This is a genomic window from Sphingobium sp. GW456-12-10-14-TSB1 (assembly GCF_059424385.1).
In genome coordinates this window covers 1-110,474 of sequence record NZ_JBWKZI010000001.1, presented here as the reverse complement: position 1 = coordinate 110,474, position 110,474 = coordinate 1, and the positions used below count along the sequence as shown (strand labels likewise).

Here is a 110,474-nt window from a genome sequence, read left to right as displayed (position 1 = left end):
AATATCGGGACGGGGCACCACCACCTGACGGTCGAACCGGCCCGGACGCAGCAGCGCCGGGTCCAGCACGTCGGGACGGTTGGTGGCCGCGACGATGATGATGCCTTCATTGGCTTCAAAGCCATCCATCTCGACCAGCAACTGGTTCAGCGTCTGCTCACGCTCGTCATTGCCATTGCCAAGGCCCGCGCCGCGATGACGGCCCACTGCGTCGATTTCATCGATAAAGACGATGCAGGGCGCATTCTTCTTCGCCTGCTCGAACATGTCGCGCACGCGGCTTGCGCCCACACCGACGAACATTTCGACAAAGTCGGAGCCGGAAATGGTGAAGAAAGGCACGCCCGCCTCGCCCGCGATCGCGCGGGCCAGCAGCGTCTTGCCGGTGCCGGGCGAACCGACCAGCAACGCACCCTTGGGAATCTTGCCGCCCAGCCGGGCGAACTTGGTCGGGTTCTTCAGAAACTCGACGATCTCCTGCAATTCCTCGCGCGCTTCGTCGATGCCGGCAACGTCATCAAATGTGACCTTGCCATGCTTTTCAGTCAGCAGCTTGGCCTTCGACTTGCCAAAGCCCATCGCACCACCTGCACCGCCGCCCTTCTGCATCTGGCGCAGCACGAAGAAGGCGATGCCAAGGATCAGCAGGAAGGGGAGCGACTGGTAGATCAGGATCATCCAGAAGCTGGGCTGTTCTTCGGCCTGCCCCGAATATTTGACATTATAATCGTCAAGCAGGCCCGTCAGGCCCGGATCATTGACCGGAACGGTGCTGAACTTCTGGCCGCTGGCCAGCGTGCCCGAAATCTTGTTGGGCGCGATGGCGACATCCTTGACCTGCCCTTCCTGCACCTTCGATCGGAATTCGGAATAGGCGATGCCGGTCCCTGCCGTGGAGGCGGAACGGCTGTCAAACATCGACACGAACAGCAACAGGGCGACAATCACCCCTGCCCAAATCATCGCGCTCTTGATCCAGGGGTTGCCCTGCGGGTCTTTCTCGTCGTTCATCATCACTCTCTTTCACCGGCCAAGATAGGGCGCATCGGCCAAAGCGCAAGCTTGGCAACCGCCCTACAGGACAAGGATTAACCGGCAGTGAGTTGGACGATCGCGAGACAGGCCAGCGCCAGCGCCAGGCCCGCTGACAGGCCGCACAGCAGATAGCCCAGATACAGCAGCAACGGCGGGTGCGGCCGGGCCAGCTTATGATTACGTTGCGCTGCCGAAAGGATGACACTGGCCAACAGGCCATAGGTCAGCGCCGCAAATTCCATCATTACTGTAAATCTCCGCTCATTCGGATGCAGGATGAAGCATGGGCGGCGTTAAAGAAAGACTATTGCGGCGCACAAAAACGGCAGGGCGTTGGGTTCATGCGTCGGACTGCGGAACTTTTTGGAAATGTCCGCGCGGGGGCGCGGCGCGCAGCGTCCATACTCGCCCTCCGCGCAGCAGCCAGTCGCCCAGATTCGCTTGTCCTCCCACCTGCGCAGCACCGATCGCCCGGTCGAGTGCATCGCCCCGCGGCAGGGCCGCATTCGGCGCGGCGGCATTGAGCATGTGGAGGACCAGGCGGCGCAGATATTCGCGCGGCAGGTCAGTGCGATCAAGCCGCCACTGATCGCCATCGCGGCCGACATGGCGTGCGGCCAGTTCGGCGACGCTCCAGTCCAGCGCCGCTTCCGCCTCCGCCAGCGCGGCAGCGCTGCGGGCCGCCGCTTCCGGGTTCAACCAGTTTGCTCCGGTGAGGGCCACGCGCAATGCCGCACGGTCGAACCGTGGGTCAGCGTTGGAAGGGTCATGGACATGCGGCACCGCCTCTTCGTCGACAAGCCGCTGCAACGCTGCCTTGCGCACGCCCAGCAGCGGGCGGATGACCGTGCCGGACCGCCCCCGCACCCCGGCAAGGCCACCAACGCCCGATCCGCGATTGAGCCGCATCAACAGCGTTTCAAGCTGGTCGTCGGCATGGTGGGCGGTCATGATCCAGTCGACGCCCTGCGCGCTGCGCCATTGTTCGATCAGGCGGTAACGCTGCGCCCGCGCCCAGGCCTGAATATTGCCGGAGGGCGGCGCGTCCGGCTTTGCGACATGATGGGCGATCCCCTGCCCCGCGCACCAGCGCGCGACCATGGCCGCTTCGTCGGCGGAGGCGGGACGCAGGCGATGGTCAACGGTCACCGCCGCCACCCGTTCAGGAAAGGCGCGGGCCGCCAGATAGAGCAGCGCCATGCTGTCCGGTCCACCCGACACTGCGACACCAAAACGCGCCGCCGGGTCATCGCCCGCCAGCGCCCGGGTCGCCGCGATCAGCCGCGCTTGCAGGCCGGATCGGTCACTGCTCAGCTGCACTTCGCCTTGGTGCGGCCCTTGTCCATCATGCCGCGCAGACTTGCGGACAGGCTTGTTCCATAGACCTGCTCCAGCTCTGCATAGACTTTGCAGGCATCGGCAGGCTTTTTGAGCTGGATCAGCGCTTCGCCCAGATAGGCCAGGCTATCGGGCGCGCGGTCGCCGCGCGGACGCTTCTGATAATTTTCATAGAAAGCGACCGAGGCCAGAGCAGGCTTGCCATCGTCCAGATAGGCGCGACCAAGCAGGTTCTGCGCACGGCTGGCAACGGATGCGTCGCCATATTTGTCGACCGTGGCCTTCAACTGCGCCTGCGCTTCGGGATAAAATTTCGCGTCCCACAGGCGAAAGCCATAGCTGTAGGAGTCCATGGCTGCGTCGCCGGTATCCGGTCGCTCGATCGCGGCGATCGCTGCCTTGCGGGCTTCGCTGGCGGCCGGTGTCGCGGGCGCGGGCGCAGGCTTGGAAGGCGCTGGCTTGGCCGCGACCGGCGCCGGGTCGGCCGCAACAGGCGCAGCCGCGGTCGGCCTGACTTCAGGCGGGGTTTCGGGCTGGAGCAGACGGCCTTCGATTTCGGCCTTATATTTGGTGAAAGCTTCTTCCAGCTGCTTGAGCTTGAAGCTGTTTTCCTCGACCTGGCCAGTGATCGAGGCGAGCTGCGATTCCAGCGCCCCCACCCGCGCCGTCAGGTCCGATATGGGCGAGGAGGATGGCGATCCGGGGGCGACGGCCGGGGCGGCGGGGCGAACGATCTGCGCTTCGACGGGCGCGCCAGCCGGAAACACCTTGCGCTGAACGGCTTTCATTTCCTTTTCCAGCCGGTCGACCCGCACCTCGACCGGCGCATTTTGCGCAATGGCGGGCGGCGCGATCGCCAGCAGAAGCGGCGCGCTCCATGCCAGACAGGAGGTCGCGAAAAAGGCGTGACGCATGATATTCCCCGACTAATTCTCTCGCCTTAACCATAAGGCGTTATTTCGCGCGGTAAAGCGTCACGTTTCACGCTGCCCGCGTCCGGAACCAGGCTTAGCCACCCGTTCCGTCGCCCAATGCCGCTGGCGCGGGCGCTGGTGCCGCGGGTGCGGTTTCGCCAGCGGAGGACGGCCCGGCCTGACGCTGGGCTGCCGGGCGCTGCGCGGGCCGGAGGGATGGCGCTGCGGCAGACGAAGCGGCAGCGGGCGCTGCGGCGGCAGTCCCGCGCGCCAGCAGCGCTTCGGCGCTGACCGGCACGTCGGCGATCGTCCGGTCCGGCGCGCCCAAAGGCGCCACCACCTTGCCCCCGACAGTGACGCTGAGCGCCTGTGGCCGCCCGGTCAGGATCATCGGATTACGCGCGCTGGCAGGCAGAGTGAAAACCTCGCCCTTCTTCATCAGGCCATCCTTCAGCCGCTCGCCCGCCTCGTCATAGATACGCAGCCAGACATCGTCGGTTGCGGTAAAGACGACTGGCTGCGCAGCTGGCGCGACCTGTGCGGTGCTGGCGGCGACCGGAGCCTTGGCCTTCGCCTCTTCCTGCGCCATTTCCTCGCCCGTTGGCGGCGTCAGCGATTGCGATCGCCAGAGCGTGTAACCGGCAATCAGCAGGATGACGATGATGGCCGCCGTCCAGGCCAGCGTGCGCGAGGGCACGCGAGCGGGATCGACCGGCTCGAACACTTCGTAGCGATTGGTCGCCATGTCGCTGCTATGCACGGCCTCGCGCACTTCGGCGGCAATCGCCACTTCGTCCAGGTCGACCGCGCGGGCATAGGCGCGCGCGAACCCGACCGCATAGGGGATGCCAGGCAGGGCGGCATAATCGTCGCGCTCGACCGCTTCGAGTTGCCGCAGCGCGATCCGCGTGCGGGTGGCGACTTCCGCCAGCGACAGGCCCGCTGCCTCCCGCGCGGCACGCAGCTTCGCGCCGGGGGTGTCGGGCTGCATTTCCGGTGCGGGGCCCGCACCGGTGTCCAATTCTGTTTCGTCTGCCATGCTGCTCCGCGACCTTCGATGGTCGGTCTTGTCTCACTGTGGGACGGGGATTGTCAACGGCGCGCCGCGCCTTTGCCGTTCACCTCACCCCAGTTCGATGTTCCGTTCAACCGCCCACTGGGTCAGGCTCGCCCGAATGTCGCGCGCGCCCCCGTCCAGCAATTCGCGCATCAACGCCTGCAGTTCCGCCGCATCGACCGCGCGGATCATCGCCTTGACCGGACCGACCGAGGCAGGCGTGATCGAGAGGCGGCGAATGCCCAGGCCAACCAGCGCCATCGCTTCGAGCGTCCGCCCACCCATTTCGCCGCACACGCCGACGGGCACCTGATAGTCGGCGCAGGTCCGCACTACCCGGTCCAGGAAGCGCAGAATGGCGATACTCAACCAGTCATATCGTTCCGCCAGACGCGGATGGGCGCGGTCTGCGGCGAACAGGAACTGGGTCAGGTCATTGGTGCCGATCGACAGGAAATCGAGCCGCGGCAGCAATATGTCCAGCACTTCGGCCAGCGCAGGCACTTCCAGCATCGCGCCATATTTGACCGCGATCGGCAGCTTCTTCTTGCGCTCCTGCAACCACAGGCGCTGATGTTCGACGAGCGCGCGCGCCTGCTCATATTCCCAGGGTTCCGACACCATCGGGAACATGACATGCAACACCTTGCCCGCCGCCGCTTCCAGCAAGGCGCGGGCCTGCGCCTTCATCAGACCATCGCGGTCGAGCGCCAGCCGCAGCGCGCGCCAGCCCATCGCCGGATTATCCTCCAGCTCCTCGTCATCGTCGCGCTGCATATAGGGCAGCGCCTTGTCCCCGCCGATGTCGACGGTGCGGAAGATGACGGGGCGGTCACCCGCCGCATCCAGCACATCCTTGTAAAGCCGCTGCTGCTTTTCCCGCTGCGGCAATGTGGCGGACACCAGAAACTGGAATTCGGTGCGAAACAGGCCGATGCCGTCCGCCCCCACCATGTCGAGCGCCTGCGCATCCTCGCGCAGTCCCGCATTGACCATCAACTCCACCCGCTGGTCGTCGGCCGTGACAGACGGCAGGTCGCGCATCGCGGCAAATTCGGCGCGACGCTTCTGCGTGACATGCAGCTTGTTGTCGAACGCCTCGTCCATGTCGGGCGTAGGGCGGATCAACAGCGTATTGGTGTTGACGTCCATCAGGATGAGGTCGCCCTCATTGACCAGATGGCGAATGTCGCGGACGCGGCCTAGCACCGGCACGCCCATGGCGCGCGCGACGATGGTGACGTGGGCGGTCAGCGATCCTTCCTCCAGGATCACGCCCTTCAACCGGCGGCGATCATATTCCAGCAGTTCGGCCGGGCCCAGGTTGCGCGCGATCAGGATCGCGTCCTGCCGCAGACCCATCTGCGCCGCCGTGCCCAGTTGCCCCGACACGATCCGCAGCAGCCGGTTGGCCAGATCCTCCAGATCATGCATCCGGTCCGACAGTAGCGGATCGTCAATCTGGCGCATCCGCATGCGGGTGCGCTGCTGCACCCGCTCGATCGCCGCTTCGGCGGTCAGGCCGCTGTCGATCGCCTCGTTGATCCGGCGGGTCCAGCCTTCGTCATAGGCGAACATCTTGTAGGTTTCCAAAACCTCCTGATGCTCGCCCTCCATGCCGAACTCGGCCGCGCCGGTCATGCGGTCAATCTGTTCGCGCATCTTGGCGAAGGCGGAAATGACCCGCTGCCGCTCGGCCTCTATATCCTCCGCAACCGTATGTTCGATATGGACGCGCGGCTGGTGGAATACCGCATGGCCCCGCGCCATGCCCATCACCAGTTGCAGGCCGTGCAGCATGGTCGTGCCGGTATCGGCGACGCGCTGGTCGCTTGGTCCGTCATCGGCCAGTTCCGCATTGGCGATCAGTTCGGCCATCACCATGGCGACGGTCTGAAGCGCCTCTATCTCCACTTCTTCATATTTGCGCGGCTCGGCATGTTGCACGCACAGCACGCCGATCGACCTTTCCCGCCGCACGATCGGCACACCGGCAAAGCTGTGGAACAGCTCCTCCCCGGTTTCGGGGCGATAGCTATAGTCGGGGTGCGACGCGGCCTCGTCCAGGTTCAGCGTTTCGACATTGGTGGCGATCAGGCCGACCAGCCCCTCGCCCATCGCCATGCGGGTGACATGGACCGCTTCCTGCTTGAGGCCACGGGTCGCGAACAGTTCCAGCACGCCTTCGCGCACCAGATAGATGGAGCAGACCTCGCTCGACAGCGACTGGCCGATAATCTCCACCACCTTGTTCAGTTTCGCCTGCGCGCTGGTGCGCGACGCCATCACTTCCTGAAGGCGGGTGAGTATCTGGCGGGCGGCGGCGGCGGGCGTGCTGGGCATGATAGCAGCGCTATCAGATCGGCGGCCTGCTTTCCAAGCCATTCATGCAGCGCGATCGCCGACAGATGTCATTTGCATGGCGGAAACATTCTGTACGATCGTCTAAGAAGATAAAATCGGCTTTCTGGGAGAATGGGACCATGGCGACACGGGATGAAACGGCGTTTGAGCGCGACCTTCTGGACCGCGGCTATTCGCGGCGGCAACTGGCCAAGGCAACCGCCCTGCTGGGCGCTGGCGCAGCGGCGTTCCGCGCGACGGGCGCCCTGGCGCAGCAGGCGGCCAAGCCGGTCGCGGGCGCGGTCCGAATCGGCGCGAACGAATGCTGGACCGGCCCTTTCCCGATTGCAGCCGAAGCCGGTTTCAAGCTGGTGACCGAAGGCAATCGCTACGAACCGGACAATGAGCATCAGAAATTGTTCGACGCTGTATCCGCGGTAGAGGGCATCCCGGTGGATCGCATCGTCGCCTGGCCCGGATCGTCCGATCCGCTCAGCCGCGTCGCTGTCGCCTTTGCCTCGCCTACGCGGGGCATCGTGACGGCAAACCCCACCTATGAAGCGATCTGGCGGACCGGCGACTGGCTGGGCGCTAAAGTGACCAAGGTGCCGCTGACCAAGGATTATGCCCATGACGTCAAGGCGATGCTGGCGGCGGACCCCAATGCCGGGCTTTATTATATCTGTTCGCCCAACAATCCGACCGGCACCGTAACGCCGGTCGCCGACATTCAGTGGCTGGCCGACAACAAGCCCAAGGACGCGATCCTGGTCGTGGACGAAGCCTATATTCACTGGACCGAAATCGGCACCGCCGCCAAAATGGCCGCGACCCGTGACGATGTCATCGTGCTGCGTACCTTCTCCAAGCTGTTCGGCATGGCGGGGATGCGGCTGGGCCTGACCTTCGCCGCGCCTGCGCTGATGGAAAAGATGATGCGCTATGATGGCGGGCAGGTGACGGCGATGTTGCCGATGACCGCCGTGGCGTGCGGCACGGTGTCGGTCGCGCAGGCGGACCTCATCAAGGCACGGCGGGCCGAAATGATCGCCAATCGCGAAAAGGCGATCGCCTTTCTGACGAAGAAGAAGATCAAGGTCATCCCCGGCAGCCATGCCAATATGTTCATGATCGATTGGGGCAAGCCCGCAAAGCCCATGGCCGATGCGTTGCTGGCGGAAAATGTGCAGATCGGGCGCAGCTGGCCGATCTGGCCCAATGTCTCGCGCGTCTCGGTTGGCTCTGCGGCGGACATGGACGCCTTTTGCGCCGCCGTGGACAAGGTGTGGAAAGCCTGACGGCACCTCGCCTTCCCAACGTCAAAAAGTTACGATTTCTGGCGGCGGCGCATTGCGGAAATGCGCCGCCGCTTCGTTTTACCCCATGAACGCCCGGAACGAACGCCCGGATGGCAGGACAAAGGGGACAGACGACATGACGATGATGCTCGACAAGGATGCCAGAGACGATCTGATCGAACGCGGCTATTCGCGCCGCCAACTGGCCGAAGTGGCCGCTCTGCTGGGTGCAGGCGTCGCCGCCAGCACATTGCTGGACAACAGCGCGATGGCGCAGCAGCAGGCCGGGCGCGGCATCAAGGGCGCGGTGCGCATCGGTGCGAATGAATGCTGGACCGGCCCCTTCCCGTCTGGCGTCGCCGCCGCCGCCGAGGCTGCATCCTTTGGCAACTGGTATGATCCCGACAATTATCGTGGCGATCTGGTCAAGACCGTCGCCTCGGTCGAGGGACTTCCCGAAACCCATGTCATGCTCTGGCCCGGTTCCGGCGGCCCGCTGGTCAGCATCGTCGCGGCCTATTGCTCGCCGACCAAGGGTCTGGTCACCGCCGACCCGACCTTCGAATCCGCCTGGCGCACCGCCGACTATATGAAGGCCCCCATCGCCAAGGCTCCGCAGGCCATCGGCAAGGGCCATGACGTAAAGGCGATGCTGGCCGCCAATCCCAATGCGGGCCTCTATTATATCTGCACGCCCAACAACCCGACCGGCACGATCACGCCGCTGGCCGACATCCAGTGGCTGCTCGACAACAAGCCCGCCGATTCGATGCTGCTGGTGGACGAAGCCTATATCCACTTCTCGGAAAGCCCCAGCGCCGCCACGCTGATCGGCAACCGCAAGGACATCATCGTCATGCGGACCTTCTCCAAGCTGTTCGGCATGGCCGGCGTGCGCCTTGGCCTGACCTTCGCCGATCCCGAAGTGCAGAAGCGCATCATGCTGTTCGGCCCGGCAGCCGGCGGTCTGGCGATCACCGCGATGCATTGCGGCAATGCGGTCTATACCGAAGCCGCCCTTATCAAGGCGCGCCGCAATGAAATGATCGCCAATCGCGACGAAACCATCGCCTGGCTCACCAAGAAGGGCATCGAGGTCCAGCCGGGCAGCCAGGCCAATATGTTCATGGTGAACTGGAAGAAGCCCGCCAAGGACATGCAGGCCGCGCTGCTGGCGACCCCGGAAAAGGTACAGATCGGCCGCAGCTGGGCGATCTGGCCCACCGTATCCCGCGTCACCGTCGGCTCCGCCGACGACATGGCCAAATTCCGCGCAGCGGTGGACAAGGTCTATAAAGCGTAAGGCATCCCCTTTCCTTACGAAACGAAGAAGGGCGTCCGGGCAACCGGGCGCCCTTTTTGGCCAGGGGGGGAGGTGCGGAAGAAGCGCCCTATTCCGCCTTGGACCTGGAATCGCCCGTCACGGACTGGATGACATTTTCCCGCAGTCCGGCATCCTGAAGATGCTTGGCATTTTCCAGCCTGATCTGGGCCGCCGCTTCATCATATAGAAATGGCAGAACCGCATATCGCTCCCCACTGGTCACGGGCAGAACTTCGTGGAGCAGCGAGCAGGAGAATATGATCGCCCCGCCGGTCGGGGGCCGATAGGTGCGCGGGCCAAATTCGGGGAACCGCAGATCCCCGCCCTCATAGCGATCAGCGTCGAGACCGATGGAAACCGCAAATCTGCGATGCGCCGTTCCCAGCGTCGTATTGTCCTTGTGAGGGCGAAAATGTCCCCCGGACTTGGAATCATAGCGCGCAACGATGTATCGCTCCATCCGGGACACCGTGAACTGAAATGCCCTGGCGATCGGCGGAACAAGCCGCCGGCGAATGCGCGCTTTCAACGCATTGCGCAGCTGCTCGTCATCAATGCTGCAGTCGGACCGGCGCTTGTGGACATGATCGAGCACCTGGACCGTCTCGCCGGTCTTTGGGTCCGTTTTCATATAGCCGCTGTCGTTCAGCCCGACCGTTTCGGCATAGGTGATCAGCTTATGGCAGAAATCCGGTTCCAGCACGTTGGGCACCACCAATATGGGCGCCCATGCATCCATATCCGCCTTCGGCGCCGGTTGCCCGTCCAGCGCAGCACATATGTCGTCATAATGCGTCGCCAGGTCATTGATCGGCAAAATCCTGAGTACGCGCATGCCTGGGTCAAGTATCCAGGTCATGAGCGCCACGGCGGAGCCATTGTCCTTCTGGCGCCCGACAGCCCCGAATAATGTCGCCATCTCCAGGTCGAAGTCGAGGAATAGCCGAATTCCGGGCTGACGCTCCGTCAGCAACCCGCTCTGTTCGTCGCGCGGGTCGTTCGTGACGATGAACGCACATGCAAACCGGTCATCCAGGCACTTGGTTTCGGCGTGCATGGCCGCCAGAAACGCCTGCGCGCCGGGAGAAGCACCGCTGCCCAGGAACGTAACGACGATGTAGCGCCCGGCTGCGCTGTCGAATGAAAACCGGGGATTTGTGATTCCTCGAGCGAAGAATGAGGGGACAGGGTCACCGACCAACAGCATGTCAATTCCTTGAGGATCACGATCGTTCGCACAGGTCTGCCCAAGCCCGGCGTTCAACGCAACCTTCGCCGCCCCAGTCGATGTTGGAGAGAGACCGCCCGGTCGCCCGCCCCCTCAATCCAGGTTCGGCCTCAAATAGCGCTCCGCCGTATCAATATCGATCCCCCGCCGCACCGCATAATCCTCCAGCTGGTCGCGGCCGACACGGGCCACGCCGAAATATTCCGCCTGAGCATGGCCGAAATAGAAGCCGCTGACCGCAGCGGTGGGGAGCATCGCAAAACTCTCCGTCAGCGTGATGCCGGTGGCGTGATGGGCGTCCAGCATCTCGAACAATATGGGTTTCAGACTATGTTCGGGACAGGCGGGATAGCCCGGCGCGGGGCGGATGCCGCGATATTGTTCCTTGATCAGGGCTTCGTTGGTAAGCTGTTCGCCCTCCGCATAGCCCCACAGCGCCGTGCGGACATAATGGTGCAGGCGTTCGGCAAAGGCTTCGGCAAGGCGATCGGCCAGCGCTTTCAAAAGTATGTCCGAATAGTCATCGATCGCCGCCTTGAACCGGGCGAGATGCGGCTCGATGCCGTGCATCCCGACGGCAAAGCCACCCATCCAGTCGCCGTCATGGCTGATGAAGTCGGCAAGGCACATATTCGCCCGGCCTTCGCGCTTCTGGATCTGCTGACGCAGCATCGGCAGGGTGTAGTGCTTCTCATCCTCGACATGGACGATGATGTCGTCGCCTTCGCGACGGCACGGCCACAAGCCCGCAACCCCGCGCGCGACCAGCCATTTTTCGTTGACGATCCTGTCCAGCATCGCCTGCGCATCGGCAAACAGGCTGGACGCACTTTCGCCCACCACCGGATCGGTCAGGATCGCGGGATAATTGCCCGCCAGTTCCCAGGCACGGAAGAATGGGGTCCAGTCGATATATTGGACGAGATCCTTCAGATCCCAGTCGGGGAAGCGATGGACGCCCGGCAGGCGCGGGCGCGGCGCTTTCAGGCTCTCGTCAATCTCGAACGCATTGGCACGCGCGTCCTCCAGGCTGACGAGCGCGCTCTGCCCCTTGTTCGCGCGGGCGACGCGGACATGCTCATAATCATCCTTGGTCTTCTGGACGAAATCATTGCGCTGCGTTTCGGAGACGAGCGCCGTCGCCACCCCGACCGCGCGACTGGCGTCCAGCACATGGACCACCGGGCCAGTATAGGACGGGTCGATGCGCAGCGCGGTATGCACCTTGGACGTCGTCGCGCCGCCGATCAGCACCGGCATGGTCATGCCCGCGCGCTGCATTTCGGTAGCCACTGTCACCATCTCGTCCAGCGAGGGCGTGATAAGGCCGGACAGGCCGATCATGTCGGCGTCATTCTCGTTCGCCGCCTTGATGATGTCGGGCCAGGGGACCATCACGCCCATGTCGATGACCTCAAAGCCGTTGCACTGAAGGACCACGCCGACGATATTCTTGCCAATGTCATGGACGTCGCCCTTGACCGTGGCCATGATGATCTTGCCCTTGCCCTTGGCGCCCGGTTCCTTGGCGGCCTCGATAAAGGGCAGCAGGTGCGCGACCGCTTTCTTCATGACGCGGGCGGACTTGACCACCTGGGGCAGGAACATCTTGCCCGCGCCGAACAGGTCGCCAACCACGTTCATGCCGTCCATCAACGGCCCTTCGATCACCTCGATCGGCTTGTCGGCGGACAGGCGCGCTTCCTCCGTATCGTCGACGACATACATGTCGATGCCCTTGACCAGCGCATGTTCCAGCCGCTTGGCGACCGGCCAGCTGCGCCAGGCTTCGGCGGCCTTGTCGGCGACCGCGTCGGTGCCGCGATATTTTTCCGCCAGCGTGACCAGACGGTCGCCCGCTTCCGGGTCGCGGTTCAGGACGACATCCTCGCACGCAGTGCGCAGTTCGGGATCGATCGTGTCATAGACGTCGAGTTGTCCTGCATTGACGATCGCCATGTCGAGGCCAGCGGGGATGGCATGATAGAGGAATACGCTGTGCATCGCGCGGCGGACGGGCTCGTTGCCTCGGAACGAGAAGCTGAGGTTCGACAGGCCGCCGGAGATATGGACGTGCGGGCAGCGCGCCTTGATCTCGCGGCAGGCCTCGATGAAGTCGACGCCGTAGTTGTTGTGCTCCTCGATCCCCGTCGCGACCGCGAAGATATTGGGATCGAAGATGATATCTTCCGGCGGAAAGCCGATGGTCATCAGCAGCTTGTAGGCGCGCTCGCAAATCTCGACCTTGCGCGCCTTGGTATCGGCCTGCCCCGTTTCGTCAAAGGCCATGATGACCGCGGCGGCGCCATAGGCCATGCATTTGCGGGCATGGAACAGGAAGGCCTCCTCGCCCTCCTTCATGCTGATCGAATTGACGATCGGCTTGCCCGACACGCATTTGAGGCCCGCTTCGATCACCTCCCATTTGGAGCTGTCGATCATCACTGGCACGCGGCTGATGTCCGGCTCCGACGTCATCAGCTTGAGGAAGGTCGTCATGGCCTCGACCGCATCGAGCAGCCCCTCGTCCATGTTGACGTCGACGATCTGCGCGCCATTTTCCACCTGCTCGCGCGCAATGTCGATCGCAGCGGCATAATTGCCCGCCATGATCAGCTTCTTGAACTTGGCTGATCCGGTAACATTGGTGCGTTCGCCGACATTGACGAAGCTGGCGGTGGATTTGGTGGTCATTCGCTTCTTCCAAAAATCCTCCCCCTTAGGGGGAGGGGTATCACGCTATCGAGGGGGAGGATGGTATTAGGCAGCGATATGCATCGGCTCCAGCCCCGCCAACCGCGTAACGACGGGCAATTGCGGTACCGCGCGCGGCTTGTGTCCTTCCAGCGCCTTGGCCACCGCACCGATATGCGCGGGCGTCGTGCCACAACAGCCACCGACCATGTTGACCAGCCCTTCGTCCACCCATTCGCGGATCAGCCGCGCGGTGGTGGCGGGCATCTCGTCATATTGCCCCAGTTCATTGGGCAGGCCCGCATTGGGATAGGCCAGGATCAGCGTGTCGGCATTTTTGGACAGTTCAGCGAGGTAGGGCCGCAACAGATCCGCGCCGAACGCGCAGTTCACCCCGATGGTGAGCGGCTTCAGATGGCGCAGCGAATACCAGAAGGCGTTGATCGTGTGGCCTGAGAGATTCCGGCCCGACATGTCGGTGATGGTGAAGCTGAGCATCAGCGGCACGGAGCGGCCAGCCGCTTCCTCTGCCTCGCGCGCGGCCATGCCCGCCGCCTTGGCGTTGAGCGTGTCGAAGCAGGTTTCGACCAGCAGGAAATCGACCCCGCCCGCGATCAGCGCGTCACATTGCTCGCGATAATCGGCTTTCAGCGTGTCGAAGTCGACCTCGCGGAAAGCGGGATCGTTGACGTCGGGGGATATGGACAGCGTCTTGTTCGTCGGGCCGATCGAACCGCAGACGAAGCGGGGTCTGCCATCCTTGGCCGTTGCCTTTTCGCACGCGGTGCGCGCCAGCTTCGCAGCGGCGATGTTGATGTCCCACACCAGATGTTCGCAGCCATAATCGGCCATCGCGATCTTGGTCGAGCTGAACGTATTGGTTTCGATCATGTCCGCGCCCGCGTCCAGATAGGCGCTGTGGATACCTTCCACGATGTCGGGACGGGTCAGGCAGAGCAGGTCGTTATTGCCCTTCTGATCCTTGGGCAGGTCGAGCGTGCCGCGATAATCCGCCTCGGTCAGGCCATGTTTCTGGATCGACGTGCCATAGCCGCCGTCGAAGATCAGGATCTTGTCTGCGGCCAGCGCCCGCAATGTCTGTTCGGCTGTCATATCAAAAACTCCGTTCGGGCTGAGCGCAGTCGAAGCCCTTGTCTGAGCGGAGGCAAAGACACCTCCCTGCGGTCGGTGGAACCCTTCGACAAGCTCAGGGCGAACGGATGAGGATAGATCATGCCGTTCCCCCATTGCTCGCCGCCGCCCGCAGGCCCAGCAAATGGCAGATCGCAAAACTCAGTTCAGCGCGGTTGAGCGTGTAGAAATGAAAATCGCGCACGCCCCCGCCGTAAAGGCTGCGACACAGTTCCGCCGCGATCGTCGCCGACACCAGCTGGCGCGATGCGGGATGATCGTCCAGCCCTTCGAACAGGCGGCCCATCCAGCTGGGCACCTGCGTATTGCACATCGCCGCCATGCGCTGCGTCGCGGCGAAATTGCTGACCGGCATGATGCCGGGTACGATGTCCGCCTTGATCCCCGCCGCCAAAGTCTTGTCCAGGAAACGGAAATAGGCGTCGGGGGTGAAGAAGAATTGCGTGATCGCACGGGTCGCCCCGGCGTCCAGCTTGCGCTTGAGATTATCAAGGTCGCTCTGCGCGCTCGCCGCTTCGGGATGCACCTCTGGATAGGCGGACACGGAAATTTCGAACGGATGGCGCTGCATCAGCCCTTCGACCAGTTCGGCTGCGCCCTTGTAACCCTCCGGGTGCGGCTCGAACGTCCCGCCCACTTCGGGCGGATCGCCGCGCAGCGCCACGATATGGCGCACCCCCGCCTCCCAATAGGCGTCTGCAATCTCGCCGATTTCCGCCTTGCTCGCGCCCACGCAGGTCAGGTGCGCGGCGGCGGCCAGCGGCGTTTCCCGCGCGATCCGGGCGACCGTATTATGCGTGCGCTCACGGGTCGATCCGCCCGCGCCATAGGTTACGGACACGAATTTGGGCTGGAGCGGCGTCAGCGTTTCGATCGCCGACCACAACTGCGCTTCCATCTTTTCCGTCTTGGGCGGGAAAAATTCAAAGCTGACATGGCAGTCGCCCGCAAGGTCCGCATAGAGCGGCGCGGCGGGATCGTTCAAAGTCATGCGGAAATCCGTCCTTCTTGCTGCCGGACGGGCGCGCCCTTGCGTCGCCCCAGCCACAGTTGCACCGTCAGTTCATGGCCGGGCAAAGTCTCCACCCGTTCCAGTTGCAGGCCCGCAGCGGCGAACCAGCCTTCCATCTGTTCGTCGGAAAAGCCTAGCCGCGCATGCTGGTCGCGCACGCGCAACTCCTCCCGCTCATGCGGCGCGAAGTCGGCGATCAGCACCCGGCCATCGGCCGCAGTGACACGCGCAGCCTCCCCTATCACCTGCTCAGGCGCCTGCGCATAATGCAGCACCTGATGCAGCACGACCGTATCCACGCTGCCCGGCTCCAGCGGCAACGCGCCAAAATCACCCAGCAGCAGCGCATATTTGTCGCGCGCATCCTCAGGCAGCTTGGTCCGCGCCAGCCGCAGCATGTCGGGGCTGCGGTCGATCGCGGTCACTGCCTGCGCCGCGCCGCCGAACAGCTCGATCATCCGCCCGGTGCCAGTACCGATGTCGAGCAAGTGGCCGATCGGCTCACGCTCCAGCAGCGCTGTCATCGCCGCCTCTACATCCGCCTCGGCCACATGGAGCGAGCGGATCGCGTCCCATTCTTCGGCATGGTCGGCGAAATAATCCTCCGCAGCGCGTGCCCGATCCGCCCGCACCGCCGCCAGTCGCGCCAGATCGGCCGCCTGCCACAATGTTTCGCTTTCCGACGGCGTCAGCCGGTCGAACAGCGCGATGAAGGGCGCAACATCGTCCCCCTTGCCCAGCCGCAGGAATACCCAATTGCCTTCCTTGCGCCGTTCCACAAGGCCAGCTTCGGCCAGGATACGGACATGGCGCGACACGCGCGGCTGGCTTTGCCCCACGACCTGCGCAATCTCCCCCACGGCCAGCTCCATCGCGCGCAGCAGGTGGATGATGCGCAGCCGCGTCGGGTCGCCAAGTGCCCGGAAAATATCGAGTGCCGTGTGCATGGCGGCATCATATAAAGAAATCTTTATATACGTCAATGCCCGCAGAATTTCCGCAACTGCGAACAAAAGCGCCCGGCTTTGCGGCCCGGATTGCAGGAATGGGATTGCCTTGCATCATCCAAAGCATTACGAATCGATGCGCAGGCGCAATGGGGGGTGAGCTTTTCTCCGAGAGTGGTCTGCACCGTTTTTATTCTCAGAGAGGGGTTTCTGCCCATGACCAAGTCTATCGCTCTTTCGCTCGTTCTCGCTGCTTCGCTCGGCCTGGCCGCCTGCTCGGGTGGCGCGGAAAACGCTGCCAACAACGCCGCCAACTCGGCTGAGAACGCATCGAATGCTGCTGACAACGCCATGAACGCTGCGATGAACGCCGCCGACAATGCCGCCAACGCTGCGTCGAACGCGACCAACAACGTCGCGAACGCGATGTAAGTCCAGCTGGACTTTTCAGAATTTGATTGGGGGTCGCGCCGGAAACGGAGCGGCCCCTTTTCCATTGGGGACCGATTGATGATCCGCACCATCTTCATCGCCACGGCGCTGCTGTCGCTAACGGCTTGCGGTTCGGGGTCGCCCGATGGCGTCGGCGGGGTCAGCGCCAGCGAAGCCAGTGCGCTCAATGATGCAGCGGCGATGCTCGACGCACAAAAGGGGGCGGCGCAAAATGATAACGCAGGTCTCAATCCGGCGGCCAGCACGGCGGCCCGCGCCGATCGCGGCCGGGTAGCGCCAGCGCCAGCCTCCAACCCCTGACGCAGAAAGGCCGCCTCACAAGAGACGGCCTTTCCCTTATCCTGCGGAAACCGCAGGCCTCACATCACCCGCTCAGCAATCGCGATCGATCGCGCGACCCGCCAGGGCACCGACGCCTGCGCCAATGATCGCGCCGGTCGTGCCGTCACCGCGACGGCCATAGCGGCCCGAACCCTTGCCGACCTCGTTGCCCAGCAGGCCACCGGCGATCGCACCAATGATGGTGCCACCCGTGCCATTGTCCCGGCAGCGATAACCGCCGCGATAGCCACCACGATAGGCGTTGTTGCGATAATAGCGGTCATTGCCGCGATAATAGCGGTCGCCGCGATAGCCGCGATAACGGTCACCGCGATAATAGTCGCCACGGTCATAACCGCGATAATAGCCATCGCGGGCCATAGCCGGGGTTGCAGTCACGGCCAGGGAAGCAGCGCCCATTGCCAGAGCGGCTCCCATATTGATCAGAAACTTCATCTTCATGGCGTTGCTCCTTCCAAAACCATCAATGCCTTGGCGCGTCCCACGCACGGGTTTCGCCAGTCATGATCGTCTTATGACCGATTCGCCTTGAGCCGACCCTGAATGGGGCTGACAGCCATGGTTCAGAGTCGACCTCCGCTGAAAAGCACAATTCGAAGCGCACAACCGCCTGCTGCGCCCGGCAGGATATTATCCTATGGCGAAGGGAATGTCGCGAATCCTGATCGTCCTGGCGCTCGCCATCCTGCTGCTGCCCGCCCCGCACAACAGCAAGCCCGCAACCGTGCAGCCGGGCGCGCTGCTCGTGACCACGCGCGCGCTGCCGCTCAGCACCAACGATCCTGCGCTGCGGCGTGTGGGCGCGCTTGCCTATCTGGGCGGTTGGGAACTGCGCAGCGCCAATCCGGGCTTTGGCGGCATTTCCGCCATGCTGGTCTCGCCGCCGGGCGATGTGCTGGCCTTGAGCGATTCCGGCATATTGATGGGGCTGCATGTCGGGCCGGGCGAAACGCGCCGCCGCCCGTTCATCGCCCCCCTGCCCATTCGGCCACAGGACCGCGATCGCCCCTGGTGGGCCTGGGATTCAGAATCGCTGACCCATGATCGTGCGACCGACCGTTATTGGGTGGGGTTCGAATTGCAGCAGGCAATCTGCCGCTATGCGCCCGGCTTTGCGCGGGTGGAGGCGTGCCGCACCTGGCCGCAGATCATGGCATGGCCCCCGACCGGATCGATCGAATCACTCGCGCGCCTGCCCGATGGCCGCTTCATCGCAATCGGCGAGATGGGGATGACGGCCGATGGGCGTCATGACACGCTGCTATTTCCCGGCGACCCGGCAGAAAGCGACACCGCCGATCCGATCCATCTGCGCTACACCCCGCCGCAGGGCTATCGCCCGACCGACGCTGTGGCGCTGGATGCGCGGCACCTGCTGGTCCTCAATCGCCGCCTGACCTTGCAGGAACTGTTCACCGCGACGATCGCGATCGTCGACCTGCCCGAACGGCTGGAACCGGGCATGGAACTAAAGGCCCGCACCCTCGCCCGCCTCGCCCCGCCGCTGCTGGCCGACAATTTCGAAGGACTGGCGATCAGCCGGGAGAACGGACGGACGATCATCTGGGTCGTGTCCGACGACAATCACGAATTTTTCCAGCGGACCTTGCTGCTGAAATTCGGGCTGGATTGATAGCTGCGAATGGGGTGCAGGGTGGATCGCAAGTCGTGAATTTCGAGAACCGGCGCCCAGCGTACTTCAGTACGTGAGCACCGGAAGCGCAGAAAGGCGCGGCTTGCGGGCCACCCTGCACCCCATTCGCACGCAAAAAAGCGGCCCGTTGCGGGGCCGCTTCTTATGCCGAAACGAATCGAGAAATCAGGCGGCTGCGGCAGCCTGCTTCTTGACGATGTCGCGCTTCAGGCGACGCGCCTTGAGCGACAGCTTGTCGTCGCTGGTCTTGAGCAGCCAGTTGTCCAGGCCGCCATTATGTTCGACCGAACGCAGACCATGGGTCGACACGCGCAGCTTCACGCTGGTTTCCAGCGCTTCGGAGATCAGCGAAACATTCTGCAGGTTCGGCAGGAACACCCGCTTGGTCTTGTTATTGGCGTGGGAAACATTGTGACCCACCTGGCGACCCTTGCCGGTCAGCTCGCAAATGCGCGACATAGTCAATCAACCTTGTAATTCGGGTTCGTTCGGAAAGCCGCGCCGATAACGGGATTCCCTCTGGCCGTCAACCCGCCGCTCGGCGTGTCGCAACCCTTTTGCGCGGCGAAGCGTTGTCGCCCCGTAACATATGGGAGGTTGAAATGCGATTCATTGGCGGGCTGTTGATCATTCTGTTGCTCGTGCTGGCTGGCGGCATCGCCACCGGCTTCATCGACTTGCAGAAAACGCGGGACGGACGGCTTCCCGAAATCGCCGTCAAGGAAGGCGCGCTTCCCAAATATGAAGCCAGCGTCGCCAAGGTAGAGGTTGGCACCCGCAACGAAACCGTCGAAGTGCCGACTGTCGCCGTCAAGAAACCCTGAGTTCGCGTGACGGGCAAGATGCTGTAAGGGCGGGGATGTCATGTCCTCGCCCTTTCCCTTGCCTGATCCGATGCGCCGCGCGCTGGCGCTGGCCCGCGCGGCCGAAACGGCGGGCGAAGTGCCGATCGGCGCGGTGGTGACCAGAAACGGCATCATCATTGGCGAGGGCGAGAATCGCAACCGCCGCGATCATGATCCCACCGCCCATGCCGAAATCGTCGCGATGCGGGCGGCGGCCATCCATCTGGGCGATTTCCGCCTGACAGGCTGCGACCTGTGGGTCACACTGGAGCCTTGCCCGATGTGCGCGGGGGCCATTTCCCACGCCCGGATCGCGCGGCTATATTATGCCGTGGGCGATCCCAAGGGCGGCGCGATCGAGCAGGGGCCGCGCCTGTTCGCTCAGCCGCAATGCCTGCACCGGCCCGAAGTCTATGGCGGATTGGCCGAAGCCGAAGCCTCAGCGCTGCTCAGGGACTTTTTTGCCGCCCGACGCTGAATAATCGATGCGGTAGAGCTGATAGGGCAATGTCATGCCGCTGTTCAGCGTCACCGGCACCAGCCAGCGCGGAATTGCGCCCCGCATCAGGTCGGCATAGAAACCCTGCGGGCTGCGCGACTGATAGATCGTGCCTTCGGGGAAATTGGGGCACACCAGCAAATAGGTCGCGTGATGCCGCGCCGCGATGGGGCGGAAGGCATCGGCCGGGCCGTCATAGGCGTGGTGCATGTCCAGGATCGTCGCACCATTGCGATGATAGGGACCGGCCAGCGCACTATGATGCGTCGTCGCGATCAGGCGCGGCCCCAGATCGACCATGGTGAAGATGGTCGCGGGGGGCAATTGGTCCAGCACCTCCAGCGCGGGCAGCGTGCGACACCGGCTATTGGCTTTCTTGATCGCATCGTTGCGGGCGATGGCAGATGGCCGCCAGGGCCTGGGCTTGTTGCCGGTCAATTCCGCCCATCCGCGCATGATCTGCGGATAGAGCGGATAGGCGCAGGCGATCGCCGCCAGCAGCGCCACCCCTGCCCCCGCCGCGATTCGCACCCGGCGCGTGCCGGTAAAGATCGCGACGATCAGCCGGTGCGAGGCCCAGGCAGCAGGCGGGATCGCCAGCAGCTGCGCCGCTGGCCCCGCGCGCAACTGCCAGAACAGCAAGGCGGTGGAAAAAAGCATCATCAGGCCGACAGTCGCCCAGGCCCATAGCCGCTCCGCATCGCGCCGCGCATCCCACAAGGCCCAGATCAGCCCGACCAGCCCCGCCAGCGGAATCGCCAGCAGCGGCACGACCAGGCTTTGCGCCTGCGCGGTGATCGGCTTGGCCTCCCGGATATTGGCCAGCCACAGTCGTTCGAGTTCGGGCGAAATCTGATAGGGACTCAGGCATTGCGGCCAGTTCAGCCAGAAGAAGGCCGCCACCGCGCCGCCCACGACTGCGCCTGCCGCCAGCCGCATCGCCCAGCCGCGCAAAGGGGCAAGCGAGAGCAGCACCATGCCCGCCGACGCCGCGCCGAACACCGCCACCCAGATGGGCGAAATCGCATCGCACACCATCGCGCGATTGGCATAGCTGGCGAACAGCAGATAGCAGAGCGAAGTCGCCCCGCCCAGGCTGAGCGCATAAGGCAGCATCCGCCGTTCCGCCCCTTCGCGGAACACCCAGCGCAGCGCGATCAGCCCGCCGCCCGCCGCCAGATAGACGATCATCTCCATGCCGATCGCGATCGACAGCGCACTGCTGACGCCAGCCATCACCCCGCCGCGCAGCCGGTTGGTGTCGATGACGCCGGCCAGCATCGTCACCGCCAGCGCCAGTTGCCAGCCATGATGGTCGATCCGCATCGGCGCATACATGCCCAGCCCCATCTGCGCGGCCAGCGGGGCAAGCGCGGCCAGCAACCAGCCATGCGGCCCGGCCAGCCGCCGCCCGATAAAGCCCAGGCTGAGCATCAGCAGCAACAGCGGCAGCAGCGGCGCGATGCCGCAGGCCAGCCGATCGGCCAGCCCCTGGTCGACAAAGGCGCGGAAGAACAGGATCAGCCCGGCAATGGGAATATCGACCAGACGCGACCAGTGGATATTGGCGCCGCCCGGCGGATCGAGCCGATATTGGCGCAGGTCGTACCACCCCTGCCCGGCCAGCCAGTCCTTCACCTGCACATAGCGGATATTGTCGTCCGTATCGCCCAGCACCAGCCAGTGTATGGCGGGCCAGCGGCTGACGACCATGGCGACCGCAATCGCGATCCAGATAAGGAAGGTCAGCCACTTCCAGTGCCGCGCGCTCCACGCCAGCAGGACAGGCCAAATATGGGTCACCCGCGCGCGCAGGGTATCGGCGCTTTTCAAGCTCATTCATGCCCCCTAAACGAGCCGTGGCAAAGCGCAACGGGGACCATGGCCATCATCAACCGACTTTCACCGCAGCATCGCGCGCTCTTCTGGCAAATCGTCCGCTATGGCGTGACCGGCCTGTTCGTCACCGCCTGTCAGGCGGTCATCTACTGGAGCCTCGCCGCGCTCGCCGGTCTGCATCCGCAACTGGCCAATCTGATCGGCTATGGCGCGGCGGTCGTCATCGGCTATGTCAGCCACAGCGCCTTCACCTTCCGCGGCCACGGCACCCGCGACAAGGCCGCATCGCGCGGCATCCGCTTCGTCGCGGTGTCACTGGTCAGCTATGCGCTCAACGCCCTGTGGGTATGGCTGTGCGTGACCCATATGGGCTGGCCCGAATGGTCGCCGATCCCGGCAATGATCTTCGTAACGCCCGCAGTCATGTTCGGACTGAACCGCCAATGGGTGTTCAAATAGTCCATTGGGCAATTTTTAACACAGCCTGCTCCCGCGCAGGCGGGAGCCTGGGTCCGCCCTCTGGACTGGGTTCCCGCCTGCGCGGGAACACGGTAGAATTTCGGCATGACCAAGCCCGGTTACGTCTATCTGATGGCAAGCAGCCAGAATGGGACACTGTATCTCGGCGTGACCAGCGATCTCGTTCAACGGGCCTGGCAACATCGCAACGGCTTTGGCGGTGAATTCAGCGCCAAATATCGCTGCCACTTGCTGGTCTGGTACGAAGCCTATGACGACATTCAGGAAGCGCGCCAGCGCGAGTTGCGGATGAAGAAATGGGAGCGCAAATGGAAGCTGCGTGTGATCGAGGAAATGAACCCAACGTGGCGCGACCTGTTTGAGGATATCGCCACATAAGCCGTGTTCCCGCGCAGGCGGGAACCCAGTCCCGTTCTGCGAACTGGATTCCAGACTGCGCGGGAATACGATGTTCTATTTAATGCACGAACCGCGCCACCACGTCGCGGTAGGAGCGGCTGACCTTTACCTGGGCGCCTGATTCCAGCACCAGGAAACATTCGCCATTGGTGTGCGGCTTGACCTGCTTCACCTGACTGAGATTCACGATGGTGGAGCGATGGACGCGCTGGAAATTGCGCGGGTCGAGCCGCTTTTCCAGATCCTTCATGGTTTCGCGCAGGATCAGGCTATTGTCGGCGGTGTAGATGCACATATAGTCGCCCGCTGCATCGATCCGCTCGATCGAATCGACATCGACGCGGAAAATCTGGCCGCGATCCTTGATGTTGATGAGCTTTTCGAAGCGATTGGACGCCGGACCTTCCTCCTCCGCCACGATGAAGTCGCTCATCGCCTGGGGCGCGACTTCAGCCAGCACCTCGCGCAGCTTCTCCGCTTCCTGCACCTGCCGCTTGTCCGACAGGCGCAGGCGCACCCGGTCGAGTGCGTCGGCCAGACGGCCTTCCTCCACGGGTTTCAGCAGATAATCGACCGCCTGCGCCTCGAACGCGCGAATCGCATGGTCCATATAGGCGGTGACGAAGATGAAGAGCGGCGGTTCGACTTCCATGATCCCCTGAACGACGGAAAATCCGTCAAAACCGGGCATCTGGATGTCCAGGAACACAAGGTCGGGCTTATGCGTCTTGATAGCGCGGATCGCTTCGCGCCCATTGTTGCAGGTTTCGATAATTTCGACATCCTCATGCGCTTGCAGACGCAGCATAAGCCCTTGCGTAGCAAGGCTTTCGTCGTCGACGAGGATTGTTCTGATGGTCATGCGGCCACTTTCGATGAATCTTCCAAATTGAGCGGGATTTCGATGATCACCGAGAAACCGCCGGGACTTGAACGTGTTTCAAAGCTCTGTCGTTCCCCGAAAGCCTGAATGAGCCGGTCGCGGATGTTTGGCAGGCCCACGCCCGTCCCTTCGCTGACGGCAATGTGTGGCTTCATTCCGCTTTCATTCAATCCCGGCCCGGTATCGGATACGACGATCCGCACATTTTCACCGGCAGGCTGCGCGCTGACGGTTATGTCCGCCCCCTCCTCCTTGGGCGTCACGGCATATTTGATCGCATTTTCGACCAACGGCTGAAGCAGCAGGGATGGCAGGCGCGCCCGCGCGACCGCCGGGTCGATGGTGAATACCGGACGCAGCCGGTCCTCGAACCGCATCTTCTCAATCTCCAGATAGAGTTTGAGCGTCTCTATCTCCTGCTCGATCGTCACCTGCGCGGTCGGCTCGTTGATGAGGGTGTAGCGCAAAAAGGAGGACAGGCGCGAGAGCATCGCATTGGCACGATCGGTCTGTTTGAGCAGCACCAGCGTGGAGATGGAATTGAGCGTGTTGAACAGGAAATGCGGGTTGAGCTGGTAGCGGAGCATCGCCAGCTGCGCGCTCGACGCCTGATTTTCCAGATGGAGCAGCTGGTCGGCCTGCTCCTCCACCGTAAGATAGAAATTGATTGCATAATAGAGCGCCGACCATGCGCCCAATAGCGTCATCGACAGATAGAAAGCGCCCAGGAACAGTTGCAGCCCCGCCGTCTCGCTGCCCTTGTTCTGGGTCGAAAAGACCCAGGCGTCGATAAAGGCGACCAGCGCGGCGGCGGCCACGACCGTCAGGATCGATGCGCCCCAGGTGACGATCGGTTTGCGCTTGAGCAGGAAGCGAAACATCACCGCGATCAACAACGTCACCGAATAGCCGGTGACGGTGGAAATCAGCACCGGCACCAGGCTGGATAGCGGCTGGCCATTGGCGATGGTGGACGATCCGCGCAACAGGAACGCGCCGGCCCAGCCCAGCGATTGCAGGTTCCAGAAGGCGCGATTCTTGTCCGCGAAAAAGGGCTGGGGCTGAAAGGGATGAACAGACATTGCAGGCAGCCTAGGCGATTTGAAGCGGCTGGTGAAGCCGCCGCCGCCCAGGACGTCCTCACCCTGGCCGCGTTGCGCCCGCCCGTCAGGCGGCGGCAGCGGAATCCTCCGCCATCGGGGTGACTTGGTCGGGACACAGCCAGACCAGATCGTTCAGGTCCAGTTCGCGCCCGTCATGCGCCTGTATCGTGACCCTGCGGATCGGCAAGCCGTCGCGCCGGTCGGCCAGCACCTGGCACGACACGGTGCCGCAGCTCCATTTTTCGCCCCACTGGCGCAGGGCGATCATGACCGGGGCCAGTTCCCGCCCCTTTTCCGTCAGGCGATATTCCACCTTGCGCCGGTCGCACTGCATGGGTTGGCGCAGCATGATGCCGTTTTCGACCAGCCGGGCGAGGCGGTTGGCCAGGATGTTGCGGGCGATTCCCAGCGTCGACTGAAACTCCTCGAAATGGCGGATTCCCGACAGGGCGCCACGCAGGATAAGGAAAGACCAGCGCTCTCCCATCGCCTCCAGCGCACTGGGGAGCGCGCATTGTTCCAGATCCTGTGCCAGATTATGTTTCATGGTGATGACTAGATAGCCCAAAGCAGCGACAGTTGCAAAAGCGCTGTGTATTTAGGGCAGATGGGATTTTTTTGTTGCGCTGCAAGGCACTTCCCACACAATCGGGAAACGATGTTACGCCAGTATGAACTAGTCGAGCGCGTCAAACGCTATGATCCCAACGCGGATGAAGCGATGATCAACCGCGCCTATGTCTTTTCGGTCCAGAAGCATGGCAGCCAGAAGCGCGCCAGCGGCGACCCCTATTTCAGCCACCCGATCGAGGTGGCGGGCATCCTCACTGATTTCGGGCTGGACGACCAGACGATCGTGACCGCGCTGCTACACGACACGATCGAGGATACGCTGGTCACCTATGCGGAGATAGAGGCGGCGTTCGGCAAGGATGTCGCGCGCATGGTCGATGGCGTGACCAAGCTCTCCAAGATCGAGGCGATGAGCGAAAATGAGCGGGCGGCGGAAAATCTCCGCAAATTCCTGCTCGCCATGTCGGACGACATCCGGGTGCTGCTGGTCAAGCTGGCCGACCGGCTGCACAATATGCGCACGCTGCATTTCATCAAGAATCCCGACAAGCGCCGCCGCATCGCCAAGGAGACGATGGATATCTACGCGCCGCTCGCGGAACGGATCGGCATGTATGACTTCATGCGCGAAATGCAGTTGCTGGCCTTTCGCGAGATTGAGCCGGAAGCCTATGCCAGCATCACCCGGCGGCTGGAGCAGCTGAAGGAAGGCGGCCATGACAAGGTCGACCGGATCGGCGCGGAATTGCAGCTGTTGCTGGGCGGATCGGACATTCCGGTCACCGTGTCGGGGCGCGAAAAACATCCCTTCTCGATCTGGAAGAAGATGCAGGAGCGCCATATCAGCTTTGAACAGCTGACCGACGTGATGGCGTTCCGCGTGATTACCGAGACGACCGCGGACTGCTACCGCGCGCTGGGCGTCATCCACCAGACGTTCAAGATGGTGCCGGGCCGGTTCAAGGATTATATCTCCACGCCCAAGCGCAACGGCTATCGCTCGCTGCACACCACCGTCATCCATCAGGACAATGCCCGGATCGAGGTGCAGATCCGCAGCCGCGACATGCATCATGACGCCGAACTCGGACTGGCAGCGCATTGGGCCTACAAGCAGAAGGGCGACGCGAGCGACCGTAATGCGGCATGGCTGCGCGATCTGGTCGAAATATTGGAACAGAGCCAGGATGCGGACGAGCTGCTCGAACATACCCGCATGGCCATGTATCAGGACCGCATCTTCGCCTTCTCGCCCAAGGGGGAACTGCACCAGCTGCCCAAGGGATCGACCCCGGTGGACTTCGCCTATGCGGTGCATACCTCGCTCGGCAACCAGACAGTGGGCGCGAAGGTCAACGGACGGGTCGTGCCGCTGCGCACCAGCCTGGACAATGGCGATCAGGTCGAAATCCTCAAATCCGACGGGCAGGAACCGCAGCCGGGCTGGCTGACCTTCGCCATCACCGGCAAGGCGCGCGCGGCGATCCGCCGCTATATTCGTCAGAAGCAGCGTGGCGAGGAAGTCGCGCTGGGCGAAAAACTGTATGAGGAAATCGTCGGCCGCTTCTCTCCCGATCTGGCCAGCGAACTGGGCGACAAGGCGCTCAAGGCGGCGCTCAAGCGATTGAAGCTCGATGATCGCGCCGCGCTGATGGTGGCGATCGCGACGCATCGGCTGCTCGATTCGGAAGTGATGGAGGCGCTGGTTCCCGGCTCCACCACGGGCAAGGACATGGAACAATCCCATCCGCGCCAGCATGCGCCCATCTCCATCCGTGGGCTGACACCGGGCATCGCCTACAGCCTGTCCGATTGCTGCCACCCGGTGCCGGGCGACCGCATCGTCGGCATCCGCCGCACCGGCGGGCCGATCGAGGTGCACACGATCGACTGCCGCACGCTCGAAGCGGGGCAGGATGACGACTGGGTCGACCTGTCATGGGACAGCAAGTCGAAGGGCGGCACCGCGCGATTGCAGGTCATCGTCCAGAACCAGCCGGGCGCGCTGGCCGCGGTCACCAATGTGTTCGGCGCGACCAAGGCGAACATCCTCAACCTGCAACTGGTCAACCGCGAAGGCCCGTTCCACACCGACATCATCGACCTGGAAGTCGCCGACGCCCAGCATCTGATGCGGATATTGTCCGCGCTGCGCGCGCTCGACACAGTGGTACAGGCGGACAGGGTTTAAGGCATCAGCCGTTCGGGCTGAGTGAAGTCGAAGCCTTCCCCTGAGCGGAGGCGAAGGCACCTTGCTTCGCTCAGGGCGAACGGTGTCAGGAATTTCCGCGTGACATTGCGCCCCTTCCCCGCTAATGGCCCCGCAGCGAACCCCTTGCGGGTTCACCGTCCGAGACAGTTGGTGAGGGGAATCTGCCCCTCTTAATGTCCAGCCTAGACGGGGAAAAGTTCTTTACCGGGCGGGCCATCACGGTCTGTTTCGGGTCTGCCGCTTTCCTTCATATGGACGAACGGCCAGTCGATCTCTCCCCTTCGGACTAAACATCCCGTGTGCTTGCACGCGGGTTTTTGCCGTTCATCGGGTTTTCCGGTGGACATGAAGTGGAGAATGGCATGGATCGTAATCAGAAATCTGAGGTCGTCACCACGCTGAACGCTACTTTTGCCGACCTGGGTGTTGTCGTGGTCACACGTAACCTGGGCATGACCGTCGCACAGTCGACGATCCTGCGGCAGAAGATGCGCGAAGCTGGCGCGTCCTACAAGGTTACGAAGAACAAGCTCGCCAAGATCGCGCTGAAGGACACGCAATACGAAACGATCAGCTCCATGCTGACCGGCCCGGTTGCGCTGGCCACCTCGGCCGATCCGGTCGCCGCCGCCAAGGTGGTGATCGATTTCGCCAAGACCAACGACAAGCTTGAGATCGTTGGCGGCGCAATGGGCGGTGTGCTGCTCGATGCAAATGGCGTCAAGGCGCTCGCATCGATGCCCTCGCTGGACGAACTGCGTGCAAAGATTGTCGGCCTCATCCAGGCCCCGGCAACCAAGCTCGCCACCGTCATCCAGACGCCGGCTTCGCAGCTCGCTCGTGTCTTCAACGCCTATGCGGAGAAGGAAGCGGCCTGATCGGTCGCAACCAGCTTCCTGTAATCGTTTCAACATATTGCGGGGTTCACCCCGTTTAGAAGGAAAAATATCATGGCAGACATCAACGCACTGGTCGAACAGCTTTCGGCCCTGACCGTCCTCGAAGCCGCCGACCTGTCGAAGGCTCTGGAAGAAAAGTGGGGCGTTAGCGCCGCCGCAGCCGTCGCCGTCGCTGGCCCCGCCGCTGGCCCCGCCGCCGCCGCTGCTGAAGAGCAGACCGAATTCGACGTGATCCTGACCGGCGACGGTGGCAAGAAGATCAACGTCATCAAGGAAGTCCGCGCCATCACCGGCCTGGGCCTGACCGAAGCCAAGACCCTGGTTGAGTCGGCTCCCAAGGCGATCAAGGAAGGCGTGAACAAGGAAGAGGCCGAGAAGGTCAAGAAGCAGCTTGAAGAAGCCGGCGCAACCGTCGAACTCAAGTAATCGGGATGCCTCGCTTCATGCGAGGCTGACCGGCTGGCCTTTGGGCTGGCGGATATAGGGCGGTGCCGAAAGGTGCCGCCCTTTTTCTGTGTTGCGATATTGCGTTCGCACTCTCCGTCATCCCGGACTTGATCCGGGATCCCTTCACCGGGCGGTCGTGATTCTACGAGAGGTAGAGCCAGTGGATCCTGACTTTCGTCAGGATGACGGCAGTGGTGATGGCGGGTGACGACCAATTTTTGCCGCTCCCGCCGTGCCGTGCACATCCCGATTGCAGACGTCGCCCATCGTGATATTTTCAAGCCCATGAAAGTTCGCCAGAAGAAGTTGCGGTTGACCGAAGCGACTGCCCACTATCTGCGGCAGATCGGGCGGAAGGCGCAAAAAGGCGAGGAACCAAATGATCGCGGCTTTGATCGCAAACTCGATGAAAAACTCAAGCGAATGCGGCCGGAAGACGTTGATGCCCTTTTTCGCGGCGAAGATGATTAGCGCCTTAACGGCGGCGACGGTGACCACTTGCGGTCCCGCCCATGCTTCGGCACCATCCTCACATGCAGACGCAAAACAAAAAACTTGCGATGATTGTTGCGGTAACATCTGCAACGCTATTGACGTCTTGTTCGCCTAGTCCAATCGAAATTTATGCGTGCCTCCTCGGGAAAAATCTCGCTTTTCATGTGGAGAATACGCGCGGTTGGTTCTCAGATAGCGTTGCCCGACCTTGGAGCGTGTCAGTATTCGAATATCGAACCAGACTGGCTTGGGAGACGAAAGTACCCTTCGGCCTGGCTGACAATCGGGAACATACATATCAGCCGCAGCGAAGCATCATTCTTTACGGTGATCGGTATGTTGGTTGGGAAATCCAACAAGAAGCTCAACCGCTGATCAGAGGAAAGAACTACATCGTGACGATTTGGTCTGACGGCGGTAAGGGCCACTTGGACATGATTTACGGCACCGAGCTTCCTTCATGTCCCAACGGCAGCCAAAGCCGTTAAGCGTCCAAAAGCCGCCAGTCCGCTACCCACCACCTCCCCGTCATGCTGACGAAAGTCAGCATCCAGTGTCACGCACACCACCCTGTATCCCGCCGTGCGCCGCAATGACGAAGCCCCCGCGCAACCGCCCCCCTCCCCGCCCCACAGTGGCACGCCCCTGTCCCAAAAACCCGTTCCCACTTTCCCCCAGTCTGTTCTACAAGTGGAACAGATATGCCGCGCGCCCTTTCATCCGAAACGCTTCATGCGACCAGCGTGGCCATTGGCGGCCGCGCGGTGCTGCTGTGCGGGGTGAGCGGGATCGGGAAGTCGGACCTTGCGCTACGGCTGATCGACCGAGGGGCGGTGCTGATCAGCGATGATTACACGCTGGTCAAGCGGGTGGACGGGCAACTGGTCGCCACTGCACCCGCGACCATCATCGGCAAGATGGAGGTGCGCGGGCTTGGCATCGTGGCGATGCCCCATGTCGCCGACGTGCCGGTCGCGCTGATCGTCGATCTGTTCGACAAGGTCGACCGGATGCCGCTGGAGCCGGTCATGCGCACGGTGGCCGGGATCAACGTGCGCGTCGTCAAAATCGCGCCGCTGGAAGCCTCCGCGCCGATCAAGGTCGAACTGGCGCTGCGGATGCCGGATCGGGGGGCGGACACCCCATGACCCAGTCTCACCCCAAATCCATCCTCCTCCTGTCCGGCCTGTCGGGCGCGGGCAAGACCACGGCGCTCAAAACGCTGGAGGATATGGGCTGGGAAGTGGTGGACAATCTGCCGCTGGTGCTGCTCGACCGGCTGCTCGACACCCCCCTACCCGCGGGCCATGCGGGCGCGGACGACCGGCCGCTGGCGCTCGGCATCGACGCGCGCACGCGCGGGTTCGATGCCAATGCCATCGTCCAGCGGATCAAGGCGCTGCGCGACAATCATGGCCATGATGTCGAAACCCTGTTCCTCGACTGCTCCGGCACCGAACTGGAGCGCCGCTTTGCCGAAACCCGGCGGCGCCATCCGCTGGCGCTCGATCGCCCGGCGGCTGACGGGATCGCGCGCGAACGCGAACTGACCGAGCCGCTGCGTCGCTGGGCCAGCCAGGTGATCGACACCACCAGCTTCTCCAGCAACGCCCTGCAACAGGCGATCCGCGACCGTTTCTCGCGTGAGCGGCTGTCGGACCCGGTGCTGACCATCTTGTCCTTCGGCTTTTCGCGCGGGATGCCGCGCAACGCCGACCTGATGTTCGACATGCGTTTCCTGCGCAACCCGCATTGGGACGACGCGCTGCGGGACAAGACGGGGCAGGACGCGGACGTCGCCGCCTATATCATGGCGGACCCCGCCTATGAGGAAGCGGTCGGCAAGATCGAGGAACTGCTCAAAATAGTGTTGCCGCGCTACGCAGAGGCCGGGAAAGCCTATATTACCGTGGCGTTTGGCTGCACCGGGGGACGGCATCGGTCGGTCCATGTGGCCGAACGCGTCGCCAGATACTTGCAAGACGCGGGCTTTTCGCCCACGGTCTCGCACCGCAATATGGAATCGGCGCCACAGGATAGTCTGGAGAAGCGCCCACCGGGAGGCCCGAAAGCAATATCATGAAGCAGGTGGGCCGCAAAAGCACATGATCGGACTTGTACTCGTCACCCATGGGTCGCTTGCGACCGAATTCGTCGTCGCGATGGAGCATGTCGTCGGCCCGCAACAGCAGATCGAAACGATCTGCATCGGGCCGGATGATGACATGGAATTGCGCCGCGCCGACATCGCGACCGCCGTTGCGCGCGTGAACGACGGCAGCGGCGTCATATTGCTGACCGACCTGTTCGGCGGCACCCCATCCAATCTGGCGATTTCGCTGCTCAAGGCGGGCGAGATCGAGGTGATCGCGGGCATCAACCTGCCCATGCTGATCCGGCTGGAAAGCGCGCGCAAGGTGATGGACGTGAAAGCCGCCGTCGCCGCCGCGCGGGAGGCGGGACAGAAATATATCAGCGTTGCGTCGGAACTGTTGGGCAGCACCACATGAATGAAGTCAGCCAGTTAGTCCTCATCAGCAACAAACGCGGCCTCCACGCCCGCGCGAGCGCCAAATTCGTGACGCTGGCCAGCGGCCTGCCCGCCAACATCATCGTCAGCAAGGATGGCAGCGACGTGACCGGCACCTCGATCATGGGGCTGATGATGCTGGGCGCGGCCATGGGCGACAGCATCACCATCAAGGCAACCGGGCCGGACGCCGCCGATTCCCTGGGCAAGCTGGTCGGCCTGGTCGAAGACAAATTCGGGGAAGAGTAGACATATCCGTTCGCCCTGCGCGAAGTCGAAGGGCTCAACCGACCGCAGGGAGGCACGTCGCTCCGCTCAGTGGATGGCTTCGACAAGCGCGGCCCGAACGGATGTAGCCTGCGGCCCTATTGCCCCACTTCGCCTTCCCGCCGCATCTGGGTAAAGATGTTCCACGTCGCGATGAACAATGCCGCGATCACCGGGCCGATGACGATGCCGTTAAAGCCGAACATCTCGATCCCGCCCAGCGTCGAAATCAGCACGACATAGTCAGGGATTCGCGTTTCGCGGCCAACCAGTATCGGGCGCAGCAGATTGTCGACCGATCCGATGATCAGCGCCCCGGCCCCCACCAGCACCGCGCCCTGCCAAATCGCCCCGGTCGCAAACAGATAGAGGGCGACCGGCGCCCACACCAGCGCCGATCCGATGGCGGGCAGTAGCGAAAATGCGCCCATCAGCACGCCCCACAGCAGCGCGCCCTGAATGCCCAGCATCCAGAAGATGACCCCGCCGATAAAGCCCTGCACGATGGCGACCACCAGGCTGCCTTTCACCGTGGCGCGGATCACCACGACGAAGCGGTGCAACAGCGCCTCGCGCTGATGCGGGCGCAGGGGCGCAGCATCGGCGAAGCGTTGCGACAGCCGTTCCCCGTCGCGCAGCAGGAAGAAGGCGAGATAGAGCATGACGCCCAGCGCAACGATGAAGCTGAACGCCCCCTGCCCGATCAGCAACGCCTGCCCGGCCAACGTACGGAAACTGCTGGTAATGCCGTTGGTCACGGTGACGCGGGCGGCATCGAAATTGCTGAACCCGATCCGCCGTAACATGCCATGCGCCCATTCCGGCAAGCCGTTCTGCATCTGCGCGAACATGCGCGCAAAATCGATCTTGCCCGACTGGATCTGGGCATAGAAATGCACCGCTTCCTGGATCAGCGCGACCGACAACAGGATGGCGGGGATGATGACGATCGCAATGATCAGCAGCAGCGTCAGCAGCGCCGCACTGTTGCGATGACCCGGCATCCGGGCCGCGATCCGCTGGTTTATGGGCCAGAACAGGACCGCGATGATCACGCCCCACAGCACTGCGGCGAAGAAAGGCTCCAGCACAAGGGCAAAGGCTATCGTGACCAGAATGACGAGGCCGAGGAAGAATCCGTCCTCGATGCGGTTGTGGTTGGTATGCGGCGTGGTCATTTCACCCCCGTAAGCAAGATCGGGCGGCAAATCCATGGGGGTGCGCGCAGGTTCCATGCCCCCTGTCCTTTTATGCAATCCGCCGGTAGAGAAGCCGCTTCTTCCGCCAATCGGGAACAGACGCAACGTGGCACGCGAAATCACCGGATTTTCCAACCCGCTGGTGAAGCGCGTCCGATCCCTGCGCGAAAAGAAATTTCGCAAGGCCGAAGGGCTGTTTCTGGCCGAAGGCTTGCGCATCCTGACGGAAGCGCGCGAGGAAGGCGTGCTCCCTGAAATGCTGTTCCATGCCGGGTCCGCCCACCCGCTGGCGATCGATCTGATCGCGGCGATGGAGGCGGCAGGCGGCGACGTCATCGAAACGTCCGCCGACATCCTCTCGAAAATCAGCGGCAAGGACAATGCGCAGGCCGTGGTCGGCGTCTATCGCGACCGGCTGACCCCGCTGGACAGGCTGGACCGCAACAGCGCCGACATCTGGATCGTCGCGCAATCGCTGCGCGATCCGGGCAATCTGGGCACGATATTGCGCACCGGCGATGCGGTGGGCGCAGGCGGGCTGATCCTGATCGACGATTGCGTCGACCCCTTCTCGGTCGAATCGGTGCGCGCATCGATGGGCGCGCTGTTCACTCAATCGATCACCCAGACGCGCTGGGGCGAATTCATGCACTGGTTGCGGCAGGGACCGGGCGAACTGATCGGCACCAGCCTGAAAGCCACGCAGGATTATCAGGAACCGCGCTATCAAAGCCCGTCCTTCCTGCTCGTCGGCAATGAAGCGCAGGGACTGCCCGAATCCTACGAGGCGGAATGCGACCTGCTGGTCAAGATGCCGATGCTGGGGAAGGCCGACAGCCTGAACGCGGCGGTGGCGACCGCCGTGATGGCCTATGAACTGCTGAACCAGAAAAGAAAGGGTTGAGGATGGCGGGTGCGGGGGCACGGATGAGCGGCATCGGTGAAATGTGGCGGTACAAGCGGGTGCTGACCGCCAGCCTGGTCGGCACGGCAGTCGAGTTTTACGACTTCTACATCTATGCGACCGCCGCCAGCCTGATCTTTCCCTCGCTCTTCTTTCCCTCCTCCTCCCCCACCGCGCAGCTGATGGCGTCCTATGGCAGCCTGGCCCTCGCCTTCTTCGCGCGTCCTGTGGGCGCAGCGGTGTTCGGCCATTATGGCGATCGCGTCGGGCGAAAGGCGACGCTGGTCGCATCGCTGATGCTGATGGGCGGCTGCACCCTGTTGATCGGCTTCCTGCCGACCTATGCGATGATCGGCTATTGGGCGCCGCTCATCCTGTGCGTGCTGCGCTTTGGTCAGGGCTTCGGGCTGGGCGGCGAATGGGGCGGCGCGGCCCTGCTGGCGGTGGAAAATGCGCCGCCCGGCTGGCGCGCGCGCTTCGGCATGTTCCCGCAGCTAGGTGCGCCGGTCGGCTTCATCGCCGCCAACGGCCTGTTCCTGATCCTGGGGGCGCTGCTCAGCGAACAGGATTTCCTGGCCTGGGGCTGGCGCTTGCCGTTTCTGGGCAGCGCCGTGCTGGTGATATTGGGCCTGTGGGTGCGCCTCAAACTCACCGAAACCCCGGAATTTGCCGCTGCGCAAAAGGAAACGCCGCCGCCCGCCGTACCGCTCGCTACCCTGCTTTCCACCCATCTGGGTGCGGCGATCGCCGGCACCTTTGCCTGCGCCGCCTGCTTTGCGGTCTATTATATCGCCACCGCCTTTGCGCTTGGTTACGGCACCACCGCGCTGAGGATCGACCGGGAAATCTTCCTCGCCATCCAGTTGGGGGCCATCCTGTTCATGGCGGCCAGCATCATCCTGGCCGGATGGTGGGCCGACCGCAGCAGCCCCACCACTGCCCTGGCCTGGGGCTGTGTCGGTACGGTCGGGATGGGGCTTGTCTTTGGTCCGCTGATCGGCACCGGCGCGCTGCTGCCCATCTTCGTGGCGCTCAGCCTCGCGCTCTTCATGATGGGCTTCATCTACGGCCCGCTGGGCGCCTATCTGCCTGCCCTCTTCCCGATCCAGTTGCGCTACACCGGCGCGTCCTTCGCCTTCAATCTGGGCGGCATCATCGGCGGCGCGCTGGCCCCGATCGTCGCGACCTGGCTGATCGGGGTGCAGGGCGTTGCGCTCGTCGGCCTCTATATGTCGCTGGCCGCGTTGATCAGCCTGGGCGGCCTGTGGTGGACCAGCCGCGGGCGCAGCTTGCCGGATCACTGACAAACAGCGTTAATTCGGGCTTTACCATGTCGTGGCAAAGCCGGTCGGATGACGATCCGACGCCTGATCTTGGCTGCCAGCATGATGCTGGCATTGGCGACCGCCCCGGTCGCCAGTGCTGCGCCTGCGACCGGCGGGTCCAGCGCGACGATATTGGGCGCGCTGCGGATCGAGAAAACAAGCGATCTCAATTTCGGGCAATTGGCGGTGCCCGGCCAGCCGGGCGTCGTGCGAATTCGTGCCGACAATAGCCGCGTGTGCAGCAACGGGCTGGTCTGCATGGGCAGCGCCAGCGCGGCGGCCTTTACCCTGCATGGCCGGCCAAATGAGCGGGTGGAAATCAGTCTCGACAAATCGACGGTGAACCTCACCAACGCGGCTGGCAATCGCATATCGGCCAGCCTCAGCCAGTCCCATTCGCACATCCGCCTGAACGGGGGCGAAGCCGTGTTCCAGATTTTCGGCACGCTACAGGTCCGCGCCAATCAGGCGCCCGGCGCCTATCGCGGCAGTTTCAGCGTATTGGTCCAATATGATTGACCGCACGGCCGGTCAAACAACAGCCTTGCGCATCAGCATCATCGGCACGCCGCTATCCTGGAAAGCGCGCACGTCGACAAAGCCGAAACTGCGATAGAGCGGCGCGCCCGCCAATGTGGCGGACAATTCCAGCGCAGCAAAACCTTCCGCCCACGCCGCGGCCTGGCAGAGCGAGAGGACGAGCGTGCCCACGCCTTTGCGGACATGGTCGGGATGGGTGTACATCGCCCGCACCTTCGCCGCCTCCGTCGCCGGATCGAGCAGCCGGTCGTCACGCCCCGCGCTGTGATTGCCGCCATAGGCCGTCGCGCGACGGCTCCACCCGCCACAGCCCGCGATCGCATCCCCCACCTCCACCACGAAATAGGTGCCATCTGCGATCAGGCGGCTGTCCAGCCCCATGAAGGCATGGCTGGCCCGTACCTGATCAGGCGTGAGGAACGGCCGTTGCAATTCATCGATCGCCCGCCGCATCAACGCGGCAAGCGCGGGTTCGTCGGCCAGAGTGGCAAGGCGGTGGGTCAGAGTGCCAGTCATCATGAGCACCTCTTGAAACGGCAAAGGCCGGCCCCGCAAGAGGCCCGGCCTTCACCTGTCAGAACCGGATCAGAATTTGAAGCCGACCTTGCCGTACCAGAAGCCACCGTTGAAGCCGAACGGCGAGACGTCAGGATAGATGTCGCCAGTAAAGCGCCCCCCGGTCGATGCATAGACCGGACCCAGCGTCCCTTTGGTGTTGGAATATTTGTCGGGATAATTGCTGAACAGATTCTGCACCCCGACGCTCAGCGTGAAACTGTCGTTCACCTCATAGCTGGTTTCAAAGTCGAACACGAATTCGCTGCCGAAAGTCTGCGACACCGGACCATCATCCGTCTGGGTATATTTGCCGTACCAGTTCATCCGCGCCAGCACGGACAAGGGGCCGCTGCTCCAGTTTTCGGTCAGGATGAGGCGGGTCTTTGGCAGGGTCTTTTCCAGCTGGGCGACACGGACGTCGGACACGATTGTCGGATCGCGCGCGATCACCTTGGTCTTGTTATAGTTGAACGCTAGCGTCGTGTTGAAAATGCCCATGGTTTCGGTCGCAAAGCGATAGCTGCCGACGACATCGACGCCTTGGGTGCGGGTATCGAAGGCGTTGGTCAGGAACTGCACTTCGTTGACGGTCGCATAGTTGGCCAGCCCCAGCGACTGAAGCGTCGGCCGCTGCGCATCGTCGATCACGAACGTGCCCGATGTGCCGATACGGTCCTTCACCTTGATGTTATAATAATCGACCGACAGGGTGAAGCCGGGCGCGGGCGTGAACACGGTGCCCAGCGAGAAGCTGACTGATTCTTCCGGCTTCAGGGGCGTCGCGCCCAGGAAGGCGGCGACCGGGCTGGTGACCGGCAGCGTCATCGATTCGATTGCATTGGGATTGCCGGGGTTGAACCCGGTCGCGATGCTGCTGCTGTTGACCTGCCCCGGCGTCGGCGCGCGGAAGCCCGTCGCCACCGTGCCGCGCAGCGCCACGACGTCGGGCACCACGGCATAGCGGGCAGAAAATTTGCCGGTGGTCGAATTGCCGAAGTCGGACAGATGTTCGTAGCGGCCTGCGATGCCGAAAGAGAGCTGATCGGTGACGTCCCCTTCGATGTCGATATACAATCCCTTGGAATTGCGCGCGCTTTCGCCCGCAATCGCCGGGCCGTAACCGGGAAAGCCATTGGCGCCGACGGGCAGGGCGACCGACAATTGCGTGCCATCCGCGTTCAGCACCGGCGTGCCGTCCTGATGAAACACCAGATTGCCGGTATAAGGCCCGATCGCCCAGGACGGCTGGTCACCCAGGCCCAGTTCATAGGATTCGCGGAAATATTGGCCGCCAAAGGCTATCGTGACTGGGCTGGCGAAGCCGACTTCCCAGGGATAGCTGAAGTCCGCGTTGAACAGCGTTTCGCGCTGTTGCAGCTTGCCGAGGTAAAATTCGTTCGGCGACGCGATGCCCAGCGACGGGTTCATCGTGCCATTCATCGTATAGCGCAGGGTCGACTGGCCGTAGCTGCCCGAAATATCGTAATTCAGGCCGAACCCGAATGTACCCTTATAGCCGACGGTGCCCGAAATATCGTCGATCTTGCCGAAGAAGATCGGCGTGAAGCCGCCGGGATAGACGCAACTCCAATTCTGGACCAGCGGGTCGGAACAGGTGGCAACCTTGGTATAGTCGCGCGTGGTGACTTCATAATCGTTGGGCGCATAGACGTTGCCGCCCGCCGCGCCCGTCTGAATGCCGGGCAGCATATTGTTGAAGTCGGTGAAATAGTCGTTGAAGATGCCATTCTTGCCGAAACTGTTGCCTTCAATGTCCACGCCCGACGTATTGACCGACTGGCGATAGTTGAAGCTTTCTTCCTGGAAGCTGTGGCCATAATTACCGAAGAAATAGATGGAGCTTTCGCCCAGATCGAAGCCGCCATTGACGAAGAAGCGATAGGATTCCATCGCCGGGTTGCCGTAGCGCTGCGCCAGCTTGGGCACGCCGATCGTCGGCTGCTCCTGCGCCAGCAGATGCGCGCCAGCGCGGGTCACGCCCCGGCTGGTCTTGCCCGCATTCACATATTCGCCGCTGATGTTGATGAAACCGGCATCGCCCAGCTTGAACCCGCCATTGAGCGCGAGCTGATAATCCTCACCATCGCCACGATAATATTGGCCATAGCGGGCATAGCCCGAAAAACCGTCCGTATCGTCGCGCAGCGTCATGTTGATGACCCCCGCGATCGCGTCGGACCCATATTGCGCCGACGCGCCGTCACGCAGCACTTCGACCGCGCGGATCGCAATCGCGGGCACCTGCGCCAGATCGGCGGAATGCGCGCCCGCCGATTGCGCGTTGGCGCTGATCTGGACCAGTGCGGAACGATGCATCCGCTTGCCGTTGATCAGCACCAGCGTCTGGTCGGGGGCAAGGCCGCGCAGGTTGGGCGGCCGAACGAAGGAGGAGCCATCGCCGATCGCGTAGCGCGCGACGGAGAAGGAGGGGACGAGATTCTGGATCACCTGATTCATGTCCGCCGTGCCCTGCTTTTGCAGCTCGACGCCGGAATAGACGTCGATCGGCGTCGGCGATTCCGCAACGGTGCGGTCGGTGCGACGCGTGCCGGTAACGATGATGGTCTGGCCGGGCGCGTCCTCGACAGCGGCCTGCGGCACGGCGTCCTGCGCCAGAACGGGCATCGAATAGAGCAGCGCAACGGCTATGGCGCCGCGCGAAATCAGTCCCTGATATGTCATCAAAAAAGCCCCCTAATTTCTCTTTTACAGAGGCCTTCTCGACATCCCGTCCCTTTCCCGACTTATTCCACCCAACAAGGTTACAGATCACCGAGCCCGAAACCGCGAGTTTCAGTGCAACATCGTTCAGCAACATTTGGAAACGTTAGGCTGACACAAATCCACTATGGGCGAAATGGCCCTTTTTTGGGCCTGCGCGAATCCGGTCAGGCTCGTGTCAGGCGGAGGCTTCCGCCGCAGGGTCAAATATTTGTAACATATAGAAAAAGGCGGCAGTCCATTGGACCACCGCCTGTTTCTTTTTTACAACTGTCAAGAATTGATTTTTACAATCAACCCTCGGTGCGCACGTCGCGGCGTTCGGCGATGCGCGCGCGCTTGCCGGTGCGGCCGCGCAGATAATAGAGCTTCGCACGACGCACGACGCCACGGCGGACGACGACGATCGAATCGAGGTTGGGCGAATAGAGCGGGAACACGCGCTCCACGCCTTCGCCGAACGAAATCTTGCGAACGGTAAAGTTGGAGCCCATGCCCTTGTTCGAACGCGCGATGCACACGCCTTCATAATTCTGGACGCGGCTACGGTCGCCTTCGACGACCTTCACGCCGACGCGCAGCGTGTCGCCGGGGCGGAAATCGGGAATGTCCTTGGCCAGGGCGGCAATGCTTTCCGCCTCGATCTGCTGGAGGATGTTCATGAAACGTCAGTCCTTCAAGTCGCGTTGCGCGCCAGAGGGCGACTGGACCCGAACGCCGATGTGACGTTCCCAAAGGTCCGGCCGCCGTGACCGTGTATCGACCTCCGCCTGTTGTTTCCGCCAGGCGGCGATCTTCGCATGATCCCCCGATCGCAACACTTGCGGGATCGTGCGCCCCTCCCATTCGACTGGTCGGGTATAGTGCGGATATTCGAGCAGCCCCGTTTCAAAGGACTCCTCCACCCCACTGGAAGCCGCGCCCATTACACCGGGAAGCAGCCGGACGCAAGCATCCAGCAGCATCAGCGCGCCCATTTCCCCGCCCGACAGGATGATGTCACCCATGCTGACCTGCTCGATCGGCCGGGCATCGAAGATTCGCTCGTCAAACCCCTCGAATCGCCCGCATAATATCGTCGCGCCGGGACCATCGGCCAGCGCGCGGACGCGCGCCTGGGTGATCGGCGCGCCGCGCGGGGTCATGGCGATGACCGGCAGGTCGGGCCGCTGCGCGATCGCATGATCGACCGCGCGCGCTATGATGTCCGCACGCAGCACCATGCCCGCGCCGCCGCCTGCTGGCGTATCATCGACCGTGCGGTGCCTGTCGGTGGCAAAGTCGCGGATCTGGATCGGCGCGCAGGACCAGCGCCCTTCCGCCAGCGCCCGCCCCGCCAGCGACACGCCCAACGGCCCCGGAAACATCTCCGGGTAGAGCGTCAATATCTGCGCGGCAAAGCTCATCGCCGGCGCACACGCAGCCAGGCCGCCGACACCCCTCCCGCCAGGCACAGCGCGCCACAGGCCAGCAGCGCCAGTCCGATGGCGCGCAGCAGGTCGGCAAAGGGGCGCTCAGGATGGATCAGGCCGGGCAGCAGCACCAGCAGTGGCACGGGGCACACCAGCCCGATCGCCGCCGCCAGCTTCGCGCCCCGCGACCAGCCAAGCCCGAACAGCCGCCAGCCAGCGGCCAGCATCGCAAGGAGATAGAGGGCGGTAAGGATCTGAACCATGATCGCCGCTTAGGCGATGCGGACGGCAGCGTCCAGTTCCCGGCGGAAGGGAAGCATCAGCGTGTCCAGTCCTCGATTTGCAGGCCGGCTATATCGGCAAAGTCGGCTGCGTTGCGGGTTACCAGTGCGGCGTCCAGCGACAGGGCATGCGCCGCAATCAGACTGTCGAAACTGCCGCGTCGAAAGGGAAGCGCCGCATAAGCCTGCGCAGCCGCCTCGTCGAAGGGAAGAATAGCGATCTCCGCGACAAAGGCCGCCAGCACATCGGGCGGCGGCGGCTTGCCCCGCACCGTCCCATAGGCCAGTTCCGCATAGGTGATGGACGATATGAAGAGGCTGCCAGCCGCCTGCTCCGCCATCCGGGCAATCAGCGACGGATAGATGCCGGTAAAGACATAGATGCAGCTATTGGTGTCCAGCAGCCGCATCATGCCCCGGACGCATCACGACCCATCAGGTGCCAATCGCGAGGACTGTCATCGAAATCCTCGCGCGACAACGGCTCCAGCCATGGTGCCTTGCCCGCGAATTTGCTGACATCGATCTTGCGCTCGTCCTGAGCTGGCTCGAACGTGAAGCGGCCATGATCCTCGCGCAGGGTCATTTCGGCCCCTTCCTTGAAGCCAAGAGCCTTGGGCAGACGCAAGGCCAGGCTGTTGCCCGACTTGAAAATCTTGGCCTTATACTCTTCGCTCACCGCGGATCTCCGTATATACGTTCAGTATATACTATTCCACGAATGCCGCGTCAATCACCGCCCGTTCGGCTTCCAGCGTGACGGCGTGCATCGGGGCCATGAAGCGCTTGCCCGGCTTGCCTTCGACCGATGGCCGCTGAACCTCGATAATGTCGCCAGCGCCGAAATTCTCTATCGCGATGATCTCGCCCAGCGCTTCGCCGTCACTCGACAGGCAAGGCAGGCCGATCACGTCGGCATGATAATATTCGCCCTCGGCCAGCGGCGGCAGGGCGGAACGCGGGACGGTCAGCGCCGTGCCACGCATGGCTTCGGCCGCGCTGCGATCGCCGATTTCGGCAAAGCGCGCGACCGCACCATTGGAACCGGGGCGCACCGACTTCAATGTCAGCCTGCGCCCGCCCGCATCGAAACCGTCATAGCTTTTGAGGCTTTCCACCCCGTCGCCAAACAGTTTCAGGCGGACTTCGCCCGCCACCCCATGCGCGCCGATGATCGCGGCGAGAGTGACGGGCTTGTCGGTCAAGAGAATCAGCCCTCGGCCTGTTCGGCAGCGGCTTCTTCAGCAGGCGCTTCTTCGGCGGCAGGCGCTTCGGCAGGTGCCTTGGCGGCTTCCTCGGCGGCGATGCGGGCTTCTTCCGCCTCGGCCAGCTTGGTCGCGCGATCTTCGGCGCGGTCCTTGGCCTTCTGGCCCGGCACGCCCTTGTTCGGGTTGTTGCGCACGATCCGCTCCTTCACGCCAGCGGCGTCGAGGAAACGGGCGACGCGGTCGGTCGGCTGGGCGCCGGCGGCAACCCAATGCTTCGCGCGTTCCACGTCCAGAACGACGCGCTTTTCGTCGCCCTTGGGCAGGACGGGGTTATAGCTGCCGATGCGCTCGATGAACTTGCCATCACGCGGCGCGCGGCTGTCGGCCACGACGATGCGATAATAAGGGCGCTTCTTGGAACCACCGCGCGAGAGACGAATGGACGTTGCCATGGAACTTACCTTTCTGACGTAAACTACGAATATACTTGCATTAATCGTCATACCGGACTTGATCCGGCATCCAGAGCGACTGGTCATTCCCATCCGACACTGGATTCCGGCATCCGCCGGAATGACGGGCTACTTCTTCATGAAATTCTGAAAGCCGGGCGGCAGCTTGGGCATGTTGCCGCCCAATCCGCCAAGGCCGCCCAGCCCGGACAGATCGGGCGGGCCGCCCTGTCCGCCGTCGGGACCGCCCAATCCGCCCATGCCACCGCCGGTGAACATCTTGGCCAGCCCTTTAAGGCCGCCCATCTTGCGGATCTTCTTCATCGCGCCTTCCATTTCCTGATGCATTTTCAGGAGCCGGTTGACTTCCTGCACCGTGGTGCCGGAGCCTTTGGCGATGCGGATCTTGCGCTTGGCGTTGATGAGCGCCGGGCGTTCCCGCTCCTTGGGCGTCATCGATCCGATCATCGCGTCGAGATGGATCAGCGTCTTGTCGTTCGCGCCACTATTGGCCATCGCCGCCTGCGCTTTCTTAAGGCCAGGGATCATCCCCGCCAGCGCGCCCAACCCGCCCATGCGGCGCATCTGACTGAGCTGCGCGCGCAGGTCGTTCATGTCGAACTGACCCTTGGCCATTTTCTTGGCCAGCTTGTCGGCTTCGTCCGCATCGATGCTCTCGGCGGCACGCTCGACCAGGCTGACGACGTCGCCCATGCCCAATATGCGCTGCGCCACGCGCTGCGGGTGGAATATCTCGATCGCGTCGAGCTTTTCGCCAGTACCGGCAAATTTGATCGGGCGGCCGGTGACCGCGCGCATCGACAGCGCCGCACCACCGCGCGCGTCGCCATCCATCCGGGTCAGCACCACGCCGGTCAGCGGCACCTGCGCGGTAAAGCTCTGCGCCACATTGACCGCGTCCTGCCCGGTCAGCGAGTCGACCACCAGCAGGATTTCGGCAGGCGTCGCCACATCGGCCACCGCCTTCATCTCGTCCATCAGCGCCTGATCGACATGCAGGCGACCAGCGGTGTCGAGCATCACCACGTCGAAGCCCTGAAGCTTGGCCGACTGGAGCGCGCGGCGGGCGATGTCGACCGGCTGCTGCCCGGCGACGATCGGCAGGGTCGCCACATCGCACTGGGTGCCCAGCACCGCCAGCTGTTCCTGCGCGGCCGGGCGCTGGACGTCGAGCGACGCCATCAGCACCTTCTTGCGGTCCTTGTCCTTCAGCCGCTTGGCGATCTTGGCCGTGGAGGTCGTCTTGCCCGACCCCTGCAAACCGACCATCATGATGACGGCGGGCGGGGCCACGTCGATCATCAGGTCCGACGTGTCGGACCCCAGCGTTTCGGTGAGCGTGTCGGACACGATCTTGACGACCATCTGCCCCGGCGTGACCGACCGCAGCACGTCGCTGCCCACTGCCCGCTCGGTCGCCTGATCGACGAACTGGCGCACGACAGGAAGCGCGACGTCGGCTTCCAGCAGCGCGATTCGCACCTCGCGCATCGCGGCGCGGACATCGTCCTCCGTGAGCGCACCACGCCCCCGCAGCTTGTCGAATACCCCACCCAGACGATCGCTCAGCGAATCGAACATCATCACCTCAATTGGCCCAAAGGCCTGAAAATCCGCGCATCCCTGCCAAACGACAAAATCGCCGGTGGGCGAAACCTCGCCAACCAGCGTCCATACAAAGCGCCTGATGCTGACCCGTTTGCCGGGCGCGCGCTCAATGGATAAGTCAGGGACCGGACGTCGAACCGCCCGATTGCAGTCGCGCCCTTAGCCCAGCCACGCCCGCGATGCAACTATGACCGTGCAAGCGCGTCCGTCAGCGCGATGACGGGCGGCGTCGCGGCCAGGATCGGGACGCCCAGCCCCTCGATAGCGATCACCGCCGCGCCGATCCAGCAGGCGGCATGCACCCTGCCCCGGCTGCGCAAATCGTGAACCATGGCGACCAGCACGAACAGCAATTGCCCGCTCATCACCGCCAGTCCACCCCATGGACCCAGCAGCGGCATCGGCAATATGCGTCCGAAGGCCGGGCCGATCATCGCCACCATCGCGCACAGCATCAGCCGCTTGTGCCAGTCGGTCCGGCGGCGCAGGCGGATCGCCGCGATCAGCAACCCGCCAAAGGCGGACACTTCCAGCAGGTTCAGCGCCACGAAGATCGTGTCGGGGAAGAAGGGCGGCACCCGGCCCATCCGCACCGACATCGCCGCCGTCCCCAGCGCCAGCGGCACCATTACCACCGCCAGCCCGGCTGCGATCCAGCCAAGCCGCCGGTGCAAGGCCCGCGACCCGCGCTGCGCCAGCACGGCCTGCGCCACGAAGATCAGCGTCCACGCCATGAACACCGCGCCATGGACATGCACCCAATAGGGCACGCGCGCGATGTCCACCTGCCCACGCAGGGCGAAGGAACCAAAGCCGCCGATCACGGTCGCCGCGATCGCAACCGCCATCCCGACATGGAAACCATGATCGCGCGCCACCCCATGCGGTCCAGCCGCGATACGCCCCCGTCCATCCATTGCCGCTACTCCCCCATTTCCGCAATTTTACGCCTGTCCCATCGCCCTGTCTTGCAAGAAGTCGTCGCGTGCCAGCACAGCTCTTGCGCGGGCCGTCGCTTTGGGTCAGCAATCGAGCGACACAGAAAGAATGAGGGGCCGAACATCATGAGCTGGACACGCCGCAAGCCGATGGAGGCGATGACGCCCAGCGGCGACCAGCACCGCATGGCGCGCACCCTGTCCTGGCCGCATCTGCTGGCGCTGGGGGTGGGCGCTATCGTCGGCACCGGCATCCTGACGCTGATCGGCGTCGGCGCGGACCGGGCCGGTCCCGCCGTCCTCCTCTCCTTCGCCATAGCGGGCGCAATCTGCGCCTGCGCCGCGCTTGCCTATGCCGAACTGTCGACCATGATGCCCGCAGCGGGCAGCGCCTACAGCTACTCCTATGTCGTGCTGGGCGAAGGCATCGCCTGGATCGTGGGGTGGAGCCTGATCCTCGAATATAGCCTTGTCGTATCGACTGTCGCGGTCGGCTGGTCGGGCTATGCCGCGCCATTGCTCACCGCGATAGGCTTTCCCGAAGCGCTGACGCAGGGGCCGGAACTGGGCGGCCTCATCAACCTGCCCGCCATCTTCATCATCGCCGTGGTCGCCGGGCTGCTGATGCTCGGCACGCATGAAAGCGCGCGGCTGAACAGCCTGCTGGTGCTCATCAAGATCGCGACGTTGAGCCTGTTCGTCTGGTTCACCCTGCCCGCCTTCGACGCCCAGAATCTGGAACCGTTCATGCCCTTCGGCTTTGCCAAGCATATGGGACCGGACGGGGTCGAGCGCGGCGTCATGGCAGCCGCCGCAATCATCTTCTTCGCCTTTTACGGCTTCGACGCCATCTCGACCGCAGCGGAGGAAGCCAAGAATCCGGAACGCGATCTGGCCATAGGCATCGTCGGATCGCTGGTCGCCTGCACGCTTATCTATGTGCTTGTCGCCGCCGCCGCGATCGGCGCCATGCCCTTCACCCGCTTCGCCGACAGCCCGGAACCGCTGGCGCTCATCCTGCGCGAAATGGGCCAGGGCAGCGTGGCGCGCATCGTCGCCATCGCTGCCGTCATCGCCCTGCCGACCGTGCTGCTGGGCTTCCTCTATGGCCAGAGCCGCATCTTCCTGGTCATGGCGCGCGACGGCTTCCTGCCGCAAAGCCTCGCCAAAATCTCCAGCCGCGGCACGCCTGCCCGGATCACGATGGTGACCGCCATATTGGTCGCGATCATCGCCGGCCTGCTGCCGATCGACGAGATCGCCGCGCTCGCCAATGCCGGTACGCTGATCGCTTTCACTTCGGTCGGCCTGTGCCTGCTGGTGCTGCGCCGCCGTCTCCCCGACATGCGCCGCCCCTTCCGCACCCCTGCCGCCTGGTTCGTCGGACTCGGCGCGATGGGCGGCTGCGCCTATCTGTTCATCAGCCTGCCGATGCAGACGATATTGGCCTGCCTGGGGTGGAATGCCGTGGGGCTGGTGGTGTATTTTCTCTATGGGCAGAAACGGGCGACGGCGGCGGGGGCGAACAGATGAGTATGATGTTGGCTGCATTGGCAGGCGCTGCGCTAACACGCGCCATGCCAGCGACGTCTGCCGGTAGTTGGCTCAGCGACTTCGACTACCCGGCAGGTTCGGTAAAGCGCCGCGAGGAAGGCCCGGTCGGCTTTTCCATGCTCGTTGCCCCGGATGGGAAAGTGACCCGCTGTTTCGTGACGAAGTCCAGTGGCTTCCCCGATCTGGATCAGCGGACCTGTGCTATTATGTTGATACGGACCAAGTTCAAATCTGCCCGTGATGAAAATGGCAGCCCGCTCTACGACCTTTACAACGGGACTTTGACTTGGCGACTTCCAGGCAAAGGTATCGGTCGACCATTACCCAAGTCGCCGCCTGTGATTGAGCCTGACATGATCATTGAGGTGCAACAGCTTCCTGGCGGCATAGAGGAAGAGGCAGTGTCCATCCTCACAAGGATTGACGTGACGGGCCATGTCGCCTTTTGCCAACCCAATCCTACATACAAGAACTCTGCCGCGCTTGTTAAGGTCGCATGTGCACAAGCCAAGGCGCTCTACACGTCGGACATGAAAGACGATGCAGGCAATCCGCTCCCGATTATACAGCCCTTCCGAGTAGGCTTCAGGGTCGCGCCAAAGTAGCGACTCGCCTTTTCCCTTCCCCCACATTACATGCGCCCCCATCATGGGACGCTTTTCCAAAATGCATGGCCTGGGCAATGATTTCGTCGTCATCGACGCGCGCACCGGTGCGCTCGACATGACGGAAAGCCGCGCCCGCGCCATTGCCGATCGTCATGCCGGGATAGGCTGCGACCAGTTGATCCTGATCGGCAACGCGCCCGACGCCGACGTGTCGATGCAGATTTTCAATGCCGATGGCAGCGAAGTCGAAGCCTGCGGCAACGCCACGCGCTGCGTGCCGTTGTTCGTGGGCCGCGACGTGCTGATCCGCACGCGGGCGGGCCTGCTCGACGCCAAGGCGGTGACAGGCGGCGCCAGCGTCGATATGGGCGCGCCGCGCTTCGATTGGGATGCGATTCCGCTGGCCTACGCCATGGATACGCTGACCATGAGCGCCAGCTGGGAGGATCTGCCCCCGCCCGCCGCCGTCAATGTCGGCAACCCCCATGTCATCTTCTTCGTCGAAGATCTGGACGCGGTGGACACCGCCCGGCTTGGCCCGATCATAGAGACGGACCCGCTTTTCCCCTCCCGCGTCAACGTCAACTTCGCGCAGGTCGTGGGCGACAATCATCTCCGCCTGATCGTGTGGGAACGCGGCGCTGGCCTGACCCGCGCCTGCGGCACGGGCGCCTGCGCCACCGCCGTCGCCGCCATTCGCCGCAAACTGGTCGGCGGCCCCGTGACCGTCAGCCTGCCCGGCGGCGATCTCGTCATCGACTGGGCGCCCGGCGGCACGATCCGCATGACCGGCCCCGCAACCCATGTGTTCGATGGCGAGGCCGACTGGTCGCGCTTCTAATGAGCGGCCCGGACATCATCACGCTGGGCTGCCGCCTCAACATTGCGGAGAGCGAGGCGATCCGTGAAATGGCGGGCGGGCAGGACGACCTGATCGTCGTCAACAGCTGTGCCGTCACCGCCGAAGCCGTGCGCCAGACCAGGCAGGCGATCCGCCGCGCCCGCCGCGACCGGCCCGACGCGCGGATCATGGTGACCGGCTGCGCCGCGCAGACCGAGCCGGAAACCTTCGCCGCCATGCCCGAAGTCGATGCCGTGATCGGCAACCGGGAAAAGATGGCGGCGGCAACATACCAACCCCCGTTCGGCGCAATGCCAGAGGTCCGCGTCGCCGACATCATGGCCGTGCGCGACACCGCGCCGCATATGGCCAGCGCCTTTGCCGATCATGCCCGCGCTTTCCTGGAGGTGCAAAATGGCTGCGACCATCGCTGCACCTTCTGCATCATCCCCTATGGCCGGGGGAACAGCCGCTCCGTCCCCGCCGGCGCGGTGGTTGAAAAGGCGAAGGAACTGGTTGCGGCGGGCTACCGGGAAATCGTGCTGACCGGGGTGGACGTCACCAGCTATGGTCCCGATCTGCCCGGCAGCCCCTCGCTCGGCCTGCTGGTCGAACGCATATTGACCGGCGTGCCCGACCTCCCTCGCCTGCGCCTGTCGTCCATCGACAGCGTGGAGATTGACGACAGGCTGTTCGACCTGATCGCCCATGAACCCCGGATGATGCCGCACCTCCATCTATCCTTGCAGGCTGGCGACGACATGATCCTCAAACGCATGAAGCGCCGCCACAGCCGCGCCGACGCGGTCCGCATCGTCGATCGCCTCCTCGCCGCGCGGCCCGACATCAGCATCGGCGCGGACATCATCGCCGGTTTCCCGACCGAGGATGAGGCGATGTTCGAAAACAGCCTGGCGCTGGTGTCCGATTGCCGCATCGTCCACGGCCATATCTTCCCCTATTCCCCGCGTACCGGCACGCCCGCCGCGCGCATGCCGCAGGTGGACCGCGCGACCATCAAGGCCCGCGCCGCCCGTCTCCGCGCCGCCTGCGAAGCCCGGCGCGCGGACTGGCTCGCCAGCCTTGTCGGCACCCGCCAGTCGGTGCTGGTCGAACGCAGCGGGCTGTCCGGCCATGCCGAAAATTTCGCCCCGGTGCGCTTTGCGACCCCGCAGACCCCCTCCGCGATTCTACACGCAACGATCACCGGCCTTGAGAATGGCGCGCTGATCGCGCAAGAGGCGCAGTAATGACCGATAATGCTATTTCCTGGCGCGATCGCCTGTTCGGCGGCCTGAAGCGCACATCCGACAAGCTGGGCGAAAATCTCACTGGCCTGTTCGGCAAGGCAGCGCTCGACAATCAGACGCTGGACGAGATTGAAGAAGCGCTGATCATGACCGATCTTGGCCCGGCCATGGCCGCCAGGGTGCGCGACCGATTGGCCGAAGGCCGGTTCAACAAGGAACTGACCGAGGAATATCTGCGAGAGATTATCGCGGAAGAGATTGAGAAGGTGCTGGCCCCCGTTGCCCGCCCGCTGGAGATAGAGGCCTTCCCCCGCCCGCAGGTCATATTGGTGATCGGCGTCAATGGCTCCGGCAAGACGACCACCATCGCCAAGCTGGCGCATAATTTCCTGGAACAGGATTATGGCGTGATGCTGGCGGCGGGTGACACGTTCCGCGCGGCGGCCATCGGTCAGCTCAAGGTCTGGGCCGACCGCCTTGGCATCCCCATCGTCGCTGGCAAGGAAGGCGGCGACGCGGCGGGCATCGTGTTCGATGCGGTCAAGCAGGCAACGGCCACCGGCATCGACGTGCTGATCGTCGACACGGCGGGCCGCCTCCAGAACAAAACCGAACTGATGGACGAACTGGCGAAGGTGCGCCGCGTGCTGGGCCGATTGAACCCGGCCGCCCCCCACGACGTTGTGCTGGTGCTGGATGCCACCACCGGACAGAATGCATTGAACCAGATAGAGGTTTTCAAGGAAGTCGCCCATGTCACCGGCCTGGTCATGACCAAGCTGGACGGCACCGCGCGCGGCGGCATGCTGGTCGCGGCGGCGGAGAAATATCGCCTGCCGATCCATGCCATCGGCGTGGGCGAAAAGATCGAGGATCTGCGCCCCTTCGATCCGGGCGACATGGCGCGGGCCATCGCCGGGACCGCCTATGCACGGTGAAATCGCCGTCTTGCCGGGCTTGATCCGGCATCCAGAGTCCGCCACGCAGCGCTTCGATGCCCTGGATCCTGACGTTCGTCAGGATGACGATAGGAAAAACAGCCATGGCTGACACCAAACCCGCCCAACGCCCCGGACATGGGGGCACGCTCAGCCTGGCGCTCGATTTCGGGCCGCTGCTGGTCTTTTTCCTGGGTTACAAGTTCCTCGGCATGATTGTCGGCACTGCTGCCTTCATGGCGGCCATCGTCGTCGCGGTGATCGTGTCGAAATGGAAGCTGGGCAAAGTCTCGCCCATGCTCTGGCTGTCCGCCGCGCTGGTGCTGTTTTTCGGCGGCCTCACCATCTACTTCCATGATCAGCGCTTCATCCAGATCAAGCCGACGATCATCTACAGCTTTTTCGCGCTGATGCTGTTTGGCGGGCTGATGCGCGGCAAGCCGCTGCTCAAATATCTGCTTCAGGCCGCCTATGATGGCCTGTCCGAAACAGGTTGGCGCAAATTGTCGCGCAACTGGGCGATCTTCTTCGTCGCCATGGCGATCGCCAACGAAGTGATGCGCCGCACGATGAGCTTCGACAGCTGGCTGGCGGTCAAGGTATGGGGCGTGACCATCGTGTCGGTTGTCTTTGCAGCCGCCAACATCCCCATGCTGATGCGCCATGGCCTCAATCTGGGCGACCGGCTGGACAGCGACGAAATTGGCGGCACGTCGCCACCGCAGGGCTGAACGGAGCCGCGCAAGGCCCGACAACCCGACCTGTAAGTCTAGGCGATCGTTACGCTGATGTCACATGGATATTTCCGTAGATGAAAAGCGAAAATATCCTGTTTTCGGTCGCGTAATAAGCCTGCTAGTGGCACGGAGCCTTCAGGTCGCAGTTTCGTTATGCGATCGTCCCCATCAACGAACCGAGGAGTTTTCCCATGGCTTTCACGCTGCCAGACCTGCCCTATGCCAAGGACGCTTTTGGCGAAATCCTGTCGGCCGAAACATTCGACTATCACCATGGCAAGCATCACAACGCCTATGTCGTGAAGGCCAATGAACTGGTCGCCGCCGACGCGTCGCTCCAGGGCAAGTCGCTGGTCGAGCTCATCAAATCGTCCAAGGGCGGTCTCTTCAACCAGGTCGGCCAGATCTGGAACCACAGCTTCTACTGGCTGTGCCTGTCGCCCGAAAAGAAAGCGCCGTCGGGCAAGCTGCTCGACATGATCAACGACAGCTTCGGCTCGGTCGACGCCCTGGTCGACAAGCTCAAGGCCGAAGCCGTTGGCCATTTCGCCAGCGGTTGGGCCGCGCTCGTCCTCAAGGACGGCAAGCTGGAAGTGACGTCCTACCATGACGCCGACACGCCGGTCGCGCATGAAGGCCATGCGCCGCTGCTGATCCTCGATGTGTGGGAACATGCCTATTATATCGACTATCGCAACCTGCGCCCGGCCTATGCCGAAAAGCTGCTGAAGGAAGCGATCGACTGGGACTTCGTCGCGCTCAACCTGGATGGCGAAGGCGTCAGCCGCGCCGACCAGCCGGGCTGATTCAACGGCCGTGGCCCTGCATCGCATGGTGCAGGGCCACGGGTATATTTACGACCGTAATTATACCTACCGCAACGGTTTCTTAAGCTGCCGAACGCATCATCGGCCATCCGTAGACACGGAAGGGCGAAGCGATGGACATGACCGAATTGCGCCGGCAGCATGACGAGATCAGCCACACAGCGCACAGACTGGCGCTGGCGACCGCCGATCATGCAAACCCGCGCAGCGTCGGCGCGATACGCTGGCAACTTGCGCGCCAGCTCATGGGGCATCTCGCGCTGGAGGACCGCATCCTCTACCCGGCGCTGCAACGCGCCGACGACGCGCACACCCGCACCACCGCCGCCACTCTCCAGGCCGAAACCGGCGCGCTCGCCGAAAGCTTTTCCAGCTATATGACCGCGTGGAGCGACGATCGCGTCGCACGCGAATGGGCCGATTTCTGTATCGCGACGCAGGCCGTCATCCGCGCGCTGACCGAACGGGTCGACCGCGAGAACCGCACCCTCTACCCCCTCGCCGACAGGATCGACAACAGCGCCCCGCCAATCGCCCGCGCGGGCTGACCGGGTCAGGCGACTGGCGGCGTCAAGGCCAGCGTCCGCGCCAGCTCATCCAGATCGGCACCGGGCCGTACCAGCAGCCACTCCCGGCTGGCCGCGCCGTTCACCACCGTCACCGCGCCCTTGGGACACACGCCCAGGCAACTGACCTCGATGATGCCCGCCGCGGCCTTGCGTCCTTTCTTCAACGACAGGTGCCGCCGCAGCGCCTTGGCCAGTCGCTCGTCGCCATCGGGGCCAAAGCCGCCATCCAGTTTCTTTTCGCATTTGCGGCAGACAAGGATGGCATTCTGCCAGTTGGACCGGACCAGATGTTTCAATCCGCCGCCCCGCGCGGCTTCCACGTCCGCCGTTCTTCCGCCGCGCGCAACACTTCATAGGCGGCCTGGATCGTCTGAAAGCGGGCGGCGGCCTGCGTGTCGCCGGGCTTGACGTCGGGATGATTTTCCTTGGCCAGCATCCGCCAGCTTTTCTTCACCGCCTCGAAATCGGCGTCATCCTCCAGGTCCAGCGCCTTTAGCGCATGGAGTTCGTCGCGCGACCGGCTGCCATCGCCCGGACCGCCCCAGCTATGATAGGCGCTGCCCTGATAGCCGCCTGCGTCGCGCCGCTCGTCCCGCTCGCGCTGTTCGCGCTCTTCCTGGTCCAGACCCTGAAAATAGTCCCAATTGCGATTATATTCCCCGGCATGTTCGGCGCAGAAATACCAGCGTTCCGGGCTGTTGGGGGATTTGGGCGCGGGGCAATCGCCCGGCTTGTCGCACCCGAAACGGTCGCACACACGCACGCGCTGCGCCTCACGCGCTGCGCCATAGGCACGCCAGCGGGGAAATCCCCAGTCATTGGATCGGCTGTTTCGTGCCATTTGCCCGAATTAGGGAAGGTGCGGGCGGAATGCCAGCCCATCGCGCCATATTTTGAACATGCGCGAAAGAGCGCATTTTGACGCCCGCGCCAGCGGCAATACTCAAATAAATGCCAGAGGGCCTGTAAGCCGGGTTCTGTCCACCCCGTCAAGCCGTGAAGCCGGCGGGGATAGGCGACCATTCCTCTAGGGAACGGATTACTCCGTTCCTCAAGCAACCAACCCGGACGGTCTCGGTCGAAACAGACCTAGCAGCATGAAGCTGCGCGCCGCCCCTATTCGGTCTTGCTCCCGGTGGGGTTTACCATGCCGCCTTGCGTTGCCGCAGACGCGGTGCGCTCTTACCGCACCCTTTCAATGTCACTGGGTCGAAACCTTAGCGACCTGCTTTCTGTTGCACTGTCCCTTGGATCACTCCAGCCGGTCGTTAACCGGCACCGTCATTTCGTGGAGCCCGGACTTTCCTCGCCGTGGAAGTTACCCGCCACGCCGCGGCCGCCCGGCCCTCTGGCGCGATGGTTCCTAGCCTCGTTCCGCTATCGCGTCACCTGCTTATTCATCGCCCCTTGGCTTGGGCAGCAGCAAAGCCAGCAGGATGGCGCGACATTCGCCGCAAATCACCCCGTCGATCAGTTCGGGACGGAAGCGCCGCTGGAACGCCACCACCGCCGCCTGCGGATCGGCGATGTCATAACCGAACCGTTCGAGCGCCAGCATGAAGCCGCCATCGGTCCAGTGCGGGTCCATCAGATTCTTGGTCGGGCGCGGCAGGGCCAGCCGCAACCGCGCCAGTTGCCCCCAGGGGAATAATTCACCCGGGTCCTGCTTGCGCGCGGGCGCTATGTCGCTGTGGCCGACGATGTTGCCGCGGGTGATACGATGGCGCTGGACGATGTCGTGGACCAGCGGGATCAGCGAACTCATCTGGGTTTCGGGAAAGGGCCGATAGCCCCATTCATGCCCCGGATTGACAATCTCTATGCCGATGCTGGCGCTGTTGACGTCATCCACCCCGCGCCAGTGGGACCGTCCCGCATGCCAGGCGCGCTTGGATTCGTCGACCATGCGGATGATCTGGCCATCCTCGGTCACGACATAATGGGCGGAAACCTTGGATTCGGGATTGGCCAGCCAGTTGATCGCGCTCGCCGCGTCCGGCATCCCGGTATAGTGCAGCACCAGCATCGTGACCGGCAGGCTGCGCTCGTCGAAATTGGGCGACGGCGTTTCGATTATCGGCAGCTCGTTCATCATGCCCTTTCGGCCCGCCCGTGCAGTCGCGCGGCCTTGGCACGACATTGGCGCAGCGCGGCGCGGCAATCAAGCATGGTTAAAGCAGGCGCGAAGCTTTAACCCGCCCGCCGCACCCGGCCGATCGCGCCCTCCGGCAAGGCCGCCTGCCGCGCATAGGCGCCGCGAAATTCAGAATGGGCAATGAAATCATCGCCTTGCCCCATCACCGTTTCTCCCGCGCCCAGCAACAGGATCGATCCCGCATGGCTGTGCCGGGCCAGCAGCGACAACACCGCCTGCCGCCGTTCGGGCGTGAAATAGAGCAGGACGTTGCGGCAAAGCAGCAGGTCATAGGCGCCGGTCGGCGCCTTCGCATCGAACAGATTGTCGTGGCGGAAATCGATCATCCGCCGCAATTCGGGACTGGCGCGCCAGTCGTCGCCCGACGGTTCGAACCATTTGAGCAGATCGCCCACTGCCAGCCCGCGCTGCACGTCCATTTGCGAAAATATGCCCGACCGCGCCTGATCGATCGCGGCGGTCGAAATGTCGGTCGCCATGATCTCGATCCGCCATCCGCTCCAGCGCGCCGCGTCGTTGCGCAGGCGGGTCGCCAGCGAATAGGCTTCCTGCCCGGTGGAACAGCCCGCGCTCCATATGCGCAGCGTCCGGTCAGTCTTGGTGGCATGGATGGCGGGCAATATCTGCCGCTGGATCATGTCGAAAATCTGAAGGTCGCGGAAAAAGCTGCTTTCATTGTTCAGCAGCGCATCGACGACATGCTGTTCCAGCCGCGCGTCGCCCTTGCGCAGCAACCGGGCGGCCAGTTCGTCCATGTCGTTCAGGCCATGATTGCGCAGCACGGGCCGCAGCGCGGTTTCCATTCGCCAGGCCCGTCCCTCGGTCAATATCTGCCCGGTGCGCGCTTCCAGCAGCCCGGACAGGATGCGCGCCGCGCCCTGGAGTGTCGATGCGGGCGTGGGAGGCATGACCATCAAACAAGAACCTTTCCGCGCCGCGACACGAAGTCCATAATGGCATGCGGTTCCATCACCGCGCAGGTCAGCCCCGCGCCCGCGACCGATCCGGGCATGCCCCAAACGACACTGCTGGCTTCATCCTGCGCGACGATCCAGCCGCCTGCGGCGACAATATCGCGCGCGCCGACCGTGCCGTCGCGGCCCATGCCGGTCAGCACGATACCCACCGCGCCCGCGCCATAGACTTCCGCCATGCTGGCAAACATCGGATCGACGCCGGGCAGGTTGCCAGCGGGCGTGCGTTCCGGGTTCAGCGTTATCGTCACCCGCCCATGCAGGCCGCGCCTCAGTTGCAGATTGGCGTCACCGGGGGCGACATAGACCGTGTCGGCCATCAACAGATCGCCGGTTTCGGCGACTTTGACCCGCAGGCTGGTCATGCGCGACAATTGCTGCGCGAAATAGACGGTGAAGCTGGCGGGCAGATGCTGGGTCAGCAGCACCGGCACGCCCAGCGGCGCGGCCAGACCTTCAAACAGCTGCCCCAGCGCATGAATGCCCCCGGTCGACGCGCCGATGCCAAGGCAGGCGATCGGTTGCCCGGCAGGCTGGACGACGGGTGGCGCCAGCGGGCGCTGCGGCGGGGATGGCGCGGGACGATCGGTGAACAGGCGATTGAGCCGCTCGATCAACGTCTGGGGGAAATGCTCGCCGAAACTGCCGCTGCCCGGCTTCGACACAATGTCGCTCGCGCCCAGCGCCAGCGCTTCGATGGCGGCCGCGCTGCCCTCCTCGCACTTGCCCGACAGGATGGCGACCTTGACGCCGGGATTGGCGCGCAGGATGGCGGGCAGCGCGGCAAGCCCGCTCTGCCCCGGCAATTCGATGTCCAGCAGCACCAGGTCGATGTCGTGCTCCGCCAGATAGCCCAGCGCCTGTTCGGCACTGTTCGTCTTGTGAACGACGGCATAGGCCGGGTCCGCATTCAAAATGCGTTCGATAACGGTGCGGACAACAACCGAATCGTCAACGACCAGCGTGCGAACCACCTGGGGTTCGCTCCTCTGACTGGTCATGATCGGCGCGATGAAAGTCATCACGGGGCTTTCTGCACGAAGGATGAAGAAAAGGTCGGAAATCTCCCAAGGAAAAGGACGTCCGTCCCGCCCGCTAAATCACCCCGACGATGACCAGCTTGCTTTCCAGCGTTTCCCGGTCAAACGGCTTCATCACATATTCGTCGGCCCCGGCCTCGACGGCCGCCTTGATATGGCCGATGCCATTTTCGGTGGTGCAAAAGATGATCTTGGGCCGGGCCGTCATCTTCGCGCTCGACAGCGCCTGAAGAAACTCCATGCCGCTCATCACCGGCATGTTCCAGTCGAGCAGGACAACATCGGGCGCAGAGGCTTCGCACTGGGTCAGGGCATCCTGACCATCCACGGCTTCGCTGACGGTCAGGTCCAGCGATTCCAGTATGTGGCGCGCCACCTTGCGGATGACCTTCGAGTCGTCAACGACCAGGCAATTCTTCATGAGGCGTCCCTTTGGTTTTCGCGTAACGGCTGAAGGTTTAACCACCAAAGCCAAGCAATTGGTAAACGAGGCAGGCAGGATTATTCGGTTGGTCGCAAATCCGGGCGCATCTGCCGGTCACGCCGCCTGCGCCAGCGCACCGCCCTCGATGAAGGCAGCCAGCGACACCAGCAGCCAGGGATGCCCTTCATGCTCCACGATGGCGCGCGCATAGGGGGTCCAGGCCGGGTCGATCTGGCCGCGCAGGGGCAATTCGCCTTCCGGTACGCGGCAAATGTCCGTGACGCCGTCGACCATCAGGCCATAGCTGTGGCCGCTGATGTCGGCGATGATGGCCAGTCCCCGCTCCACCCGCGGACTGGCGACGCCATGGATCAGCGCAGCGACGTCGATGATGGTCAGCACCCGGCTGCGCAATGCCGACAGCCCGGCGATATGCGCGCCCATGCCCGGCACGGGCGACACGTCGTTCAGGCGGACGACCGCCTCGACCTCGCTCGTCTCCACCGCGATCCGCGTGCCTGCCAGCGTGGCGAAAAGAAAGAGTCTGTCCATGGCCTTACCCGTTTCCTCCGGCCATCTGGCCCCCGGCGATCGCCGCCATCAGCGCATCCTGATCATAGCGATAGATGCTGTCATCCTGTGGTCCGGCCGCGCGCGGCGAAGCGCGCAGATGGACGATGCGGCATCCGATCATCCCGGCCATGACGCCCGCCGTCTGCGCGGCATCGGCGCCGGTCAGCAACAGCACGTCGCGCGGGTCCACCGCCGCATCGTCGGGCAGGCCCAGTACGACCTCTTGCCCTGCCTGTCGCAGCAACGGCGCCAAAATCTCGCGGGTCCAGCCATCGTCGGCGTCGGCCAGCAGGCAACGGCCGCGCGTCCGCTCCACGATCGCACGGTCGGGCAGGCTGCCGAACAGCGCGAAGGGATTGATCACTTCCAGATGCTCGCCGTCGATCACCGCGACGCCGCTGATGTGGCCGTGCATCGCCACCATGTCCGGCACCATCGGCATCTGCACGATGTCCAGCACGGCAGCGACAGGATAGCAGGCTTCGATCGAACCATCGCGCAGGCGCAGCGCGGAGATCTTGTCGCGCCCGAATTCGGTCAGGCCGTTGGCCACCGGCACCAGCCGGCCATCCAGCCGGACAAAGGCGTCGCCGCCCGACCGGCCGAACAGCGATGCGTCAATATCCTCGACCCGCTCGATCAGCGACAGTTGCAACAGGCGGCGCTGGCCCGAACATTCCTCGAACCGCAGCGCGGCGATCATCTCGATCCCGGCCTGCGCCTTTGTCTCCTGCTCGGACTGGCGCAGGGTGCGGTCGTCGATCATCGTGGGCAATCTGGCCGCGCTGGCGATACCCGCCGCGTCCAGCAGCAGCATCGGCTTGCCATTGTCGGGCAGGGTCATGCCCGCATAGACGCCCGACGCCATCACCAGCGGCGACGCTGGACGGATCACCAGTTCCTCATGATTGTCGACCGCCGACACGCCCATGGCAAAGGGTACGCCCGTGGCAGACCGCACCACCATGATGGCGCGCGGCTCGGCCTCGACCGGCTTTTCCATGCCCAGCACATCTTCCAGATCGATCATCGAATGACGGACCGACCGGATCGTCGCGATCTTGGCCCCGCCCACTTCGCTGATCTGGAGCGTGTCGTTATTGTCGTGCAGAATTTCCACCACCGCGGCGCGCGGGATCGCGAAATGCAGGCCGCCTGCGCGGATGATCAGGCCCGGAATGATGGTCAGCGTCAGCGGTACGCGCAGGGTGATGCACAATCCGCGCCCCGGATGATTGTCCAGCGCGATCAGGCCGCCGATCCGCTCCACATTGGCGCGCACCACGTCCATGCCCACGCCGCGTCCGGAAATCGCCGTCACCTGATTGGCGGTGGACAGCCCGGCCTGGAAAATCAGCTCCAGCCTGTCCGCCTCGCTCATGCGGGCAGCCGCCTCAGGGGTCAGGCGGCCAGCGGCAATCGCCTTTTCCACCAGTCGCGCAGTATCGATGCCCGCGCCATCGTCGCTGATGACGATCACGATCTGGTTGCCCGACTGCCGCGCCTCCAGCCGCAATGACCCGACTTCGGGCTTGCCCGCCGCGCGCCGCTTTTCTGGCGTTTCGATGCCATGGTCTATGCTGTTGCGCACGATATGGGTGAGCGGGTCGACGACCATCTCCACCATCTCGCGGTCCATCTCGACGTCGCCGCCCTCCAGCGTCAACTCGATCCGCTTGCCCAGATCCCGGCCCAGATCGCGCACCATGCGCGGGATCGCGGCAAACAGCCGCTCGACCCGCTGCATCCGCGTCTTGGAAATCACGTCGCGCATGTCGGCCACGCATGTCGACAGCCGCTCGAACACTGTGTCCAGTTCGGTGTCGACCGATCGCTCGCGCAGCTTGCGCGACAATTCGTTGCGCGCCAGCACCATGTCCGACACGCCGTTCATCAACTGGTCGATCAGGCTGAGTGGCAGGCGAATGGTGCGGGGGCCAGACTGGCCGCCTTGCCGCGCGACCGCGACCGGCGCGGCCGCATTGTGATGCTCCTCCCCGCCCGTCGGCAATGTCTCGGCCGGGGTGGTTAGCGCAGCGATCAGAAATTCGTCATTCTCATTGGGCAGCGCCGCCCCTGTCGCCACCGCTTCGGCCAGTTCGCCGATCCGGTCCATCAGGCCCAGCACCGCGCTCACCGTCGCAGGATCGGCAACGCGCTTGCCCGCGCGGATGTCCGACAGCACATCTTCGGCCGCATGGCTCAGCCGCTCGAACCGGGGCAGGTTCAGGAAGCCGCAGCTACCCTTGACCGTATGGAAGAAGCGGAAAATCGCATCGAGCCGGTCCCGGTCCGACGGATCGGCTTCCCAGGCGACGACTTCCCCCGCCAGCGCCTCCAGCGTTTCCTGGGTCTCGGATATGAATTCTTGTAACAGTTCGTCCATGCCCATGGTCCCACGGATGCGCGCAACGGGCACCATGGCGGGACGTGGTTAAGAGCGGGTTAAAGCGCAAATAAAAGGGGCGCCGCGATCCAATCGCGACGCCCCTTCCAATCTTGATCGGTAAAAAGCGCTTACTGGTGCTTTTCGACCGCATCCTCGGCCTTTTCGCCCGCTTCGCGGGTCGCGTCGGCCTTGTTTTCCAGCGCGTCGGCGGCGTGTTCAGCCGTATTTTCGGCGGCGCCGGTCAGGTTGTCTGCCATGGCTTCCATATTGTCAGCCTGATTGTCGATCGCATCCGCCTTGTTTTCGTACGCATTCTCGACCTGGTTTTCCTTAGCCGAATCGCACGCGGCGAGGGCCACAAGGCTGGCAAGGCCAAGGATTTTGACGAAGGTTTTCACGGCGTATTCTCCTGTTGCGCCCCCAAGGGCAGACCGTATGGCTCACCGGGCGGAACGGCATTACGCCGTCCCAACCCTGACCGCGATCAACCGGCCACGCCCCCAATGGTTCCCGCCGACCGCTCCGTTCGTCGCATAGACGATTATTTTCGCAGCGAATCGCGAATTTCACGCAGCAGGACGATGTCCTCCGGCGTGGGCGCCGGCGCGGGCGCTGCGGTCTCCGGTTCGGGCTTGGCCGTCAGCCGGTTGACCGCTCTCACCAGCAGAAAGATGATGAAGGCCAGGATGATGAAATTGACCAGCACGGTCAGGAACTGGCCCCAGCCGAACATCGCGACGCCCGCCGCCTTCAGGTCCGCATAGCTTTGCGGGTTGCCCTCATAATCGGCAGGCAGGTCGCCCAGCCGGATGAAATATTCGGAAAAATCCGCGCCGCCGAAAATATAGCCCACCACCGGCATGATGAGGTCATCGGTCAGCGACTTGGTGATGGTCGCAAACGCGCCGCCGATGATGACGCCGACCGCCAGGTCCATCACATTGCCGCGATTGATGAAGGTCTTGAATTCGCTGATCAGTCCCATCGCTACCGCTCTCCCTTGCAAAGATAATCACTGGATGGCCCGTTGCGTGCGACAGGACAACCGCCTATTTCGTGACGCAGATAATTGCCGAGGATCTTCCATGACCTTCCTGCGCCGCTTTGCCCCTTTCCTTCTGCCGCTGCTGGGCGTTTTCGCCCTGTCCGCCTGCGGCATCAACAGCGTCCCCGCCGCCGAGGAAGAGGCCAAGGCCAAATGGGCCGACGTCCAGGCGCAATATCAGCGTCGCGCCAACCTGACCGATAACCTTGTAGCTACAGTGAAAGCTGCGGGGAAATTGGAGCAAGGTACACTTATCGGTGTTGCCGAAGCGCGCGCCAAGGCAACCTCGGTGCAGATTAGCGCTGATGACCTTTCCGATCCGGCAAAGGTGGCACAATTCAAGGAATCACAAGCCCAATTGAGCCAAGGCTTGGGGAGGCTGATTGCATCGGTCGAAGCCTATCCTGAAATCAAGACCAACGCCAACTTCCTGAACCTGCAATCGCAACTGGAAGGCACCGAAAACCGGATCGCCGTCGCCATCCGCGATTATAATGAAGCCGTGCGCGCCTATAACACCCGCATCCGCACCTTCCCCGACGCGATCGGCGCCAAGATCATCCACGGCGCCAAGCCCATGACCCCGTTCCAGGCGACGACGCCCGGCGCGGAAGAAGCGCCGAAGGTCGATTTCGGCAATTGATCGCGTGATCCGCCGCTTTCTTATCCTCCTCGCGCTGCTGGCCTTCGTGCCCGCAGCGCAGGCCCAGTCTTTTCCCAAGCTGACTGGCCGTGTGGTCGATGACGCCGCGCTGCTCTCCCCGGCGCAGGAACAGGCGCTGACCGGCAAGCTCGCTGCGCTGGAAACGCAAAGCGGGCGGCAACTGGTGGTCGCGACCATTCCCGACCTTCAGGGTTATGACATTGCCGATTATGGCTATCGCCTGGGCCGCGCCTGGGGGATTGGCGACAAGGCGAAGAATGACGGCGCATTGCTGATCGTTGCGCCCAATGAACGCAAGATACGGGTAGAAGTCGGCTATGGCCTGGAAGGGCTGCTGACCGACGCGCAATCGGCCCAGATCATCCGCGACGCCATAGCCCCGCGCTTCAAGGCGGGCGACATGGCCGGCGGCATCGACGCGGGCGTGGACCAGATCGGCGCGATCATGACCCTGCCGCCCGAAGAGGCGAAGGCCCGCGCGGCGGCGGCGGATGCGGCGGCGCGCAAGGGATCGGGCGGTCATGTCAGCGGCATGGCGATCATCTGGGTCATCGTCATGGTCGTCGCCTTCATCGCGCTGGCATCGCGGCGGCGCGGTAAGGGCAAACGCTATCGCAGCCGTTCGGGCGTGCCGATCATCCTGTGGGGTCCGGGGGATTCCGGCTGGGGCGGTGGCGGCTGGGGCGGCGGTGGCGGTTCCGGCTGGGGCGGCGGCGGCTTTGGCGGTGGTGGCGGCTTTTCGGGCGGCGGCGGCAGCTTCGGCGGCGGTGGCGCGTCGGGGGACTGGTGATGCAGCTTCATCTTTCAGCCGCCGACCACGCCCTCGTGTCCGCCGCCGTGGCGGAGGCAGAGGCCCATACGTCCGGCGAAATCGTGACGATCGTGACGCGCCGGTCCGATGCCTATCATGATGTCGGGCTGCACTGGGCGATCGCGGCGGTGTTCATCGCGCTATCGGTGGCGGCCGCCTTTCCGGAGCAACTGCGAAATTTCCTGTCCGCCCTGCTGCGCGACTGGGACCATGAACTGGCGGACTGGAAATTGCTGACCGGGCTGCTGGGCCTGCTGATCCTCAAATTTCTGGCTGTCCGCTATCTGCTGGCCATCCCGGCGCTGCGCATGTGGATGACCCCGCGCGCCACGCGGGCGCGGCGCGTGCGGCGGCGCGCGATCCTGCTGTTTCGCACCGCTGCCGAAGCCCGCACCCAAGGCCGCACTGGCGTCTTGATCTACCTCTCGCTGGACGAACATCGCGCCGAAATTGTCGCCGACGCCGCGATCAATGACAAGGTCGCGCCGGAAGAATGGGGCGCGGCGATGGCGGCGCTGATCGACGCGATCCGTGCGGGTCGCGCGGGCGAAGGGCTGGCGCAGGCGGTGCGCCAGGTCGGGCTGGTGCTCGCCACCCATTTCCCGCGCGCCGATGACGACATCAACGAACTTCCCGACAGGCTGATCGAATTATGAGTGACCCGGATGCGTCCGCCCCCGAAGAAGTGATGTGGGCCGGGCGCTTCATCACGGCGAAGCGACGCGGCAAATGGGAATATGTCGGTCGCGCGCGGGGCATCAGGGCGGCTGTCATTCTGGCCATCGATGACGGGCATGTCCTGCTGGTCGATCAATATCGCGTGCCGCTGGGACGGCGCTGCATCGAATTGCCCGCGGGCCTTGTCGGCGATCATGACGCGGACGAGGATGCAGGCATCGCCGCCAGTCGCGAACTGGAGGAGGAAACCGGCTATCGCGCCGCGCGCCTGGAATCCGTCGGCGAATTTTTCAGCTCGCCCGGCATGGTCTCGGAAAGCTTCACCCTGTTCCGCGCCCATGATCTGGAAAAGACCGGCGAAGGCGGCGGCGTGGAGGGGGAGGATATTCACGTCCACCGCGTGCCCCTTGCCGGGCTGACGGCGCAGATCGCCGCCTGGCGCGCGGAGGGCTATGCCATGGACGTCAAGCTGCTGCTGCTGCTGGGCGCAGCCATGATCGGCTGACGCCTCAAGCAACCCGATACCATCCCGCCACCCGATCGAGCGCCAGCGTCAGCACCAGCTTGCCCGCGCGGCTGGGCCAGCCCAGCGCCCGTTCCGCCGCGACCAGCCCTTCGCCCGCGCATACCACCCGCCATAATATGTCCGCCAGCCCCGGCCCCGCCGCGCGGATCGCGCCATCGAAGCGTTCGCGCGCGGACAATTGCATCAGCGTCGGGTCCGGCTGGCGTGCGGGCATAGACCGTCCTCTCGCGCGGGGCGCCGCGTCCCAGCGCATCGTGACGCGCGCGCCCAGCCCGGCCTTCTCCCAGTCTGCACGCAGCCGATCGCCCGCGACATAATGCCGTTCGCTCAAATGGCCGCGCGCATGGAGCCAGGCCAGCGGCGATTCCCCGATATGGACCAGCACGGTCTGATGGCGGCCCTGCGGGTCTTCGATCGTCTGTTCGACATGGGTGGCGGTCATGCGGCCTTCTCCTTGGACGATGGGTGGGGAATCAGCCTTGCCACGGCGGATAGTTTGTAGGAAAGAGGAAACCAAATAGGTTATTCAGCGAGGTAAAGATGATCACCCGCATCCGCGAGGTCCGCAAGGCGAAGGGGCTGACGCTGGAACAGGTCGGCGCGCTATGTGATCCGCCCACGACCGCGCAGACGATCGGTCGACTGGAAACCGGCACCCGTACCGTATCGATCAAATGGCTCAACCGCATCGCGCTGGCACTTGACGTCGCCAGCGCCGAACTGGTCGCCCTGCCGGGGCAGAGCGAGGTGCCGGTGGCGGCGCTGCTGGGACCGGACGGTGCCCGCGCGCCGACCCGCCCGCTCACCTTCCCCTCCCCCATCGCGACCGACGGCATGGTCGGCGTCCATGTCAGCGCCAGCATTGGCGATTATCGCAGCGGCGACGCCATCTGGTGCCGCCGCATCGCGCCGCAGGATTTCGCCAGCGCGCTCAACCGCGACATTCTGTTCCCGCGCCCGGCGGGCCGCTTCCTGTTCGGGCGCCTGATCGGGCGGGAAGGCGACCGGCTCCAACTGCTGCCGCTGGGTTCGGGCGCACGCCAGCTGGTGCTGACAGACCCGCCATGGGCCGCAGTCGCGGAACAGCTCGTCCGACGGCTCTAGCCAAAAAGTCACCAGCCTCTTAACCCAATTGCAAAGGCTGCTGCGCGAAAGAGAGACCATGACGCTCAACGTCCTCATGCTATCGACCCTCTTTCCCGACATCAGCCGTCCCAATTTCGGCGTGTTCGTGGAGCGGCAGGCGCGCGAACTGGCCAGTCGCCCCGAAGCGAACGTCACCGTCATCGCGCCGGTCGGCCTGCCGCCATGGCCGCTTTCGCTCGCACCGCGCTACGCCGCGTTGCATGCGTTGCCGCGCCGGGAAAAATGGCGCGAACTGACGGTCTATCGCCCGACCTTCCCGATCATCCCCAAATTTGGCGGGCGCACCAATGTCTGGACGATGACCCGCGCGATCCTGCCTCTGGTCAGGCAATTGCACGCGCAAAAGCCGTTCGACGTGATCGACGCCAGCTTCTTCTTTCCCGACGGTCCGGTGGCGCAGCGCCTGTCGCGCGCGCTCGGCATCCCCTATTCGGTCAAGGCGCGCGGCGCGGACATCCACCATTGGGGCAGTCAGCGCGGCACGCGCAAGATGGTGCTGCGCGCGGGTGAAGGCGCGGCAGGGCTTCTCGCCGTGTCGGACGCCATGCGTCGCTCCATGGTCCGCATGGGCATGGATGAAGGCAAGATCCGGGTCCATTATACCGGGGTTGATCTCGACACATTCGAACTGGCCGACCGGGCGGAGGCCAAGGCCACGCTCGATTTCAACGGTCCGGTCGTGCTGTGCGTGGGCGCATTGATCCCGCGCAAGGGACAGGATCTGCTGGTCCGCGCCCTGCCGATGCTCCCCGATGTCACCTTGCTGCTGGCGGGACAGGGGCAATATCGGCGAACCCTTGAAAATCTGGCGGAGGAATTGGGGGTCGAACGGCGGATCGGCTTTCTCGGCTCCGTCCCCCACCATAAATTGCCGCGTATCTTCGCTGCCGCCGATGTGATGGCCTTGCCCTCGGCTTCCGAAGGCCTCGCCAATGCCTGGGTAGAGGCGCTGGCCTGCGGCACCCCGATCGTGATCAGCGATGTCGGCGGCGCGCGCGAACTGCTCGACCGGCCGGAAGCAGGACAGATTGTCGATCGCGATCCACAGGCCATCGCAACGGCCATTCAGGCGATATTGGACAACCCGCCCGACGGCGAAGCCGTGCGCGCCGCCGCGCTGCGCTTTACCTGGGCGGCCAATGGCGACGCCCTGCTCGCGCATCTGCAAGGCATTGCCGCCACCGCCAGATAAGCGGTTCCGCCTGTCCTACATCGGCCCGCTGCTCTACCATGCGGGCAGGACGCAGCCGACTTTGCGATAGGATCAGCGCCGCGCAACAATATATCGCATTTGCCGGGAAAAGTGCGAAGTTAAGCGAATCTCGCCCGTCCGTCGGGTGTCGGAAAATGCCCGCCATCGAACGGCACTTCGCCCCAGCGCCAGGGGGTCAACTCGTCATAGGCCGGGTTGGAAATCGGCGCGTGCCGCCGCAGGTTGAGCAACCGCCCGCCATCATTGCCATAAGCGGTCAGCCGCCCATGTTCGCGATAAATGTCGGCTGGCCGCTCATAATGGAAAGCATCGCCCCAGCCCATTGCCTGTGCCACCTTGGTCAGCATCCACCAGTCTGGCCGCGCCTCCCCCGGCAGGGGGAATAATCGACGCTGGCGACTGACCAGCCGGTCCATGCCGGTCAGCGTCCCGTCCTTCTCCACCCATGTCGCAGACGGCAGCAGCATCGACCAGCCATCGTCCTGCTCCGCCACACTGTCGGTCGATCGAACCGCCAGCGGGACCAGCGCCCTCGCCTCACCCAGCCATGCCTCCGCTGCCGGGTCCGCGCCAATGCTCCATAGCGCCCTGACCTGTCCGTCGCGCATTGCCCGCAACAGCGCCTCCCCCTCCAGCCCCGGCCCTTCGACCAGCAGCCGCGCGCCCCAGAAGCGGGCGACGCTGGCGCGCGCGTCAGGCGCAAAATCGCGATGGGCGGCCAGGCTGTCCGCCACGCAACCAACCTCGCGCGCGCCCATGCCATTGGCCGCACCCGTGATGGCGAAGGGGGTCGCGCCGGGCCGCCCAATCCGTCCGCTGGCAAGGTGAAGGTTGATGACCGCCGCGGCCAGATCGGCGCACTCGCTCCCGGCGAACAGGGTGACGACGCGGTCGGTGGCGATCCACTCGTCGTAAAAGGCCCGGATCACCGCTGTCGTCAGCCCGGTCGCGCGGGCGATCGACCAGATGTCATGCCCCGGTCGCAACCGTTCCCAGAAATCGGCCGGCACCGCCACACTCCGCGCCAGAAAAGCCGTGTCATGCCTGCCCTTGTCATGGCCATGCAACAGCGCGCCGGTCAGCAACCGCGCCGCGCTGCCGGGCTTCAGCGTCAAACGCAGATCAGCGTCTATCGCCACCCCCGCATCGGTCAGCAGCACCAGCCGCGCGCCCGCCTCCCGCGCCGCCTTCACCCGGTCCAGCAACACCGGCTGCGCCATGATGCCGCCCCCCACCAGCAGGATCGTCGCGGCGCGATCAATATCCTCATAGGCCGCGGGCATGACATCCTCGCCGAACGCCCGGACGTGCGCCGCGCTGCTCCCGTCGCGCCACGGCGCATGGATATGCGCCGACCCGAAAAAGCCCTTCATCAGCTTGTTCGCGACATAATAATCCTCGGTCAGCAGACCGCCGCCTATATGCAGCGCAATGCCGCCAGGCCCATGGCGCGCCATTATGGTCGACAGCCGCCGCGCCACCTGCGCGATCGCGCGGTCCCAGCCAGTCGGTCGCCCATCCACCAAAGGTCGCAGCAACCGCCCTTCCAGCGATATGGCGTCGTCGCCCAGCGCCTGCCCGCGATCGCACAGCAAGCCGCCATTGGCCGGGTGCAGCCGGTCGCCCTCTACCGTGACGCGACGGTCGGTGTCAGTGACCGCGCGGATACCGCAGCCGACACCGCACTGGCCGCACTGGCTTCTGACGATCGCCATGTCAGCGCGGTTTCCTGAACATGCCGCCTGCTCTAGCCGATTGATCCCCTCTGCAAAAGTACCGTGCGCCACTTGCTTCGCCAAATCGCCCACGGCACACAGGCGGCATGTTCCTGCGCTTCCTGTCTGCCATCGCCCTGTTGCTGCTTCTGGTCCCGACCGCCCGGGCTGCGTCACCCGATCGCGGCCCGCTGATCCTCGCCGCCGCCAGCATGCAGGAGGCGATGACCGCCGCCGCCGACGCATGGGGCCGGCGCGGTCATGCCCGACCCATCCTGTCGTTCGCTGGCTCCTCCGCGCTGGCGCGGCAGATTCGGGCGGGCGCTCCGGCCGACCTGTTCCTCTGCGCGGATGAAGACTGGATGCGCGATGTCGAGCAGGCCGGGTTCGTCGTACGCGGCACCCGCGTCGATGTCGTCGGCAACCGTCTGGTGCTGGTCACGCCGAAGCGCAAGCCGGTGCGCCTGCGGATCGGCCGCGCCATGCCGATCGCGCGGGCGCTGGGCAACGGGCGGCTGGCCATGGCCGATCCTGACAGCGTGCCAGCGGGCAAATATGGCAAGGCAGCACTCACCAGCCTTGGCGTGTGGCCAAGCGTCGCTGGCAAAATCGCGCGCGGCGACAATGTCCGTGCCGCGCTGGCGCTGGTGGAACGGGGCGAAGTGCCGCTGGGGATCGTCTATGCCACCGACGCGCGGGTCGCTGGCGGCGTGGCGATCGTCGGCGCCTTCCCGGCCAGCAGTCATCCGCCGATCCGTTACCCGATCGCGCGCCTGACCAGCAGCCGCCACAAGGATGCCGAAGCGTTCCGCCGCTTCCTGTTATCACCATCGGGCAAGGCCATCTTCGCCCGCTACGGCTTCACCGCGCCCTGACCGTCAGGGGTCGCTCAGTTGCGGACCCGCCGGGTCAGACCGCGCTATTCGACGCGATGAAATCGCTGACCTGGGGCGTCACCAGTTTCAGATGACGGCGGGTTCCCCGTCCGACCGGCGCCAGTCGATCCGCCGCATTCTCGACCAGCATCTGCAAGCCTTCATCGCTCAGCAACCCGCCGCGAATCAGGCAGCGATCGGCCAGCACCTGCCTGAAGGCGGAATAGAGCGCCATGTCGGGTGGCGACGGATTGGTCCAGAATGCGTCCAGCCCCTTCACGCTGACGATGCCGGGGATCTTGTACACCGCATGTCCCAGAACCAGCACCGGCTTGCCACTGTTCAGCGCCAGCGTGCCGACCGTGCTGTTCACCGTGACCACGCCGATCGCATTTTTCACGACTGCGGCAATGTCCCAGTCCGACAGATAATGGATACGGTCCGCCACGCCATAATCTTTCGCCAGACGACGGATCAGCCGGCCCCAGGCGACCAGACCGGAATCGAGCGGATGCTGCTTGATCACCAGCAGCACGTCAGCGGGGGCATGATGGGCAAAGCTTTTGATGACGAAGCGCAACGCCGCCCGCATGTTGCCAAAGGGCGAATGGACGCGCAGCTGATAATCGGAATTCAGCTGCAACGGCAGGGTGAAATAGCGCTTTCCTTCCACCTTGGCCCAGGCTTGGGCCGACTGCTCCAGGTCGCGGCTGCGCATCATCAACTTCCGCGCCCAGGACAGCGATTCCATGACGAAACTGTGCGGCCGATGGGTCCGGTAGAAGGGGAATAGCGGGCGCAGCATGGCAGCAGCAAAACCATTGCGCATGGTATTGCGCGCGCGGGTGCTGAAGTTCGAAGGGATAGTCGGCTGATTCTCCTCCAGCGGGGGGAGGCCCATCGCTTCGTCGCGATACCATTGCGGGTCCAGCGGCAAGGTGGAATTGCCGTTCACGCCATCGGCCTGAAGCGTCAGGAAATCGGGGCGGATATACCCTTCCTCCACCACATGCACGCGCAGGTTGCGCAGCCGGGCCATGCCGTGCGCGCTGGCATGGTAGGGGCGGCAATCGCCATAAAGGATCAGGTCAGTGACGCCATGGGCGACGATGAAATCGTCAAAAAACAGCGGCCAGTTACGGAAGGTGCCATGATAGTCGGTCGCATCGCCGGGCCAGTCGACCTTGTCGCCGCCATTGATGTTGATTCGCAACGCCACATGCCCGCGCTGCCGCAAGGCATCGGCCAGCATCGCGAAATAGGGACCATGCGGTCCTTGCAGAAACAGAAAGGTCTTCTTGTTGCGGTTAGCCATGCAGAAACTCAGCGGACAAGGTCATAAAACGTCGAAACTTCCCCTGTAGCGCCCGCAACGCGATGAGCCAGGTCATCGGCGGCGTCGATCCATCCGCCATGCGATCCACCATGATTTCGGGACCGCACGGCAACCGCGTTACCGGATCGAGATAACGAGGATAGAGAATGAGAGCGGCCGCGACAAGCTGATCCACGGTGAGTTGACGCCCGCGCCGCACACAGGGTTGCGCCAGATCGCGCGTCAGGCCCCAGCCTGCGTAGAAAGGCATCCCATGGACCGTTACGGAACGGCCGCGCATCAGCGCCTCGAAACCGGTCAAGGAAGAGAGGACATGGAGTTCATCAACAGCCTGCACCAGTTCCATCAGCGGCGCACCACTGTCGATCGCATCGGCATGGGCAAGGACGACCGAGTCGGGTAAATGCCCCTTGCGATGCCCCGCCTGCACATCGGGATGGGGGCGATAGACGATCCAGGCGTCCGGCTCGGCCCGGCGCACCCGCTTCAGAAAATCCAGATTGCCATCGACCCCGGCGCCGCCCAGCCGCACCGACAGATCGTCATCGACCTGGCCGATCGCCAACACCGTGCGCCCGCCGGCCGGAAGATCGATCATCTGCCCGGCTTCCGGCCCATATTTGGTCACGCCGGTGGCGCAGACCCGTTCGCGCAGGCGGCGGGCGCGATCGACCAGCGCGGGCGGGAAATCATGCGTCGCCAGCAGCGTTTCCAGATCATTGGCGGCGCGCGCATTATAATAGATGCCCGTGCGATCCACCACGACGGAGCCGGGCGGGTGCAACGCCGCACCCAACCCGCGGGAACGCAAAAAGCCATCCTCCACCCGCGCCAGCGCCACGCCCTGACCGGCGGCATCCTGCGGCAGAGCGACAGGCACGCGCGATGGCCAGACCGCCAGCGCTCCCTGCTCCCGCCGGGCGCGGCGCAGTCCCCGGTCGGCGGACAGAAATGGGGGCGAGGCAATGCCGTCCCACAGGAAATGACGGATCGCGTCACGCTTCCAGAACGCCATGCCGCTCGCCGCCACGATGCCGCGATTGCCGTCGATATGCCGCCGCCAGTCGGCCAGCTGCGTCACCGCCTGCATCGCATCGACCGGCGCGCCAGTGAAACAGTCGCGATAGCGGGCGGCTGCGATCCGCGCCTTGAGGGATGCGCGCAGCTGACCGGCATCGATGACCGCGCCGTCGGGACCGATCACTGAAACGCCTAGCAGGCCCGCAATCAGCGCCACGTCATCGTCCGCCTGCGCGTGGATCGACTGCACGGAAGCGACCAGTGCCCAAGGATCACTCTCAGCACGATCCGACCGGCGCGGTTCGCCGGGTCTTGCGCCCCAGAACGCGCCGCCGACCCGCGCCGCAACAATCGCTTCCAGTACATCGTCGCCAACCGGCGCAGCGCCATCGCCCGTTTCGCGCATCACGCTGACAGCGGCGAGCGAAGCAGCAATGCCGGGAAAAGGCGGGGACCGCAGGAATGGCGTGGGAATCATAATGGCAGTCAGTTCATGGGCTTGGGCCGATGCAAGGTCAAGAAACAGAACTTGTCACATCTTCCAGCAAATCGATGACGATATCGAAATAGTCCCGCCAGGTCGGCGCGCGCCAGACCGAGAGCCGTGCGATCTGCGCCGCGCGATCGGGCGAATCGGGCTGACTATAGTTCAAGATCGCCTTCATCCAGCCCAGCCCGTCCAGCGGATCGAGATAGTCGGGCGCGTCGCCGCCCACTTCGCGATGAGCCATGATGTCGCTGCATATCACCGGAACGCCAGCGGCCAGCGCCTCCACCACCGGCATCCCGAACCCTTCGGCGAAGGAAGGCATCAGCATCGCGCGCGCGTTGGCGACCAGCGCCTGCATCCGCGTGTCGGACACCTCGCCCGCCTCGATCACATGGCCGCGCAACGCTTCGGCGCGATCGAGCAGATCGACGACATTCTCATTCTCCCAGCCGCGCCGTCCGATCAGCACCAGCACCGGGGCTGCATCGCCCAGTTGCTCGACCAGCCGCCGCCAGATGGTGAGCAGGAGCAGGTGATTCTTGCGCGGCTCGATGGTCGAAATATAGACGAAATACGGGCGGTCAGGCAGCGATTCGCCACGACCGCCAAATATGTCCACCGCGTCCGCGCCGAAATGGGCGACACGGACCACGCGCCCGGCCAGCCCGCTGGCCATATGCGGCGCCAGCGCGTCGATCGTCGCCTGGCTATTGCCGATGATGCCGCTGGCAAAGCGATCGATCGTATGCACCCGCCGCCGATGTTCATCCGCCCCCTGTGGCCGGGCATATTCGGGATGGCTGAGCGGGATCACATCATGCACCAGCGTCACGAATTTCGCGCCCTCCGCGCGCAGGATCGCGCCGACCTGATCGGCATTGTCCAGATGGTGTGGCGACACCTGCAAATAGAGGCGGGGCCCGGTTGCGCGTGGCACCGGGCGCGGACGCAGCGCGAACATGTGCCGCACGATCGCCGCCCGCCCCTCGCGCGCATCAGCTGCCCCGGCGTTGCGCCATTTGGCCGCCGTAAAGGCCAGAAATTGCCGCACCGCCGCGCTGTTGAGCCGACCATAATAGCCGCCCGCCGGATGAACCGCTGCAAAGGACAGCCGGTCTGGAATCCGCTCCAGCAGTTCGCGGGCGTAGACATATTCCACCCGGTCGATCCCGGTCGGCGCGGGGTGGAAGGAACGCGACAGCAGGCGCGACAGGTCGAGGACAACCTCGCCCTCGCCCCGCCGCCCCTGGAACAGCGGACTGGCCCGCTTGGTACGCAAAGCCAGCCGGGCACCGGGCACATTGAAGGGACGCAGGACCATGTCAGCGTCCGCCAACACAAAGGGGCGTCTGCCCCGCAAAGCGATGGAAACGCATCAGAGGTGCGCGCGTATCTCTTGCGCCAGCGCTTGGAGCGCATCGGCGTCAGCAAACTGGCCTTGTCCATGGGCGACGAAGCCGGTCGCCTGCCCTGCCCAGCGCGGCACGATATGGACATGCAGATGAAACACCGTCTGCCCCGCCGCCGATCCGTTGAACTGCGCGATGTGCAGGCCGTCGGGGTTGAGCGCGGCCCGGATGGCGGTCGCGACCTTGCGGGTCGTCGCCATCACCTGCGCCAGCGCGTCCTCCTCAATCTCCAATATGTTGCGCGCCTTCGACCATTTGGAAATGACCAGCGCATGGCCCTTCGACTGGGGCTGAATGTCCAGAAAGCAGAACGTATGGGCATCCTCATACAGGGGGACCGAAGGGATTTTGCCCGCAAGGATGAGGGCAAAGACATTGCCCTCATCATAAGTACCATCGAGGCTCATGACGCTGTCAGACCAGATAGTGCGCGGTGGTCTTGGCGGCGACTTCTTCCGCCGTGACGCCCGGCGCCATTTCGACCAGTGTGAACGGGCTGTCATGGTCGGGACGCTGGAACACGCACAGGTCGGTGATGATCATGTCGACCACATTCTTGCCGGTCAGCGGCAGGGTGCAGGCCGGGATGAACTTGGGATCGCCATTCTTGCTGGTGTGCTCCATCACGACGATGATCTTCTTGACGCCCGCGACCAGATCCATCGCGCCGCCCATGCCCTTGATCATCTTGCCGGGGATCATCCAGTTGGCGATGTCGCCATTTTCCGCCACTTCCATCGCGCCAAGCACGGTCAGGTCGATATGCCCGCCGCGGATCATCGCGAAACTGTCGGCCGAACTGAAATAGGCGGTCTGCGGCAGTTCGCTGATCGTCTGCTTGCCCGCGTTGATAAGGTCGGCATCCTCCTCGCCCTCATAGGGAAAGGGACCGATCCCCAGCATCCCGTTTTCCGATTGCAGCGTCACTTCCACGCCTTCGGGAATATGGTTGGCGACCAGCGTCGGAATGCCGATGCCCAGGTTCACATAGAAGCCGTCCTGCAATTCCTTTGCCGCGCGCGCGGCCATTTCATCACGTGTCCAGGGCACTATATGGCCTCCTCTGCTTAATGGGGCTTCCACCGGTTCTTGGGGAAAATCTCGTTAAAATCGCCTTCGGCGCCCTTGCCATAGACGGGGTTGGGCAACAGGAACCATCCCTGCCCCCACATCCGCGCCAGCATGGGCGATCCCATGGCCTGCCGCCGTTTCACCACGGGCAGGCGGCCATTTTCCTTCACGTTGAACAGGTCGCTGAAATCGCCGAGCTGGTCGCCAGCCATCGCCACGACGCACCATGTCTCGGCGATCGTGGCGCGGCGCCCGTCCTTCTTGCCATCGCCAGCACTGTCCAGGAACAACGTCTTCCCCGGCTCCGCCACGCCCAGCCCGGCATGGGCCAGCGCTTCGGCGGTTTCCTGCATGCTGGAGGCGCTGCGATTGCTGTTGAAGATCACGGCAATATCCGCCTTGCGCAGCGTATCGACCGCCTCGACCGCGCCGGGCACCGGATCGACCAGCTTCGCGCCGTCCTTTTCCCACTTGGCCCAGGCATCCTTGTCGAAAGCCCGCGACTGTTCATAGCTTTGCTGCTTGGCCGCCGCCCAATATTCAGCGCCGGTGTTCAACAGCAGAGTCTCGTCAATATCGAACACGACGGCGGGCTTCTTGTCGCCGCAGCTTTCGAAGGCAGGCCGGTCGAGCGTCGCGCCGGGCGCCAGCACCCGCTGCACCACCGGCTCGCCCATGCGCCAGCGTTCCGCCTGTATCACCGCAAAAGCACGCAGCGCGTTGAACGCCTGCCGGCTGGTCGCCGCCCCTTCCGCCGAACCATAGAGCCACTGGAACTCGCGCCAGGGCTGGTCGCTGTCGGGGCGCGTCTGCGCCGTGGCTGGCGCGCCCGCCAACAACGCGGCCGCCGCCGCCAGCGCGCCGGTCAGGCGACGCATCACGCCGCCGCCCGCTGCCTTACCGTGCGGAACTCGATCTTCTTGTCATAGGGCGCGCCCACGATCATGCGCTTGACGTAAATGCCGGGCAGGTGGATCGCGTCCGGGTCCAGGCTGCCGGTCGGCACCACTTCCTCGACCTCTGCAATGCAGATTTTCGCGGCAGTCGCCATCGGCTGGTTGAAGTTGCGCGCGGTCTTGCGGAAGATCAGGTTGCCGCTCTCGTCAGCCTTCCAGCCCTTGACGATCGCAACGTCGGCGAAAATGCCCCGCTCCAGTATATAATCCTGCCCGTCGAAGCTCTTGACTTCCTTGCCCTCGGCCACGGCCGTGCCGACGCCGGTCTTGGTGTAGAAACCGGGGATGCCTGCCCCGCCGGCGCGGCAGCGTTCGGCCAGCGTCCCTTGCGGGCAGAATTCGACTTCCAGTTCACCCGCCAGATACTGGCGTTCAAATTCCTTATTCTCGCCGACATAGGAAGAGATCATTTTCTTGACCTGCCGGGTGCGCAGCAGCTTGCCCAGCCCCTCGCCATCGATACCGGCATTGTTGGACGCGATGGTCAGATCCTTCACCCCCGAATCGCGGATCGCATCAATCAGCCGTTCGGGAATGCCGCACAGGCCAAAACCGCCCGCGCACAGGTGCATGCCGTCGAAGAGAAGCCCGTCCAGCGCGGACGCGGCATCGGGGTATAGCTTGTTCACCATCGCTTATTTCCTCCTCAACTGCCCCAGCCCATAGGCGACAAGATAGGCGGCGGTCAATTTGCTGCACAAGCGAAAGACACGTCAGATAAGCCCGGCCAGGGGACTGGACGGATCGGCATACATGCGCTTGCCCATGCGCCCGGCGCGATAGGCCATGCGCCCCGCCTCCACGCCTGCCTTCATCGCGGCGGCCATCAGCACCGGGTCTTTCGCTTCGGCGATCGCGGTGTTCATCAGGACGCCGGTGCAGCCCAGTTCCATCGCCTGCGCCGCTTCGGACGCCGTGCCCACGCCTGCATCGACGAGCACGGGCAGCTTGGTGCCCTCGACGATCAGGCGGATGGTGACCCGGTTCTGGATGCCGAGGCCCGAACCGATCGGCGCGCCCAGCGGCATGATCGCCACCGCGCCCACATCCTCCAGTCGCTTGGCTGCGATCGGGTCGTCGACGCAATAGACCATCGGCTTGAAGCCTTCCTTGGCCAATATCTCGGTCGCGCGCAGCGTTTCGACCATATCGGGATAAAGCGTACGCGCCTCGCCCAGCACTTCCAGCTTCACCAGCTCCCAGCCGCCCGCTTCCCGCGCCAGCCGCAGCGTGCGGATCGCTTCCTCGCCGGTAAAGCAGCCCGCCGTGTTGGGCAGATAGGTGATGACCTTTGGATCGATATAGTCGGTCAGCATCGGCGCCTTGGGATCCGACACGTTCACCCGGCGCACGGCGACGGTGACGATCTCCGCGCCTGATGCCGCGACCGCCGCCGCATTCTGCTCGAAATTCTTATATTTGCCCGTGCCGACGATCAGGCGCGACCGGAAGGTCTGGCCAGCCACGCTCCAACTATCGTCGGCGACCGAAGCGACGTCGCCACCGCCAACAAAATGCACGATTTCCAGCTCGTCGCCATCCTCGACCATGACCTGCGCCAGCGTAGAGCGCGGCACGACCTCCAGATTGCGTTCGACCGCGACCTTTTCCGGCACGAAACCCAGCTCACTTGCCAGTTCGGCCAGGGTCAGCCCGTCGCGCACGCGGCGATGTTCGCCATTGATATGGATGGAAATAGTGCCGTCGACGCTCACAATATGCGGTCCCGTTCCTGCAAGATGGAAACGTGTCTCGACTTGGCGCGACACGAAAGGCTAAAGGTCTTGGCCACATATAGGGGCGCTTGTCCCCTGCTCGCAACAACCAAGGGGGATCGTCGTGGCGGATACGCGCAAAATCTATGTGCTGAACGGCCCCAATCTCAACATGCTGGGAACGCGGGAGCCGGAAATATATGGCTATGACACGCTGGACGATATTGCGGAACGGATGGAGGATGCCGCCACCCGCGCCCATGTCGTCATTGATTTTCGCCAGTCCAACCATGAAGGCCATCTGATCGACTGGTTGCAGGAGGCCCATGGCGAAGGCGCCCATGCGGTCATCCTGAATCCCGGCGGACTGACCCACACGTCGGTCGCCCTGCATGACGCGATCAAGGGCATCACCGTGCCGGTGATCGAAGTGCATCTGTCCAATCCGCACAAGCGCGAGCCATTCCGCCACAAGAGCTATGTCGGCATGGCGGCGAAGGGCACGGTCGCGGGATTTGGTCCAATGTCCTACATGCTGGCGCTGGAAGCCGCGCTGGAACTGTAACAGCCGTTGCACTGCTTCGGGTCGACGCTACAAAGTTGCGCTTTGGCGCAAATCGGCATAGGCGCTGGCCGCAATTATCAGGCTTAGATACGAAATAAGGGTCAACCATGAACGACAAGCAGGAAAAGGGCGCAATGCAGGTGGATGTCGCGCTGGTGCGCGAATTGGCCGCGCTGCTCGACGATACCCACCTGACCGAGATCGAGGTCGAGGATGGCGATCGCAAGATCCGCGTCGCCCGCAAGGCTGGCGGCGGCGCGCCCATCTATGCGCCATCCTTCGCCCCGGCCCCCGCCGCCCAGGCTGCGCCGACTGCCGCCCCCGTGGCCGCGTCCGCCGCTGAATTGGCGGCGCCCGCCGGAACCATGGTCCGGTCGCCGATCGTCGGCACCGCCTATCTGTCGGCAGAACCGGGCGCTGCCCCGTTCGCACGGGTCGGCGCACAGGTCGCCGCCGGCGAAACCATCCTGATCGTGGAAGCGATGAAGGTGATGAACGCCATTCCCGCGCCGTCGTCCGGCACGATCAAGGCGGTACTGGTCGATAATGGTCAGCCGGTCGAATATGACCAGCCGCTGATCGTCATCGAATAAGGCCGCGCAGCCCATGACCATCGAAAAGCTGTTGATCGCCAACCGCGGCGAGATCGCGCTGCGTATTCACCGTGCCTGCCACGAAATGGGGATCAAGACGGTCGCCGTCCATTCGACCGCCGACGCCGACGCCATGCATGTGCGGCTGGCCGACGAAGCGATCTGCATCGGGCCGCCCGCCGCACGCGACAGTTACCTGAACATCGCGGCGATCATTTCGGCCGCCGAAATATCAGGCGCGGACGCGATCCATCCGGGCTATGGCTTTTTGAGCGAAAACGCCAAATTCGCCGAAATCGTCGAGGCCCATGGCATTGCCTTTGTGGGGCCAAAGCCCGAACATATCCGCACCATGGGCGACAAGATCGAGGCGAAGCGGACCGCCGGTGCGCTGGGCCTGCCGCTCGTTCCCGGTTCCGACGGCGCAATCAGCGACCTTGAGGAGGCCAAGGCGATCGCGGAGAAGGCCGGCTATCCGGTCATCATCAAGGCAGCATCGGGCGGCGGCGGTCGCGGCATGAAAGTCTGCACCTCGCCCGATGAGCTGGAAACGCTGATGCAGCAGGCCGGGTCGGAAGCGAAAGCGGCCTTTGGCGACGCGACCGTCTATCTCGAAAAATATCTGGGCAATCCGCGCCACATCGAAATTCAGGTGTTCGGCGACGGCAATGGCAACGCCATCCATCTGGGCGAACGCGATTGTTCGCTCCAGCGCCGCCACCAGAAGGTGCTGGAAGAAGCGCCCTCCCCGATCCTGAGCCAGGCCGACCGCGAGCGGATCGGTGGCGTCTGCGCAAAGGCGATGGCCGATATGGGCTATCGCGGCGCAGGCACGATCGAATTCCTTTGGGAAGACGGCGAATTCTACTTCATCGAAATGAACACCCGGCTTCAGGTCGAACATCCGGTGACCGAAATGATCACCGGCGTCGATCTGGTCCGCGAACAGATCCGCATCGCCGAAGGCAAGCCGCTGTCCGTGGCGCAGGAGGATCTGCGCTTTACCGGCCATGCGATCGAATGCCGGATCAATGCCGAAGACCCCCGCACCTTCGCGCCCTCGCCCGGCACCGTGACCCGCTATCATGTCCCCGGCGGGATGCATGTCCGCGTCGATAGCGGCCTGTATCAGGGCTATAAGGTGCCGCCTTATTATGACAGCATGATCGGCAAGCTGATCGTCTATGGCCGCACCCGCGAAGGCTGCATCATGCGGCTGAAACGCGCCTTGCAGGAATATGTGATCGAGGGGATGAAAACCACGATCCCGTTGCATCAGGCGCTGCTGGAGGACCCGCAGTTCCTGAACGGCGACTATACGATCAAATGGCTGGAAGATTGGCTGGCTCGTGAGGGATAAGGAAAGCATCCGGGGGATGCTTTCCCCTGAACTAGCCTGCCAACTGGCGCGGGACGGCCAGGGATGAAGGCCACAATCTGGCATAATCTCCGCTGTTCCAAGTCGCGCGCGGCGCTGGCGATCCTGCAGGAAACGCCCGGCGTCGACGTGACGGTCGTGGAATATCTCAAGACCCCGCCCAGTCGGGCCGAGATCGCGGCCGTTCTGACCAAGGCCGGACTGACCCCGCGCGATGCGCTGCGCAAGGGTGAGAGCGTCGTCAAGGAAATCGCCCTCGACACCAGCGACGATGCCGCGATCCTCGATGCCATGGCCGCGCATCCGATCCTGATCGAGCGCGCAATCGTCATGACCGACAAGGGCGCAGTGATCGCCCGTCCGCCGGAAAAGGCGCGCGACGTCCTGTAACGTCACCATGGCGTAACATTGCCGTGATTGAGGGCTTGCTTTGGCGGGCGGAAGCCGTAGCTTCCCCCCATGGCAAAGGAACCGGCATTGGCGACTATCGCCGTTTACAGCCTGAAGGGCGGGGTGGGCAAAACCACCTTTGCGATCAATCTCGCCTGGGCGTCGGCGACCATTTCCAAACGGCGGACATTGCTGTGGGATCTGGACCCGCAGGCGGCATCGAGCTGGCTGATTTCCACCGATAGCAAGAGCCGGGACGCCGCGCAGGCGATATTCAGCAAGGATGTCGAAGTCCGCAAGCTGATCCAGCCGTCGACAGTGCCGGGGCTGGACCTGATCGCCGCCGACACGTCATTGCGCAGCCTGGACCATCTGTTCCGCGAAATGGACAAGAAGAAGCGGCTGTCCAAGCTGATCGAAAGCCTGGGGAAGGATTATGACCGCATCATCCTCGATTGTCCGCCGGGCCTGACCGAAACCAGCGAGCAGGTGCTGCGCGCCGCAAACATCATTGTCATTCCCGTAATCCCCTCCCCCTTGTCGCAGCGCGCGATGGGCGAAGTGGCCCGCTATCTGGTGCAGCGGGGCGGCAGCCATGCGCCGATCCTGCCGGTCTATTCGATGGTGGATCGCCGCCGGACATTGCATCGCAAGGCGCTGGACGAACAGCCCGACTGGCCCGCCATCCCGATGGCCAGCGCGATCGAGCAGATGACCGTACGCCGCAAGCCGCTGGGCGCCTTTGCCCCGGCATCGGCCCCTGCGAAGGATTTTGCCGCGCTCTGGACCATGGTCGAGCGCCAATTGCAGGGCAATTAGGCCCGCGCCCGCTCCTGGGGCGGCGGAAAAAGGCCAATGGCGTCCTGCGCGGCCATCGGGCGGCCGAAATAATAGCCCTGCACCTTTTTGCAGCCCAGTTGCCGCACCATCTCCAGCTCGACCTCGGTTTCCACACCTTCAGCCGTGGTCGTCATGCCCAGACTGTCGGCCAGCGTCACGACGGCACGGATGATCGCCAGGCTTTCAGGCGTGTTTTTCGACGCGCCGACCACGAAGCTGCGGTCGATCTTGATCGTGTTGAAACGGGTGCGGCTGAGATAGCCGAGCGATGAATAGCCGGTGCCGAAATCATCGAGCGAAAGCTGGATGCCAAGGCCGAGCAACTGGTCGAGCACCCGCAGCGCGCCAGCATCCTCGTTCATGAACACGCTTTCGGTGACTTCCAGTTCCAGCCGCCGTGCTTCCAGCCCGCTCTGCGCCAATGCGGACACGACCGCAGATACGAAACTGGGGTTGGTCAATTGTTCTGCCGACACGTTGACGGCAATCCGCACATCGTCGGGCCAGCGCATCGCTTCCATGCAGGCGGTGCGCAGCACCCATTCGCCGATGGGTGCGATCAGCCGGGCTTCTTCGGCGACGGGCACGAATTTGGCCGGCGAAATCGGCCCCATTTCCGGGTGGGTCCAGCGCACCAGCGCCTCAAACCCCAACACGCGGCCGCTCGTCGCATCCACCACCGGCTGATAGAGGACGTGAAGCTGGTCCTTGGCCAGCGCCTCGCGCAGGGCCAGTTCGAGCAGCCGCCTTTCTTCCGCCTTGGCATGCAATTGGGGCTCATAGGCGCAATGCAGCCCGCCGCCCTCATCCTTCGCGCGATAGAGCGCCAGGTCCGCGCTGCGGATCAGCGATTCCGATTCTCCCCCGTCCATCGGCGACATCGCCGAGCCGACCGATGCGCCCACATAGAGCATATGCTGATCGACCTGATAGGGCGCCGACAGCGCGCTGATGATGGCGGAGGAAAGCTGTTCGATGCGGTGACTGTCAGAGACGGTCGGAATGACCACGCCAAATTCGTCGCCGCCGATACGCCCACAAAATTCCGGGCCAGAGCAGATTTGCCGCAGACGGCGCGCGACCTGGCTCAGCAGCTTGTCGCCGGTCTGGTGCCCCAGCGTGTCGTTGATCGCCTTGAACCGGTCCAGATCGATCATCAGGAAGCCACAGCCCGGCGTTCGTCCACGGGTTGCCGCCATTGCCTTGTCCAGCGCTTCGCGCAGATGGCTGCGATTGGGCAGGCCGGTGAGCGGATCGAAGCGCGCCAGCCTGGCGATCTTGTCCGCCGATTCACGCTGCGCCGTGACGTCCGACGCAACCCCGCGAAAGCCCAGAAAAAGCCCGTTTTCATCATGGCGGGGCGAAGCGGACAATTCCCACCAGCGGGTTTCGCCCTTCACCTCGACCGGAAGAACCAGGTTGCTGAAACTTTCGCGCCGCTTGAGATGATCGGCCAGACTATGCAGTCCAGCGGCGAAACGGCCGCTTTCCCAACTGCTGCCCGCCAATATCTGGACAAGGGGTTCGCCCTCCAGCTGGGCTGGGTCCAGTCCCATGGTTTCGGCAAAGCGCGTCGACACGCTGCTGATACGGCGCAGTGAATCGGTCTGCCATAACCAGTCGGACCCACCGCCTTCATATTCGCGCAGCAACAGGCTGACGACCTCGCTCTTTTCCTCCAATTGCACGCTGGTGCTATGCTGACGCGCGAAGGTGCGGGCATAGATGACACAACCGATCAGCAGCGACAGCGCATAGCTGGTCGCCAGCGCGCGCAGCGGCAACTGGCCGCCATCGTGGAACATGCCGAACAGGCCGGCGATGCAGGGCAAGAGGAAGGCGGCGGCAGACAATGGCGTCGCGGCATAGCTGATCGCGCCACACACCATGATGCAACTGATCAGCGTCCACAGCGCCACCAGTTCCTCGGTCTCCCCCGATTGAGAGACAAGCATCATGCAGGCGGCCCATATGATGCCCTGCAACAATGCGCCAAGTCCATGCCGACGCAGATCGCGGCTCGTCAGGCCACTATTGTTCGCGTTGCGCCGGGCGCGGTCCATCAGCACGCCAACCAGGGTGCAGCCGATCAACCCGGCGCTCCAGAGCCCCAGCATGACCGGCGAACAGCAGTGGGTAAAAACCTGCCAGATGAACACCAGGCCGCACAGGTTCATCACCTGCCGCAACAAGGCGACGCTGTCTGCCGTGCGCAATTGCGCTTCGAGCACCCGCGTTCCGACATCGTCACTGACCTGGCACAGGCCCGTCATCGCGCGCAGCGATGCGCGTTCCTGATGGTCCGGCTCGACGATATGGTTCGAATTGCTGCCCACGATCCCGCGATAGCAGCGATGCGTTATGATTTGGTAAGCCCGCCGATCGCGCGACGATCAGCCTCAGGCCGCGATGTCGTAAGGGCGTATCTCACCGGTCAGATAGAGGTTGCGCGCCTTGGACCGGCTCAATTTCCCCGAACTGGTGCGTGGCAGGGTGCGCGGCGGCACCAGTTCGACGACACAGTTCATGCCGGTGATCGCGCGGACCCGTTCGCGAATCTGGTCGCGCAGGCGGGACCGTTCGTCATTGTCGGAGGTGCGGCAATGAACCAGCACCGCGGGTGCTTCTTCCCCGCCCGGCGTGGTGATGGCGAAGGCGGCGATGTCGCCCTGCTTGAAGCCCGGCAGCTGCTCGACCGCCCATTCAATATCCTGCGGCCAGTGATTCTTGCCGTTGATGATGATCATGTCCTTGGCGCGGCCGACAATGTAGAGATAGCCGTCGCTCAGATAGCCCATGTCGCCGGTGTCGAGCCAGCCGTCAGCCATGCAGGCATCGGTCGCGGCCTGATCCCGGAAATAGCCGACCATCAGCGACGGGCCAGTGGTCCACACCTTGCCGATCTGGCGTTCGTTCAGCGGGCCGCCATCCTCATCGCGGATTTCCACGGTCATGCCGCGCGCGGGCTTGCCGCAATTGACGATCGAGCGGAAGCGCTGTGGGCGGCCTTCGGTCGCGTCGCCGCCCGACAGGTCGGTTTCCTCGACCAGTTCGACGATGATTCCTTCGCCCGGCGGCATGATGGTGACGGCCAGCGTCGCTTCGGCCAGGCCGTAGCTTGGCAGGAAGGCGTTGGGCGAAAAGCCAGCATCGGCAAAGGCGTCGACGAAGCTCTGCATCACGTCAGGACGGATCATGTCCGCGCCATTGCCGGCCAGCCGCCAGCGGGACAGGTCGAACCGATCCTGCGCCTTGGTCTGGCTGGACATGCGACGGGCGCAAATATCGTAGCCGAAGGTTGGCGAATAGCTGATCGAGGTGCCTTCATTGCGGCTGATGAGGTCCAGCCAGGCCAGCGGGCGGCGGGCAAAATCCTCGGTCTTCATATAATCGGTCGACACCTGGTTGGCGACGACGGACAGGAAGCAGCCGACCAGCCCCATGTCATGATACCAAGGCAGCCAGCTGATGCAGCGATCGCTGTCCTGCACTTCCATGCCATGGCTATGCGCTGCCAGATTGCTGAGCAGCGCATGATGCGTCACGGCGACGCCATGGGGGAAGCGGGTCGATCCGCTCGAATATTGCAGATAGGCGATGTCCTGCGCCTGCGCCCTGGGCAGGTCGGCCGGAACGGCATCGCGGGCGATGAAATCTTCAAATGCGATGCTCTCGACCGCCTTCTGACGGCCCGATTCACCCGCCATCTCGGCCAGTTCTGCGGGGAACAGGAACAGCATCGGGTCGCAGCTGGAAAGCTGGACATTAAGCTGGTCGATATAACTTTCCTTGCCGCCAAAGCTGGTCGGCAGCGGCAATGGCACCGGCCAGGCGCCCGCATAGATGATGCCGAAGAAGAGTTGGGCGAAATCGACGCCGGTTTCCGCAACCAGGGCGACCCGGTCCTGCGGCTTGACGCCATGCGCGATCAGCCGATGGGCGCAGGCGATCGCGTCGCTGCGCAACTCGCTGAACGGATAGGGCCGCGCCAGATTGCCGCGGGCATCATGGAAATTGAGGCCGCGCACACCCTGCGCCGCATAGTCGAGCGCCTCGCCCAGCGTCTCGAAGTCCGAGAAACGGCGCGGCAGAACATCAGTGGTCGGCGTCGGTGCCATCATCTCTTGCGAACCCGTCATATTGGTTTCACCCAATGTCATAAATTATGTGATCGGCGCGGCCGCTATCATCTTTGACCGCGACATGCACCGGATATTAGATTCCAGTCCGCCCTTTTAGCGCATAAGGCACGGTGAAATTCCGGCCCGACTGTGGCATAAAGATGGCGGCCGGCGCATGAAGGCGCAATATGACCAGCAAACGCCCCCGCCCACCGCTTGACGAAGACAGCCTGCGCGACGCCGCGCTGCGTTATGTCAGCCGGTTCGCGACCAGCCGGGGCAAGCTGCTTGCCTATCTGCAACGCAAGATCAGGGAATGCGGCTGGGGCGGCGAGCATCCGGCTGACCTGCCCGCCCTGGTCGATCGGCTGGCAGGCCTCGGCTATGTCGATGACAGCCAATATGCGGTGATGAAGAGCGCGGCGCTGGGTCGCCGGGGCTATGGCGCGCGCCGGATCGACGAAAGCCTGCGCGCCGCGGGCATCGCCCCGGCCGACCGCGCGGATGCCGATGCGCAGGTGGATGCGGAACGCTGGATCGCGGCGGAACGCTATGCCCGGCGCAAACGGATCGGCCCCTATGCCAGCGCAGCGCCCGACCCCAAGCAGCGGGAAAAGGCGATCGCCGCCTTTCTGCGCGCGGGCCATAGCTATGCGGTTGCCCGGCGCTGGGTCGATGCCGCGCCCGGGCAAGTGCCGGAAGCGGAGGAATGAAGGTTAACCCCCTCCCCTCGCCACGCAAATCGCATTAGGCAGACGCAATGACGCGCTTTCCCGCCCTGATCGCTCTTGCCATGCTCACGGCCTGTTCCAGCCAGCCCCCGTCGGCAGGCGGCAATTCGGCAGGCGGCAATATGGTCGACAATGAGGCTGCCAGCGCTGCGCCTTCAACTGCGCTGTTGCCGCTTGTGATCCAGAGCAGGAACGGCGCACGGCGCTTCGCCGTCGAAGTTGCCGCGACGCCGCAGCAGCAGGAAGCGGGGCTGATGTTCCGCAAGGAACTGGCGGATAATGGGGGGATGCTGTTCCCCATGGACCCGCCACGCACGGCAAGTTTCTGGATGAAGAATGCGCTGATCCCGCTCGACATGCTCTTCATCCGCACCGATGGGACGATCGCCTTCATCGGCGCCGACAGCGTCCCCTATTCGCGCGAGCCGGTGTCGGCAGGCGTTCCTGTGGCCGCTGTGCTGGAAATAGGCGGTGGGCGCGCGGCAGAGCTGGGCATCAAGGAAGGCGACGTCGTGCAATGGGGCGGCTGCGCCGTGCCGACGGAAAAACTGCGGACGGAATTGAATTTCTGCCCCGGATGATCGTCACGCCCCGGCGAACAAGTAAATTTTTTGCAGCCGCATTGCCCCTCATGGGCATCATCACACTCCCAAAACGCCTTGCCAATCCCCCGTCGCAGCGGCTAAGCGCGTGAGCCATGGGAATCCTCGGCAAGATCTTCACCTGGTGGGATGGCGCGACCATCGGCACCTCGCTGTTCACCGCTCGCAAGGGTCAGAAGGTGGGCGAGGATATTCAGGGCAATGTCTATTATGAAGGCGGCAGCGACGTCCATGGCGTGCCGCGCCGCTGGGTAATCTATAACGGCACGAATGACGCGAGCCGGGTTCCGGCCGAATGGCACGGCTGGCTGCATCATTCGATCGAAGGGACGCCCGAAAGCTTCCTGCCGCCGCCGCGCATCTGGGAACGGGAATTCACGCCCAACGCCACCGGCACCGCGCTTGCCTATCGCCCGTCCGGCGCGATGGAAAAGGGCGGCCTGCGCCAGAAGGCGACCGGCGATTATGAGGCATGGAGCCCCGACGCATCATGATCCGCCGTCCGGCGGGGGCTTGCCTGCCGATCCTGCTTGGCGCCCCCCTGTTGGCGCTGTCCGCCTGTGGCGGCAATGACGTGCCCACCACCAACCAGACCGGACCGGTCAAGGTACAGGGGTCGCCGATCCAGTCGAGCAACGCCGCCACCCTGCCCGGCACGCCGATGGCAGACCGGGTGGCCGTGATCGGCCTGCTCAACAAGCGCAACGGACTGACCCGCGACCTGACGATGAAGCCGGGCGAAGCCTTGCGCGTGGGCGATGCGATCGTGCGGCTTCAGGCCTGCGAAACCAGCGCGCCATGGGAAAATGTCCAGGAAACCGGCGCTTTCGTGCAGTTGGACGTGCGCAGCAGCGCGGACGGCAAATGGCGGCGCAATTTTTCCGGCTGGCTGTTTCGCGAACGACCCGACCGTAACGTCGTGCAGCACCCGGTCTATGATGTGTGGGTCAGAAGCTGCGCGATGGCATGGCCCGAAAGCGGCCCCGCATCGGTCAAGATCGGCGGCAAGGGCGAACCAGTCACCGCATCCCGTGCCAGCGGCGCGAACGCCAGTTCCGCAGCGACACCCGCGCCTGCCGACAGCACGCCCGATCCCGCCCCCAGCGGCACGCCACCGACTGCCGCCCCCAGCAACTGAAGATAATCACGCTGGGCAATCTCCGCCGCGCCGAGTGAGCGGAGATGTTCGGTCATGAACTGGCAGTCGAGCAGGGTAAAGCCCGCAAAGCGCAGCCGCGCAACCAGCCAGGCCAGCGCGACCTTTGAGGCATCGGTGCGACGCGACACCATCGATTCGCCGAAGAAGGCGCGGCCCAGCGATACCCCGTACAGCCCGCCGACCAGTTCCTCCCCCTCCCACACCTCGATGGAATGGGCAAAGCCGTGCGCGTGGAGTTGGCGGTAGGATTGTTCGATCGGACCATTGATCCAGGTCGATGGCCGATCCGGCGCGGCCTGCGCGCATAGTGCCACAATCCCGGCGAAATTGCGATTGGCCGTGACGCGAAACTGGTCGCGACGGAGCGTTTTCGACAGCGAGTGCGACATATGAAAAGCATCGAGCGGCAGGATCGCCCGGCGCTTGGGTTCCACCCAATAAACTTCCTCTGCCTCCCGATCGTCGGACATGGGGAATACGCCGATGGCATAGGCTTGCAGCAGGAGCAGCGGGTCGATCGTCATCGCCTTCCCCTCTAACGGCATCCGTCCATGCGGTCATCACCGGACTCGACAGGATCGCGCAAAAGCGCCACCACATTGTCGGCTTCGGGGGGAGCGGAATCGATGGCACAGGAACGGACGGGCAGCGACGCCGCCAGCCTCTTTGCCTCACCGGCGCGGTTGCTGGTGGGGACGCTGATCTTCGTCGCCATCGTCTTTGTTGCGGCGGTGTCGGCCTATGTCGCGGCGGGATGGCCGATCGCGGACGCCGCCTACATGGTAACTTTGACCATATTTTCAGTGGGTTATGGCGAAGTCCGGCCGATCGCCACACCCTATCTGCGCGTCGTGACGATCGCCACGATGGTGCTGGGCTGCACCGGCATGATCGTGCTGACCGGCGCGCTGGTGCAGATGTTCGCGGCCATTCAACTACGCCGATTGCTGGGACTGGATCGCATGCAGACTTTGATCGAACGGCTGAATGGCCATGTGGTGATTTGCGGCTTTGGCCGGATCGGCGTGCAACTGGCCAAGGAACTGCACGCGGCGGGCACGCCCTTTGTCATATTGGAGCGCGACGGTGGCAAGATCGCCGAGGCGCAGACGCTGGGCTATCTGTGCCATCGCGGCGAGGCGACGGAGGAAAGCGCGCTGCGCGCCGTCCGCATCGACCGGGCAAAGATATTGGCCACCGTCCTGCCCGATGACGCCGCCAATGTGTTCATCACCCTGTCCGCCCGCAACATCAATCCGGACCTGGAGATCATTGCGCGGGGCGAGGCGCCGACCACGGAAAGCAAGTTGCTGCACGCAGGCGCGGACAAGGTCGTGCTGCCCACCCATATCGGCGCGGAGCGGATCGCCGAGATGATCCTCTATCCATCGACCGCCGGGTTCATCGCCGATTCGACCGAAATGGGGCAGATGAAGCGCGGCCTGCACGAATTCGGGCTGGAACTGGAAATGGTCGTCGTCCCGGACAAGGGCGCGATGACCGGCGTGACCGTGGGAGAGGCGGAACGACGCGGTCGGGGTGCATTCTTTATCGTCCAGATCGACCATGCCAATGGCAAGAGCATCCAGCATCCCGGTGAGGAAGTGCGACTGGAGGCGCAGGATCAGGTGCTGCTGGTGGTGCGCGGCAGCCGCGTATCGGCGGGCGCGATCTTCACCGCCCCGGCGCAACGCCAGCGCACCGGACGGACATTCTTCGGATAACAAGCCGGCGATTGACTTGGGGAAACGCAGGCCTACCCTCGCCCCCATGAAATGCCTTCGTCTTGCGGCGCTGCCGCTGCTGCTCGCCGCCCTGCCCGCGCAGGCCGCGCCCGATCCCTATGCGGCGCGGATCGCCCGCGTCCTCAAAGCCACGCCGCTGATCGACGGCCATAATGACTGGCCCGAAGCCCTGGCGGAAAAGGCGAAGGACGCGCGCTGGACGATGGACCTGACGCAACTCGATCCGAAGCAATATCATACCGACATCAAGCGGCTGAAAGCTGGCGGCGTTGGCGGGCAGTTCTGGTCGGTCTGGGTATCGGCGGACCTGCCGCAGGACCGCCAAGTCAAGGATACGCTGGACCAGATCGGTATGGTGCACAGTCTGGCCGAACGCTATCCGCGCGACTTTGCGCTGGTGACGACCGCAGCGCAGATGCGTGCCGCGCACAAGGCCGGGCGGATCGGGTCGTTGATCGGGGTCGAAGGCGGCGGGCAGATCGACGGCAGCCTGGCGGTACTGCGCGCCTATCGCGGGCTGGGCGCGGCCTATCTGACGCTGACCCATAGTCGCACGATCGACTGGGCCGACAGCGCGACCGACAACCCGAAGCATGACGGGCTGACCCCGTTCGGCGAGGATGTGGTGCGCGAACTCAATCGCCTGGGCATGCTGGTGGATCTGAGCCATGTCAGCGAGGCAACGATGCTGGACGCATTGCGGGTGACGAAGGCGCCAGTCATCTTTTCCCACTCCAACGCCCGCGCGCTGTGCGACACGCCGCGCAATGTATCGGACGCGGTGCTGACGCAGGTTGCTGCCAATGGCGGGGTCGTGATGGTCAATTTCGCCGCGCAATATGTGTCCGAAGCCCGCCGCGTCTGGGGCGCGGACCGCAGCGCGGAGATTGCCCGCTATAATGCGCCGCCCTTTGGCGGGCTGTATATCGGCGATCCCAAGGGCGCGGAAAAGGCGCTGGCGGCATGGGAAGCGGCACACCCGGAGCCGGTAGCGACGATCGGACAGGTGGCCGATCATATCGAGCATATCGTCAAGATCGCTGGACACGACCATGTCGGCATCGGCAGCGACTTCGACGGCGTGGGTGATTTGCCCGAAGGCCTGGGCGGGGTCGAGACCTATCCCGCATTGCTGACCGAACTGATGCGGCGCGGGTGGAGCGACGCGGAGGTGGCCAAGCTGGTCGGCGGCAATGTGCTGCGAGTGATGGAAGCGGCGGAGAAGGTGGCGGCTGGGGTGGATGACTGACGTCATCCCCTCCCGTAGACGGGAGGGGCAGCGAGACTTGGGGCTGCGTAGCAGGCCCTAGTCGCAGCGGGGTGGGCCATCGCTGCGCTGCGCTGGCCCACCCCCTAGCCCCCTCCCGCCTGCGGGAGGGGGAACAACATGGTCCGCTCAGCCCGCCCCCTGCACCTGCGCCACCAGAGCCAAGACCTGTTCCGCATGTTCCTTACGGCAGATCAGCAGGTCGGGCATGTAGACGTCGCGCTGGTTGTAGATCAGCGGGCTGCCGTCGATGCGGCTGGCATGCAGGCCGTGGGCAAGCGCGACGGCGGCCGGGGCCATGCTGTCCCATTCATATTGCCCGCCCGAATGCAGGTAGATGTCCGCCTGCCCCAGGATGATCGCCATGGCCTTCGCCCCGGCGCTGCCCATCGGCACCAGCTCCGCACCCAGTTTCTCCGCAACTGCCACCGCTTCGGCGGCGGGGCGGGTGCGGCTGACCACCATGCGCAGTTGCGCAGGGGCGGGCGGCACCACGCGCGGCTGGTCGGTGCGAATGACGGCGCCGCCATCCAGCCCCGGCAGCGCGACCGCGCCGATCGCGGGCTTGCCGTCGATCGCCAGACCCACATGCACCGCCCAGTCGGCGCGCGCTTCGCCATATTCGCGGGTGCCGTCGACCGGATCGACGATCCAGACACGCGACTGGCTCAGCCGATCCGCATTGTCCTTTTCCTCTTCGGACAACAGGCCGTCCTCAGGCCTCACCTCGCGCAGGGCGTGGCACAGGAACTGGTTGGCGGTCTGGTCACCTGCCTTGCCCAGCGCCTTGGGGCTGAAAAGCCCGCTGGCGCGCACCTCCAGCAGGATGCGCCCGGCGGTTTCGGCGAGATGGACCGCGAGTTCCGCGTCAGTCATGCCGCCGCTCATGGGATCAGCCTCGCGACGATGGCGTCGGCGGCTTCTTCGGCCGTCATCGCCACGGTATCGACGCGGATTTCCGGGTCGAGCGGGGTTTCATAGGGACTGTCGATGCCGGTGAAGTTTTTAAGCTCACCCGATCTTGCCTTTTTGTAGAGCCCCTTGACGTCGCGCGCTTCGGCATCGGCCAGCGGCGTGTCGATATGCACCTCGATAAATTCGCCCGGCTGCATCATCTGGCGCACCATGTCGCGTTCCGAACGGAAGGGCGAGATGAAGGCGGTGATGACGATCAACCCCGCATCGGTCATCAGCTTGGCGACTTCGCCCACGCGGCGGATATTTTCCACCCGGTCGGCGTCGGTGAAGCCCAGATCCTTGTTGAGACCGTGGCGGACATTGTCGCCGTCGAGCAGGAAGGTATGGCGGTTCATCCGCGCCAGCTTCTTTTCGACAAGGTTGGCGATGGTCGATTTGCCCGCACCCGACAGGCCGGTGAACCACAGCACCGCCGGCTTCTGATTCTTCAGCCCGGCGTGGAATTCACGGCTGACGTCGGTGGCCTGCCAATGGACATTCTGCGCCCGGCGAAGCGAGAAGTGCAGCATGCCCGCGGCGACCGTGGCGTTGCTGATCTTGTCGATCAGGATGAAGCCGCCCAGCGTCCGGTTCTGGGCATAGGGTTCGAACACGATCTGCTTGTCGGTGGACAGGTTGGCGACGCCGATGGCGTTGAGATCCAGCGTCTTGGCCGCCAGATGCTCCATCGTGTTGACGTTGACCTGATATTTGGGCTGCTGGATGGTCGCGGTGACCATCTGGGTGCCGATCTTGAGCCAATAGGAGCGGCTGGGCAGCATCTCCTCATCGGCCATCCACACGATCGTCGCCTCGAACTGATCGGCGGCCTGCGGCGGATTGTCGGCGAGCGCGATGACATCGCCGCGCGAACAGTCGATTTCATCGGCGAAGCAGAGCGTGACCGACTGGCCAGCGACGGCCTGATCCAGATCGCCATCCATCGTGACGATGCGGCTGACGGTCGAGGTCTTGCCCGACGGCAGGACGCGGATGGCGTCGCCGGGCTTGACCGTGCCGGTGGCGATCAGGCCGGAAAAGCCACGGAAGTCGAGGTTCGGGCGGTTGACCCACTGCACCGGCATGCGGAAGGGCTTGTCGGCATCGACCGCGCTGTTGACCTCGACGGTTTCGAGATGCTCGATCAGCGCCGGGCCGGTGTACCAGGGCGTGTTTTCCGACGGGCCGGTGATATTGTCGCCCTTGAAACCGGAAATCGGCATCGGCGTGAAGGCGGTGATGCCGATGCTGTTCGCAAATTCGGTGTAATCGGCGACGATCTTGTCAAACACCGCCTGATCATAGTCGACCAGATCCATCTTGTTGACGGCCAGCACGATGTTGCGGATGCCGATCAGATGGGCGAGGTAGCTGTGGCGACGGGTTTGCGTCAATATGCCCTTGCGCGCGTCGATCAGGATGACGGCCAGGTCCGCGGTGGACGCGCCGGTCACCATGTTGCGGGTATATTGTTCGTGGCCGGGCGTATCGGCGACGATGAACTTGCGCTTTTCGGTAGCGAAGAAGCGATAGGCGACGTCGATCGTGATGCCCTGTTCCCGCTCGGCGGCAAGGCCGTCGACGAGGAGGGCGAAGTCGATCTCGTGCCCCTGCGTGCCGACGCGCTTGGAGTCGGCCTCCAGCGCGGCAAGCTGATCCTCGAAGATCATCTTGCTGTCATAGAGCAGCCGACCGATCAGCGTCGACTTGCCGTCATCCACCGACCCGCAGGTGATGAAGCGCAGCATCGTCTTGTGCTGATGCACATCCAGATAGGCGTCGATATCCTCGGCAATAAGGGCGTCGGTCTTGTAGATGGGGTCTGTGAGGGTGTCGGTCATATCGCTACCTCGTCATCCCAGCGAAGGCTGGGATCTCGTTGATCTTGGGAAGAGTCAGGCGGCCTGAGGCCCCAGCTTTCGCTGGGGTTGACGCTTCGGAACGCTGCGCATTCCGTGGCGCGTCAAAAATAGCCCTCCTGCTTCTTCTTCTCCATGCCAGCGCCGCCGGCGTCCTTGTCGATCGCGCGGCCCTGCCGTTCCGACGTCGTGGTCAGCAGCATTTCCTGAATGACTTCAGGCAGGGTCGCGGCCTCGCTCTCCACCGCGCCGGTCAGCGGATAGCAGCCCAGGGTGCGGAAGCGGATCGAGCGTTCGACCGGCACTTCGCCCGGTTCGAGCGGGAAGCGGTCATCATCGACCATCAGCAACATGCCGTCGCGCTCCACCGTCGGGCGCTTGGCCGAGAAATAGAGCGGAACGATCGGAATGTCGTTCAGGTGGATATATTGCCAGATGTCGAGCTCGGTCCAGTTGGAGATGGGGAAGACGCGAATGCTCTCACCCTTCGCCTTGCGGGCATTGTAGAGGTTCCACAGTTCCGGGCGCTGATTCTTGGGATCCCAGCCGTGGGAGGCGGTGCGGAACGAGAAGATGCGCTCCTTGGCACGGCTCTTTTCCTCATCGCGGCGCGCGCCGCCAAAGGCTGCGTCGAAACCGTAGAGGTTGAGCGCCTGCTTCAGCCCTTCGGTTTTCCACATATCGGTGTGGAGCGCGCCATGGTCGAACGGGTTGATGCCCCGGTCCTTGGCTTCCTGATTCTGATAGACCAGCAATTCCATGCCGCTTTCCTGCGCCATCCGGTCGCGCAGCTTGTACATTTCCTGAAACTTCCAGGTCGTGTCGACATGCAGCAGCGGAAAAGGCGGCGGCGAAGGATAGAAGGCCTTGCGCGCCAGATGCAGCATCACGGCTGAATCCTTGCCGACGGAATAGAGCATGACCGGCTTTTCCGCCTCCGACACCACTTCCCGCAGGATGTGGATGCTCTCGGCTTCGAGTCGCTCCAGATGGGTCAAGGTTTTTGCGTCTACCATGCGGTCCTCGGCTTGATTGTGCGTCACCTATGGCAGCAAAGCCAAAGGACTGGACCTCCCATATGGGAGGATGTATGAACATGGCCCATGCGGCTGGACGATGGCGGATTATTGGCGGCCCTGCACGAAGGGATGTTCCAGCAACCGCTGTGGCATGACTTTCTTGAAAAACTGCGAATGCGCACCGGCGCCATCTATACGACGCTGGTCTTTCGCCCGGTGGACGAGGATGCGATCGTCGAATTGCATGCCGGACCGCCGCCGCCGACCCATTTGCACAGCCTGTTCATCGAAAAATATGGCCGCGACCCCTTCCCCTATCGCCACATGCGCGAAGGACGGGCCTATACGCTGGCCGAATTGCTGGAACAGAGCGCCCCGGTCGATCGCGCCCTGCCCCGCGACCCGGTGTTGCCGCAGGGGATAACGGACATGCGGTCGATCCGCGTAACCGAGCCCAGCGGCGTGGATGGCTGGCTGGCCTGTGCGGGAGGAGCCTCGATCGGATCGGCGGTCAGCGCGCTGCTGACGGGGCTGGCGCCGCATCTGCGTATCGCGTTGCGATCCTTCGTTGCGCTGGAGCGGGAGAAATTGCGATCGACGCTGACGACCGAAGCGTTCGGGCGGCTCAATTTCGGCTGGCTGACGCTCGATGCGCGCTGCCGCATTATCGACATGACGGCCCATGTCGAACAGTTGTTCCAGCGTACCAGCGTGTTGCGGCGCGGGCGCTATGACCGGCTGACCCCGGAATCGCCGCTGATCGACCGGGAACTGACCGCGCTGGTCAAGCAGATGGCCGACGACCCGGACAGTCGACCGCGCGCGATCAACCTCAGCCGCGATCCATGGATGGACATATTGGTCTCGCCTATCCGGGGGCGGTCGGTGTCGGCGGGATCGACCCCGGTGGCGATCGCCTATCTGAGCGGCGATCGCTGGTCGCAGGCGGACCGGTGCGAACAATTGGTGGAACTGTTCGGCCTGCTGCCAAGCGAGGCGCGCCTTGCCTGGGCGATCGCGCAGGGCATTCCCATCAGCGAGGCTGCGGCGAACCTTGGCATCACGGTGGAAACCGCGCGCAATTACAGCAAGAAAATCTATGCCAAGACCGGCGCGCGCGGACAGGCGGAACTGGTGCGGATCGTGCTGACCAGCGTGCTGGCGATTGCGTGATTGGGGAAATCCGATGAGCACCCATCATCCGTTCGTTTCGAGCGAAGTCGAGAAACGTCGCGCACAGGTTTCTCGACTTCGCTCGAAACGAACGAAGGTTGGAGTTTACCCTGAAATGATCATGCTTCAGGTGACCGCCGCCTCCAGCAACCTGATCGTACCTGCGCCAGCGTCCATTTCCGCCTGCACCCCTTCCGGCAGGCTGAACTGGTTGGCGACATGGCCAAACAGCGCGCCCTGAAACGCCGGGACGCCGAGTGGCTCCAGATGCTGTTGCAGCACTTCTGACAGCGTGAAGCCGCCATAGGAGGGGCCGGCGGCGGTGCAGCTGCTGCACTGACCGAATATGACGCCCGCCAGCTTTCCCAGCACCCCGCCCAGCGCCAACTGGGTCAGCATCCGGTCGATCCGGTAGGGGGCTTCGTCAATATCCTCGATAAACAGGATCGCGCCGGTAAAGTCGGGCAGCCAGCCAGTGCCCATCAGCGCCGCCAGCACGGTAAGATTGCCGCCCAGCAACCGCCCGCGCGCCATGCCAGGGCGAAAGGTGCGGATACGCCCGCTGCGCTGGACCAGCCGGTCCTCCGTCCCCGGCGGATTGGCGAAGGTCGGGGTTTCCGCGTCGAACGCCACGGCACGAAAAGCGTCCCAGGATAATTTGCCCCAGCTGCTCGCGGCATTGGGACCATGAATGGTCGTAAAGCCCGCCTTCGCCGCGAAAGCCAGATGCAGCGCGGTAATGTCCGAAAAGCCGACCAGCAGCTTGGGGTGGGCGCGGATCGTCGCGAAATCCAGATAGGGCAGCAGGCGCGCGCAGCCCCAGCCGCCGCGCACCGCGAACAACGCCTTGACCGATGGATCGGCATAGAAGGCGTTGATGTCCGCCGCCCGATCCGCATCCTTGCCCGCCAGATAGCCATGGCGCTGCGCCAGATGGGGCGCATCCTTGGGCTTCAGCCCCATGGCGACGATGGTTTCGCGCACCAGATCAAGGTCGAACCCGTCATCGGTAAAGCCCGCCGGTTCGATCAGCCCGACCGTGTCACCGGGCCGCAGGCGGGGCGGCTTCACCAGCGTCGGCGGCGCGACGGGTGGGGGCGCGACCGGCGGGGACTTGGCCGCGACCAGCAGCGCGCCCATGCCGCCCATCAGCGCGCGGCGATCCAGTGCGATCGTCAAAAGCTGCTCCTGTCCTTGCGCCTATAGCCGCCATCCGTCCACAACAGGTCTATGTCGGGATAATGGCAATCCCCCGATGGCGGACGACCAAAGGCAAGAAACGCGCAATCATCGTCGCTTTCGTTCAGCAGATGGTGGCCATTGGGCTCACCCTTGGGAAAGACCGCCATGTCGCCCGACCGCATGGGCGTGCGGGCGTCATTCTCCACCAGCACCGCCTCGCCTGCCAGCATGACGACAAATTCATCCTCATCCTCATGCCAGTGGCGCTGGGACGATGCGCCGCCGGGCTTCAGCACGACATGGCTGACACCAAAATCGGTAAGGCCAAGCGCCGGTCCCAGCCGCCGCACCCATCGATGCGCCACGGCCTTATCATGCGGCGGCGGATAGCCGGTGGTGTTCGTCAGCGCGACTATTTCTGGATCGATCCGTGGCACGGCCTCTTCTCCTGCTGCTGCTGGTCAAGCGGCATGGCTTTCGCTAACGCACGGGCATGACCATGACCAGAGCCAATGATGACGTGGTGGCGCTTGCCCGGCAGCTGCTTGCCTGTCCATCCGTAACGCCAGCGACCGGGGCGGTGTTCGCCGCGCTTGAGGACATGCTGCTGCCTTTGGGCTTTACCGTGGATCGGTTCGTGGTCGGCGAAGCGCCCGACGGGCCGGTCGAAAATCTGCTGGCATGGCGCACTACCGGCGCAGGGCCGCACTTCGCCTTTGCCGGACATCTGGACGTGGTGCCACCCGGTCCCGGCTGGACCAGCGATCCGTTCGCGCCGGAGATTCGCGGCGACCTGCTCTACGGACGCGGCGCGGTGGACATGAAGGGATCGATCGCTGCCTTCGTCGCCGCGCTGGGCACCCTGTCCGACGACCTGCCCGGTACGATCAGCCTGATCATCACCGGGGATGAGGAAGGCCCGGCCGTCTATGGCACGCTGGCGCTGATGGAGCGGATGGCCGCGCGCGAACTGCGCCCGGACCTGTGTGTCGTGGGTGAACCGACATCGTCGGCCCGGCTGGGCGATGTGGTCAAGATCGGGCGGCGCGGGTCGGTGAATATGTGGATCAGCGTGGCCGGAACCCAGGGCCATGTCGCGTATCCGCACCTGGCCGACAATCCCGTGCCCCGTCTGGTCCGCATCCTGGCCGCGATCGATGCGCTGGTGCTGGACGAAGGGACCGACTGGTTCCAGCCCAGCAATATAGAGATTACCGACATGGAGGTTGGCAACCCGACCACCAATGTCATTCCCGGCGCGGCGAACGCGCGCATCTCTATACGCTTCAACGATCAGCATAGCGGTGCTTCGCTCGTCGAACGGATCAGTGCGATCGCGGCGGCCGAGGGCGGCACGGTGATGGCCAAGATCAGCGGCGAACCCTTTCTGACCGCACCGGGCACATTGTCCAATCTGGTGTCGGGCGCGATCCGGCAAGTAACCGCCGTGGAGGCGGAACTGTCCACCACGGGGGGCACGTCAGACGCGCGCTTCCTCTCGCGCCTGTGCCCGGTGGTGGAGTTTGGCCTGAACAATGCGACCATGCACAAGCTGGACGAGGCCGTCGCGGTGCAGGATCTGCACGATCTGGTCGAGATTTACCGGCTGATCGTGGAGCGGGCGCTGGGTCAGCCAGTCGGCGCTTAACCCGCGTCGCGTTCCAGCATGGCGGGGTTCCCGGTGTAGCGGCCCAGATAATCCTGCTCGCCGGTCGGCATCGCCAGATGATAGCCCTGAAACAGGGTGCAGCCGATGACGCGCAGCATGTCCATCTGCGCCTGATTCTCTATGCCTTCGACCACCACTTCCATGCCAAGCCCTTGAATCAGGCCGACGACGGCCGAACAGATGGTCCGCGCTTCGGATGATGTGGCAATGTCGCGCACAAGGCTGCGGTCGATCTTCACCCGGTCGACCGGCAATTCCTTCAATCGCGACAGGTTGGAATAGCCGGTACCGAAATCGTCGATCGCGATACGCAACCCATCGCGGCGCAGGGCGGCAAGTTGGTCGAGCACCCTCGCTTCCATGTCCATCGCGAGCGATTCGGTGATTTCCAGTTCCAGCATGCCGTTTGGCACCTGATGCGTGGCGATGGCGTGGCGCAGGCGCAGGAAAAAATCGGCCTGACCCAGTTCGCGGGTGGAAATATTGATGGCGATCCGCTGATGAATGCCTGCGCGCGACCAGCGGGCGGCCGTCTCGCAGACCCGGCTCATCACCCAGTCCCCCAGCGCGACGATGGTCCCGCTTTCCTCCGCCACCGGCACGAACACGCCGGGCATGACGATATCGCGCTCTGGATGCGCCCAGCGCACCAGGGCTTCGGCGGCCACGGCGCGGCCCGTCTGAATGTCGATCTGCGGCTGGAATTCCAGCAGAAATTCGTCGCGCTCCAGTGCCAGAAGCAGGTCGCGCTCCAGGTCGGCGCGGTCGGACGCTTCCAGCGCCAGCGCGTCGCTGTACATTTCCGCGCGGCCACGCCCTTCATGCTTGGCATGATACATGGCGATGTCGGCGGCGCGCAGCAGGGTGGACAGCGTATCGCCATGGTCGGGATAGCAGGCGATGCCGATCGACGCGCCCAGATCGACATGCTGGCTGCCAAGGTCAAAGCGCTCACCCAGCGCGAACTGGATGGCGCGGGCGATGCGCGCGGCGGCGTTGTGGCCCGACAGGGTCGGGAAGAACATCGTGAATTCGTCACCGGCAAGGCGACCGATGACCGCGTCCCCCATCCCTGCGCCGATCTGCGCCATCACCACTTCGCGCAGCCGGCCCGCAACACGCGCGAGCAGCTGGTCGCCCGCGGCATGGCCCAGCGTGTCGTTGACGCCCTTGAACCCGTCCAGGTCGATGAAGAACAGGGCGGCCATGCCCCCCTCCTCCCGCTCGGCCAGCAGGCGTTCGACCTGGCGGCAGAAGCTGGTGCGATTGGCAAGCCCGGTCACCTGATCGAACAGGGCAAGCGCCTGGACATGGTCGAGATTGGTGCGGACCTGACTGAACAGGCTTTCCAGCGCGACCGACAGATCCGGCAATTCCAGCCCGATCTCCCTTGGCACCGACGACTGGAGATCGCCATGGGCGGCGGCCAGCAGGCGTTCGGTGGCGGCGTCGATGGCCGTCGCGGTGGTGGCGATGGTGCGGCGCGCCGACGCCCAGCTCATCGTACCGCACAGAATGGCGATGATCAGCGCGCGGCCGATCTGGACGATGTCATCCTGCGCGCCGGGCGTATAGCCCAGCACCAGCGACAGGATGAACACCAGCGCGCCCGCGGCGCAGGCAAAGGCAGCGGCGCGGCTTTTCAACGTTACGCCGTGCATCTGCCTCCTTACCCCCGCAAGCGACCCCGAACAGGATCATGATCCGCCGGATATGAAGGACAGTGGTTAAGAAAAGATCAGCGAAAGCGGGGGATGGCGTTATTTTTTGCGCCGCAAAACAAGGTAGAGCGCACCGTCGCCGCCATGACGCGGATGGGCGATGCGCACGCTGGCTATGCGGTCGGCATAGGGGCTGGTTTCGATCCAATGACCGATTTCGCCACGGATGGCCCCGCGCCGCGAAGCGCCATCCGCTGCGTTTTTGGGCGGCTTGCCGGTGACGACGAGCAGGACGCGGGCGTCGCGCGCCAGCGCCGATGCGATCGCCTGATTTAGCCGGACATGCGCCGCCGACAGGCTGTGGCCATGCAGGTCGATGCTCATGTCGGGGCTGATCGTGCCGCCGCGAATGCGCTTTTCCCAGCCGGTATCGAGCACGGCGGCCGGTGTACGCACCGCGACGGGGGTCGGCGTCTGCAGCAGCGGCGGCGTTAACCCTGTTTTGGGCGTGATGGCCACTGGCTGCGTCGGGAGCGCTGGCATCACGCGGCCATGCGGCCGGATCGGCCGGACCGATCGGGTCAGCGCGGTCCAGAGCGCGGCCTCATCAGGGGACAGGTGCCGCCGCGCCATCGGACGACCGGTCAGGGCCTTGCGAGGCGCGCCGCCGAACCAATCGGCAGCAGGACCAGCGCGCTGCCGCGCGCCGACATGCCACCGGCAATGCCCCGCGCCCGCGCGCCTGCGCCCCAGAAACTGTCGAAGCGATTGGCCCCCTTGATCGCGCCGCCAGTATCCTGTGCGATCCACACGCCATTGGGTTCGGCCCGATCAAGCGAAAGCAGCACCGGCGCGCCCAGCGGAATGAATTTGGGATCGGCGGCCACAGTCGCCTCCGCCGTCACGGGCACGCCCAGCGCGCCGATCGGTCCAGCGCCGGTCAGTTCGCGGAAAAAGACGAAACTCTTGTTTTCATTCATGATCGCCGCGCCCTCGACCGGGTTGGCGCGCAGATAGGCCATGATGTCCTGCATCGACCCCACCTGAATCAGGCCGCGATCCTTCATCAGCTTGCCGATGCCGCTATAGTCGCGGCCATTCTGCCCGTCATAGCCAATCCGCATGACGCTGCCGTCGGGCAGATTGAGACGCCCGCTGCCCTGCACCTGAAGGAAGAAAAACTCGACCGGATCAGCCGCCCAGGCCAGTTCCAGCCCGCGTCCGGCCAGCGAGCCAGCCACGATCTGGGCGCGTTCGTCATAGGGGATGAATTTGGTGCCGGATACCTTGCCCCGGATCGTGCGGCCTTTCAGAGCGTCACTGAACTGGCCGAGATCGACGTCGATCAGGTCGGTTGGGCGGCGGTAAATCGGAACCTCATAGCCCGGTTGGCGGGTGCGCGATCCCGCGATTTCCGGCTCATAATAGCCAGTGACGAAGGCCGTGCCGGCGCCCACCTGCACCGCTTCGAAATAGCGGGAGAAAAATTCGCTGGCGGATGCTTCGGGCCAGCTAGCCGCCGCCGCGCAGCTATTGTTCCAGTCGGACCCCTTGGTCAGGCCGCTCTGGTCGGTGCGGCGCATCAGCGTCGGGCAGGATATGCGGAAGGCTTCGAGCGCCAGCCGCGATCGTTCGCCCGACGGGATCAGGCTGGCGATGTCAGGGCCGCGCGTAACGCCAAGGCCCGCGGCGGTGCTGCTGTCCATCGCCGGATCGGCAGGCATTTCGACCGGCAAGGTCGGCCGCGGTACAGCAGGCGTAGGGCGCGTGGCCGTACCCGACGGCACGGGACGCGACGGAGCGGGGCCGCCGGCAGAGGGCGGGATCATGCCGCCCGCGCAGGCGGACAGTGCCAGCGCCGCCATCAGCGCGCCCGCCCTATGCCGAAAATTCATGCTGCGATCACGCCTCGTCGGTTTCGCTGAGCTTCCAGTTGGGATCGGCGCTGCGAATGTCGCGGGTGAAGGTCCAGATGTCGTTGGTGCCGATCGCGTCGGTCATCGATCCGGCAACGACATTGCCGTCCTTGTCGCGGGTGATCGCCGCGATGTCCGCTTCGAATTGAAGCGCAACCTGTGCGATCCGGCCATCGACCGACGCCTCGACGATCCGCGCTTTTTCGATACGGACCAGCCGGTTGTCGAGGACATGACCCTCCGCCTCGCGGGCGGCGATCGCCTCCTCGAACGACGCGCGCACATCGTCGTCGCACAACCAGGCGATTTCATCCCGATCGCCGCGCCAGAAGGCTTCCAGCACCATGCGATAGGCGCTCTTTGCGCCATCGACAAATTGCGGCACGTCGAAGCTGCGGTCTGCGGCGATCAGCGCACGGACGCCCATTTCGGCACCCGGCGCGATCAATCCATCGGCCAGACGCACCGAATCGCCCGACATCTCAGTGGCGGGGCGCGGTTGCAGCACCGTCACCTTGGCGCGGTCCTCCGCCGGGCGCAGCGCAGGCTCCTGCTCATGCCCGGTACGCTTGCCGAGCACGGAATAGAGCCGCAGCGCCAGAAAACCGGCGATCATGGCGAGGATGACAATCACATACACGGAAGGCTATACCCTTTGTGTGGGAACAATGTTCCGAACAACATAGGCATGTTTGCGCACAACTTCAAATAGGGGGTTGCACGGCGCGGCATTGCCCTGCCCTTCCGCCCCTGCTAAGCGCGCGGGTCATCGCACAGGGGGGCTTGCCGCCCACCGGACAACAGGGAAAGCCAGGACAGACAATGGCCGACGAAGTCGACACCAATTTCACCGTGAACAGCCAGATGAATGGCGCCGATACCGCACCGCAGATCGCGCTGATCAGCCAATATGTGAAGGATCTCTCTTTCGAGAATCCGAACGCGCCCGCCTGCTACCAATGGCAGGACCAGCCGCAGATCGACGTCCAGTTCAACATCGGCGCCGACAAGGTGGGCGACGAGGTGCTGGAAGTGTCGCTGAAGATCGAGGTCAAGGCCGTCGCACCGCAGGGCACCGCCTTTGCCGTCGAACTGCTCTATGCCGCGCTGTTCGGCATGCGCAATGTGCCCGAAGACCAGGTCCAGCCCTTCATGCTGGCCGAAGCGCCGCGCCTTATCTTCCCCTTCGCCCGTCGCGTGCTGGCCGATGCGATCCGCGACGGCGGCTTCCCGCCGCTGCTGCTCGACCCGATCGACTTTGGCGCACTGTACCTGCAACAGGCGCAGCAGATGGAAACGACCGCAGGCGAGCCTGCTGGCCACGCCTGAGCCTGTATGAACTCACCCTCCGTTCGGGCTGAGCCTGTCGACGCCTTGTCCGTCTTTGCGCAAGAAAGGACGGCCCTTCGACAGGCTCAGAGCCTGCCCCCCCGCTCGGTCGGGGGCGAACGGGTGGAGGAGATATTGTCATGGGCCTGCTGAGAGCCACCTCCACCATCGGCGGGCTGACGCTGATCAGTCGGATATTGGGGATGGTGCGCGACATGCTGGTCGCGCGCTTTCTGGGCGCGGGGCTGGCGTCGGACGCCTTTCTGATCGCCTGGCGCCTGCCCAACCTGTTTCGCGCCCTGTTTGCCGAAGGCGCCTTTGCCGCCGTGTTCGTGCCGATGTTCAACCGGACGATGGCGGAAGGGGACAGGGACGCGCCGGGCAGCGGCAAGGCGGCGGCGGTCGCCTTTGCCGGGCAGATATTGTCGATCCTGTTTCCGGTGCTGGTCCTGTTCACCGGCCTCATGATGGTGCTGGCCGCGCCGGTGGTCTGGGCAATGACCGGCGGTTTTCCCGATGGCGGCCCGGCCAAGTTCGACCTGGCCGTCACGCTGACCCGCATCACCTTCCCCTATCTGGCGCTGATCAGCCTGGTGTCGTTGCTGGGCGGGATATTGAATTCGCTCGACCGTTTCTGGGTGAATGCCGCCGCGCCCGTGCTGCTGAACCTGTGCATGATCGGCGCCGTGCTGTTTTTTCGCGGCGCTACCCCGATCGAAACCGCGCATACGCAGGCGATTGCAGTCACGGTGTCGGGGGTGTTGCAACTTTTATGGCTGACCTGGGCCTGTCGCCGGGCGGGTGTGGTGCTGCGGCTCCAGCGCCCGCGCCTCTCGCCCCAGGTGCGCCGGTTGCTGTCGTTGATCGGCCCGGCGGCGCTGGGCGCGGGGGCGATCCAGTTCAATCTGCTGATCTCGACCAGCCTTGCCGCCCGCTTCCTGCCACAGGGCGCGGTCAGCTATCTTTATTATGCCGACCGGCTGAACCAGTTGCCGCTCGGCCTGATCGGCATCGGCGTCGGCACCGCCATCCTGCCCGCGCTTTCGCGCCAGATCGGGTCTGGCAATGAGCAGGCGGCCAGCCATACCCAGAATCGGGCGATGGAACTGGCGCTGTTCCTGGCCCTGCCCGCCGCCGTCGCGCTATGCCTGTCGGCAACGCCGCTCATTCGCGGGCTGCTGCAACATGGCGCGTTCACGGCCAACGACACGATCGGCGCGGCGGGCGCTCTTGCCGCCTTTGCCCTTGGCGTCCCCGCCTATGTCCTGATCAAGGTGCTGACGCCCGGCTTCTACGCACGGCAGGACACGAAAACGCCCGTGCGGGTCGCGGTGTTTTCCATGCTGTTCAATCTGGTCGGCAATCTGACCCTCATCTGGCCCTTCGGTCATGTCGGCGTGGCGATTTCCACCGCGATCGCCGCCTGGGTCAATGTGCTGGTCCTCTACTGGCTGCTCCACCGCCGCGACCAGTTGCGCATGGATGCCCGTTTCCGGGGCAAGGCGCTGCGCATCATCCTGGCCAGCGCGATCATGGGCGTGGCGCTGCTGCTGCTCAATCCGCTGGTCGATCCCTATATGTCGGGCAGCGTGACGCAGCGCATCATCGCGCTTGGCCTGTTGTGCGGCATTGGCGGTCTGGTCTATGGGGCGGCGGCCCTGATCGTCCGGGCCTATAGTATCAGCGAATTGCGTGGCGCCCTGCGCCGTGCGCCCAAAGCGAGTTAATCGATCCATGCGCGTCCTTTCCGGCATCCAGCCCACCGGCAATCTGCACCTTGGCAATTATCTGGGCGCGATCCGCAACTGGGTGAAGATGCAGGACGAGATGAACTCGGAGAGCCAGTGCTTCTTCTTCCTGGCCGACATGCATTCGATCACCGTGCATGAGGGGCGCGAACAGCGCATCCGCAACGTGCGCGACATGGCCGCCGCGCTGGTCGCCGCCGGGATCGACCCCGACCGCTCCGTCCTGTTCAACCAGGCCCGCGTGCCCGCCCATGCCGAACTGTGCTGGTTGCTGAACGGCACCGCACGGATCGGCTGGCTGAACCGCATGACCCAGTTCAAGGACAAGGCAGGCAAGGACCGCGAAGGCGCGTCGGTCGGCCTGTTCGTCTATCCGGTGCTGCAAGCCGCCGACATTCTGCTCTATCAGGCCAGCCATGTGCCGGTGGGCGAGGACCAGAAGCAGCATCTGGAACTGTGCCGCGACATCGCGACCAAGTTCAACACGGATTTCGGCAGGGACGTCTTTACCCTGCCCGCGCCGATCATCCCCAAGGAATCGGCGCGCATCATGTCGTTGCGCGACGGGACGGCGAAAATGTCCAAATCCGACCCCAGCGATCTAAGCCGCATCAACCTGACCGACGATGACGATGCCATCATGGCCAAGGTGAAGAAAGCCAAGAGCGATCAGGACATGCTGCCCGAAACTGCCGAAGGGCTAGCCGGGCGTCCCGAAGCGACCAATCTGGTCGGCATATTGGCGACGATGACTGGCCGCACGACCGATGCGGTCTGCGCCGAATTTGCCGGCAAGGGCTTTGGCGCGTTCAAGCCTGTGCTGGGCGAAGTGCTGGTCGAAACGCTGCGCCCGATTCGCGAACGCTTCCTGCAATTGCGGACCGACGACGCGATGCTGGACGCGATCCTGGACAAGGGCGCGGCAAAGGCGGCGGCGGCGGCGGAGCCGACGCTGCGTGCGGCCTATGATGCGATGGGCCTGATGCGCTGACGGGTTTGGCGGGTCCGCGACGTCCTTCAATTGACAGAACATGCTTTGCGCCCGTTCGGTTACTTCGTGCGTTCAAATGATGTTCAGTTGCGTTTTGCTATCGCAACGCGCACATAGTTGATTAGGCTTCATGCCTGGTACAGGACGCAGAAAAATGACCCGTTTCAAGAAGTTCGGCATGTTCGCGGCCCCCGCTCTGGCGCTGGCTGCGCTTTCTGGCTGCGCGACGCCGTTCAAGGCCGACGTCGCCCGCTTTCAACAGCTCCCCGCCCCGGCTGGCCAGAGTTTCACCATCGTCGCGGACAATCCGCAACTGGCTGGTGGCCTTGAATTTTCCCATTACGCCGCGATGGTCGGCCAGCGCCTGAGCCAGACCGGCTATGTCGCGGCTGGCGATCCGGCCAGCGCCGACCTTATCGTGCGCGTCGCCTATGATGTCGACAATGGCCGCGAAAAGGTGCGCTCGACCGGCTTTGGCGGCCCCTATGGCGGCTGGGGCGGTGGTCCTTGGGGTGGCTGGGGTGGCCGTTGGGGTCGCCCATGGGGCTATGGCTTTTATGATCCCTGGCTGTTCGGCGCCGGCGGCTTCAACGATGTGTCGAGCTATACCGTCTATACCAGCGACCTGAGCCTCAAAATCGACCGCGCGGCCGACAATCGCCGCCTGTTCGAGGGGAAGGCCAGCGCGCAATCGCTGTCGAACAAGCTGACCTACCTCGTCCCCAACCTGATCGACGCCATGTTCACCAACTTCCCCGGCCAGAATGGCGAGGATGTGAAGATCACCCTGCCGCCCGAAAAAAAGAGCTGAGGCAGGCACAAGTTACGGGGCGGCTCCCAGCCTGACCCGATTGGCCCGGTCATCCCATGCGGATGGCCGGGCCTTCTTTTTTTGGCGGCATGCGCTTTGCCAGCCCGGCATGAAAAATTCCTCCCCTGCAAGTGGAGGGGGACCGCCGCGTAGCGGTGGTGGAGGGGTATCGCCCTGTCGAGAGCGCGACACCCCTCCGTCTGGCCTCCGGCCAGCCACCTCCCCTGCAAGGGGGGGATGATCTTTGTCCAGGTGCGGAAAGACGTTGGGGCGTTCATTTTGGCAGCGAACGCCGCCTCCAAGCCGCAAACGGGGCCGATCCGCATTTTTTCCTGTCATCCTGCCTGCAACAGCCATTAGCCTGTCGGCGCGCGCCGATGCGCCGGGAGGAAACCAGCCTATGTCCCTGACCGTCCGCATCCTGATCGCGCTGCTGCTGGGGCTGGGCCTGGGCATCGCGCTGACCGAATGGGGCGGCGCGTGGGAGGGGGATGTCGTCGCGCTGGCGCAGCCGGTGGGTTCGGCCTGGCTCAATGGTCTTCAGATGCCGCTCATCCCGCTGATCTTCGCGCTGCTGGTGACGGGCATCGCGCAGGCGGCCACGACCGCGCGGAGCAGCGGCATGGCCGGGCGCGCGATCCTGCTGTTCGCCCTATTGCTGACCGCCTCTGCCGCCGTCGCCGCGCTGGTCGGGCCGCTGATGCTGCGTCTGTGGCCAGTGCCGCCCGGCGCGGTGGGCGCATTGAGCGGGGCGGAAGGAATAGCGCAGGTGCCGGACGTGCGCCCGTCCGCGCAATGGCTGCTGGGCTTCATCCCGACCAATCCGATCCGGTCGGCGGCTGAAGGCCAGGTGGTCGCGGTGGTGCTGTTCGCCCTGATCTTCGGCTTTGCCGTCACCCGTATCGCCGAGGCCCGTCGCGCCCAATTGACCAGCCTGTTCGAGGCGCTGGCCGAGGCGCTGCTGGTCGTTGTCGGCTGGGTGCTGTGGCTTGCCCCGATAGGCGTATTCGCGCTGGCGCTGGTGGCGGGCGCGCGATCGGGCCTCGCGACGGCTGGCGCGCTGCTCCATTATATCGGCTTCATCGTGCTGATCTGCGTCATCGTGACGCTGCTGGTCTATCCGCTGGCGGTGCTGCTGGGCCGGATCGGACCGGGCCGATTCGCGCGTGCCGCCCTGCCGGCTCAGGCGATCGCCTTTTCGACCCAAAGCTCGATCGCGTCGCTGCCCGCGATGATCCAGGCGAGCGACGGGCCGCTGGCGGTGCGGGAGACCAGCCGCTCGATCGTCCTGCCGCTTGCCATATCCCTCTTCCGCATCACCAGCCCGCCCGCCAATCTGGGCGTCGCCCTTTATGTGGCGGCGATGAACGGCGTGGCGCTGGGACCGACGCAGTTGGTGATGGGGGTACTGGTCGCCGCGATCGTCAGCCTGGCAGCGGTCGGCCTGCCCAGCCAGATCACCTTCTTCACCACCACTGGTCCCATTTGCCTCGCCATGGGCGTGCCGGTGGAGGCGCTGCCGCTGCTGCTGGCCGTGGAGACGGTGCCTGACATTTTCCGCACCGTCGGCAATGTAACGGCGGATATGGCGGTAGCGCGGATTGTGGACCAGCAGGGTGAGGTCGGCGAATAGCCACGACGTGCTCCCGCGCAGGCGGGAGCCCAGTTCGGTGGGCGGGACTGGGTTCCCGCCTGCGCGGGAACACCACAGCTCTGCTTAAGGCACCCGCCGCGCCGTGAGGATCTTCACCGGAGTTTCGAGCATCTGCCCCTTCATCACCCCTTCCCCGGCGGTCGCGGATTTGGGCGCGGTCAGTATGGCTTTCACCACGTCCAGCCCCTCGACCACATGGGCGAACACGGCAAAGCCCTGATTGTCGCCAGCCGCCTCCGGGTGCGCGTCCATGCCGGGCATCTTGCCCAGCACGATGAAGAAGTCGGCGGTCGCGCTGCCTGGCGCATAGCGCGCCATCGACAGCGCGCCATCATCATGGGTCAGGCCCGTCAGCGTCGTCGGTTCATGCTTGATCGGCGGCAGCAGCCGCTTGGGATCATTTTGCGCCCCACCCTGGACGAAACCATAGTCCGCCGCGCCGACGCCGCGATAGAAATTCGTGCCATCGAGACGCTTGCCATCGACATAGGCCAGGAAGTTGGCGGCGGTAATCGGCGCCTTTTCGGCATGGACAGCCACCACGATACGCCCCGCTGTCGTATCGAGCGCGACGCGGACATCATCCTGCGCAATGGCAGGCAAAGGCAGGAGGGCGACGAGGAGGAGAAGCAGGGCGCGAATCATGCCCTTAGTCTAGGGTCTCGATACTCGATCCGAAAGTGTGTTCCCGCCTGCGCGGGGACACAACCACCTACGCCCTGTGCGCGCCGATCACCCCTCCAGCTGGCGCAGCAGCGCGCGCACGTCGGCGTCGATGTCGGGATTGCTTTCGCGCAGCCCCTCGATCGTGCGGACGGCGTGGATGACGGTGCTGTGGTCGCGCCCGCCAAAGATACGGCCGATTTCCGGCAGCGAACGCGGCGTCATCTTCTTGGCCAGATACATGGCGACCTGACGCGGGCGGGCGACGGCGCGGGCGCGCCGCTTGGACCGCATTTCCGACGCATCGATCTTGTAGTGGGCTGCGCACAGCTTCTGGATTTCATCGACCGTGATGCGCCGGGCATTGGCGCGCACGGCGTCGGCCAGCATCCCCTGCGCAAAGTCGAGGTCGATCGCGCGCCCCGTCAACTGGCCATAGGCGACCAGCTTGTTGAAGGCGCCCTCCAGTTCGCGGACGTTCGACCGGATCGAGCGGGCCAGGAAATCGATCACCGCGTCGGGGACCGGCGGATCGCCCGCCACGGCACGCTTGGCCTCCAATATGGCGAGGCGCAGGTCGAGATCGGCCGGCAATATGTCGGCGACCAGCCCGCCCGCGAGGCGCGACAGGATGCGCGCGTCGATCGATTCGAGCCGCTGGGGCGGACGATCCGCCGTCACGACGATGCGCGCGCCCGAATCGATGAGGTCGTTGATCGTGTGGAGAAATTCCTCCTGCGTCGATCCCTTGCCCGCGATGAACTGAATATCGTCGATCAGCAGCAGGCGGGCTGCGCGCAGCTTCGCCTTGAACGCCATGGTTTCATTGGCGCGCATCGCGTTGACGAATTCCACCATGAAGCGTTCGGCCGACATATAGAGGACCGGCGCGGCAGGCGAATGATCGGAAAAGGCGCGGGCGATGGCGTGGAGCAGATGGGTTTTGCCCTGCCCGGTCCCGCCATGGATGAAAAGCGGGCTGAAACGCGGTTCCGCCTCCCCCGCCATGGCAAGCGCCGCCGAGCAGGCCAGCCGGTTGCTGTCGCCGGTGACGAAGTCGGCAAAGGCGTGACGCGGCTGAAAATTGGAGGCGACCTGCTGCGGCGCGGGCGCAACCGTCGGTTCGACCCGGACGACTTCGAGCAGGCGCGGACCTGTCGCATCGGCGGCACGGTGCAGGCGGACTTCGCGCACGCCGACATTGGCCGCGCGCCACGCCATGCGCAACCGATCGCCAAATTGACCGGACACGAAATTGGCGCTGAAATCAGTGGCGACCAGCAGGTCGAGCGTCTGCGATTCGGGGCAATAGTCGCCCAGCCGTACCGGCTTCAGCCACTGGTCGAACATGCGCGCGCCAATATCGCGGCGCAGCCCGGCACGGATAGCGGCCCAGGCGGCCTCCAGGCCGGAATCAGCCTGGCGTCCCTCTCCATCCTCCCAAGCCGTCAC

Annotated in this window: 116 protein-coding genes, 1 other RNA gene and 1 pseudogene (1 of these 118 running past the window's edge); 53 read left to right on the top strand and 65 right to left on the bottom strand. The window is 64.0% G+C overall.

The genetic code is table 11. The features are described from left to right. The 6 genes from ftsH to ptsP form a co-directional block, all read right to left on the bottom strand. A protein-coding gene (ftsH, locus tag AC07X9_RS00590) for an ATP-dependent zinc metalloprotease FtsH (RefSeq protein WP_026002053.1) crosses the window boundary here: on the bottom strand, positions 1–1,011 show its 5' portion. It extends 939 nt beyond the left edge of the window; 1,011 of the gene's 1,950 nt are visible here — the first part of the coding sequence; it begins with the start codon at positions 1,009–1,011; the stop codon falls past the left edge of the window. A gap of 77 nt (positions 1,012–1,088) precedes the next feature. After that, positions 1,089–1,280 carry a hypothetical protein gene (locus AC07X9_RS00585; RefSeq protein WP_017181107.1) on the bottom strand — a complete coding sequence of 64 codons (192 nt, stop codon included), beginning with the start codon at positions 1,278–1,280 and terminating at the stop codon, positions 1,089–1,091. A 94-nt stretch (positions 1,281–1,374) separates the two neighbouring features. Beyond that, positions 1,375–2,355 carry a tRNA lysidine(34) synthetase TilS gene (tilS, locus tag AC07X9_RS00580; protein ID WP_017181106.1) on the bottom strand — a complete coding sequence of 327 codons (981 nt, stop codon included), beginning with the start codon at positions 2,353–2,355 and terminating at the stop codon, positions 1,375–1,377. Then, positions 2,346–3,287 (bottom strand): tol-pal system YbgF family protein, encoded by a 942-nt coding sequence (locus AC07X9_RS00575; protein ID WP_017181105.1) that lies wholly within the window; start codon positions 3,285–3,287, stop codon positions 2,346–2,348. Before AC07X9_RS00575 ends, tilS begins: the two co-directional genes overlap by 10 nt. A 94-nt stretch (positions 3,288–3,381) precedes the next feature. Then, on the bottom strand, positions 3,382–4,326 hold the full coding sequence (locus tag AC07X9_RS00570; RefSeq protein ID WP_086485407.1) for a helix-turn-helix domain-containing protein: 945 nt from the start codon (positions 4,324–4,326) through the stop codon (positions 3,382–3,384). Positions 4,327–4,410: 84 nt separating this feature from the next. Further along, on the bottom strand, positions 4,411–6,687 hold the full coding sequence (gene ptsP, locus AC07X9_RS00565; RefSeq protein WP_017181103.1) for a phosphoenolpyruvate--protein phosphotransferase: 2,277 nt from the start codon (positions 6,685–6,687) through the stop codon (positions 4,411–4,413). Between the two features lie 140 nt (positions 6,688–6,827). Between ptsP and AC07X9_RS00560 the strand changes: the two genes are divergently transcribed. After that, positions 6,828–7,985: a pyridoxal phosphate-dependent aminotransferase gene (locus AC07X9_RS00560; protein ID WP_017181102.1), complete on the top strand. Its 1,158-nt coding sequence runs from the start codon at positions 6,828–6,830 to the stop codon at positions 7,983–7,985. A 136-nt stretch (positions 7,986–8,121) separates the two neighbouring features. Further along, the gene (locus AC07X9_RS00555; protein WP_017181101.1) at positions 8,122–9,288 is read left to right on the top strand and encodes a pyridoxal phosphate-dependent aminotransferase; all 1,167 of its coding nucleotides are present in this window, start codon (positions 8,122–8,124) and stop codon (positions 9,286–9,288) included. An 88-nt stretch (positions 9,289–9,376) separates the two neighbouring features. Here the strand turns inward: AC07X9_RS00555 and AC07X9_RS00550 are convergent, their stop codons facing one another. The 5 genes from AC07X9_RS00550 to AC07X9_RS00530 all read right to left on the bottom strand — a co-directional run bounded on the left by AC07X9_RS00550 (position 9,377) and on the right by AC07X9_RS00530 (position 16,342). Then, positions 9,377–10,366, bottom strand: a complete 990-nt coding sequence (locus AC07X9_RS00550) for a 2OG-Fe(II) oxygenase family protein (protein WP_253204267.1) — start codon at positions 10,364–10,366, stop codon at positions 9,377–9,379. Between the two features lie 264 nt (positions 10,367–10,630). After that, complete coding sequence (metH, locus tag AC07X9_RS00545; protein WP_017181099.1) at positions 10,631–13,231, bottom strand: methionine synthase; 2,601 nt, start codon at positions 13,229–13,231, stop codon at positions 10,631–10,633. A 66-nt stretch (positions 13,232–13,297) separates the two neighbouring features. After that, the gene (locus tag AC07X9_RS00540) at positions 13,298–14,344 is read right to left on the bottom strand and encodes a homocysteine S-methyltransferase family protein (protein ID WP_017181098.1); all 1,047 of its coding nucleotides are present in this window, start codon (positions 14,342–14,344) and stop codon (positions 13,298–13,300) included. A gap of 118 nt (positions 14,345–14,462) precedes the next feature. Next, positions 14,463–15,374, bottom strand: a complete 912-nt coding sequence (metF, locus tag AC07X9_RS00535; protein ID WP_017181097.1) for a methylenetetrahydrofolate reductase — start codon at positions 15,372–15,374, stop codon at positions 14,463–14,465. Next, positions 15,371–16,342: an ArsR/SmtB family transcription factor gene (locus AC07X9_RS00530; RefSeq protein ID WP_017181096.1), complete on the bottom strand. Its 972-nt coding sequence runs from the start codon at positions 16,340–16,342 to the stop codon at positions 15,371–15,373. Before AC07X9_RS00530 ends, metF begins: the two co-directional genes overlap by 4 nt. Positions 16,343–16,558: 216 nt before the next feature. Between AC07X9_RS00530 and AC07X9_RS00525 the strand changes: the two genes are divergently transcribed. Then, positions 16,559–16,774 (top strand): hypothetical protein, encoded by a 216-nt coding sequence (locus tag AC07X9_RS00525; RefSeq protein ID WP_017181095.1) that lies wholly within the window; start codon positions 16,559–16,561, stop codon positions 16,772–16,774. A 78-nt stretch (positions 16,775–16,852) separates the two neighbouring features. Next, complete coding sequence (locus tag AC07X9_RS00520) at positions 16,853–17,095, top strand: hypothetical protein (protein ID WP_017181094.1); 243 nt, start codon at positions 16,853–16,855, stop codon at positions 17,093–17,095. A 72-nt stretch (positions 17,096–17,167) separates the two neighbouring features. Here the strand turns inward: AC07X9_RS00520 and AC07X9_RS00515 are convergent, their stop codons facing one another. Then, positions 17,168–17,578 (bottom strand): glycine zipper 2TM domain-containing protein, encoded by a 411-nt coding sequence (locus AC07X9_RS00515; protein WP_017181093.1) that lies wholly within the window; start codon positions 17,576–17,578, stop codon positions 17,168–17,170. A gap of 208 nt (positions 17,579–17,786) precedes the next feature. On the opposite strand from AC07X9_RS00515, the gene AC07X9_RS00510 reads away from it, so the two are divergent. Next, positions 17,787–18,770, top strand: coding sequence for an esterase-like activity of phytase family protein (locus AC07X9_RS00510; RefSeq protein ID WP_017181092.1), 984 nt, complete (start codon positions 17,787–17,789; stop codon positions 18,768–18,770). Positions 18,771–18,956: 186 nt separating this feature from the next. On the opposite strand, the gene rpmB is transcribed toward AC07X9_RS00510, so the two are convergent. After that, positions 18,957–19,250 (bottom strand): 50S ribosomal protein L28, encoded by a 294-nt coding sequence (gene rpmB, locus AC07X9_RS00505; RefSeq protein ID WP_017181091.1) that lies wholly within the window; start codon positions 19,248–19,250, stop codon positions 18,957–18,959. Positions 19,251–19,393: 143 nt separating this feature from the next. Here rpmB and AC07X9_RS00500 point away from each other — a divergent pair, with 143 nt between their 5' ends. Beyond that, positions 19,394–19,615 (top strand): hypothetical protein, encoded by a 222-nt coding sequence (locus tag AC07X9_RS00500; RefSeq protein ID WP_017181090.1) that lies wholly within the window; start codon positions 19,394–19,396, stop codon positions 19,613–19,615. A 40-nt stretch (positions 19,616–19,655) separates the two neighbouring features. Then, a complete protein-coding gene (locus AC07X9_RS00495) occupies positions 19,656–20,114 on the top strand; it encodes a nucleoside deaminase (RefSeq protein WP_017181089.1) in 459 nt (152 codons plus the stop codon). Here AC07X9_RS00495 and AC07X9_RS00490 read toward each other — a convergent pair. Beyond that, a complete protein-coding gene (locus AC07X9_RS00490) occupies positions 20,076–21,974 on the bottom strand; it encodes a hypothetical protein (RefSeq protein ID WP_017181088.1) in 1,899 nt (632 codons plus the stop codon). The two genes, AC07X9_RS00495 and AC07X9_RS00490, sit on opposite strands and share 39 nt — an antisense overlap. Before the next feature lie 42 nt (positions 21,975–22,016). Here AC07X9_RS00490 and AC07X9_RS00485 point away from each other — a divergent pair, with 42 nt between their 5' ends. Then, a complete protein-coding gene (locus tag AC07X9_RS00485; RefSeq protein ID WP_017181087.1) occupies positions 22,017–22,433 on the top strand; it encodes a GtrA family protein in 417 nt (138 codons plus the stop codon). A 105-nt stretch (positions 22,434–22,538) separates the two neighbouring features. Then, positions 22,539–22,832 (top strand): GIY-YIG nuclease family protein, encoded by a 294-nt coding sequence (locus tag AC07X9_RS00480; protein ID WP_017181086.1) that lies wholly within the window; start codon positions 22,539–22,541, stop codon positions 22,830–22,832. Positions 22,833–22,911: 79 nt separating this feature from the next. Here AC07X9_RS00480 and AC07X9_RS00475 read toward each other — a convergent pair whose 3' ends face one another. The 3 genes from AC07X9_RS00475 to AC07X9_RS00465 form a co-directional block, all read right to left on the bottom strand. Continuing rightward, positions 22,912–23,715 (bottom strand): LytR/AlgR family response regulator transcription factor, encoded by an 804-nt coding sequence (locus AC07X9_RS00475; protein ID WP_017181085.1) that lies wholly within the window; start codon positions 23,713–23,715, stop codon positions 22,912–22,914. Continuing rightward, positions 23,712–24,818, bottom strand: a complete 1,107-nt coding sequence (locus AC07X9_RS00470; protein WP_017181084.1) for a sensor histidine kinase — start codon at positions 24,816–24,818, stop codon at positions 23,712–23,714. The genes AC07X9_RS00475 and AC07X9_RS00470 overlap by 4 nt, the downstream gene beginning before the upstream one ends. 85 nt (positions 24,819–24,903) lie before the next feature. Next, on the bottom strand, positions 24,904–25,386 hold the full coding sequence (locus AC07X9_RS00465) for a winged helix-turn-helix transcriptional regulator (RefSeq protein ID WP_019053964.1): 483 nt from the start codon (positions 25,384–25,386) through the stop codon (positions 24,904–24,906). Positions 25,387–25,497: 111 nt separating this feature from the next. Between AC07X9_RS00465 and AC07X9_RS00460 the strand changes: the two genes are divergently transcribed. The 3 genes from AC07X9_RS00460 (at position 25,498) to rplL (ending at position 28,949) form a co-directional block, all read left to right on the top strand. Then, on the top strand, positions 25,498–27,603 hold the full coding sequence (locus tag AC07X9_RS00460; RefSeq protein ID WP_017181082.1) for a RelA/SpoT family protein: 2,106 nt from the start codon (positions 25,498–25,500) through the stop codon (positions 27,601–27,603). A gap of 383 nt (positions 27,604–27,986) precedes the next feature. Then, complete coding sequence (gene rplJ, locus AC07X9_RS00455) at positions 27,987–28,502, top strand: 50S ribosomal protein L10 (RefSeq protein ID WP_017181081.1); 516 nt, start codon at positions 27,987–27,989, stop codon at positions 28,500–28,502. A 72-nt stretch (positions 28,503–28,574) separates the two neighbouring features. Then, on the top strand, positions 28,575–28,949 hold the full coding sequence (gene rplL, locus AC07X9_RS00450; RefSeq protein ID WP_017181080.1) for a 50S ribosomal protein L7/L12: 375 nt from the start codon (positions 28,575–28,577) through the stop codon (positions 28,947–28,949). Between the two features lie 198 nt (positions 28,950–29,147). Here rplL and AC07X9_RS00445 read toward each other — a convergent pair whose 3' ends face one another. Next, positions 29,148–29,468: a hypothetical protein gene (locus tag AC07X9_RS00445; protein ID WP_017181079.1), complete on the bottom strand. Its 321-nt coding sequence runs from the start codon at positions 29,466–29,468 to the stop codon at positions 29,148–29,150. 35 nt (positions 29,469–29,503) lie between these two features. On the opposite strand from AC07X9_RS00445, the gene AC07X9_RS00440 reads away from it, so the two are divergent. The 5 genes from AC07X9_RS00440 (at position 29,504) to AC07X9_RS00420 (ending at position 32,244) form a co-directional block, all read left to right on the top strand. Next, positions 29,504–29,953, top strand: a complete 450-nt coding sequence (locus AC07X9_RS00440; protein WP_140159547.1) for a hypothetical protein — start codon at positions 29,504–29,506, stop codon at positions 29,951–29,953. Between the two features lie 213 nt (positions 29,954–30,166). Beyond that, complete coding sequence (locus AC07X9_RS00435; RefSeq protein ID WP_017181078.1) at positions 30,167–30,613, top strand: HPr kinase/phosphorylase; 447 nt, start codon at positions 30,167–30,169, stop codon at positions 30,611–30,613. Further along, on the top strand, positions 30,610–31,548 hold the full coding sequence (rapZ, locus tag AC07X9_RS00430; RefSeq protein WP_017181077.1) for an RNase adapter RapZ: 939 nt from the start codon (positions 30,610–30,612) through the stop codon (positions 31,546–31,548). Before AC07X9_RS00435 ends, rapZ begins: the two co-directional genes overlap by 4 nt. A 22-nt stretch (positions 31,549–31,570) precedes the next feature. Next, positions 31,571–31,975 carry a PTS sugar transporter subunit IIA gene (locus AC07X9_RS00425; protein WP_017181076.1) on the top strand — a complete coding sequence of 135 codons (405 nt, stop codon included), beginning with the start codon at positions 31,571–31,573 and terminating at the stop codon, positions 31,973–31,975. Continuing rightward, positions 31,972–32,244, top strand: a complete 273-nt coding sequence (locus tag AC07X9_RS00420) for an HPr family phosphocarrier protein (RefSeq protein ID WP_017181075.1) — start codon at positions 31,972–31,974, stop codon at positions 32,242–32,244. The genes AC07X9_RS00425 and AC07X9_RS00420 overlap by 4 nt, the downstream gene beginning before the upstream one ends. A gap of 116 nt (positions 32,245–32,360) precedes the next feature. Here AC07X9_RS00420 and AC07X9_RS00415 read toward each other — a convergent pair whose 3' ends face one another. Beyond that, positions 32,361–33,440 carry an AI-2E family transporter gene (locus AC07X9_RS00415; protein WP_026002051.1) on the bottom strand — a complete coding sequence of 360 codons (1,080 nt, stop codon included), beginning with the start codon at positions 33,438–33,440 and terminating at the stop codon, positions 32,361–32,363. Positions 33,441–33,567: 127 nt separating this feature from the next. On the opposite strand from AC07X9_RS00415, the gene AC07X9_RS00410 reads away from it, so the two are divergent. The 3 genes from AC07X9_RS00410 to AC07X9_RS00400 are packed head-to-tail and all read left to right on the top strand — an operon-like array spanning position 33,568 to position 36,209. After that, positions 33,568–34,365 carry a TrmH family RNA methyltransferase gene (locus tag AC07X9_RS00410; RefSeq protein ID WP_017181073.1) on the top strand — a complete coding sequence of 266 codons (798 nt, stop codon included), beginning with the start codon at positions 33,568–33,570 and terminating at the stop codon, positions 34,363–34,365. Between the two features lie 23 nt (positions 34,366–34,388). Then, on the top strand, positions 34,389–35,669 hold the full coding sequence (locus AC07X9_RS00405) for an MFS transporter (RefSeq protein ID WP_017181072.1): 1,281 nt from the start codon (positions 34,389–34,391) through the stop codon (positions 35,667–35,669). 48 nt (positions 35,670–35,717) lie between these two features. Continuing rightward, positions 35,718–36,209 (top strand): DUF4402 domain-containing protein, encoded by a 492-nt coding sequence (locus AC07X9_RS00400; protein ID WP_086485406.1) that lies wholly within the window; start codon positions 35,718–35,720, stop codon positions 36,207–36,209. Between the two features lie 12 nt (positions 36,210–36,221). Here AC07X9_RS00400 and AC07X9_RS00395 read toward each other — a convergent pair whose 3' ends face one another. The 11 genes from AC07X9_RS00395 to AC07X9_RS00345 form a co-directional block, all read right to left on the bottom strand. Next, complete coding sequence (locus tag AC07X9_RS00395; protein WP_017181070.1) at positions 36,222–36,749, bottom strand: GNAT family N-acetyltransferase; 528 nt, start codon at positions 36,747–36,749, stop codon at positions 36,222–36,224. Between the two features lie 66 nt (positions 36,750–36,815). Beyond that, complete coding sequence (locus AC07X9_RS00390) at positions 36,816–39,491, bottom strand: TonB-dependent receptor plug domain-containing protein (protein WP_017181069.1); 2,676 nt, start codon at positions 39,489–39,491, stop codon at positions 36,816–36,818. Positions 39,492–39,823: 332 nt separating this feature from the next. Further along, a complete protein-coding gene (gene rplS / locus AC07X9_RS00385; protein WP_017181068.1) occupies positions 39,824–40,192 on the bottom strand; it encodes a 50S ribosomal protein L19 in 369 nt (122 codons plus the stop codon). 6 nt (positions 40,193–40,198) lie between these two features. Continuing rightward, a complete protein-coding gene (gene trmD / locus AC07X9_RS00380; protein WP_017181067.1) occupies positions 40,199–40,936 on the bottom strand; it encodes a tRNA (guanosine(37)-N1)-methyltransferase TrmD in 738 nt (245 codons plus the stop codon). Further along, positions 40,933–41,205: a hypothetical protein gene (locus AC07X9_RS00375; RefSeq protein WP_017181066.1), complete on the bottom strand. Its 273-nt coding sequence runs from the start codon at positions 41,203–41,205 to the stop codon at positions 40,933–40,935. Before AC07X9_RS00375 ends, trmD begins: the two co-directional genes overlap by 4 nt. Before the next feature lie 56 nt (positions 41,206–41,261). Continuing rightward, positions 41,262–41,636, bottom strand: coding sequence for a type II toxin-antitoxin system VapC family toxin (locus tag AC07X9_RS00370; RefSeq protein WP_017181065.1), 375 nt, complete (start codon positions 41,634–41,636; stop codon positions 41,262–41,264). Continuing rightward, positions 41,633–41,902, bottom strand: a complete 270-nt coding sequence (locus tag AC07X9_RS00365; RefSeq protein WP_017181064.1) for an AbrB/MazE/SpoVT family DNA-binding domain-containing protein — start codon at positions 41,900–41,902, stop codon at positions 41,633–41,635. The genes AC07X9_RS00370 and AC07X9_RS00365 overlap by 4 nt, the downstream gene beginning before the upstream one ends. A 31-nt stretch (positions 41,903–41,933) precedes the next feature. After that, a complete protein-coding gene (gene rimM, locus AC07X9_RS00360) occupies positions 41,934–42,428 on the bottom strand; it encodes a ribosome maturation factor RimM (protein WP_017181063.1) in 495 nt (164 codons plus the stop codon). A 5-nt stretch (positions 42,429–42,433) separates the two neighbouring features. Beyond that, positions 42,434–42,883: a 30S ribosomal protein S16 gene (gene rpsP / locus AC07X9_RS00355; RefSeq protein ID WP_017181062.1), complete on the bottom strand. Its 450-nt coding sequence runs from the start codon at positions 42,881–42,883 to the stop codon at positions 42,434–42,436. 129 nt (positions 42,884–43,012) lie between these two features. Further along, on the bottom strand, positions 43,013–44,488 hold the full coding sequence (gene ffh, locus AC07X9_RS00350; RefSeq protein WP_017181061.1) for a signal recognition particle protein: 1,476 nt from the start codon (positions 44,486–44,488) through the stop codon (positions 43,013–43,015). Between the two features lie 209 nt (positions 44,489–44,697). Beyond that, on the bottom strand, positions 44,698–45,429 hold the full coding sequence (locus AC07X9_RS00345; protein ID WP_017181060.1) for a hypothetical protein: 732 nt from the start codon (positions 45,427–45,429) through the stop codon (positions 44,698–44,700). Positions 45,430–45,576: 147 nt separating this feature from the next. On the opposite strand from AC07X9_RS00345, the gene AC07X9_RS00340 reads away from it, so the two are divergent. The 8 genes from AC07X9_RS00340 to AC07X9_RS00305 all read left to right on the top strand — a co-directional run bounded on the left by AC07X9_RS00340 (position 45,577) and on the right by AC07X9_RS00305 (position 52,753). Beyond that, complete coding sequence (locus tag AC07X9_RS00340) at positions 45,577–46,983, top strand: amino acid permease (protein ID WP_017181059.1); 1,407 nt, start codon at positions 45,577–45,579, stop codon at positions 46,981–46,983. Continuing rightward, complete coding sequence (locus tag AC07X9_RS00335) at positions 46,980–47,609, top strand: TonB family protein (protein ID WP_017181058.1); 630 nt, start codon at positions 46,980–46,982, stop codon at positions 47,607–47,609. The genes AC07X9_RS00340 and AC07X9_RS00335 overlap by 4 nt, the downstream gene beginning before the upstream one ends. A gap of 43 nt (positions 47,610–47,652) precedes the next feature. Beyond that, positions 47,653–48,453, top strand: a complete 801-nt coding sequence (gene dapF / locus AC07X9_RS00330; protein ID WP_026002048.1) for a diaminopimelate epimerase — start codon at positions 47,653–47,655, stop codon at positions 48,451–48,453. After that, positions 48,453–49,703, top strand: coding sequence for a tRNA (N(6)-L-threonylcarbamoyladenosine(37)-C(2))-methylthiotransferase MtaB (gene mtaB, locus AC07X9_RS00325; protein ID WP_017181056.1), 1,251 nt, complete (start codon positions 48,453–48,455; stop codon positions 49,701–49,703). Before dapF ends, mtaB begins: the two co-directional genes overlap by 1 nt. Next, positions 49,703–50,641, top strand: coding sequence for a signal recognition particle-docking protein FtsY (gene ftsY, locus AC07X9_RS00320; protein ID WP_017181055.1), 939 nt, complete (start codon positions 49,703–49,705; stop codon positions 50,639–50,641). The genes mtaB and ftsY overlap by 1 nt, the downstream gene beginning before the upstream one ends. Positions 50,642–50,745: 104 nt before the next feature. Continuing rightward, complete coding sequence (gene ispZ / locus AC07X9_RS00315; RefSeq protein ID WP_017181053.1) at positions 50,746–51,372, top strand: septation protein IspZ; 627 nt, start codon at positions 50,746–50,748, stop codon at positions 51,370–51,372. Positions 51,373–51,569: 197 nt separating this feature from the next. Further along, the gene (locus AC07X9_RS00310; RefSeq protein WP_017181052.1) at positions 51,570–52,184 is read left to right on the top strand and encodes a superoxide dismutase; all 615 of its coding nucleotides are present in this window, start codon (positions 51,570–51,572) and stop codon (positions 52,182–52,184) included. A gap of 134 nt (positions 52,185–52,318) precedes the next feature. Beyond that, a complete protein-coding gene (locus AC07X9_RS00305) occupies positions 52,319–52,753 on the top strand; it encodes a hemerythrin domain-containing protein (RefSeq protein ID WP_017181051.1) in 435 nt (144 codons plus the stop codon). A 5-nt stretch (positions 52,754–52,758) separates the two neighbouring features. Here AC07X9_RS00305 and AC07X9_RS00300 read toward each other — a convergent pair whose 3' ends face one another. The 11 genes from AC07X9_RS00300 to mscL all read right to left on the bottom strand — a co-directional run bounded on the left by AC07X9_RS00300 (position 52,759) and on the right by mscL (position 61,314). Further along, positions 52,759–53,094, bottom strand: a complete 336-nt coding sequence (locus tag AC07X9_RS00300) for a hypothetical protein (RefSeq protein WP_017181050.1) — start codon at positions 53,092–53,094, stop codon at positions 52,759–52,761. Then, positions 53,067–53,615 carry a J domain-containing protein gene (locus AC07X9_RS00295; protein ID WP_017181049.1) on the bottom strand — a complete coding sequence of 183 codons (549 nt, stop codon included), beginning with the start codon at positions 53,613–53,615 and terminating at the stop codon, positions 53,067–53,069. Before AC07X9_RS00295 ends, AC07X9_RS00300 begins: the two co-directional genes overlap by 28 nt. Before the next feature lie 109 nt (positions 53,616–53,724). Next, positions 53,725–54,126, bottom strand: an RNA gene (rnpB, locus tag AC07X9_RS00290) — RNase P RNA component class A. Positions 54,127–54,167: 41 nt separating this feature from the next. Next, complete coding sequence (locus tag AC07X9_RS00285; RefSeq protein WP_026002047.1) at positions 54,168–54,866, bottom strand: N-acetylmuramoyl-L-alanine amidase; 699 nt, start codon at positions 54,864–54,866, stop codon at positions 54,168–54,170. A gap of 98 nt (positions 54,867–54,964) precedes the next feature. Then, positions 54,965–55,843, bottom strand: a complete 879-nt coding sequence (locus tag AC07X9_RS00280; protein WP_017181047.1) for a CheR family methyltransferase — start codon at positions 55,841–55,843, stop codon at positions 54,965–54,967. Continuing rightward, positions 55,843–56,925 carry a chemotaxis protein CheB gene (locus AC07X9_RS00275; RefSeq protein ID WP_017181046.1) on the bottom strand — a complete coding sequence of 361 codons (1,083 nt, stop codon included), beginning with the start codon at positions 56,923–56,925 and terminating at the stop codon, positions 55,843–55,845. Before AC07X9_RS00275 ends, AC07X9_RS00280 begins: the two co-directional genes overlap by 1 nt. Before the next feature lie 73 nt (positions 56,926–56,998). Next, positions 56,999–57,364: a response regulator gene (locus AC07X9_RS00270; protein ID WP_006958812.1), complete on the bottom strand. Its 366-nt coding sequence runs from the start codon at positions 57,362–57,364 to the stop codon at positions 56,999–57,001. A gap of 117 nt (positions 57,365–57,481) precedes the next feature. Then, positions 57,482–57,919 (bottom strand): chemotaxis protein CheW, encoded by a 438-nt coding sequence (locus tag AC07X9_RS00265; RefSeq protein WP_017181045.1) that lies wholly within the window; start codon positions 57,917–57,919, stop codon positions 57,482–57,484. A 4-nt stretch (positions 57,920–57,923) separates the two neighbouring features. Beyond that, the gene (locus AC07X9_RS00260) at positions 57,924–60,326 is read right to left on the bottom strand and encodes a chemotaxis protein CheA (protein ID WP_026002046.1); all 2,403 of its coding nucleotides are present in this window, start codon (positions 60,324–60,326) and stop codon (positions 57,924–57,926) included. Positions 60,327–60,457: 131 nt separating this feature from the next. Beyond that, on the bottom strand, positions 60,458–60,727 hold the full coding sequence (locus AC07X9_RS00255) for a hypothetical protein (RefSeq protein WP_017181043.1): 270 nt from the start codon (positions 60,725–60,727) through the stop codon (positions 60,458–60,460). Positions 60,728–60,870: 143 nt separating this feature from the next. Continuing rightward, a complete protein-coding gene (mscL, locus tag AC07X9_RS00250) occupies positions 60,871–61,314 on the bottom strand; it encodes a large conductance mechanosensitive channel protein MscL (RefSeq protein WP_017181042.1) in 444 nt (147 codons plus the stop codon). Positions 61,315–61,414: 100 nt separating this feature from the next. Here mscL and AC07X9_RS00245 point away from each other — a divergent pair, with 100 nt between their 5' ends. From AC07X9_RS00245 to AC07X9_RS00230, 4 genes are read left to right on the top strand one after another with little or no spacing between them, the layout of a single operon-like run. Then, complete coding sequence (locus AC07X9_RS00245) at positions 61,415–62,017, top strand: LemA family protein (RefSeq protein ID WP_017181041.1); 603 nt, start codon at positions 61,415–61,417, stop codon at positions 62,015–62,017. A 4-nt stretch (positions 62,018–62,021) separates the two neighbouring features. Continuing rightward, the gene (locus AC07X9_RS00240; RefSeq protein WP_017181040.1) at positions 62,022–62,828 is read left to right on the top strand and encodes a TPM domain-containing protein; all 807 of its coding nucleotides are present in this window, start codon (positions 62,022–62,024) and stop codon (positions 62,826–62,828) included. After that, on the top strand, positions 62,828–63,505 hold the full coding sequence (locus AC07X9_RS00235; RefSeq protein ID WP_017181039.1) for a TPM domain-containing protein: 678 nt from the start codon (positions 62,828–62,830) through the stop codon (positions 63,503–63,505). The genes AC07X9_RS00240 and AC07X9_RS00235 overlap by 1 nt, the downstream gene beginning before the upstream one ends. Continuing rightward, positions 63,502–64,032 carry an NUDIX hydrolase gene (locus AC07X9_RS00230; protein WP_017181038.1) on the top strand — a complete coding sequence of 177 codons (531 nt, stop codon included), beginning with the start codon at positions 63,502–63,504 and terminating at the stop codon, positions 64,030–64,032. Before AC07X9_RS00235 ends, AC07X9_RS00230 begins: the two co-directional genes overlap by 4 nt. A gap of 4 nt (positions 64,033–64,036) precedes the next feature. On the opposite strand, the gene AC07X9_RS00225 is transcribed toward AC07X9_RS00230, so the two are convergent. Then, on the bottom strand, positions 64,037–64,495 hold the full coding sequence (locus AC07X9_RS00225; protein ID WP_017181037.1) for a DUF6456 domain-containing protein: 459 nt from the start codon (positions 64,493–64,495) through the stop codon (positions 64,037–64,039). Positions 64,496–64,593: 98 nt separating this feature from the next. On the opposite strand from AC07X9_RS00225, the gene AC07X9_RS00220 reads away from it, so the two are divergent. Next, on the top strand, positions 64,594–65,157 hold the full coding sequence (locus tag AC07X9_RS00220) for a helix-turn-helix domain-containing protein (RefSeq protein WP_017181036.1): 564 nt from the start codon (positions 64,594–64,596) through the stop codon (positions 65,155–65,157). Between the two features lie 58 nt (positions 65,158–65,215). Beyond that, the gene (locus AC07X9_RS00215; protein ID WP_017181035.1) at positions 65,216–66,391 is read left to right on the top strand and encodes a glycosyltransferase; all 1,176 of its coding nucleotides are present in this window, start codon (positions 65,216–65,218) and stop codon (positions 66,389–66,391) included. Between the two features lie 119 nt (positions 66,392–66,510). On the opposite strand, the gene AC07X9_RS00210 is transcribed toward AC07X9_RS00215, so the two are convergent. Beyond that, entirely contained in the window at positions 66,511–68,127 is a 1,617-nt protein-coding gene (locus tag AC07X9_RS00210) for a molybdopterin oxidoreductase family protein (RefSeq protein ID WP_017181034.1), read from the bottom strand. A gap of 107 nt (positions 68,128–68,234) precedes the next feature. On the opposite strand from AC07X9_RS00210, the gene modA reads away from it, so the two are divergent. Continuing rightward, positions 68,235–69,002, top strand: coding sequence for a molybdate ABC transporter substrate-binding protein (gene modA / locus AC07X9_RS00205; protein ID WP_017181033.1), 768 nt, complete (start codon positions 68,235–68,237; stop codon positions 69,000–69,002). A 34-nt stretch (positions 69,003–69,036) separates the two neighbouring features. Here modA and AC07X9_RS00200 read toward each other — a convergent pair whose 3' ends face one another. The 8 genes from AC07X9_RS00200 to thiS all read right to left on the bottom strand — a co-directional run bounded on the left by AC07X9_RS00200 (position 69,037) and on the right by thiS (position 76,999). Next, positions 69,037–70,317 (bottom strand): capsule polysaccharide biogenesis protein, encoded by a 1,281-nt coding sequence (locus AC07X9_RS00200; RefSeq protein WP_017181032.1) that lies wholly within the window; start codon positions 70,315–70,317, stop codon positions 69,037–69,039. Further along, the gene (locus AC07X9_RS00195) at positions 70,310–71,836 is read right to left on the bottom strand and encodes a capsular polysaccharide export protein, LipB/KpsS family (protein ID WP_017181031.1); all 1,527 of its coding nucleotides are present in this window, start codon (positions 71,834–71,836) and stop codon (positions 70,310–70,312) included. The genes AC07X9_RS00200 and AC07X9_RS00195 overlap by 8 nt, the downstream gene beginning before the upstream one ends. A gap of 37 nt (positions 71,837–71,873) precedes the next feature. Beyond that, positions 71,874–73,169 (bottom strand): glycosyltransferase family 4 protein, encoded by a 1,296-nt coding sequence (locus AC07X9_RS00190; RefSeq protein ID WP_017181030.1) that lies wholly within the window; start codon positions 73,167–73,169, stop codon positions 71,874–71,876. Between the two features lie 54 nt (positions 73,170–73,223). Beyond that, entirely contained in the window at positions 73,224–73,664 is a 441-nt protein-coding gene (locus AC07X9_RS00185) for an HIT family protein (protein ID WP_017181029.1), read from the bottom strand. Positions 73,665–73,671: 7 nt separating this feature from the next. Next, on the bottom strand, positions 73,672–74,307 hold the full coding sequence (locus AC07X9_RS00180; RefSeq protein ID WP_026002045.1) for a CoA transferase subunit B: 636 nt from the start codon (positions 74,305–74,307) through the stop codon (positions 73,672–73,674). A 17-nt stretch (positions 74,308–74,324) separates the two neighbouring features. Then, positions 74,325–75,206: an HAD family acid phosphatase gene (locus tag AC07X9_RS00175; RefSeq protein ID WP_017181027.1), complete on the bottom strand. Its 882-nt coding sequence runs from the start codon at positions 75,204–75,206 to the stop codon at positions 74,325–74,327. Further along, complete coding sequence (locus tag AC07X9_RS00170) at positions 75,206–75,916, bottom strand: CoA transferase subunit A (RefSeq protein WP_017181026.1); 711 nt, start codon at positions 75,914–75,916, stop codon at positions 75,206–75,208. Before AC07X9_RS00170 ends, AC07X9_RS00175 begins: the two co-directional genes overlap by 1 nt. 81 nt (positions 75,917–75,997) lie before the next feature. Continuing rightward, positions 75,998–76,999 carry a sulfur carrier protein ThiS gene (gene thiS, locus AC07X9_RS00165; RefSeq protein WP_017181025.1) on the bottom strand — a complete coding sequence of 334 codons (1,002 nt, stop codon included), beginning with the start codon at positions 76,997–76,999 and terminating at the stop codon, positions 75,998–76,000. Positions 77,000–77,123: 124 nt separating this feature from the next. Between thiS and aroQ the strand changes: the two genes are divergently transcribed. The 5 genes from aroQ to AC07X9_RS00140 all read left to right on the top strand — a co-directional run bounded on the left by aroQ (position 77,124) and on the right by AC07X9_RS00140 (position 80,744). Then, the gene (aroQ, locus tag AC07X9_RS00160) at positions 77,124–77,564 is read left to right on the top strand and encodes a type II 3-dehydroquinate dehydratase (RefSeq protein WP_017181024.1); all 441 of its coding nucleotides are present in this window, start codon (positions 77,124–77,126) and stop codon (positions 77,562–77,564) included. 107 nt (positions 77,565–77,671) lie between these two features. Continuing rightward, positions 77,672–78,157, top strand: coding sequence for an acetyl-CoA carboxylase biotin carboxyl carrier protein (accB, locus tag AC07X9_RS00155; protein ID WP_017181023.1), 486 nt, complete (start codon positions 77,672–77,674; stop codon positions 78,155–78,157). Positions 78,158–78,170: 13 nt separating this feature from the next. After that, positions 78,171–79,517, top strand: a complete 1,347-nt coding sequence (gene accC, locus AC07X9_RS00150) for an acetyl-CoA carboxylase biotin carboxylase subunit (protein WP_017181022.1) — start codon at positions 78,171–78,173, stop codon at positions 79,515–79,517. Between the two features lie 63 nt (positions 79,518–79,580). Further along, entirely contained in the window at positions 79,581–79,925 is a 345-nt protein-coding gene (gene arsC / locus AC07X9_RS00145) for an arsenate reductase (glutaredoxin) (protein WP_086485405.1), read from the top strand. A 69-nt stretch (positions 79,926–79,994) separates the two neighbouring features. Next, positions 79,995–80,744 (top strand): ParA family protein, encoded by a 750-nt coding sequence (locus tag AC07X9_RS00140; RefSeq protein ID WP_017181020.1) that lies wholly within the window; start codon positions 79,995–79,997, stop codon positions 80,742–80,744. On the opposite strand, the gene AC07X9_RS00135 is transcribed toward AC07X9_RS00140, so the two are convergent. Continuing rightward, positions 80,741–83,101, bottom strand: a complete 2,361-nt coding sequence (locus AC07X9_RS00135; RefSeq protein WP_017181019.1) for a putative bifunctional diguanylate cyclase/phosphodiesterase — start codon at positions 83,099–83,101, stop codon at positions 80,741–80,743. The two genes, AC07X9_RS00140 and AC07X9_RS00135, sit on opposite strands and share 4 nt — an antisense overlap. A gap of 63 nt (positions 83,102–83,164) precedes the next feature. Beyond that, complete coding sequence (locus AC07X9_RS00130; RefSeq protein ID WP_017181018.1) at positions 83,165–84,925, bottom strand: fatty acyl-AMP ligase; 1,761 nt, start codon at positions 84,923–84,925, stop codon at positions 83,165–83,167. A gap of 149 nt (positions 84,926–85,074) precedes the next feature. On the opposite strand from AC07X9_RS00130, the gene AC07X9_RS00125 reads away from it, so the two are divergent. From AC07X9_RS00125 to AC07X9_RS00110, 4 genes and pseudogenes are all read left to right on the top strand, one after another. Continuing rightward, on the top strand, positions 85,075–85,599 hold the full coding sequence (locus AC07X9_RS00125) for a regulatory protein RecX (RefSeq protein WP_017181017.1): 525 nt from the start codon (positions 85,075–85,077) through the stop codon (positions 85,597–85,599). A gap of 47 nt (positions 85,600–85,646) precedes the next feature. Next, the gene (locus tag AC07X9_RS00120; protein ID WP_017181016.1) at positions 85,647–86,198 is read left to right on the top strand and encodes a DUF192 domain-containing protein; all 552 of its coding nucleotides are present in this window, start codon (positions 85,647–85,649) and stop codon (positions 86,196–86,198) included. Positions 86,199–86,314: 116 nt separating this feature from the next. Continuing rightward, positions 86,315–86,713: an NADH:ubiquinone oxidoreductase subunit NDUFA12 gene (locus AC07X9_RS00115; protein WP_017181015.1), complete on the top strand. Its 399-nt coding sequence runs from the start codon at positions 86,315–86,317 to the stop codon at positions 86,711–86,713. Further along, positions 86,692–87,117: pseudogene (locus AC07X9_RS00110) on the top strand (DUF2155 domain-containing protein); the annotation flags it as partial. The gene AC07X9_RS00115 and the pseudogene AC07X9_RS00110, both read left to right, overlap by 22 nt. Positions 87,118–87,152: 35 nt before the next feature. Here AC07X9_RS00110 and aat read toward each other — a convergent pair. Continuing rightward, positions 87,153–87,902, bottom strand: a complete 750-nt coding sequence (gene aat, locus AC07X9_RS00105; RefSeq protein WP_017181014.1) for a leucyl/phenylalanyl-tRNA--protein transferase — start codon at positions 87,900–87,902, stop codon at positions 87,153–87,155. A gap of 102 nt (positions 87,903–88,004) precedes the next feature. On the opposite strand from aat, the gene AC07X9_RS00100 reads away from it, so the two are divergent. Both AC07X9_RS00100 and AC07X9_RS00095 read left to right on the top strand, forming a co-directional pair. Next, the gene (locus tag AC07X9_RS00100; protein ID WP_017181013.1) at positions 88,005–89,102 is read left to right on the top strand and encodes a potassium channel family protein; all 1,098 of its coding nucleotides are present in this window, start codon (positions 88,005–88,007) and stop codon (positions 89,100–89,102) included. A gap of 46 nt (positions 89,103–89,148) precedes the next feature. Then, complete coding sequence (locus AC07X9_RS00095) at positions 89,149–90,372, top strand: dipeptidase (protein ID WP_017181012.1); 1,224 nt, start codon at positions 89,149–89,151, stop codon at positions 90,370–90,372. Positions 90,373–90,519: 147 nt separating this feature from the next. Here AC07X9_RS00095 and AC07X9_RS00090 read toward each other — a convergent pair whose 3' ends face one another. The 3 genes from AC07X9_RS00090 to cysD form a co-directional block, all read right to left on the bottom strand. After that, a complete protein-coding gene (locus AC07X9_RS00090) occupies positions 90,520–91,266 on the bottom strand; it encodes a 3'(2'),5'-bisphosphate nucleotidase CysQ (protein WP_276324373.1) in 747 nt (248 codons plus the stop codon). Positions 91,267–91,274: 8 nt separating this feature from the next. Continuing rightward, complete coding sequence (cysN, locus tag AC07X9_RS00085) at positions 91,275–93,188, bottom strand: sulfate adenylyltransferase subunit CysN (protein WP_017181010.1); 1,914 nt, start codon at positions 93,186–93,188, stop codon at positions 91,275–91,277. Positions 93,189–93,310: 122 nt separating this feature from the next. Continuing rightward, positions 93,311–94,222: a sulfate adenylyltransferase subunit CysD gene (cysD, locus tag AC07X9_RS00080; protein ID WP_019053754.1), complete on the bottom strand. Its 912-nt coding sequence runs from the start codon at positions 94,220–94,222 to the stop codon at positions 93,311–93,313. Between the two features lie 87 nt (positions 94,223–94,309). Between cysD and AC07X9_RS00075 the strand changes: the two genes are divergently transcribed. Next, on the top strand, positions 94,310–95,398 hold the full coding sequence (locus AC07X9_RS00075) for a helix-turn-helix transcriptional regulator (protein ID WP_017181008.1): 1,089 nt from the start codon (positions 94,310–94,312) through the stop codon (positions 95,396–95,398). A gap of 126 nt (positions 95,399–95,524) precedes the next feature. Here the strand turns inward: AC07X9_RS00075 and AC07X9_RS00070 are convergent, their stop codons facing one another. After that, positions 95,525–96,547 (bottom strand): S66 peptidase family protein, encoded by a 1,023-nt coding sequence (locus AC07X9_RS00070; RefSeq protein ID WP_174703654.1) that lies wholly within the window; start codon positions 96,545–96,547, stop codon positions 95,525–95,527. Between the two features lie 26 nt (positions 96,548–96,573). After that, the gene (locus tag AC07X9_RS00065) at positions 96,574–97,017 is read right to left on the bottom strand and encodes a cupin domain-containing protein (RefSeq protein WP_017181006.1); all 444 of its coding nucleotides are present in this window, start codon (positions 97,015–97,017) and stop codon (positions 96,574–96,576) included. Positions 97,018–97,073: 56 nt separating this feature from the next. Between AC07X9_RS00065 and dapE the strand changes: the two genes are divergently transcribed. Continuing rightward, positions 97,074–98,228, top strand: a complete 1,155-nt coding sequence (gene dapE / locus AC07X9_RS00060; RefSeq protein WP_017181005.1) for a succinyl-diaminopimelate desuccinylase — start codon at positions 97,074–97,076, stop codon at positions 98,226–98,228. Here dapE and AC07X9_RS00055 read toward each other — a convergent pair. From AC07X9_RS00055 to AC07X9_RS00040, 4 genes are all read right to left on the bottom strand, one after another. After that, on the bottom strand, positions 98,225–99,910 hold the full coding sequence (locus tag AC07X9_RS00055) for a putative bifunctional diguanylate cyclase/phosphodiesterase (protein WP_017181004.1): 1,686 nt from the start codon (positions 99,908–99,910) through the stop codon (positions 98,225–98,227). The two genes, dapE and AC07X9_RS00055, sit on opposite strands and share 4 nt — an antisense overlap. A 99-nt stretch (positions 99,911–100,009) precedes the next feature. Beyond that, positions 100,010–100,543 carry a Smr/MutS family protein gene (locus AC07X9_RS00050; protein WP_017181003.1) on the bottom strand — a complete coding sequence of 178 codons (534 nt, stop codon included), beginning with the start codon at positions 100,541–100,543 and terminating at the stop codon, positions 100,010–100,012. Positions 100,544–100,554: 11 nt separating this feature from the next. Then, entirely contained in the window at positions 100,555–101,805 is a 1,251-nt protein-coding gene (mltA, locus tag AC07X9_RS00045; RefSeq protein WP_017181002.1) for a murein transglycosylase A, read from the bottom strand. 7 nt (positions 101,806–101,812) lie between these two features. Further along, on the bottom strand, positions 101,813–102,466 hold the full coding sequence (locus AC07X9_RS00040) for a Tim44/TimA family putative adaptor protein (protein WP_017181001.1): 654 nt from the start codon (positions 102,464–102,466) through the stop codon (positions 101,813–101,815). Between the two features lie 182 nt (positions 102,467–102,648). Here AC07X9_RS00040 and secB point away from each other — a divergent pair, with 182 nt between their 5' ends. From secB to AC07X9_RS00015, 5 genes are all read left to right on the top strand, one after another. Further along, on the top strand, positions 102,649–103,155 hold the full coding sequence (gene secB, locus AC07X9_RS00035; RefSeq protein ID WP_017181000.1) for a protein-export chaperone SecB: 507 nt from the start codon (positions 102,649–102,651) through the stop codon (positions 103,153–103,155). 140 nt (positions 103,156–103,295) lie between these two features. After that, complete coding sequence (gene murJ, locus AC07X9_RS00030; RefSeq protein WP_017180999.1) at positions 103,296–104,882, top strand: murein biosynthesis integral membrane protein MurJ; 1,587 nt, start codon at positions 103,296–103,298, stop codon at positions 104,880–104,882. 7 nt (positions 104,883–104,889) lie between these two features. Continuing rightward, the gene (gene trpS, locus AC07X9_RS00025) at positions 104,890–105,894 is read left to right on the top strand and encodes a tryptophan--tRNA ligase (protein ID WP_017180998.1); all 1,005 of its coding nucleotides are present in this window, start codon (positions 104,890–104,892) and stop codon (positions 105,892–105,894) included. Positions 105,895–106,048: 154 nt separating this feature from the next. Continuing rightward, a complete protein-coding gene (locus tag AC07X9_RS00020) occupies positions 106,049–106,705 on the top strand; it encodes a DUF4136 domain-containing protein (RefSeq protein ID WP_017180997.1) in 657 nt (218 codons plus the stop codon). 400 nt (positions 106,706–107,105) lie between these two features. Beyond that, the gene (locus tag AC07X9_RS00015; RefSeq protein WP_017180996.1) at positions 107,106–108,338 is read left to right on the top strand and encodes a dicarboxylate/amino acid:cation symporter; all 1,233 of its coding nucleotides are present in this window, start codon (positions 107,106–107,108) and stop codon (positions 108,336–108,338) included. An 84-nt stretch (positions 108,339–108,422) separates the two neighbouring features. On the opposite strand, the gene AC07X9_RS00010 is transcribed toward AC07X9_RS00015, so the two are convergent. After that, entirely contained in the window at positions 108,423–109,004 is a 582-nt protein-coding gene (locus tag AC07X9_RS00010; RefSeq protein ID WP_017180995.1) for a peptidylprolyl isomerase, read from the bottom strand. An 87-nt stretch (positions 109,005–109,091) separates the two neighbouring features. Continuing rightward, complete coding sequence (dnaA, locus tag AC07X9_RS00005; RefSeq protein WP_086485404.1) at positions 109,092–110,474, bottom strand: chromosomal replication initiator protein DnaA; 1,383 nt, start codon at positions 110,472–110,474, stop codon at positions 109,092–109,094.

Bases quoted from the DNA above. Each gene is read 5' to 3' on its own strand.
- AC07X9_RS00585 (WP_017181107.1), bottom strand. From the start codon at position 1,280: ATGATGGAATTTGCGGCGCTGACCTATGGCCTGTTGGCCAGTGTCATC.
- AC07X9_RS00575 (WP_017181105.1), bottom strand. From the start codon at position 3,287: ATGCGTCACGCCTTTTTCGCGACCTCCTGTCTGGCATGGAGCGCGCCG.
- AC07X9_RS00570 (WP_086485407.1), bottom strand. From the start codon at position 4,326: ATGGCAGACGAAACAGAATTGGACACCGGTGCGGGCCCCGCACCGGAA.
- ptsP (WP_017181103.1), bottom strand. From the start codon at position 6,687: ATGCCCAGCACGCCCGCCGCCGCCGCCCGCCAGATACTCACCCGCCTT.
- AC07X9_RS00560 (WP_017181102.1), top strand. From the start codon at position 6,828: ATGGCGACACGGGATGAAACGGCGTTTGAGCGCGACCTTCTGGACCGC.
- AC07X9_RS00555 (WP_017181101.1), top strand. From the start codon at position 8,122: ATGACGATGATGCTCGACAAGGATGCCAGAGACGATCTGATCGAACGC.
- AC07X9_RS00550 (WP_253204267.1), bottom strand. From the start codon at position 10,366: ATGCACGCCGAAACCAAGTGCCTGGATGACCGGTTTGCATGTGCGTTC.
- metH (WP_017181099.1), bottom strand. From the start codon at position 13,231: ATGACCACCAAATCCACCGCCAGCTTCGTCAATGTCGGCGAACGCACC.
- AC07X9_RS00540 (WP_017181098.1), bottom strand. From the start codon at position 14,344: ATGACAGCCGAACAGACATTGCGGGCGCTGGCCGCAGACAAGATCCTG.
- metF (WP_017181097.1), bottom strand. From the start codon at position 15,374: ATGACTTTGAACGATCCCGCCGCGCCGCTCTATGCGGACCTTGCGGGC.
- AC07X9_RS00530 (WP_017181096.1), bottom strand. From the start codon at position 16,342: ATGCACACGGCACTCGATATTTTCCGGGCACTTGGCGACCCGACGCGG.
- AC07X9_RS00525 (WP_017181095.1), top strand. From the start codon at position 16,559: ATGACCAAGTCTATCGCTCTTTCGCTCGTTCTCGCTGCTTCGCTCGGC.
- AC07X9_RS00520 (WP_017181094.1), top strand. From the start codon at position 16,853: ATGATCCGCACCATCTTCATCGCCACGGCGCTGCTGTCGCTAACGGCT.
- AC07X9_RS00515 (WP_017181093.1), bottom strand. From the start codon at position 17,578: ATGAAGATGAAGTTTCTGATCAATATGGGAGCCGCTCTGGCAATGGGC.
- AC07X9_RS00510 (WP_017181092.1), top strand. From the start codon at position 17,787: ATGTCGCGAATCCTGATCGTCCTGGCGCTCGCCATCCTGCTGCTGCCC.
- rpmB (WP_017181091.1), bottom strand. From the start codon at position 19,250: ATGTCGCGCATTTGCGAGCTGACCGGCAAGGGTCGCCAGGTGGGTCAC.
- AC07X9_RS00500 (WP_017181090.1), top strand. From the start codon at position 19,394: ATGCGATTCATTGGCGGGCTGTTGATCATTCTGTTGCTCGTGCTGGCT.
- AC07X9_RS00495 (WP_017181089.1), top strand. From the start codon at position 19,656: ATGTCCTCGCCCTTTCCCTTGCCTGATCCGATGCGCCGCGCGCTGGCG.
- AC07X9_RS00490 (WP_017181088.1), bottom strand. From the start codon at position 21,974: ATGAGCTTGAAAAGCGCCGATACCCTGCGCGCGCGGGTGACCCATATT.
- AC07X9_RS00485 (WP_017181087.1), top strand. From the start codon at position 22,017: ATGGCCATCATCAACCGACTTTCACCGCAGCATCGCGCGCTCTTCTGG.
- AC07X9_RS00480 (WP_017181086.1), top strand. From the start codon at position 22,539: ATGACCAAGCCCGGTTACGTCTATCTGATGGCAAGCAGCCAGAATGGG.
- AC07X9_RS00475 (WP_017181085.1), bottom strand. From the start codon at position 23,715: ATGACCATCAGAACAATCCTCGTCGACGACGAAAGCCTTGCTACGCAA.
- AC07X9_RS00470 (WP_017181084.1), bottom strand. From the start codon at position 24,818: ATGTCTGTTCATCCCTTTCAGCCCCAGCCCTTTTTCGCGGACAAGAAT.
- AC07X9_RS00465 (WP_019053964.1), bottom strand. From the start codon at position 25,386: ATGAAACATAATCTGGCACAGGATCTGGAACAATGCGCGCTCCCCAGT.
- AC07X9_RS00460 (WP_017181082.1), top strand. From the start codon at position 25,498: ATGTTACGCCAGTATGAACTAGTCGAGCGCGTCAAACGCTATGATCCC.
- rplJ (WP_017181081.1), top strand. From the start codon at position 27,987: ATGGATCGTAATCAGAAATCTGAGGTCGTCACCACGCTGAACGCTACT.
- rplL (WP_017181080.1), top strand. From the start codon at position 28,575: ATGGCAGACATCAACGCACTGGTCGAACAGCTTTCGGCCCTGACCGTC.
- AC07X9_RS00440 (WP_140159547.1), top strand. From the start codon at position 29,504: ATGCAGACGCAAAACAAAAAACTTGCGATGATTGTTGCGGTAACATCT.
- AC07X9_RS00435 (WP_017181078.1), top strand. From the start codon at position 30,167: ATGCCGCGCGCCCTTTCATCCGAAACGCTTCATGCGACCAGCGTGGCC.
- rapZ (WP_017181077.1), top strand. From the start codon at position 30,610: ATGACCCAGTCTCACCCCAAATCCATCCTCCTCCTGTCCGGCCTGTCG.
- AC07X9_RS00425 (WP_017181076.1), top strand. From the start codon at position 31,571: ATGATCGGACTTGTACTCGTCACCCATGGGTCGCTTGCGACCGAATTC.
- AC07X9_RS00420 (WP_017181075.1), top strand. From the start codon at position 31,972: ATGAATGAAGTCAGCCAGTTAGTCCTCATCAGCAACAAACGCGGCCTC.
- AC07X9_RS00415 (WP_026002051.1), bottom strand. From the start codon at position 33,440: ATGACCACGCCGCATACCAACCACAACCGCATCGAGGACGGATTCTTC.
- AC07X9_RS00405 (WP_017181072.1), top strand. From the start codon at position 34,389: ATGAGCGGCATCGGTGAAATGTGGCGGTACAAGCGGGTGCTGACCGCC.
- AC07X9_RS00400 (WP_086485406.1), top strand. From the start codon at position 35,718: ATGACGATCCGACGCCTGATCTTGGCTGCCAGCATGATGCTGGCATTG.
- AC07X9_RS00395 (WP_017181070.1), bottom strand. From the start codon at position 36,749: ATGATGACTGGCACTCTGACCCACCGCCTTGCCACTCTGGCCGACGAA.
- AC07X9_RS00390 (WP_017181069.1), bottom strand. From the start codon at position 39,491: ATGACATATCAGGGACTGATTTCGCGCGGCGCCATAGCCGTTGCGCTG.
- rplS (WP_017181068.1), bottom strand. From the start codon at position 40,192: ATGAACATCCTCCAGCAGATCGAGGCGGAAAGCATTGCCGCCCTGGCC.
- trmD (WP_017181067.1), bottom strand. From the start codon at position 40,936: ATGAGCTTTGCCGCGCAGATATTGACGCTCTACCCGGAGATGTTTCCG.
- AC07X9_RS00375 (WP_017181066.1), bottom strand. From the start codon at position 41,205: ATGGTTCAGATCCTTACCGCCCTCTATCTCCTTGCGATGCTGGCCGCT.
- AC07X9_RS00370 (WP_017181065.1), bottom strand. From the start codon at position 41,636: ATGATGCGGCTGCTGGACACCAATAGCTGCATCTATGTCTTTACCGGC.
- rpsP (WP_017181062.1), bottom strand. From the start codon at position 42,883: ATGGCAACGTCCATTCGTCTCTCGCGCGGTGGTTCCAAGAAGCGCCCT.
- ffh (WP_017181061.1), bottom strand. From the start codon at position 44,488: ATGATGTTCGATTCGCTGAGCGATCGTCTGGGTGGGGTATTCGACAAG.
- AC07X9_RS00345 (WP_017181060.1), bottom strand. From the start codon at position 45,429: ATGGATGGACGGGGGCGTATCGCGGCTGGACCGCATGGGGTGGCGCGC.
- AC07X9_RS00340 (WP_017181059.1), top strand. From the start codon at position 45,577: ATGAGCTGGACACGCCGCAAGCCGATGGAGGCGATGACGCCCAGCGGC.
- AC07X9_RS00335 (WP_017181058.1), top strand. From the start codon at position 46,980: ATGAGTATGATGTTGGCTGCATTGGCAGGCGCTGCGCTAACACGCGCC.
- dapF (WP_026002048.1), top strand. From the start codon at position 47,653: ATGGGACGCTTTTCCAAAATGCATGGCCTGGGCAATGATTTCGTCGTC.
- mtaB (WP_017181056.1), top strand. From the start codon at position 48,453: ATGAGCGGCCCGGACATCATCACGCTGGGCTGCCGCCTCAACATTGCG.
- ftsY (WP_017181055.1), top strand. From the start codon at position 49,703: ATGACCGATAATGCTATTTCCTGGCGCGATCGCCTGTTCGGCGGCCTG.
- ispZ (WP_017181053.1), top strand. From the start codon at position 50,746: ATGGCTGACACCAAACCCGCCCAACGCCCCGGACATGGGGGCACGCTC.
- AC07X9_RS00310 (WP_017181052.1), top strand. From the start codon at position 51,570: ATGGCTTTCACGCTGCCAGACCTGCCCTATGCCAAGGACGCTTTTGGC.
- AC07X9_RS00305 (WP_017181051.1), top strand. From the start codon at position 52,319: ATGGACATGACCGAATTGCGCCGGCAGCATGACGAGATCAGCCACACA.
- AC07X9_RS00295 (WP_017181049.1), bottom strand. From the start codon at position 53,615: ATGGCACGAAACAGCCGATCCAATGACTGGGGATTTCCCCGCTGGCGT.
- AC07X9_RS00285 (WP_026002047.1), bottom strand. From the start codon at position 54,866: ATGAACGAGCTGCCGATAATCGAAACGCCGTCGCCCAATTTCGACGAG.
- AC07X9_RS00280 (WP_017181047.1), bottom strand. From the start codon at position 55,843: ATGGTCATGCCTCCCACGCCCGCATCGACACTCCAGGGCGCGGCGCGC.
- AC07X9_RS00275 (WP_017181046.1), bottom strand. From the start codon at position 56,925: ATGACTTTCATCGCGCCGATCATGACCAGTCAGAGGAGCGAACCCCAG.
- AC07X9_RS00270 (WP_006958812.1), bottom strand. From the start codon at position 57,364: ATGAAGAATTGCCTGGTCGTTGACGACTCGAAGGTCATCCGCAAGGTG.
- AC07X9_RS00265 (WP_017181045.1), bottom strand. From the start codon at position 57,919: ATGGACAGACTCTTTCTTTTCGCCACGCTGGCAGGCACGCGGATCGCG.
- AC07X9_RS00260 (WP_026002046.1), bottom strand. From the start codon at position 60,326: ATGGACGAACTGTTACAAGAATTCATATCCGAGACCCAGGAAACGCTG.
- mscL (WP_017181042.1), bottom strand. From the start codon at position 61,314: ATGGGACTGATCAGCGAATTCAAGACCTTCATCAATCGCGGCAATGTG.
- AC07X9_RS00245 (WP_017181041.1), top strand. From the start codon at position 61,415: ATGACCTTCCTGCGCCGCTTTGCCCCTTTCCTTCTGCCGCTGCTGGGC.
- AC07X9_RS00235 (WP_017181039.1), top strand. From the start codon at position 62,828: ATGCAGCTTCATCTTTCAGCCGCCGACCACGCCCTCGTGTCCGCCGCC.
- AC07X9_RS00230 (WP_017181038.1), top strand. From the start codon at position 63,502: ATGAGTGACCCGGATGCGTCCGCCCCCGAAGAAGTGATGTGGGCCGGG.
- AC07X9_RS00225 (WP_017181037.1), bottom strand. From the start codon at position 64,495: ATGACCGCCACCCATGTCGAACAGACGATCGAAGACCCGCAGGGCCGC.
- AC07X9_RS00220 (WP_017181036.1), top strand. From the start codon at position 64,594: ATGATCACCCGCATCCGCGAGGTCCGCAAGGCGAAGGGGCTGACGCTG.
- AC07X9_RS00215 (WP_017181035.1), top strand. From the start codon at position 65,216: ATGACGCTCAACGTCCTCATGCTATCGACCCTCTTTCCCGACATCAGC.
- AC07X9_RS00210 (WP_017181034.1), bottom strand. From the start codon at position 68,127: ATGGCGATCGTCAGAAGCCAGTGCGGCCAGTGCGGTGTCGGCTGCGGT.
- modA (WP_017181033.1), top strand. From the start codon at position 68,235: ATGTTCCTGCGCTTCCTGTCTGCCATCGCCCTGTTGCTGCTTCTGGTC.
- AC07X9_RS00200 (WP_017181032.1), bottom strand. From the start codon at position 70,317: ATGGCTAACCGCAACAAGAAGACCTTTCTGTTTCTGCAAGGACCGCAT.
- AC07X9_RS00195 (WP_017181031.1), bottom strand. From the start codon at position 71,836: ATGATTCCCACGCCATTCCTGCGGTCCCCGCCTTTTCCCGGCATTGCT.
- AC07X9_RS00190 (WP_017181030.1), bottom strand. From the start codon at position 73,169: ATGGTCCTGCGTCCCTTCAATGTGCCCGGTGCCCGGCTGGCTTTGCGT.
- AC07X9_RS00185 (WP_017181029.1), bottom strand. From the start codon at position 73,664: ATGAGCCTCGATGGTACTTATGATGAGGGCAATGTCTTTGCCCTCATC.
- AC07X9_RS00175 (WP_017181027.1), bottom strand. From the start codon at position 75,206: ATGCGTCGCCTGACCGGCGCGCTGGCGGCGGCGGCCGCGTTGTTGGCG.
- AC07X9_RS00170 (WP_017181026.1), bottom strand. From the start codon at position 75,916: ATGGTGAACAAGCTATACCCCGATGCCGCGTCCGCGCTGGACGGGCTT.
- accB (WP_017181023.1), top strand. From the start codon at position 77,672: ATGAACGACAAGCAGGAAAAGGGCGCAATGCAGGTGGATGTCGCGCTG.
- accC (WP_017181022.1), top strand. From the start codon at position 78,171: ATGACCATCGAAAAGCTGTTGATCGCCAACCGCGGCGAGATCGCGCTG.
- arsC (WP_086485405.1), top strand. From the start codon at position 79,581: ATGAAGGCCACAATCTGGCATAATCTCCGCTGTTCCAAGTCGCGCGCG.
- AC07X9_RS00140 (WP_017181020.1), top strand. From the start codon at position 79,995: ATGGCAAAGGAACCGGCATTGGCGACTATCGCCGTTTACAGCCTGAAG.
- AC07X9_RS00130 (WP_017181018.1), bottom strand. From the start codon at position 84,925: ATGACATTGGGTGAAACCAATATGACGGGTTCGCAAGAGATGATGGCA.
- AC07X9_RS00125 (WP_017181017.1), top strand. From the start codon at position 85,075: ATGACCAGCAAACGCCCCCGCCCACCGCTTGACGAAGACAGCCTGCGC.
- AC07X9_RS00120 (WP_017181016.1), top strand. From the start codon at position 85,647: ATGACGCGCTTTCCCGCCCTGATCGCTCTTGCCATGCTCACGGCCTGT.
- AC07X9_RS00115 (WP_017181015.1), top strand. From the start codon at position 86,315: ATGGGAATCCTCGGCAAGATCTTCACCTGGTGGGATGGCGCGACCATC.
- aat (WP_017181014.1), bottom strand. From the start codon at position 87,902: ATGACGATCGACCCGCTGCTCCTGCTGCAAGCCTATGCCATCGGCGTA.
- AC07X9_RS00100 (WP_017181013.1), top strand. From the start codon at position 88,005: ATGGCACAGGAACGGACGGGCAGCGACGCCGCCAGCCTCTTTGCCTCA.
- AC07X9_RS00095 (WP_017181012.1), top strand. From the start codon at position 89,149: ATGAAATGCCTTCGTCTTGCGGCGCTGCCGCTGCTGCTCGCCGCCCTG.
- AC07X9_RS00090 (WP_276324373.1), bottom strand. From the start codon at position 91,266: ATGACTGACGCGGAACTCGCGGTCCATCTCGCCGAAACCGCCGGGCGC.
- cysN (WP_017181010.1), bottom strand. From the start codon at position 93,188: ATGACCGACACCCTCACAGACCCCATCTACAAGACCGACGCCCTTATT.
- cysD (WP_019053754.1), bottom strand. From the start codon at position 94,222: ATGGTAGACGCAAAAACCTTGACCCATCTGGAGCGACTCGAAGCCGAG.
- AC07X9_RS00075 (WP_017181008.1), top strand. From the start codon at position 94,310: ATGCGGCTGGACGATGGCGGATTATTGGCGGCCCTGCACGAAGGGATG.
- AC07X9_RS00070 (WP_174703654.1), bottom strand. From the start codon at position 96,547: ATGGGCGGCATGGGCGCGCTGCTGGTCGCGGCCAAGTCCCCGCCGGTC.
- dapE (WP_017181005.1), top strand. From the start codon at position 97,074: ATGACCATGACCAGAGCCAATGATGACGTGGTGGCGCTTGCCCGGCAG.
- AC07X9_RS00055 (WP_017181004.1), bottom strand. From the start codon at position 99,910: ATGCACGGCGTAACGTTGAAAAGCCGCGCCGCTGCCTTTGCCTGCGCC.
- AC07X9_RS00050 (WP_017181003.1), bottom strand. From the start codon at position 100,543: ATGGCGCGGCGGCACCTGTCCCCTGATGAGGCCGCGCTCTGGACCGCG.
- mltA (WP_017181002.1), bottom strand. From the start codon at position 101,805: ATGAATTTTCGGCATAGGGCGGGCGCGCTGATGGCGGCGCTGGCACTG.
- secB (WP_017181000.1), top strand. From the start codon at position 102,649: ATGGCCGACGAAGTCGACACCAATTTCACCGTGAACAGCCAGATGAAT.
- murJ (WP_017180999.1), top strand. From the start codon at position 103,296: ATGGGCCTGCTGAGAGCCACCTCCACCATCGGCGGGCTGACGCTGATC.
- trpS (WP_017180998.1), top strand. From the start codon at position 104,890: ATGCGCGTCCTTTCCGGCATCCAGCCCACCGGCAATCTGCACCTTGGC.
- AC07X9_RS00020 (WP_017180997.1), top strand. From the start codon at position 106,049: ATGACCCGTTTCAAGAAGTTCGGCATGTTCGCGGCCCCCGCTCTGGCG.
- AC07X9_RS00015 (WP_017180996.1), top strand. From the start codon at position 107,106: ATGTCCCTGACCGTCCGCATCCTGATCGCGCTGCTGCTGGGGCTGGGC.
- AC07X9_RS00010 (WP_017180995.1), bottom strand. From the start codon at position 109,004: ATGATTCGCGCCCTGCTTCTCCTCCTCGTCGCCCTCCTGCCTTTGCCT.